Consider the following 115343-nt stretch of genomic DNA (forward strand, 5'->3'; position numbering starts at 1 on the left):
AAGCGGTCAACGATGGCATCCTTGATCTTCAGCGCGCCATATTGGGTATTGCGAATGACAGGGTTGGTACCGGTAAAGTCTACCGCGATGGTAGAGGTACCGGAGAAGTGCTCTTCCCAAGGGATGGTGTGGGCGCCCAGATAGAGATCCAGATCGTCGTTCATCTGGAATTCGGAGAGCACCAGCACGATGCGGGAGGCAAAACGGCTCCACAGGCACGCCTTGTAGCCAATCGCCAGTTCGCCTTTGAAGTGGACGCCAGCCACGGTCTCACGGACCTGCTCTGCGCCCAAGGTGGTCAGCTCGTCGGCCAACAGGTTTTCCAGCCCCTTGGGGCAGGTTGCAAAAAATTCTTTCATCACGCTCACGGGGAACCCATAAAAATAGTGCCGCATTATACCTCATCAGGCGGGCTGGAGCATGCAAAAGTCGGCGCAAACGGCAGGATGGAAACAGATTGATAGGTGGCGAAAAGGTAAAAGGCCCCATGACTACCCGATGGCGAGATCATGGGGCCAGACATCATTTAGCGGATCACTTCATGCGAGCCTTGAAACGGGGATTGCTTTTGCAAATCACGAACAATTTGCCGCGGCGGCGTACCAACTGACAATCGGGATGACGCGCCCGTGCGGATTTGAGTGAACAGACAACCTGCATTCAGGACTCCTTCTTGCTTGAAAATGCGCCAAAGCGCTTGTTGAAACGGGCCACACTCCCCTCACTAGAAACCTGCTTCTGCTTGCCGGTATAAAACGAGTGCGACTGACTGGAAACATCGAGCGACACATAGGGATACTCCTTCCCGTCTTGCCACGTATAGCGGCGATCGCTCTTGATGGTTGAACCGACTAGGAAAAAGGCATCTGCCGCCGTGTCATGGAACAGCACCAAACGATAATCAGGATGAATATGAGGCTTCATGGCAACTCCATTTTGTTATGTTATAACAAAATGTAAGTGAGAATAGCTCTCGTTTCAATCATAAAATGTCGTATGAAGAAAATCGCTGCTGTGAGTGATGTGTTGACACTGAGGTGGAGGCACTACGCAAGCAGAACGAAACAAGAGGAAGGCACCATGCTTGCAGCACGGAAGACCAAGATACTGCGTGGGTCAGAATACAAGGTGCAAGAGGATGTAATAAGCCTCAGGAGAGGCTGGATCACAACCATGAAGATCAATCAGAATGGGCAAGATGTTCGCGGATCAATGAAGTATCAGAAACGAGGCGCGATTGAGGTGACCACAGTAAAAACAGGCAGCGGTATAATCACAGAGATAAAAAGATTGGTGAAAATATATCAACTGACCTGACGATATTGCTCGGTCACGGTAATACGCGGTTTCATCCGGTTATTCATCACCTTGATCACCCCGAAACGCGGCAAGGTCTTACTGGTGGTCAATACCAGATCGGCAGTGAGGTTCAAACAGACGCTAGCCTGATCCCCTGCCTCAATGACCATAAATTCGCCGTTGCCATGAGGTGTATTCATCAGGACCAGATCACCATTTTGCGGGATCACTTGCGGATGTTGTTCACTAAAAAACCAGCTTTGCGGCATCAGGGGTTTATAAAAACGACTGACCGCGATGGCATTAAGCACCAGTTGCACCTGATGGGGAATACTCCACTCAAGTTCGGCTGCTTTATCCATCAACTGATAATAGAGGGCTGCATCATCGACGCAAAAAGGCTGGGTTGCAAACGAGCTGGGCACCAATTGTCGCCCTTTATACTCGGTCGCAAATAACATGTTATCAGACAGGTCCAACATCAGACGGTCACTCTGGGCATCATAGTGCCATTGCCAGCTATCGGTCGGTTGGATAAACATGTTGGAGCCCTTACTTGATAATTACCAGTTGACTTTATTCCATATGCAGGAAATCAGCAACGTCAAATAAAGGGCTCCGCCATCTATTTCTTAAATATTGGTCACAATCTCTTTGACCAGCCCCGGCCCTTTATAAATAAAGCCGCTATAAATTTGTACCAGACTGGCACCGGCGGCCAATTTTTCACGGGCGGCCATGGCACTATCAATACCACCCACACCGATAATTGGCAGAGCACCATTGAGCGCCTTGGCCAGATGACGGATCACCTCGGTACTCTTGTGCTGCAGCGGACGCCCACTCAGGCCACCCGCTTCACCGGCGTGGGGCATGTCATAAATCATCTCGCGCTCGAGAGTGGTATTGGTGGCGATAACCCCATCAATGCCATTACGCACCAGCGAAGCGGCCACCTGTTCTATTTCTTCAAGGCTTAAATCCGGGGCAATTTTAACCGCCAGCGGCACATACTTTTTATATTGGGCGGCCAGCTCTTGCTGACGCACCTTGAGGGCGGCCAACAATTCATCCAGCGCTTCGCCATATTGCAGCGAACGCAGCCCCGGGGTGTTGGGGGAAGAGATATTGACGGCAATATAACCGGCATGATCATAAACCTTGTCCATGCAGATCAGGTAATCATCCTTGCCCTGTTCGATGGGAGTGTCTTTGTTTTTGCCGATATTAATGCCGATGACTCCCTGATATTTGGCCTCTTTTACCTTGGCCACCAGATGATCCACCCCCTTGTTGTTGAATCCCATCCGGTTGATGATCCCCTCTGCCGGAATAACCCGGAACAGGCGCGGCTTGTCATTACCGCTTTGGGGTCTGGGGGTGACGGTACCGACTTCGATAAAACCAAATCCCATGGCGCCCAGCGCGTCAATGCACTCACCATCTTTATCCAGACCGGCCGCCAATCCCACCGGATTGGCAAAAGAAAGCCCCATGACAGTGACGGGGCGTTTCGGCAAATTCTGGCGGAAGAAACAATCGAGTGGCGTACCGAGAAGGCGGGGCAAATATTTCATGGAGAGATCGTGAGCCTGTTCCGGATTGAGTTTGAACAGGAAATGCCTAGCGATGGGGTACAACATCTTTGCTCCTTAAAGAAAGCCCCGGCAACTGGCCGGGGCTTTGGGTGTAATGTCGGTGTCATGCCTTAATCTGGCAATTAAAGTGCCCGACAATTCAACTGGAGCAGGTTCAACTCTCGCAAGGCCACCGAGAACTTGGCGAACTCGTGGGTACTGGTGGTCTTGAAGTCGGCCAACATGTGGGTCCAACGGGACAAGAGTTGCTCATGCTCCGAAATCCAGTCGGCCAGTATGGTAGCGCATTCTCCCTGATCTTTGCACCCTTCCAGTACCACAGAAGTGAGACTGCGTTGCTGCCAGTCAAGATCTTCGCGGAAAGAGGCACGCGCCATCGCCTGCCAGTGGTTGCCGACCGGCTGATGGTTAATCTGGTCGAGGAACCAGTGCAGATCCAGTTTGGCTCCGAGGCGATAGTAAACGTTGGCGGCACGCAGGATATCGGTCTTGTGCTCCGCGGCAATCTGCGCCAGATCCAGGCTGGAGAAGAGGCTGCTCATATGGGCGACCTGACGGGCAATGGCTTCAGGCACCTGTTTCTCCATCCACTTGGCAACAGCCTGACGATGCTCGGCCACTTCGCTCTCATCCATCACCTCGTAAAGGTGCTTCCCTAAGGTCTCGAACGCTGGACGGAAGAAGGCGATGTTCTCGCTGATGCTCCAGCTGCGATTGCGGGCGCGCAGGAACCAGCGGGTGGCACGGCGCACAATGCGGCGGCTGTAGAACATAAGCTCGAGCTGAGTCTGGGCATCAACCAGGTTGTCGCACCCTTCGATATCGCGCCACAACTGGTTCATACCAAACACTTCGCGGGCCATGGCAAAGCAGCAGGCCACTTCGGCGACCGAGGCACCGGTCTCGTCCTTCATCCGGCTGGCGAAGTTGAGCCCCATGTCATTGACCAACATGTTGGCCACCCGGGTAGCGATGATCTCGCCGCGTAGCGGGTGATCGGCCAGCTGGGCACCAAACTGCTGCTGCACCTTGGCTGGGAAGCTGGTGACCAACATGTTGGCGAGGAAGGGCTCGTCGGTCACTTCCGGGCAGTTGAGCTGCTCTTTCAGCACCATCTTGCCGTAAGCCACCAGCACCGCCAGTTCGGGGCGGGTCAGTCCCTGCCCTGCCGCCATCCGCTCGGAAAGCTCCTCATCAGATGGCAGGAACTCCAACGCACGGTCCAGCTTGCCTTCCCGCTCCAGCCCCTGAATAAAGCGCTGTTGCTCTTTCAGTTGTTCAGAGCCGCGGAAGCTGGTGACCGAGATGGACTGGGACTGGCGATAGGCGTTGGTGATCACGATCTGCGCCACGTCGTCGGTCATCTCATAGAGCATCTGGTTGCGCTGCTTGAGGGTCAGATCTCCTGCCGCCACCAATTGGTTCAGCAGGATCTTGATGTTCACCTCGTTGTCGGAGCAATCCACCCCGCCCACGTTGTCGGTAAAATCGGTATTGATGCGACCGCCCTGACTGGCGTACTCCACCCGACCGAGCTGAGTGAAGCCGAGGTTACCCCCCTCGCCCACGATGCGGGCCCGCAAATCGCGACCATTGACCCGCAATGCGTCATTGCTGCGATCGCCCACTTCCCCATCGCTCTCGCGAGCGCTCTTCACGTAGGTGCCGATGCCGCCGTTCCACAGCAGATCGACATTGAGGCAAAGCAGTGCCTTGATCAGCTCGTTCGGCGCCATGCTGGCCTTGTCGGTGCCGAGTAGTGTCTGCATCTCGGGGCTCAGCTTGATGGACTTGGCAGAGCGCAGGAAGATGCCGCCCCCTTGTGATATCAGCTCGCGGTTGTAGTCATCCCAGCTGGAACCCGGCAGATCGAACAGCCGCTGGCGCTCGACAAAGCTCTTGGCCGCATCCGGGGTCGGGTCAACGAAGATGTGCATGTGGTTGAACGCGCCCACCAGCCGGGTGTGCTCGGAGAGCAGCATGCCGTTGCCGAACACGTCGCCGGCCATGTCCCCAATCCCCACGCAAGTGAAGTCGGTGGTCTGGCAGTTGACGCCAATTTCACGAAAATGCCGTTTGACCGACTCCCAGGCGCCGCGGGCGGTGATACCCATCTTCTTGTGGTCGTAACCGACCGAGCCGCCGGAGGCGAATGCATCACCGAGCCAGTGACCGTATTCGAGGCTGATCTCGTTGGCGATGTCGGAGAAGGTGGCTGTGCCCTTGTCGGCAGCGACCACCAGGTAGTAGTCATCCTCATCGTGACGCACCACGGATTTGGGCGGGATCACCTCGCCGCCGATGATGTTGTCAGTCACATCGAGCAGGCCGCGGATAAACAGGCGATAACAGGCCTTGCCCTCCTCCTGGATGACTGCACGGGGCGCCCCCACCGGCATCTGTTTGCAGTAGAAACCGCCCTTGGCCCCCACCGGTACGATGACGGTGTTCTTCACTTGTTGGGCTTTCACCAGACCCAGCACCTCGGTGCGGAAGTCCTCTTTGCGATCGGACCAGCGCAGGCCGCCACGGGCGACCTTGCCCCAGCGCAGGTGTACCCCCTCCACTCGTGGCGAGTAGACAAAGATCTCGAACTTGGGCAGCGGCAGCGGCATGTCGGTGATGCTGGACGGCGCCAGCTTGAAGGAGATATAGGGCTTGATGTTGCCCGCCTTGTCCAGCTGGTAGTAGTTGGTGCGCAGGGTAGCGTCGATCATCTCCACATAGCGGCGAATGATGCGATCGTCGTCCAGGTTGGCGACCTGATCCAGCTTGGTGGCAAGCTCCTCATGCAACTTGGCTTCTGCTTTGGCATCCTGCTTGCCAGCCGGGTCGAGGCGCTGCTCAAACAGGGTAAACAGCAGTTGAGCGATATCGGGGTAGCGGGTCAGGGTCTCTTCGATATAGGACTGGCTGAAGGAGACGCCGGTCTGGCGCATGTATTTGGCATAGGCGCGCAGCACCGACACTTGGCGGCCGGTGAGACCCGCCCCCAATACCAGCCGGTTGAAGCCGTCATCTTCCAGCTGCTTGTTCCAGATGGCGGCAAACGCCTGCTGGAAGCGTTGCTGGCTCTGGGCCAGATCAAAGGGCTGCTCGCCGTGCAGCAACATGGAGAAGTCGAGGATCCAGAACAGATCACCGCCCGGAGTGCGTACCTGATACGGGGTCTCGCCGATCACCCGCAGCCCCATGTTCTCCAGCATCGGCAGCACATCGGAGAGGTGAATGGGCTCGGTGCGATGGAACAGCTTGAGCCGTACCCGACGGTCGTTCTCCTCCTCCTGCGCGCGGTAGAACAGCATGCCCAGCGGCTCGGCTTCGCTCAGGTTATCGAGCGCCATGATATCGGCCACGGCCGAGCCCGGCAGCACATCTTCTTTGTAAGCGCGAGGGAATGCCGTGCTGAAACGGCGGCGCAACTCGTTGCCACGGGCCTCGCCATAGTGAGAGAGCAGCACGGAGTCGAGTCGGTCGTCCCAGCTGCGGGCCGCTTCAATCAGGTTGCTCTGTACTTCGTTCACATCCACATCCACGTTGTTGTTGTTGACCCGCACTATGTAGTGGGTCCGCGCCAGCACGCCTTCGGTGAAGTAGACGTTGAACTCCACCTCTTCGTTGCTGCCAAAATATTTCTGCAAAATTTGCTGGGTTTTGATCCGCAGCGCCGTGTTGTAGCGCTCCTTGGTGACATAGACCATGCAGGAGAAGAAACGGCCGTACACATCGCGGCGCACGAACAGCCGCAGCATGTCCCGCTCCTGCATCTCCAGCACCCCAAGGCCGGTAGCCAACAGCTCCTCTTCGCGGGCCTGGATCAGCTCGTCACGGGGGTAGGTTTCCAATACGTTCAGCAGCGCCTTGTAGGCGTGGGAGCCCTTCTCGTGACCGGAGGCGGCCATGATGCGTTCGAGACGATGGCTGATAAGCGGGATCTGGGTCGCGCTGGTGTTGTAGATGGAAGAGGCGTAGAGGCCGATGAAGCGATCTTCCCCGATCACCTTGCCATGCTCGTCAAAGCGCTTGATGCCGATGTAATCCACATAAGCCGGACGGTGCACCCGGGACTTGCTGTTGGATTTGGTGAGGATCAGCAGGTCAGAACTCAGGGCGGCGTGACGGGCGCTGGCTGGCATGTTGCCAAGGCGCTGACCCACCTCCTTGATGGAGTTTTTCATCAGCCCAAGGCTGGAGCTCGCCTGCGGCAGGATCTCGTGATCCCCCTCCACCGCCTTGACGTCGTAGCGGCGATAGCCCATCAGGGTAAAGTTGTGGGCTGCCACCCATTTGAGGAAGGCAACGCAGGAGGCCACCTCCTCCTTGCTGACCGGGTGCTTGCGCTTGGGCAGTTCGTCAATGATCTCATTGAGCTTGGCCAGCATGGGCTGCCAGTCGCCGACTGCCAGCGCCACTTCACCAGCCACCGAGTTGAGCTCGGCAGCCAGCGCGGCCATCTGCTCCTCGCTGGTGAGGTGATCGATCTCGATAAGGAAGGCCGTTTCAACCGAGGTCTGCCCGTCGGTGTTGTCGAGCTCCAGAATGGCGTCAATCTTGCCATCCGCACCGCGAATGAGGTGCAGCGGTTGGTGCAGCATCATGTGGGCGGTGATATTGAGCCGTTTAAGCGCCATCCGGATGGAGTCCACCAGGAAGGGCGAGTCCTGCAGGATCACCTCGACGATGGTATGGGGCGATTGCCAGCCGTGACGGGTCAGCTCGGGATTGTAGACCCGGATGTAGGGATCGGTACCGCTGCGCTGATTGAGGGCATTCCACAGGCTCAGGGCCGCGCCGTAGAGATCGCTGTCATTGCGATCGTGCAGGTCGGAGCTCGCCATGTTGCCGTAGAACTTGGCAACGAAGCGTTCGACCAAAGAGGCACTGTTTTTGGGCAACTTCTGATGGATCAGGCTGAGAACGTTTTCGAGCAGAACTGAGGTAGGGGCGTCTTTCAATGCCATTTTTATATTCCTTATCGGACGACATTAACCACCGACGCAGAGGCAACCACCCTGGTTACCCGCTGGTGCAGAGTTGTTGCGAAGTGTAATGGCTTGGCTAAGGGAAGGCGAGGAAAGGTGCTAACGAGATGTTAAAAACAAGGTGCAGATCACGGCTTAAACTGTGATAAATTTTGTAAATAACCCAAAATACAGAAATTCCCACTACCTTTGTGCCAGTTTACCGGATAGATAGTGACGCGAAGCAGATAAACAGTCGGTAATCTGTTCGATTTTTGTTAATTTATGCGTTCGAGGCTGATAAAGCGGTAATCGTCCTGAGTTTTGAGCCGAAAATAGCCATGCACACCATTGATGGCGACAAAGGGGCGTATTTTTTCTATGCCAAGTTCCAGGGTCAATCCCTGTTCGCTGCGCACCACCAGCCGTCTAGCGTGCCCCTGATACATCAGCATCACCTCGTCACTGCTCAATGAGAGCCGAAAAGTAAATTGCTTCACACTTGCTCCTGATCACACGACAAATCACACAATAGGGGCAGGCGCATTCACGCCCCTGCCCCGTCGACACTTACTGCTGCAGCGCCTTGCTGACCTTCTCGAACAGATCCCGTGCCAGCCCCTCAAGGTTGGCAAGGCGGTTCAGCTCGGCGCGGATCAGCGCCTTGCGCGTTTCATCCAGTCGCTTGAACTGGATAAGCGGGGTAATGAGGCGGGAGGCCACCTGCGGATTGACCTCGTTGAGCTCGATCAGCAGATCGGTCAGGAAGCGGTAACCGCTGCCATCCACCGCATGGAACTGAACCTGATTGCTCATGGCGAAGCTGCCGATCAGCGCCCGCAGCCGGTTCGGATTGCGAATGCTGAAAGTGGGGTGATTCATCGCCTGTTTCACTTCACTCAGCACATCGGCAGCCGGTTTGCTGCCAATCAGCCGCAGCCAGTTGTCCAGCACCAGTCCATCCTTGGCCCACTTGCCTTCAAAATCGGCCAGCAGCGCAGCGCGGCATGGCAACAGATAGCCGTTGGCCACCTGCAGCGCCGCCAGGGTGTCGGTCATGTTGTCGGCAGTTGCATACTGCTCGCGCACCAGCGCATCGGCATGCTCCGCATCCAGCGCCGCCAGATAACCGAGCACTACCCCTTTGAGGGCTCGCTTGGCCATATCGGCATGCACCACCTGATAACCGTTCAGACGCAGACTCTGATAGGTTGCCGCCAAGCGCGCGCCAAAGGCCTCGGCAAGACGGGTGTGGATCGCGTCGCGTACCTGATGGATGGCATCGATATCGGCCACCTCGAACAGCTCGGCCAGGGTCGCTTCACCGGGCAGCGCCAGGATCTCCGCCTTGAGGGCTAAGTCCAGTTCGCTATCGTCCAGAATGGCGACGAAGGCGGCCAACAGGGTTTGGGAGAGCTCGACCCCCTGCCCGTGCTGGACCCGCGCCACCCCGTCGATGACCGCCTTGTTGATCAGCATCTGGGCCGCATCCCAGCGGGCAAACTCGTTGCGGGCAAAGCGCATCAGAAAGGCGAGCGCTTCATCGCTGTAGTCATAGTGCAGCTTGACCGGCGCGGAAAAGTCCCGAAGCAGGGAGGGAACCGGCTTGACCGGCACCCGATCGAATTCGAAGGTCTGCTCCGCTTCCAGCACGTCGAGCACGTTGCCGATGGCCTTGCCCTGATACTGCAGCGCAATGACGTCACCCTGCTCGTCATAAAGCTCGATGTCGAGAGGGATATGTAGCGGCAGCTTTTGCGGTTGATCCTGAGTCGGCGGCGTGTGCTGGCTCACATGGAGGCGATAGATACCGCTGGCGGCATCGTACTCGTCGGTCACGGTCAGCTCGGGGGTGCCGGACTGGCTATACCAGCGGCGGAAACGGCCGAGATCCACACCGGAAGCATCCTCCATCGCCTGCACGAAATCATCGCAGGTGGCGGCCGAGCCGTCGTGACGCTCGAAGTAGAGACGCATACCGGCCTGGAAGGCATCTTCCCCCAGCAGGGTGTGCATCATGCGGATCACTTCCGACCCTTTTTCATAAACGGTCAGGGTGTAGAAGTTGTTCATCTCGATCACCACATCCGGGCGGATCGGGTGTGCCATGGGGCCGGCATCTTCGGCAAACTGCGGGCCGCGGACGGTACGCACGTTGTTGATGCGGTTGACGCCACGGGAGCCCAGATCGGAGGAGAACTCCTGATCCCGGAACACTGTCAGCCCCTCTTTCAGGCTGAGCTGGAACCAGTCACGACAGGTGACGCGGTTGCCGGTCCAGTTGTGGAAATATTCGTGACCGATCACCCGTTCGATACCGTGGTAGTCGCCATCGGTAGCGGTGGCCGGATTGGCCAGCACGAACTTGGAGTTGAAGATGTTGAGCCCCTTGTTCTCCATGGCGCCCATATTGAAGAAGTCCACCGCAACGATCATGTAGATGTCGAGATCATACTCGAGGCCGAAACGCTGCTCGTCCCAGCGCATGGAGTTGATGAGGCTCTCCATGGCAAAACCGGCGCGATCGAGGTTGCCCTTGTCGACGAAGATCTCGAGGGCAACCTTGCGGCCGCTCTTGGTGGTGTAGTGGCTGCGCTCGACATCGAAATCACCGGCCACTAGCGCAAACAGGTAGCTGGGTTTGGGGAAAGGATCCTGCCACTGTACGAAGTGACGGCCGCCATCCAGATCACCGCTGTCGACCTTGTTGCCGTTGGAGAGCAGGAAGGGGAACTGGGCTTTGTCGGCGGTAATGCGGGTGCTGTAACGCGCCAGAATGTCGGGGCGGTCCAGATAATAGGTGATGCGGCGAAAGCCCTCCGCTTCACACTGGGTGCAGTAGGCATCGCCAGACTTGTAAAGCCCTTCCAGCGCGGTGTTGGCAGCCGGATCCAGCAGGGTGACGATGGTCAGCACACATTCGGCAGGCAGGTTGAACAGGGTCAGACTGCTCTCGCCTTGCTCGTAGTGGTCACAGGGAATGCCATCGATGGCAACGCTCTTGAGAGTCAGCTGTTCACCATCGAGTACGAGCGGCGCATTGTGCTCACCGTTGCGACGAATGCGGGTGATGGCGGTGACCTGGGTCAGCGGCTCCTGCAGTTGGAAATCGAGGTCGATGGTGTCGATCCAGTAGAGCGGCGCCTGATAATCCTGGCGATATTTGGCCGTCATGGCCTGGGAGTGATCGGTCATTATTGTCTGCTTCCACGCTTGTTAAAGGCGAGAAAGAGGCTGTCACAACCAACTGGCGGGGTCAAACAATTTGCATGACGTCAGATACGCCAGACAAAAAGAAAGGGCGACCGCAGTCGCCCTTGTGCATTACAGGTCGCCTTGTCAGCTGCGTTTGCTGACCTTGGCCAGATCTGCCGTGATATTGGCCGCTTCGATGAGATACTCATCGGGCGCTTCGAAATCAGCGGGCAGTTCATCCAGACTCTTCACCGCCGGCTTGCCAAGACGTGCCAGACGCTCGTTGGTACGTTTGAGCGCTTTCTCATCCTGTTTCGCCTGCTCTGCAACACGCTCCGCCTCGTTGAGGGAGACCGACTTCTTGTCTTTCTCCTCCTTGTAGTCGGCGATGTCCTGCATCACATAGGCAAACTCGGGATCCTTGGCGATCCGGGCATCGTGCGCCGCCTGCAACTTGGGCAGCAGGCTGGCGAAGTTGCCGAGTTTCTCGTAGTTGGCGGAGGCAATCTTGTCCCACGGCAACGCATTGAACTCACGGCTTTCGCCCGTCTCTTCCGGAGCAACCGGTGTCGGGAAGCTGATATCCGGCGCAACGCCCTTGTTCTGGGTGCTGCCACCGTCGATCCGGTAGAACTTGGCGATGGTGTACTGCACGTGACCGAGCGGCTGCTCGTAGAAGTCATAGACCTTGGCGAGACTGCGATGCTGCTGCACCGTCCCCTTGCCGAACGAGTTTTCACCCAGAATCAACGCGCGGCCATAATCCTGCATGGCAGCAGCGAAGATCTCGGAGGCCGAGGCACTGTAGCGATCGATCATCACCGACATGGGGCCGCCGTAGTAGACGTTGCCATCGTCATCGCCATTGACCGTGATACGGCCCATGTGATCACGAATTTGCACCACGGGACCACTGGCAAAGAAGAGACCGCTCAGGGCGGAAGCTTCGGTCAGGGCGCCGCCGCCGTTACCGCGCAGATCGATGATCAGACCATCGATCTTCTTCTTGTTCAGGCTGGAGAGCTCCTTGATCACGTCGTCGTGCAGATTGACGTAAAAACTCGGGATCTCGATGACGCCAATCTTCTTGCCTTCGGCGTTAATCACCTTGGACTTGGCTGCCCGGTCTTCAAGGCGCACCTTGTCGCGGGTCAGCTCGATCTGCTCGGTCTTGGCGGTTGCGCCCTTGCCGCGCTGGATCTCCAGCTTGACCTTGCTCCCCTTGGGCCCCTTGATGAGCTCGACCACGTCATCAAGACGCCAGCCGATCACATCGACAATCTTGCCATCTTCCTGCCCTACCCCGGTGATCTTGTCATCGGGTTTGAGGTGGTTGGATTTGGCAGCCGGGCCACCTGGCACCAGAGAACGGATGACGGTAAAGTCATCTTCCGCCTGCAACACTGCACCAATCCCCTCCAGCGAGAGGTTCATCTCGGTGTTGAAACGATCGGCACTGCGCGGTGAGAGGTAACTGGTGTGCGGTTCGATGGCGCGAGCGAAGGAGTTCATGAAGAGCTGGAAGACATCTTCGCTCTCGGTCTGGGACATCCGCTTGATGGCGTTGTTGTAACGCTTGCCAAGCAGCTCCTTGATCTCGGGCCACTCCTTGCCGCTGAGCTTGAGGCTTAGGGCATCGAACTTGACCCGCTGACGCCACAGCTCGTTGAGCTCTGCTTCATCTTTGGGCCAAGCCGCCCCTTCCCGATCAAACACATAGTTGTCGGTCTGGGTAAAATCGAAAGGAGTATCAAGCAGTTTGAGGGCGTATTCGAACCGCTCATAACGCCGCTGCTGACTCAGGTTGAACATCTCGTAGGCGGGAGCCAGACGGCCTCTTTCGAGGTCGGTGTCAAAACCGTTACGGTACTTTTCAAAACGGCTGATATCAGAGGCCAAAAACAGGTTGCGGCTGTAGTCCAAATTCTCCAGATATTTATCGAAAATCACGGAGGAAAAGGCATCGTCCAGCTTGAACTGTTTGTAGTGCGAGCGGGTAAACAGATTGGTAATTCGCTTGCTGGCCGTAGCATGTTGGCTCTCTTGAGCCAACACAGGCAAATCACTCTCCTTGAGCACCGGCTCGATGGCCTGTGCAAGCCCGGCAAGCGCCAGGCTACAGGCAACGAGGGAAAAACGAATTACGCCATGCTTCAACATTTGTCTCCTTAGAGAACCAAGTGCTCTGATTTGACCCGCACCATCATGCCGGTCTGCAGTTGGACCTGTACATCGTCCTTGGTTACTTCCTTGATGGTTGCCGGAACCGGGAATTTACCCATAACGACGCGCACATCCTGGCCCACTTTCAGCGTAGCGGCATCCACTTTAACCAGCGGAGCGTCAGCGACCGGTGCCTTGGCGGCAGCTTTCGGCTTGGCAGCTACATCAGCTTTCTCGGTTTTGCGCACAGCAGGACGACGGGGCTTCTTGGCCTTCTCATCCTTCTCTTTGGTATTGGTACGACGGCTGGCGAATACGCGCTCTTTGCTCTCTTTCAGAGCTTGCTTGGCGTGCTCGATGTGCTCTTCGGTCAGCAGCTCGCCCGGGTTGCCATCCAGATCAACGCGAGCCTGGCCAGCTTTGAGACCGTGCAGGTAGCGCCAGCTGGAGGTGTATTGACGCAGTGCGGAACGCAGCATGGTCTTGGAGACTCTGGCATCGTCAGCAAGACGCTCGGCCAAATCCTGGAAGATGCCAATCTTGAGCGGCTTGGCCTCTCCTTCAGCAACGAAACAGGCCGGGAATTTCTCGACCAGGTAGGCAACGATCTCTTTACTGTTCTTCAGCTTCTCAGTGTTTTCCATGTATAACCTTGGCTTTCATATAAACGCACGGGCACGTCCCGAGCACAACAAAGGCCCCATTATAGAGAGCTTGGGGCCTTTTGCGAACCATCTAGCAATGACTTAGAGCATGCTTTCCAAAATTTGCACCGTTTCTTCGAGGCCAATCCGGTCTTCCTGGTCGAAACGGTTAAAAATCGGACTGTCGATATCGAGCACCCCGATGATCTCGCCACCACGGCGCAGCGGGATCACGATTTCCGAGTTGCTCGCGCCATCGCAAGCGATGTGACCGTCGAACTGGTGGACATCGTCAATGAGCTGGGTTCTCCCCTCTGCCACTGCCGTACCACATACCCCGCGGCCGACCGGGATCCGCACGCAGGCCGGTTTACCCTGAAATGGCCCCAATACCAGGGTCTCGCCCTGCAACAGATAAAAACCGACCCAGTTGATCTCCGCCAGCTCCTGATTAAGCAGTGCGGAGAGGTTGGCCAGATTGGCAATCAGATCGGTTTCCCCCTCCAGCAGCGCCTTGGCCTGCTGGTTGAGGGTGCGATAAAACGGTTGTTTTTCAATCATGATTAAATGAACTTCACTCCCTGATGGTTTGGGGAAGGTAACGCCTGGCCGGGAAATTTCAAATATTTTTTCCACTCCCCACCTCTTGCGCCGTTATTCCCGGGCAACGGAAAGCGCCAATTGCTGGCGTTGACCATTACTCCACTCGATATTTAACAACCAGATCATGACGGGTGATGTACAGCTCCCCACCTGGGTCACCCCCTGCCACTGTCCGTCTATTTCTTCAAAGCTCACCGGAATGGTGCCCATAAACATATCTTTGCCTTCGAGTGTCGCTTTCATCGGCTTGATGGCTGGATCGCCGCCGGTAATAGCGATGGCAAAGTCATGTTCGGCGCGCAGCGGTAATTCCTTGATGCCGACCGTCAGTGGCTTGTCACCAATCAGCGCGCTGCAAGGGGTGTGGGAAAGATCACAAATCTGATCTTTTTTCTGGTCAGCAGAGACGCTGTTATCGGCCGAAAACCATGTGCGATAGGCCATCAGCGCCAATAACAGCGCCAATACCAGTACGAGGTGCAAAACTTTACGTGCGGTAAGTCTCTCTTTCATCAAAAACTGTCCGATTAAGATGCAATTAAAATAGTTTTTTGTGATCTCGAACAAGGTAAAAAACTGCCATATCGAGACCGGACGGAGCCAAATATATCACTGTTTATACTGTTATTTTACCTGTCAGTTCAGTATCATTCCCATGCAGTTTTCATTTAGCCATCTTTTGCTTTTCCTTTCGTTAACAGATGTTAACAACTGGTCGGCGGTGGCTGATGAAGCCAGTCCGGTTCTCCGGATACAAAACCAAACAACAGCAGCATCGGAAGCGGAATATAACGATGAGCCATACAACTAACCATCCTGAGTACAACTACACCGTTGTTCGCCAGTTTACCGTCATGACGATTGTCTGGGGAATTGTCGGCATGTCGGTTGGCGTACTGATCGCAGCCCAGTTGATCTGGCCTGCCCTCAACTTCGAGACCCCGTGGCTGACTTACAGTCGTCTGCGGCCCCTCCATACCAACGCAGTGATCTTCGCCTTCGGCGTCAGTGCACTGATGGCCACCTCGTTCTACGTGGTGCAGCGCACCTGTCAAACCAGACTGTTTGGTGGCCCGCTGGCAACCTTCGTCTTCTGGGGCTGGCAAGCAATCATCCTCTCTGCCGCCATCTCTCTGCCGCTGGGTTACACCTCCGCCAAAGAGTATGCCGAGCTGGAGTGGCCGATTGATATCGCCATCACTGTGGTATGGGTCGCCTATGCCATCGTCTTCTTCGGCACCCTGATGAAGCGCACCACCTCCCACATCTATGTGGCAAACTGGTTCTTCGGCGCCTTCATCATCACCGTTGCGGTGCTGCACATTGTCAACAACATGGAAGTGCCGCTCTCCGGCATGAAGTCCTACTCCATGTACTCCGGCGCCATGGACGCCATGGTGCAGTGGTGGTATGGCCACAACGCGGTAGGCTTCCTGCTGACCGCCGGCTTCCTGGGGATGATGTACTACTTCGTGCCCAAGCAGGCCGGTCGTCCGGTTTACTCCTATCGCCTCTCCATCGTGCACTTCTGGGCGTTGATCTCCCTCTATATCTGGGCCGGTCCGCATCACCTGCACTACACCGCACTGCCTGACTGGGCCCAGTCACTGGGCATGGTGATGTCCCTGATCCTGTTCGTACCCTCCTGGGGCGGTATGATCAACGGCATCATGACTCTCTCCGGTGCCTGGCACAAACTGCGTTATGACCCCATCCTGCGCTTCCTGATCGTCTCCCTCTCTTTCTACGGCATGTCGACCTTCGAAGGCCCGATGATGGCGATCAAAACCGTCAACGCCCTCTCCCACTACACCGACTGGACCGTTGGTCACGTGCACTCCGGTGCGCTGGGCTGGGTTGCCATGGTCTCCATCGGTGCGGTCTATCACCTGATCCCGAACCTGTTCGGTCAGGGCCGGATGTACAGCGTCAAGCTGATCAACGTTCACTTCTGGCTGGCGACCGTGGGCACCGTGCTCTACATCGTTGCCATGTGGATTTCCGGCGTGATGCAGGGCCTGATGTGGCGTGCAGTCAACGAAGACGGCACCCTGACCTACAGCTTCGTTGAAGCGCTGCAGGCATCCTATCCCTTCTATTTCGTGCGCTTCCTGGGAGGCTGCTTCTTCGTCACCGGCATGTTGCTGATGGCTTACAACGCCTATCGCACCATCACTGCGCCCAAAGGTTCTCTGGAACCTGTCGCCCAGCCAGCATGATTGAAGAGGTCAACCCATGAGCAACAATAACCGTCACGAAATATTTGAAAAAAGCGTTCCCATGCTGGTGGTCGGCATCATCTTTGCCATCAGTCTGGGGGGCCTGGTTGAAATCACCCCGCTGTTCTTCCAAAAGCAAACCACCGAGCCGGTGGAGGGCCTCAAGCCCTACACCGCTCTGCAGATGGAAGGGCGCGACATCTTCATTCGCGAAGGCTGCACCAACTGCCACAGCCAGATGATCCGTCCGTTCCGTGCCGAAACCGAGCGTTACGGTCACTACTCGGTCGCCGGTGAGAGCGTCTGGGAGCACCCCTTCCTGTGGGGCTCCAAGCGTACTGGTCCGGATCTGGCCCGTGTCGGTGGCCGTTACTCCGATGAGTGGCACAAGGTTCACCTGATCAACCCGCGCGATGTGGTACCGGAATCCAACATGCCCGCCTACCCCTGGCTTGATACCAATGTGCTGACCGGTGAGATGACGGCCAAGAAGCTGGCGCTGTTCCGCGATCACTTCGGTGTGCCCTATACCGATGCCGATATTCAGGGTGCTGGCGAAGCCGTCAAGGGCAAAACCGAGCTGGATGCGCTGGTGGCCTATCTGCAATCACTGGGTCATGCCCTGAAATAAGGAGGCGAAGATGGACTACGGCACATTTCGCGGTCTGTATACCCTGCTGTTGATGGCCATCATGATTGGCATCATCGTCTGGGCCTACAGCAAACGCCGCAAGACCTCTTTCGACGAGGCTGCCAATCTGGTTTTTGCCGATGATGAGCAACCCGGTGCTGATAAAAAGAACGCAGGAGCGAAACAATAATGAGCACTCTGTTTAGCATTTTTGTGACTGTCATCAGTCTGGGAACCATCCTCGGCTGCTTCTTGCTGCTGATGTGGTGCCGCAAGGACAAGATGGGTGTTGAAGAAGGCAAATCGATGGGTCACTCCTTCGATGGCATCGAGGAGATCAACAACCCGCTGCCGAAGTGGTGGACTTACATGTTCCTCTTCTTCATCGTCACCGGTCTGGTCTATCTGATCGCCTTCCCGGGGCTTGGCAACTTCAAAGGCCTGCTGGGCTGGCAAAGTTCCAACCAGGACGTGCGCTCGCTGGCCGAATCCAAGGCTGCAACCGAATCGGCCAAGGCTGAAGGTCGTGCGGTGGAGTATGACCGCGAGGTCGCCAAGGCTGACGAGATCTACGGCGCCAAGTTCCGTGAACTCACCTACGAAGCGGATGGCAAAACCTATCGTGCCATTACCGAGATCGCCAAGGATCCGGAAGCCCTCAAAGTGGGTCAGCGTCTGTTCCTGCAGAACTGCTCCCAGTGTCACGGCTCCGATGCCCGTGGTGGCCGCGGCTTCCCGAACCTGACCGACAGCGAATGGCAATGGGGCGGCCAGCCTGATCAAATCAAGACCACCATCATGGGCGGTCGTCAGGGGATCATGGCTGCCTGGGGTGAAATCCTCGGCAAAGATGGCGTTCAGGAAGTGGCCTCCTATGTGCTGAGCCTCTCCGGTCGCAAGGTCGACCTGGTGGAAGCGAAGAAAGGTGAAGCACGCTTTGCCATCTGCGCTGCCTGCCACGGGGCCGATGCCAAGGGCGGTGTTGCCGTCGGTGCGCCAGATCTGACCAACAACACCTGGCTCTACGGTGGCTCCCGCGAAGTGGTGGTGCAAACCATTACCCACGGTCGTCACGGCGTGATGCCAGCCTGGAAAGATATTCTGGGTGAGGACAAGGTTCACCTGCTGGCCTCCTACGTTTACAGCCTGTCTCATCAACAGTCTGCCAAATAAGGTTCGCCCGTAACGTTGTAACATGTGATAAACACGTGATTACACAGCAAAAAGCCTCGACTCCTCGAGGCTTTTTGTTATCTTGTGTTGCGTAAAAACCATCTTCCACGTTAATCATTCGTTTCATGGCAGTAGCAATCATGACCCAACCTCTCTCCAAACCGTGGTATCGCCAATTCTGGCCCTGGTTTATCATCGCCCTCCCCACTGCCGCCGTTGTCGGCAGCATCGCCACCGCCATCATCGCCAGCAAGGATGGGGTCAATCTGGTGGCCGAGGACTATTACAAACAAGGGAAAGAGATCAATCAGGACTTGAGCAAGTTTGACCGCTCCGAAGCGCTCAATATCCGCTTTGGGCTGGAAGTTGACGGCAACGAGCTGACCCTCAAACCTATCAGCGGTGACATTCCTGCCGGGCAAGCTCTCTATCTTTCATTGTTTCACCCGACCTTGGCCGGTCAGGACAGCGAACACATGATCACCGCCGATGCGAGCGGCACCTATCGCCTCCATTTCGACAAGCCGCTGGTCGGCAAGTGGCACATTCGGGTCGATGCCTTCGATCACCAGTGGCGATTGCAAGAGACCGTCCAGCTGCCCACCTTGGCCACTGTCGAACTCGACCCGAAAGGACGCTAAGCCATGACCGGCTGTTCTCACTGTGGCGAGCCGGTACTCGCCAGCGCACCTGCTGCTTGCATTCTGCATTCAGGGGGGCATCAATCATGACCCCCTGCTTTCACTGTGGCGAGCCGGTACCCGCCAATAGTGGCTATTCCCTCGAGATAAAGGGGATTGTTCGCCCCATGTGCTGCCCCGGTTGTCAGGCGGTGGCAGAAACCATCATGGAGTGCGGCCTCGCCAGTTACTACGATCACCGCACCGCTCCCGGCACCAAGGGGGATCTGGTGCCCGAGGAGCTGGCCGCCCTCACCCACTACGATCTGGCAGAAGTGCAACAGGAGTTTGTCACCGACAGCGGTACCCTTCGCGAAATCCAGCTGACAGTTGAAGGGCTCACCTGCGCCGCCTGTGCCTGGCTTATCGAACGCCACCTGATGACCCTTGGCGGCCTGCGCTACATCAACGTCAACACCACCACCCACCGGGCCCGCATCAAGTGGGATCCGGACCAGCTCTCCCTGAGTGACATCCTCAAGGGATTTGCCCAGATCGGCTATCGCGCCTATCCGTTCCAGACCCATCAACAGGAGGCGCTCTACGCCAAAGAGGTGCGCAGCTATATGTTCCGGCTGGCACTGGCAGGGCTTGGCTCAATGCAGGTGATGATGTGCGCCGTGGCCCTCTATATGGACCTATTCATCAGTGTTGAAGATGAGTTCATGGTGTACTTCAAGTGGATAAGCCTGCTGCTCTCCACCCCCATCATGATCTATTCAGCCCAACCCTTTTACGTGGGTGCCTGGCGCAGCCTGAAACAGGGCCACCTGTCGATGGATGTGTCGGTGTCGCTGGCGCTGATCGGGGCTTTTATCGCCTCCATGTGGGCCACCGTGTTCAATACCGGTGAGGTCTATTACGACTCCATCACCATGTTCGTCTTCTTCCTGCTGCTGGGGCGCTTTCTCGAGTTGCGGGCCCGGCGCAAGGCGTCGGAATCGAGCTCCAACCTAGCACGACTGGTGCCCATCATGGCGACCCGCATCGATGATGAAGGGGAGCATGAGGTTGCAGCCAAGACCTTGCAGGTCGGCGATCGCGTACGGGTGCTGGCCGGCGCCACCTTGCCGGCGGACGGCATCATTGTCGAAGGGCAAGCCAGCCTCAACGAATCCATGCTGACCGGTGAACAGCTGCCCCTGCTCAAACAGCGCGGTGATCAGGTCTATGCCGGCACCATCAACACGGATGCCCCGCTGCAGATCCGGGTCAGCCACCGTATCGAAGAGTCGCGGATCGCCCAGATCATGCGGCTGCAGGATCACGCCCTCGATGACAAACCGGCCATCGCCCAGATGGCGGATCAGCTGTCGCGCCACTTTATTCTGGTGCTGCTGATCATTGCCGCCGCGGTCTGGACTTTCTGGCACTTCCATCAACCGGATCAGGCGTTCTGGGTCACCCTCGCCGTGCTGGTTGCCACTTGCCCCTGTGCCCTGTCACTCGCGACCCCGACGGCACTGACCTCGGCCACCGCCAATCTGACCCGCAACGGCATTCTGCTGCGCCGTGGTCATGTGCTGGACGTGCTGACCAAGGCAAACCGGATCGTGATGGACAAGACCGGTACCCTGACCACAGGGGAGGTCAGTCTGACGCAGACTCAGGCGTTGGCCGACCTTGACGAGGCGCACTGCCTCGCCATCGCCCGGGCCATGGAGGCGCAATCCGAGCACCCCATAGCTCGCGCCTTCCGGCTGCCCGCCGACAGTATCAGTGTGCTGCCATCCGCCCGCGAGATCACCCCGGTCATCGGTCACGGCATCACAGCTATGGTGGATGGCGTACGCTACCGCATCGGCAGTGCCCGCTGGCTTGGGCTGGATCCGGCGCAAGAACGCGGCCGCGGTCTGGCTATCTATCTGGCCGACGAGCAGCAGGTCTTGGCCCGCTTCAATCTGGAAGATACCCTGCGCCCCGATGCTAGGGCGCTGATCGCGGCATTCAAGGCAGCAGGTCTGCAAACTACCGTGCTGACTGGCGACAGCTCTTTGCAGGCAGACGAGATTGCCCGCGAGCTGGGCGTGGATGAGCTGGTCAAGGGGGTCTCACCCGATGGCAAGCTGGCCTACCTCAAGGCCCGGGAAGCCCAAGGGGATATCAGCATCATGGTGGGCGATGGCATCAACGACGCCCCGGTACTGGCTGGCGCTCACGCCTCGTTTGCCATGGCTGGTGGCACCGATCTGGCGAAAAACAGCGCCGACGCCATCCTGCTGGCCGATGACCTGAGCCGACTGCTCGAGGCCAGAGTGCTGGCAATGCGTACCCGCAAGATCATCATCGAGAACTTCGCCTGGTCCATCGGTTACAACCTGCTGGTGCTGCCGCTCGCGGCCTGCGGCTGGCTGCCCCCCTATCTGGCGGCGGCGGGTATGTCGCTCAGCTCACTCATCGTGGTAACCAACTCCATGCGCCTCAACCGATGAGGCTGGTGGCGGAAAATAGCTGAAAATATGGCCTGCCTCCGATGCAGGCCACATTTCTCACTGATAGCGGCTGGCCCTCTGCCCGAACAGGGTTACCATAGGGGACGCTTGCCAAGGATGAACGCCAAGGTACCTCTCATGAATATAATTTTTGTCCTGATCCCCATCGCTATCCTGTTTGTGATCATCGCCGGGGTCGTCTTCTTCTGGGCCATTCGCTCCGAACAGTTTGAAGATCTCGACCGGCAGGGTTCCAACATCCTGTTTGACGAAGAGCAACCTGCCCACAAACCCGCAAAGCCTGCTGACCATGACCCACAACCTTGATCTGGCCGGCGCCCTGCTGGTCGGACTGGCAGGCTCTGCCCACTGTATCGGCATGTGCGGTGGCGTCTCCGCCGCGCTCTCCATGGCGATCCCCGCCAACAAACAGCACTTCTGGGGGCGGCTCGCCTATCTGCTCAACTACAACCTCGGCCGGATCCTGAGCTATGTCATTGCAGGTGCTCTGGTGGGCGGCCTGCTCGCCACCACCAGCGAGCTGGGCGCAGGCAAACACGCTATTGCCGGCTTACGCCTCGTGGCAGCGCTATTGATGATTGCGCTTGGCCTTTATCTGGCGGGCTGGTGGCAAGGGGTCTTGCTGCTGGAGCGGCTCGGCGCCAGACTTTGGCCCCGTATCAAACCGCTGGCGGGCAAATTTATCCCCTTCACCTCACCTGTGCAGGCACTGCCCTTTGGCATGGTGTGGGGTTGGCTCCCCTGCGGGCTGGTCTACTCCATGCTGACCTGGAGCGCGGCGGCGGGTTCGGCCAGTGGCGGGGCGCTCATCATGCTCTTTTTTGGCCTCGGCACCCTGCCCACCCTGTTCGCGCTCGGGGGGCTCGCCGATCGCCTGAGATACTGGCTCACCCTGCGCAGTTTGCGCCTTGGCGGGGCCCTGCTGCTCATTTTGTTCGGGGTACATACCTTCTGGATTGGCATTGCTTCCTTTTGAAACCCTATCCAAAACGGATGAGTTGATGGTAAACTTGTTTGATATAAATCAATTATTCGTATGAGCCTATGATCCCGGAAAAGAAACCTGGCAGACGTATCCAGAGCGGTGGCTGTGCAATTCATTGCCAGGATTGCAGCATCAGTCAGCTCTGTATTCCCTTCACTCTGAACGACAACGAGCTTGATCAGCTGGACAGCATCATCGAGCGCAAGAAGCCGATCCAGAAGGGTGAAGAGCTGTTTAAGGCTGGCGATGAGTTCAAATCGCTCTATGCCATCCGTTCCGGGACCATCAAGTCTTACACCATCACCGAGCAAGGGGATGAGCAGATCACTGCGTTCCACCTCGCTGGCGATCTGGTCGGTTTTGATGCCATCAACAAGCAGGCCCACCCCTCCTTCGCCCAGGCGCTGGAAACGGCCATGGTGTGCGAGATCCCCTTTGAAGTGCTGGACGATCTCTCCGGCAAGATGCCCAAACTGCGCCAGCAGATCATGCGTCTGATGAGCAGCGAAATCATGGGCGATCAGGAGATGATCCTGCTGCTCTCCAAGAAAAATGCTGAAGAGCGCCTCGCCGCCTTCCTGCACAATCTGTCGGTACGCTTCTCCGAGCGCGGTTTCTCCGCCAAGGAGTTCCGTCTCTCCATGACCCGTGGTGACATTGGCAACTATCTGGGTCTGACCGTCGAGACCATCAGTCGTCTGCTCGGCCGTTTCCAGAAGTCCGGTCTCATCAGCGTTAAAGGCAAATACATTACCGTGCTGGATCAGGTCGCCCTTGGCATGATGGCCGGAGCTACTCGCCCGCCCTGCGGCTGATTTTTTCGCTTACCCTCTCGCTTTTCTCCTGCTTTCCCTGCCGGATCCTTTCCTCTGGAATGTGATCCGGTACGTTCCCTATACCCTCCTCCTGCGCTAAGCTGTAATGGCTAAGATTCTGCTGTCATTGGACTTTTCCAAGGAGGAGAAGATGGTCAAATATCAGAATATTCTGGTGGTTATCAATCCAGAAGAGGAGCGTCAAATCGCCCTCGAACGGGCAGTCAAAGTCGCCGAGCTGGACGAAAACGCCCATCTGACCCTGCTGCTCACCATCTATGACTTCTCGTATGAAATGACTGCCATGCTCTCGGTGGACGAGCGGCAAGAGATGCGTGATGGCGTCATTTCACAGCGACGTGAGTGGCTGGACGAGATCCTGACCCCCTATCGGGCACAGGGGATAGAGTGCGAAGTGAAAGTGGTCTGGCACAATCGTCCCTTCGAGTGCGTGATCCAGGAGGTGCTGGAGCAGCGACACGATCTGGTGGTCAAAGCCACTCACCATCACAGCTTCCTGCAAACCTTCATCTTTACCCCCACCGACTGGCACCTGCTGCGCAAATGCCCCTGTCCGGTGCTGCTAGTCAAAGAGGGTCACTGGCAACGGGGCGGCAACATCATCGCCGCCATCAACTGCTCAAGCGACGATCCGGATCAGAAACTGCTCAACGAACGGATCACCCAGGAGGGGAGCGACATCGCCGAGCTGCTGGGCTCCAACCTTTATCTGGTCAACACCTACCCGGGCACCCCGGTCAACGTGGCCATCGAGCTGCCGGAGTTTGATCCCAACGCCTACAACGAGGCGATCCGCAAACACCACGAAAGCCTGCTGCTAAGCCATGCCGACAAGTTCGGGATCGGTCATCTCTGGACCCGGGTAGCTGAAGGACTACCGGAAGAGGTGTTGCCGGATATGGCCGAAGAGCTCAAGGCGCCCCTGATGATCATGGGCTGTGTCGGCCGTACCGGGCTTTCTGCTGCTCTGCTCGGCAATACCGCCGAACATGTGATTGACCGCCTCTCCTGCGACATCCTGATCCTCAAACCGGCGGACTACAGCTGTCCGGTCGACAGTCGTCGCAATCAATCATAAGGTGCCTGGCACCTTGCCCTCCCCCGGGACATGGCTATAATAACGCGCTTATTTGTGTCCCGGGTTTTACGAGCATGCTAGAAGAGCTGAACGCCAAAGAAAAATACAGTTTTAACAAACTGCAGAAGCGCCTGCGGCGCAACGTGGGTCAGGCCATTGCCGACTTCAACATGATTGAAGAGGGCGACAAGGTCATGGTCTGCCTCTCCGGCGGCAAGGACAGCTTCGGTATGCTCGACATACTGATGAGCCTCAAAGCCAGTGCCCCCATCCATTTCGATCTGGTTGCCGTCAACCTGGATCAGAAGCAGCCCGGTTTCCCCGAGCATGTGCTGCCCGAGTATCTGGATTCCCTCGGTATCGAGTACAAGATCGTCGAGGAAGATACCTATTCCATCGTCAAGGAGAAGGTACCGGAAGGCAAAACCACCTGCTCCCTCTGCTCACGGCTGCGCCGCGGTATTCTCTACCGCACCGCCCAGGAGCTGGGTTGCACCAAGATTGCCCTTGGCCACCACCGCGATGACATCCTTGAGACCCTGTTCCTCAACATGTTCTACGGTGGCAAGCTCAAGTCCATGCCGCCCAAGCTGGTGAGCGACGATGGCAAGAACGTGGTGATCCGCCCGCTGGCCTACTGCAAAGAGAAGGATCTGATCCGCTACGCCGACGTCAAAGCCTTCCCCATCATTCCGTGCAACCTGTGCGGCTCGCAGGAAAACCTGCAGCGTCAGGCCATCAAGCAGATGATGCAGGATTGGGATCGCCGCTTCCCCGGTCGTATCGAAACCATGTTCACCGCCATTCAGGACGTGATCCCGAGCCACCTGCTCGACCACAAGCTGTTTGACTTCAAGAGCATCAATCGCGACTCCGGCATCATCGATGGTGGCGACAAGGCGTTTGATCCGCCCGAGATGCCAAAGGCGCCGCTGCTGGATATCGACGAGATGGACATGCTGGATGTGATTGAAGTGCGCTAAGCCGCGCTCACAGGGCACACGCCACGCAATAAAAAAGGAGCGATGATCGCTCCTTTTTTGCTTTCTTTATCTGCCTGTTACCAACGTGACAACACCATCGGCATCAGCCCTTGTGCAACCAGGGGGTCAGTCGCAGCACGTCACCCTGCAGGCGCAGTTGCCCGGCAGCGAACGCGGCCAGTTGCTCATTGCTAAGCAACAGATGGCCTTCCACCCAGGGCAGCGCTTCCTGACGGGCGCCATCAATCAGATAAGCTGTTCCGCTCTGCTGCACCAGGGTAATGCGTACCCCTTCCATCTTCGGCAGGAAGTGCTTGCCGACCATGCCCGCCATCTTGTCGAGCAGCGACTGCATCTGCTGCTGACGGGCCGCCAGCTCGGCCAAGGGCAGCTCGGGCCCGTTCGGTGCGTCGGCCATAACCTGTACCGTCATATCGCAAGTGGCGTGCTCTTCTTTCAGGCCGACGGTCACGATCCCCTTGTCGAGGTTGAGATCCTCATCAAAAGGCAGGCGCAGTTCGCTATCGACCGTTACCTCGCCCGCCACTTCCTTGCTGTCGGTTGCAACCCGGGCAAAGGTGAGGCCGCAGCGCTGACCATTTTGCGGATCGGTCAGATAAAACCCCAGTCTGGCGTGACCAAACGCCCCTTTGGCAAAGGTCTTCATCTGGCTGTAGAAGGTGCTGTATTGCAGATCCAGCACCGGCTCAGCCAGCACCAGCCCTGGCAGCAAGAGCGTGGCCAGCAGACTCTGGCGCACAGCCTTGGTCACTCCATATCGACGGGTCATTCAACATCCTTTTGCATTATGCATTGAAATGGTTGGGGCCTTCTGTCACCTCGTTAACCTCTACCCCCACCCCGCAGAGATCCCGATAGAGGATCCCCTTGCAGTTGAAATAGAGCGGTGCCACCCAGATAAGCCCCAACCCCATGGGGATCAGAGCCAGGAAGAAGAGCGCGGTCATCACGCCGTGGAACAGCACAATGCTGGGCCAGCCGCGCGCAAAGAGTTTGAGAGAAACCAGAATGGCCTGGGGCGGTGTCAGGCCGCGCTCAAGCACCAGCGGCACGGTAAAGAGCAGCCCCATGCCGATCAGGGCCGAGGGGATGAAAGAGAGTACGGCGGGTAATCCCAGCAGATCGAACAGCGGACCAAACAGGCTGGTGAGCAGACTGCCAAGCAGGCTCAGCATGCCGAGGCGTACAAAGTGGCGGAAGAAGTCGAACACCTGGTTGGCCCGGGCGCGCACCCCGACCGACTGCTGCAACCCCAGCATATCGAGGGAGCTGGTCATGGGAGCCATCACCACCGTCATCAACAGGCTCAGCACCATGGCCACATTCATCTGGCTGTCATCCCCCAGATAGGGCAACAGCAGCACATTGCTTAGCAGGATCCAGATCGCCGTCACCCCGACAATCGCCAGCAGCAGGCCAAATCCGGTACGGCGGGTCTGTTGCCATCCCTCCTGGATGACCCCTTTCAGATCAAGGCGGTAGCCCTGGTTCAGAGACTGCTCAAGGGAGCCGCCAATACGCATTTTATTACTCAATTGACTATCCAATATCGAAAACGACCAAATCAGGTGGCACATTATAGCGATTTGGTCTGCTATTCGTAGCCGTTTTTCCTGCGCACTTGCGGCTAATTCGGGCCAAAAAGCCTTTAATTTCATGTGTCGGCTGCATAGAATGCGGCCCTCTTTCAACACGATGGCCACTGGCTGGGGTGAGACTGGCGGATGATGAACAATCCACAGGTAATTGTCGCGCTGAACAAGATCAGCAAAAAATACGATGGCAAGGTGATCCTGAGTGACCTTGACCTTGAAATCTATGACGGTGAATTTCTTACCCTGCTGGGCCCCTCCGGCTGTGGCAAGACCACCCTGCTGCGCCTGCTGGCCGGGCTCGAATCGGTCGATGGTGGCTCCATCCATCTGGCCGGTGACGAGATCACCCATATCCCCGCCGAACACAGGCACATCAACACCGTGTTCCAGAGCTATGCGCTCTTCCCCCATATGACGGTGTTTGAAAACGTCGCCTTTGGCCTCGAGATGCAGAAAGTACCGGCCAGCGAGATCCGCCAGCGGGTCGAGGAGACCCTCGCCATGGTGCAGCTCACCGAGCTGGCCAACCGCCGCCCGGATCAGCTCTCCGGCGGTCAGCAACAACGGGTCGCCATTGCCCGCGCCGTGGTCAACAAGCCGCGCCTGCTGCTGCTCGACGAATCCCTCTCGGCGCTCGACTACAAGCTGCGCAAACAGATGCAGAGCGAGCTCAAGGCGCTGCAACGTCGCCTTGGCATCACCTTTGTCTTCGTCACCCATGATCAGGAAGAGGCGCTCACCATGTCTGATCGCATCCTGGTGATGGAGGGGGGCCAAATCATCCAGCGCGGCACCCCGCGCGATATCTACGAATCGCCAGCCAACCTGTTCGTGGCCCGCTTTATCGGCGAGATCAACGTGATGGATGGCAAGCTGATCAATCAGCGTGAACCCGGTATCTGGCAGGCTGAGGTAGAGGGGCGCGAATGCCTGCTTCATACCTCCTTGCCATTCCAGCCAGAGGACAAGGTGCTGGTTCTGCTGCGCCCGGAAGATCTGCGCATCCTCGATCAGGATGACGATCAGAGCGGTGCGCTGCGGGGCAATATCCGCGAGCGCAACTACAAGGGGGCGACGCTGGATTCGGTGATCGAGCTCGAAAGTGGCAAACAGCTGCTTATCTCCGAGTTCTTCGACGAGGATGACCCCGACTTTGACTACCGTCTGGGTCAGGAGGTGGCGATCCACTGGGTCGACAGCTGGGAGGTGGTGCTGCCCTATGAGCCTCACTAATCTGCGGGTACCGCACAGCTTTGCCCACAACGGCTTTCGCAACGGGGCCATCGCGCTGATCCTGGGCTGGCTGACGCTGTTTGTCTTCCTGCCCAACCTGATGATCATCGGTGTCAGCTTCCTCACCCGTGACGAGTCCGAGCTTATCGCACCGCTCTTTACCCTGAGCAACTATGGCCGCCTGCTGGACCCCCTCTATTTCGAGGTGCTGCTCCACTCCCTCTGGCTGGCGCTGCTCGCCACAAGCATCTGCTTGCTGGTGGGTTACCCCTTTGCCTGGCTGCTGGCCCATCTGCCAGCGCGTATCCGCCCGCTGCTGCTGTTTCTGGTGGTGGTGCCGTTCTGGACCAACTCCCTGATCCGCACCTATGCGCTTAAAGTGCTGCTCGGCACCCGGGGGCTGCTCAATGGCTGGCTGCTGGATCTGGGGCTTATCGAGCGGCCGCTGCAGATGATGTATACCGAGGTGGCCGTCATCATCGGGCTGGTCTATGTGCTGCTCCCCTTTATGGTGCTGCCGCTCTACTCCAGCATCGAGAAGCTGGATGGCCGTTTGCTGGAGGCGGCGCGAGATCTCGGCGCCAACGGCTGGCAGCGGCTGGTGCGGATCATTCTGCCTCTCACCCTGCCCGGCATCATCGCCGGTTGTCTACTGGTGTTCCTGCCCGCCATGGGGATGTTCTACGTCTCCGACTTGCTGGGGGGCGCCAAGCACCTGCTGATCGGCAACCTGATCAAGACCCAGTTCCTCAACAGCCGTGACTGGCCCTTTGGCGCCGCCATCAGCGTGATGCTGACGGTGCTGATGGCGCTCTTGGTCTACTGCTACTGGCGGGCGGGTAAGCTATTGAGCAAGAAGGGGGAGCTGGCATGATGCGCGCACTGAAAGCTCTGTTCCTGCTGCTGGTGTTTGGCTATCTCTATGTGCCCATCGGGGTGCTGATCGCCAACTCTTTCAACCTGTCGAAATATGGTATCGACTGGCGCGGCTTTACCCTTGGCTGGTATGAGAAGCTGTTTGCCAGCGCCAGCCTGATGCAGGCGGCCCAACACTCCCTGACTATCGCCGCCCTCACCGCCACCGCGGCCACCCTGATCGGCACCCTCACCGCCGTGGCGCTGTTTCGCTACCGTTTTCGCGGCAAGCAGTACGTGAGCGGCATGCTGTTCGTGGTGATGATGTCCCCCGATATCGTGATGGCCATTTCGCTCCTGACCCTGTTTGTAGTGACCGGCATTGCGCTCGGCTTCTGGTCGCTGCTGATCGCCCACATCACCTTCTGCCTGCCGTTCGTGGTGATCACCGTCTACTCGCGGCTGTGCGGTTTTGATGTGCGGATGCTGGAAGCCGCGCGGGATCTGGGGGCTGGCGAGTGGATTATCCTGCGCCGCATCATACTGCCGCTGGCCCTGCCGGCGGTGATGGCGGGCTGGCTGCTCTCCTTTACCCTGTCGCTGGACGACGTGGTAGTGAGCTCCTTTGTTACCGGCCCGGCCTACGAGATCCTGCCGCTCAAGATCTACTCCATGGTCAAGGTGGGCGTCTCCCCCGAGGTCAACGCCCTGGCCACCCTGATGCTGGTCGCCTCCCTCGGGATGGTGCTGCTGGCGCAACTGTTACTGCGTAAACGGCAGGGTTGACCCTGCCCGTTTCGTCCCCGCCATCTTTGGCGAACTCTGTCACGGTGGGCCGCAAGGCCCCATAACCCCAAGGAGTTGTTGATGACAATCCAACACAAGGCCGGCGCCCTGCTGGCAGCCGCCCTCACCCTCACCACCCCGCTGCTGAGCCAGAGCGCTCACGCGGCCGATGACAAGGTGGTCTACTTCTACAACTGGTCGGAATATGTGCCGGACGGCCTGCTGGAGCAGTTCCAGCAAGAGACCGGCATCAAGGTGATCTACTCCACCTACGAAGCCAACGAGACCCTCTACGCCAAGCTGAAAACCCATGGCGACGGCTATGACGTGGTGGTGCCCAGCACCTATTTCATCTCGAAAATGGCCAAAGAGGGGATGCTGCAGCCGCTGGATCGCGCCCAGCTGCCCAACTTCAAGCACCTCGACCCTACCCTGCTCAACCACGAGTACGACCCGGACAACCGCTACTCCATCCCCTATATCTGGGGCGCAACCGGGATCGGCACCAACACCGACATCATCGAGCAGCCGGTCACCAGCTGGAAGCAGCTCTGGGCGCCGGAGTGGAAAGAGAGCCTGCTGCTGATGGACGATGCCCGCGAGGTGTTCCATATCGCGCTGGTGCAGCTGGGTTACAGCCCCAATACTCAAGACAAGGCGCAGATCGCCGAAGCGTTCGAATACCTGAAAAAGCTGATGCCCAACGTCAAGGCGTTCAACTCCGACAACCCGGCCGATCCCTTTATCGCCGGTGAGGTCAATATCGGCATGCTGTGGAACGGCTCGGCCTATGGCGCCCAGCGCGAATACCCCTCCATCCAGATGACCTATCCCGATGAGGGGGCGGTACTGTGGATGGACAACCTCGCCATCCCGGCCAAGGCCAAGCATGTGAAAGAGGCCCACGCCCTGATCAACTTCCTGATGCGCCCCGATGTGGCCGCCAAGGTGGCCGAGGCGATTGGCTACCCCACGCCGGTCAAGGATGCCATTCCCCTGCTCACCCCGGCGTTTCGCAACAACCCCATGGTCTTCCCGAGCGACGAGATCAAGCGCAAGGGCGAATTCCAGTCCGATGTGGGTGATGCCTCCCGCCTCTACGAGCAGTACTTCCTGCAGCTTAAAGCCATGGTGGCCAAGGCCGGTTAAGTCGGCGGTTAATCGACCCTCTGACGGGCTTAATGGATAAAGGGGGCAATATTTGCCCCCTTCTCTTTTTAACCACCAGCGCAATTTTTAAGCACAACAGTCATAGACACTGAGAGGCACAGGCGCGCATCGATTAACAGCAAAATATATAGATAGTCATCTTTAAGCCAGACAGACCACAATTTTTGTAAGTGCTCCACTGCAGCCGGCTTCAGAGCAAATTTGTAGGGAAATATGAGGGGGGCGATGTATTTCTCCATTTAGAAGGGAGGAACTCATAGCGACCCCACTGTGGAGATATAGGCAAAACGGATGTGTTTATGGGGAATAACTGTGCAATTTTATCGAAACAGCTAACGTCCGATTACGATTCGCTAATCTAACTAACAGTCTTTATACCCTCTTTTCATAGGACAAATTATTATTTAGTGGATCGCCATATGCACTCTCTAAAACAGTATTTTGTTTAGCGCTTGACATTTTGTCCTCCATAACGAATTTAAAATTAACTATCGATGGTAGCGGTTTATTATGAACTTTATAGTTACGTCTATATGTATTTACTTCTCTTTGATTCAGTCGCTTACAAACAACACCACCTTTTAATTTTTTAAGACCAACATCTGGTCGGCATGAAATATTTACACTCCCCAGTTTTAACTCACTCCAATTGCTGTGTGCTGAAGATAAAAAATACCCTTGACGATTATGTTGATCTGAAGGGTTAGCTTTCAAATTAGCCTCCAACTCGGAACCTGCCTTCACTATAAAATAGCCAACAGAATCTAACACCCAATTACATCGGTCAGGCAATAAATAGTCTTTTGACACTTTTACACTGAATCTGTTTGATTGATATTTCTTAATGGGGTTATCTATTTGCCATCCCCTGAGTCTAGTATTTGCAGGTATAACACCGAACGCATAAAAAGTTTTGCTGCAAGTAGAGTCAGTTTTATTAGATGCAATGAAAGTACTATGAACAGCTAATTGATAGCCCTTATCAAAAGGAAACTCACCCTGAATAGTAAACAATTCTGTTGGGGTGGGATTAATCTCTGGCTCAATATAGGGCTCTTTAAGCCACCAGTACCACCCTCCGCCTATCACGGCCAAAGCTACAAAACCCGATATCAGTTTGGTTTTATTTTTGATATTGCTTGAGTTTCCCTTTTCATCATCCATTGATCACCTCTTTATTTTCCTTAACCTACTTCCTACCTTTCCTTAAGACTCTCAATTTCGCTGAGTTTCACTCCCCTTCTCTTAGTAAACAACATGGCTACTGCATATATATTTCCAACTACCTACATGCTGTTTTATAACCGGATTAAAGCATGATAAAACATTATAGCCACCATGAAAGCCGTGGAAAGTTTGTAGAAGAACATGGTATCAAACACAAACGATTGCAGTCATCAAAAAGTTATCTAAAAAGGCCGTTTTCTGTTTGATGATCTAAATGAAGATCAGTCTTGTTAGATAGGATTCATTGTAACGACCCAAAAATTAGAATATCTGATGACGATCATATCGTGCAAGAGCGGGAGAACAACCAAGGACGCTATTGTGCCCCAGTCCTTTCAGTACCAACCGCCCATCCTCAGGTATCAACTATCCCATCAAGTTCAACACCATCTGATTTGCGCCCTTAGCCGAGGAATTTATGAAATGGTCAAACAAACCGATTAATTCTGCGCTTTTTCATCACCTCTAAGGGGTGTAGATTGGTTGAGGGGGCAAACGTTGCCCCCTCTCTTTTTTCATGACCCCTCGAGGTATCACGAAAACACATTTTTCGCCGATATCGCGGGTGGCCTGAGCCAATCAGGAGTATTCATGTCCGATCTGACCCTCTATTTCGCTCCCGGCACCTGTGCCATGGCCGTGCAGATTGCCCTGCTGGAAGCGAATGCCCCGTTCCAACCCCGTCTCGTCAACCTCGCCGCAGGGGAGCAGCGTGATCCTGCGTATCTTGCCATCAACCCCAAAGGGCGGGTGCCTGCCCTTGTCACCGAGCAGGGCACCCTGACCGAGACCCCGGCACTGCTGCTCTATGTGGCGCAGCGCTTCCCCGCAGCCAAGCTGGCACCGCTGGACAACCCGTTCCTGCTGGCCCGCATGCAGGAGGTCAACAGCTTCCTCGCCTCCACCGTGCATGTCTCCCACGCCCACGGCCGCCGTGGCAGCCGCTGGGCGGATGACGAGCAAGCCATTGCCGCCATGCAGCAGAAAGTCGCCAGCAATATGCGCGATGGCTTTGCCCAGATTGAGCAGCACTATCTGGCAGGCCCCTGGGTGCTGGGCGAGCAGTTCAGCGTGGCGGACATCTATCTGTTCGTGGTCGCGGGCTGGCTGAAAAGCGATGGGGTCGAGATCAGTGAATTCCCCAAGGTTGCCGACCATTATCAGCGCATGCTGAGCCGCCCGGCGGTCGCCAAGGCACTGGCCAACTAACCATAAAATCAATAGCTCGATGAATAACAAGGGTGTCAGGGCTCTGCTGACACCCTTCCTGCCACCTCCCCTGCACTTCTTCTCCCGCCTTTGAGATCGTTTTCACATTTCCGTGGTTTTGCCGTGGCCCTTCCTTAGTAAAAAGCCTATCTTTGCGCCATGACGCAACCGGTTGCGTAACCGGTTGCCTAGCGGTTCACAGATTGACGGGCCAAGGCCTGATGAGGTGCTGTATGAAACGAGGCGTACTGCTCAATGCTCCCCTGAGTGCTCTGGTGGCACAGATGGGCCACACCGACGAGATCACCGTCTGCGATGCAGGCTTGCCCATTCCGGCAGGTCCGGAGCGGATCGATCTGGCGCTGATGGCGGGGACGCCCAGTCTTGAAACCGTACTGACTGCCCTGCTCACCGATCTGGTGGTGGAGAAAGCGATCATGGCAAGCGAGATCAAGCAGATCAGCCCCGCCGCCCATCAGGCGCTGGTCGATCAGCTTGAGGCGCACGCAGCCGCCCAGGGCAAGCCCATCGCCATCGAATACTGCCTGCACGAGGAGTTCAAAACCCGCTCCCGCCAGAGCAAGGCGATCGTGCGCAGCGGCGAGGTGACCCCCTACGCCAACCTGATCCTCTGCGCCGGTGTGGCGTTCTGAATTCGTCAAAGAATGCCTCTTCAAGGAAGCTGCAAATGAGCACAACCTCCCCCCTCTCACCCATTCTGGAGCTGACCGGGATCGTCAAGACCTTCCCCGGTGTGCGCGCCCTCGACGAAGCGGGTCTGCGGGTCTATCCGGGCCAGGTGATGGCCCTGCTCGGTGAAAATGGCGCCGGCAAATCCACCCTGATGAAGGTGCTGACCGGTATCTATCAGGCCGATGCGGGCAGCGTCAGCTACCGCGGTCAGCCGGTCCACTTCAAGGGGCCGCGCGATTCTCAGGATCAGGGGATCAGCATCATCCACCAAGAGCTGAACCTGCTGCCGGAGTTGTCGATTGCCGCCAACATCTTCCTCGGGCGCGAACCGCGTACCCGTTTTGGCAGCATCGACCACAAACAGCTGCGCGAACGGGCGAGCGGCCTGCTGGCGCGACTTGGCGTCAAACACGGGCCGGATACCCGACTCGGGGATCTCTCCATCGGCGAACAGCAGATGGTGGAGATCGCCAAGGCGCTGTCGTTCGATGCCAGCGTCATCATCATGGATGAACCCACCGATGCGTTGACCGATACCGAAACCGAGCAGCTGTTCAAGGTTATCCGCGAGCTGCGTGAGCAGGGTTGCGGCATCGTCTATATCTCCCACCGCCTCAAGGAGATCTTCGAGATCTGCGATCGGGTCACTGTGCTGCGCGATGGCAAGTGGATCGGCGAGAAGGCGGTGAGCGATCTGGATGAAGACAAGATCATCGAGATGATGGTGGGGCGCCGGCTGGAAGAGCAGTATCCGCGCCTTGAGCGCGAGCTTGGACCCGTCAGCCTGCAGGTGAAAGATCTGGCCGGTCCCGGCGTGCGCGGGGTGAGCTTCTCCCTGCGTCAGGGTGAAATTCTGGGCTTTAGCGGCCTGATGGGCTCCGGCCGTACCGAGCTGATGAAGCTGATCTATGGCGCCAGCCCCATCAGCGCCGGTGAAGTGGCAGTGGACGGTCATGCTCTGGTGCCCAAAAGCCCGGCCGATGGGCTGGCCGCAGGCATCGCCTATATCTCCGAAGATCGCAAAGGCGATGGGCTGGTGCTGGAGCTGTCGGTGCGGGAAAACATGAGTCTGTGCGCCCTCGACGAGTTCATCAGCAACGGCAAGATTGACGGCAAGGCCGAACGGCAGGCGGTGAGCGACTATGTGCGTCTGTTCAACATCAAGACCCCGAGTCAGAATCAGCTGATAAAACTGCTCTCCGGCGGCAACCAGCAGAAGGTGGCCATCGCAAAGGGGCTGCTGACCCGGCCCAAGGTACTGATCCTCGACGAGCCGACCCGCGGCGTCGATGTGGGGGCGAAAAAGGAAATTTATCAGCTGATCAACCAGTTCAAGAAAGAGGGGATGAGCATCATTCTGGTCTCCTCCGAAATGCCGGAAGTGCTCGGCATGAGCGATCGCATCATGGTGATGCACGAAGGGCGCATCAGCGCAGAGTTCAACACCCGCGATGCCAATCAGGAGAAGCTGATGGCGGCGGCAGTCGGTAAACAGTGGCAAGCAGAGCAAGAGGCATCCCAATGACAACCCAAACCCTTTCCCGCCGTGGCGTCATGAGCAAGGCGTGGTGGATCGAGAACAAATCCCTGGTCGCGCTGCTGGTCCTGATCGGTGTGGTCTCCTTTCTGAGCCCCAACTTCTTCACCGCCGACAACCTGCTCAACATCCTGCGCCAGACCTCGGTCAACGCCATCATGGCTGTCGGTATGACGCTGGTTATCCTTACCGCCGGTATCGATCTGTCGGTCGGCTCGGTACTGGCCCTGTGCGGTGCGCTGGCGGCGACTATGGTCGCCATGGAGCTACCGATCTGGCTGGTGGTGCCCCTCACTCTGGGTGCCGGTGCCCTGCTGGGCGGCGTCAGCGGCCTCATCATTGCCAAGGGCAAGGTACAGGCATTTATCGCCACCCTGGTCACCATGACCGCTCTGCGCGGCATCACCATGGTCTATACCGAGGGGCGTCCCATCTCCACCGGTTTCAGTGACGGCGCAGATCATTTCGCCTGGCTCGGTACCGGTTACCTGTTCGGTCTGCCGGTGCCCATCTGGCTGATGGCTATCGTCTTCCTGCTCGCATGGTTCATGCTCAACCACACCCGTCTCGGTCGCTACATCTACGCGCTGGGTGGCAACGAATCTGCTACCCGCCTCTCCGGTATCAATGTGGATCGGGTGAAGCTGGCGGTGTATGGTCTGTGCGGCGCGCTCTCGGCGCTGGCAGGGCTTATCGTTACCTCTCGTCTCTCCTCTGCCCAGCCGACGGCGGGCATGGGTTACGAGCTGGATGCCATCGCCGCAGTGGTGCTGGGTGGTACCAGCCTGATGGGCGGCAAGGGTCGCATCATGGGTACCCTGATCGGTGCGCTGATCATCGGCTTCCTGAACAACGCCCTCAACCTGCTCGACGTATCCTCCTATTACCAGATGATCGCCAAGGCCAGCGTGATCTTGCTTGCCGTGATGATCGATAACAAAAGCAATCGTTGATAAGACAAGCCACACACAAGGAATGAAATGATGAAAAAGCTCAATACCCTGCTCGCTGCCGCCATCATGTCCGTGCTGGGCACCGCCCAAGCCGCCGATCAAACCCTGGCAATGGTGGTCTCCACCCTCAATAACCCCTTCTTCGTCACCATGAAAGAGGGTGCCGAAGCCAAAGCGAAGGAGCTTGGCTACGAGCTGGTAGTACTGGACTCCCAGAATGACCCGGCCAAAGAGCTCTCCAACATGGAAGATCTCACCGTGCGCAAGGTCGGCGCCATCCTGATCAACCCCACCGACTCCGAAGCAGTCGGCAACGCCATCCGTCTGGCCAACCGCGCCAGCATTCCGGTGCTGACCCTGGACCGCGGCGCCGCGCAGGGTGAGGTCAAGGCCCACATTGCCTCCGACAACGTGGCGGGCGGCAAGCTGGCCGGTGACTTTATCACCGAGAAACTGGGCACCGGTGCCAAGGTGATCCAGCTGGAAGGGATTGCCGGTACCTCCGCCGCCCGCGACCGTGGCGAAGGTTTTGCCCTGGCCGTGGCGGCCAACAAGCTGCAGGTGCTGGCTTCCCAGCCTGCCGACTTTGACCGCACCAAGGGTCTGAACGTCATGGAAAACCTGCTGGCGGCCCACCCGACCGTTCAAGCAGTCTTTGCCCAGAACGACGAGATGGCGCTGGGTGCCATCCGCGCCGTGCAGGCTGCCAGTAAAGAAGTGATGATCGTCGGCTTCGACGGCACTGACGATGGCAAAGCCGCCGTTGCCAAGGGTAAACTGGCCGCCACCGTGGCCCAGCAGCCTGCGCTGATCGGTGCCATCGGCGTCGAGACTGCCGACAAGGTGCTGAAGGGTCAACCGGTAGAGAAATCCATTCCGGTACCGCTGCAAGTAGTCAGCAAGTAAGTGCTCGAGGGGAGGTTCGCCTCCCCTTTTCCCTCTCGTTCAGGTGCCTCCCGGCTTGAACTCACTCAGTCATCGTGTTCAAGCCAAGATGCATCAGGAGTAGTCAACATGAATCGTCTCGTCGTTCTGGGCAGTGTCAATGCAGACCATGTGCTGCGCGTTCCCCACTTTCCTCGCCCAGGTGAAACCCTGACCGGTCACAGCTATCAGGTGGTGCCCGGTGGCAAGGGGGCCAATCAGGCTGTCGCTGCCGCCCGCCTCGGCGCCCCCGTCTCCTTTATCGCCCGCATCGGTGATGACGCCATCGGCCACCAGATGAAGAGCGGCTTTGCCAAAGATGGCATCGACGTCAGCGCCGTCGAGCTCGATCCCAAGCTCCCGACCGGTATCGCCATCATCTATGTGAGCGATGAGGGGGAGAACAGCATAGGTATCTCCGCCGAAGCCAACGGTGCCATCACCCCTGCTGTGGTGAAAAACCACGAAGCGATGATCGCCGACGCCCACACCCTGCTGTTGCAGCTGGAAGTGCCGCTCGAGAGTGTCCATGAAGCAGCACGGCTGGCCCGCGCCCACGGCACCCGGGTGGTGCTCAACCCCGCCCCCGCCCGTCCGCTCTCGAGCGAACTGCTGGCACTGGTGGATCTTATCACCCCCAACCAGACCGAGGCCGAGCTGTTGACCGGCGTCAAAGTCACCGACGAAGCGAGTGCCCACGAGGCGGCCGCCCGCTTCCACCAGATGGGTATTGCGGACGTGATGATCACCCTGGGGTCGCAGGGGGTCTATTGCAGCAACGCCCAGCAGCAACAGCTGATACCGGGCTTTCGGGTCAAGGCGGTGGATACCACAGCCGCAGGCGATACCTTCAACGGCGCCCTGCTGGCGGCGGAACTGGCGGGTGCCGATTTCCACAGCGCGGTGCGCTTTGCCCACGGGGCGGCGGCACTCTCCGTCACCCGATTCGGTGCCCAGAGCTCCATCCCGAGCAAGCAGGATGTCGACACCTTCCTGCTTGAGCAGACTGCGCAGGGGAACTGATGGCCAATATCAAGGAGGTGGCGGCGCTGGCGGGGGTCTCCACCACCACCGTCTCCCATGTCATCAACGAGACCCGTTTCGTGGCCGAGGAGACCCGCGAACGGGTCTTTGCGGCCATGCGTGATCTCAACTATGCCCCGAGTCTGGTGGCCCGCAGCCTTAAGGTGAAGGAGACCAACAGTATCGGCATGCTGGTCACCACCTCCAGCAACCCCTTCTTTGCCGAAGTGGTGCGCGGGGTGGAACGTTACTGCTTCGAGCAGGGCTATAACCTGATGCTGGGCAACACCGAAGGGCAGGCAGAAACCGCCCTCTCCTACCTCAAGATGATGCTGCGCAAGCGGGTCGATGGCCTGCTGATCATGTGTAGCGAAGGCCAACAAGAGGTGTTCAACCAGCTCGACTGGCTCAAGAGCCTGCCGGTGGTGGTGATGGATTGGGGGCTGGTCAGCGAGGATGTGGATCTTATCGCCGACAACTCCTTCCACGGTGGTTATCTGGCGACCCGCCATCTGATTGAGCTGGGCCATACCGCCATCGGTTGTATCACAGGCCCCCACAGCCGCGCCCCCGCCAACCAGCGCCAAGCTGGCTTTGAGCAGGCGTTGCAGGAGGCAGGTCTCACGATCAATCAAGAGTGGATCCAGGAGGGGGACTTTGACTGCGCCAGCGGCCATCAGGCGATGACCCGTCTGCTGGCATTGCCCGAGCGCCCCACCGCCCTCTTTGTCTGCAACGACATGATGGCGATGGGAGCCATCAGTGCCGCCCATCAGGCGGGGCTAGTGATCCCGCGGGATATCTCCATCGTTGGCTATGACAATGTGGCGCTGGCCGAATTTATGTCGCCGCCACTCACCACCGTCAACCAGCCCAAGGAGGAGCTGGGGCGCCTCGCCGTCACCCGCCTGCTGGCCCGCATCAACGGCGAAGCGGTGGAGAACCACCTGATCACCGTTGACCCGGATCTGGTGATCAGACAATCCTGCGCCCCTCGCCCCTGACTTTCAGGGGCAATAAACGAACAAGGCGACCCCGAGGTCGCCTTGTTTCGTTTTATCTCTTGCCGGTGCAATACCGCTTTTTGCCCTCAGGCCAGCGACCTGGTCTCCCTGGCCGCCAGCACTTGCAGTGGTACCAACCCCAATCGTCGGGCCAGAGGCTGCAACAACTCGCCATCTTCATCACCCTGCGGCAGCCAGTAGCGGACAGGCCAGCCGGCTGCCAGCTGCGCCGCGGTTGTACTGCCAATCTCTCTGAGCGCCAGAGTGCAACCCTGTTGCCGCAATCCCGCCAGCAAGGCACCATCCGGCTGTAGCGTCGGTACCAGCAACACTAGCGGCGTACGGGAAGCCTCCGGCAGATAGGCCAGTAGATGAGTCAGCTGGGCCTGGTTGTCGAGCGGGACCAGAAGTGCCCGACCATCGGCATACTGCGCCTCGTGCGTTTGCAGCACACGGGCCAACACGGGCCCCAGCACACCGCACTCCTGCAGCCAGCGCATCTGACAGGGCACTCCCTGCTCACGCCACTCAATCGCCAATTGCCACATGTCGTTGCCCTGCCCGTCCGTCAGCGCCTGCAATGCCACTCGCAGCGGTGCAGGCTCGCGCCCCGCCAGCCACTCTCGCAGCTGATGAAGCTGCTGCTGACTCAACTGCAACTGCTGCAGCATGGCGGGCTCAAACCAGCTGATCGCCCCCTCCTGGCTACGCTTGGCCTGGTTGAGGGCCAGGATGGCCTGATCCAGCAACCGGGCGGCATCCTGTTGCTGCGCCTTGGCAACCCCGAGCCGACAGGCCAGATCGAAGCTGCACTCCCGGGTCACGAACTCGAAATGGAGCAGATCCACCAGCTCATGAATGGCGGTTTCCAGCGCATCATTCGCCTTGGTCAGCACCACGGCAAATTCATCTCCGCCGAGCCGGTAAGCGTGGCTGCCATGGGCCTGCTGCAGCTTGCTGGCCACCATCTGCAACAGCCGATCACCAACCTGATAACCCAGTAGATCATTGACCTGCTTGAAGCGCTTGAGATCGAGCACCACCAGGGCGCTCACCTCGCCGGCATGCAGAGCGCGAGAGAGCTGCTCCTGCAGGGCACGGCGGTTGCCAAGCTGGGTCAGGGGATCGAGCAGGGCAAGCCGACGGTTCGCCAGATTGGCGCGAATAAGGGCAGCGACCAGAGCGCCACCGGTCAGCAACAGGATCAGTTGCCAGATCTGCAGCCAGAACAGGCTGTTGCGGATCTGGCTGACCGAATGCTCCCGCTCCTGGCCGGAGAGGATCTGATCCCCTATCTGTTCGACGAGACGGGTCTGGCTGGCGATCGCCTCCTGCAAGCGGGCAAGCTCAGCCCCCTCGCGCAGCGCACCGGCCTCCATCTGGGGTTCGAGCTGCTTGATCTGCTCGAACAGGGTGGCCAGCACCTTGCCGAGCCCGTGCCGCTGGCGCATCTCGGCGGTCTCGCTGCTGATGAGGAAGATGTCGAGCCGGTTCCACAGCAGATCGTAATCAAGGCTCAGGGTCTCCATCGACAGTCTGCCAGCCCGATAGAGCTGCAGGTCGTAGAGGAAACGCTGGGATTCGAGCATTACCTGGCTGATGTTCCAGTGGACATTGCGGTAGAAGGTATCGACCAGCTGTTCCTGCCGATACTGCAGATAGAGGCTGCTGCCCGACGAGAGCAGAAACAGCAGCGACACCGCAACCAACAGCAGATTTTGGCGGGATAGCCCCATCAATCGACGATCTCGATGTGGGTCACCTGCCACACCATGCAGTTGTGAATGGCAGGCTCGTCCAGCTTGGGATAGGTGGTGAACGGGATGAGCAGCCAAAGCGGCCCCTTGTTGCGCCGGGTCAGCGGTTTGCCGTCCTCCTGACGCACCAGGGTCAGCGGCACGCCGTCGAACAGGGCCAGATCCACCACCTGCTGATAGCCGTTGAGGGCCGAGACGGCGATCTTGCGAGCATCCGGGATCCCTTGCGCCGCCAGCACGGCTGACAGGGTCGGCCCGCGATAGTGGTGGGCGCCCTGAGTCCAGGGGGTAGTCGTGGTGAATTCGGTCTGTGGCAAGGCGGAGAGGGCCGACTCATCGAGGGTCACCTGCTGGCCATCTGGCAGTACCAGAGTCATCAGGGGGATGGAGGCCGATGCACTGGCACTGGCCAGCATCAGGAGAAAAAAAGCGATCCATTGCTTTACTGCGGTCATGGTAATTTGCGCCAACTGCGTCCCATTTTTTAAATGGTTGCCAGTGTGGCGATTTCACCGAACCATTGCAACTGTCCCGTCGCACAGTAGCTCAGGGACCGCGCATCTCCATCCAGTTGTGCCCCTCGACTTGCCTCGGTTGATGAATGCCGCACGCCTCCAGCAACTCATCGACATAGGCGGGCACCAGCAGGGAGGCTGGGCCATAGCGTTTTTCGTCAAACTGGCTACCCACCTCGCTCGGTTCGAGATTGAGCTCGATGGTGTGCGCCCCGTTGAGGCCCGCCTCATGGACAAACCCGGCGGCTGGATAGACGGCGCCAGAGGTGCCGATGGAGATAAAGAGATCGCACTGGGCCAGCGCGCTGTAGATGCGATCCAGCCCCAGCGGCATTTCGCCAAACCAGACCACATGGGGACGCATCGGCTGGGGGAACTGGCAACAGGAGCAGAGCTCGTCCTGATGGAGATCGCCGCGCCACTCGATCACCTGACCGGACTCGGGGCAGCGGGCCTTGAGCAGCTCCCCGTGCATATGGATAAGGTTCTTGCTGCCAGCGCTCTCGTGCAGATTGTCGATGTTCTGGGTGACCAGGGTGACCGTGCCGGGCAGCAGTCGCTCGAGGCGGGCCAGCGCATAGTGGGCCGGATTGGGGTGAACCTGGGGCTGTTGCAGCTGTTTGCGGCGGGAGTTGTAAAAGCGCAGCACCAGTTCGGGATCCCGGGCATACCCCTCGGGAGTCGCCACATCCTCGACCTTGTGCTCTTCCCACAAACCGTCGCAGGCACGAAAAGTCTTGATGCCGGATTCGGCAGAGATCCCCGCGCCGGTCAGGATCACGATATGTTTATATGACTGCGCCATAAGCTGCTCCGTCTATCCCCGCACAATAAATGTGACCTTAGCACAGGGAAAAAAGTGTCACTATTCGCCCTTGGTCTTAAGCGGCGCCGCTGGCAACACGGGTAACCAGGCATCCAGTACCGACAGATCCAGCCTGACAAAGACCATCTCCCGCCCGGTCACCAGGGTCAGCGGCAAGCCAAGGCGCTTGAGCAGAGTCAGCATCGGCCGGTTCTGGGCCAGCACTTCCGCCGTCCACTCTCGGATCCCGTCCGCCCTGGCCAACAGTGCCAGCGCCAGCAGAATCCGCCTCCCCGCCCCCTTGTGCTGGAAGTGATCCGCCACGATGCAGGAGAACTCCGCCCGATCGGGATGAAGGCGGCGGCGGATTGATTGCGCCTGAGCCAGCGGCTCACCGGCCAGATCGGTCAGTAGCAGCGAGATCTGTTGTTCGGGATGGTAATTGAGAAATTGAGCCACCTGTTCCGGTGGCGGCGTCCGTTTCGGGCGCATAAAGCGCAGATAGATGCTCTCTTCACTCAATGCATCGTAAGCGGCCAGCATGCGGGCAGGCGCCACACCATGCAGCTCGCGCAGCAAGCAAGGCACCCCGGAGACCTCCATAGCCAGTGGCAGCGCAGCTCGGGAAACCGGATGGGGCCAGCCCTCCAGTCCTTTGCCAAGGCGCTCCCGGTGCATGGGCCAGCAGAGGTAGCGCGGCATGGCTTACCAGCGCCCCGTCATACCGCGCTCTCGCCACACCTCGACGTCGAGCAGGTTGTAAGGATCATCCAGATAGACGGCGATCCCCAGCTCCCGAACCCGGGCCATAAAGCGTCCCAGCAGGGAGTCACCGGTCAAGGACTCCATCTCCGGCAAGATCCCCTGCCCCAGCAGCAAGGCTTGCAGCGGCAAACGCTCCAGCAGATCGAATGGCAGATGCTGGCTGTTATCGAGCAGCAGCGCCAGCTTGCTCCCCGCCAAACTGGCTTGCAGCACCAGCGCGAAGCGATCGGCATTGCCGAGCAGGTGGTCACGACGGTGGATCAGCAGGGTCAGTTCGGCTGGGGTACGCGACTGCTCCGTCAGCCAATCCTTGAGCGCCTCCCAGCGGCTGGGTAAACCCGTTACCGCCAGCCAGACCGGATGAGGGGTCGCGGGACTGGAGAGCAGCCCTAGCTGACCCTGCACCTCCCCCTGCCACCGGCGGATGGAGCGACGCTGGCCGCTCAAGCGCTGCTGACGCAGCGGGCCCAGATAGAGTCGACGCAGCAACCTGAGCAGCTCGTCGCAATCAAGCGGCTTGGCCAGCGCCGCCAGAATATTGAAACCGGCATCGTGCAGCAGGCGGCGGGCACCGTCGATCAGCGTCTGCTCATGGGCCGAAAGCAGCACAATGGGCAGCCCGGCCTCCTGCAACTGGGGCTGGTTCATCAGCAGACTGATGGCATCTTGCTCCACCAGACTGAGATCGCACACCAGCAGGCTGATGTCGCCCGCCGACAATGCCGCAAGGCAGGCCGATTCATCCTGTACCCACTGACAGGAGAGCCCCAACCCGGCGATGGTCTGTTGCAGTTGCATCCCCTGAAACGGGTGATCCTCGAGCAGCAGCACCTTGTTAGCGGCCAGCCAGTTGCACCAGTCACGATAACTGGCGGCAAGCCCCCCCAGCCAATCTTCGCCGATAGCGTAGATCCCCTCATGCTGCTGCAACTGGGGGAAATAGTCAGCCTGCTGATGAGCGGCGGGGTCGTAAAGGGCAATGGCACCTGCCGCAAACAACCCTTCCCACTGCCAGCAGGCATCCGGTCGGGTACGGTGCAGCGTGACATAGGAGGGCAATGTCATGGTGCTGGCCAACTCATGGGCGGTGCTGTCGAGGGCATAGAGCACAATGGGGCAAAATCCTGCCGCCTCATGCTCTTCCGAATCGAGCAACGCCAGTAATTCTTCATCAGTGATGATCATCTTGAGCCCTCTTTGAAAACTGCTGGCTGAACTCATCCAGTGCCCGGTTCAATCTGGCTTGCAGCATCGGATGGGGCGCCTGTTGCCACTCTTCAATGACCGCCACCAACGCAGTCGCCCCTACCATTCTGGCGGCCCCCTTCAACTTGTGTAAAGCAGCATTCACGCCAACTTCATCTTCTTCTGTGCTGCAGCGCTCAAGTTCGGCCAAATCATCACGGGTAGCCTTCAGATAAAGGGCGGCCAGTTCATCGGTCAGCAGCGAGGCAACCGGTGTCGGGGCGACAACATTGCTCCCCTCTTTGGCAATATGGCGCAGCAAGGTCGCCAGCTCCTTGAGGGCGACCGGCTTGTCCAGATGGCCATCGCAACCGCAGGATTGCAGCTCCCTTGCCGCCTGATCACTGAGATCTGCGGTGATCACATAGACCGGCAGACGGGCCCAACGGGCGGATTGGCGCAATTGCCTGCACAGCTCGGCCCCGTTCATCACCGGCATCTGCAGATCGGTCAGCACAAAATCCACCTCTTGCTGCGCCAGCATCTCCAGCGCCAGCTGCCCGTTGGCGGCAGTGATAACGCTGGCACCAAGTTGCCCCAGTTGCAGGCTGATCAGCTCGCGATTGACATCGTGATCTTCAACCAGCAGTACCCGCATGCCGAGCCCTGGCTGCGTACCGGCGACCGGTTGATCCGGGGTCAAGCGTGGTTGCAGCAGGGTGATGATGGTCCCGGGCACCCAGGACTCCCCTTGCCAGGCCCAATAGTAGAGCCCCTTCTCGTCCACCTCCGCTTGCAGCGTATCAACGGCGTTGCTGACGGTGGCGATCCCCAAGCGACTGAGCCAGGGCGAGAGCGCTTGCGCCTCATCGTGGGGTAAAGAGAGTGCCAGCTGCCGCACATTGGGCAGCCAGTCCGGCTCCTGCTGCACCCGCTTCAGGGGCAACTCGCAATAGAAGCGGCTACCACCACCAACACGCCCCTCGACATCGATAAGACCCCCCATCTGCTCGATCAGCTGCTTGCAGATCGCCAGACCAAGACCGGTGCCCGGCGCCCGCAGCTGGCCTTCAACGGCAAACTGCTCGAACGGCATAAAGAGCGTGGTGCGCATCTTGGTAGTGATCCCCGGTCCCTGATCATCCACACCAAAGCGCAAGGTCGATGCAACCACCTCGGCCCACAGCACCACTTCCCCACGCAGGCTGAACTTGATGGCATTGGAGAGCAGGTTGTGGAGTACTTGCCGTACCCGGTGAGGGTCGAGGGTCTGCAGGGCTGGCAGAGCCGGGTTCAACTTAAGGCGCAGTTGCAATCCCTTGGCCCGCGCCTTGGTCCAGTGCACCGCCGCCACGTGCTCGCACAGCTCGGCAAAATCGGTGGGTTGCGGCGAGAGGGAGAGTTTGCTGTTTTCGTTGCGGCTAAAGTCGAGCACATCGTTGAGCAGGCCGAGCAGCTCATCCCCCGCCTGACGCACCCGCGCCAGCGCCGAATCCTGCTCTCTCGACAAAGGAGTGCTGGCCAGCCACTCCAGCAAACCGAGCATGGCGTTCATCGGCGTGCGGATCTCGTGGCTGATGGCGGCCAAAAAGCGCCCCTTGGCCAGAACTGCCTGTTGCGCCTGCTCATGGGAGTGCTGCAGTGCTTGATCCTGCTCGACCCGGGCAGTGGCATCCTGCATCACCGCATAAATTCGCCAACCCTGCGGTTGACTGCGGCCACGGCCATAGAGCTGCAACCAGCGCAGACCCTTGGTCGGATGGTAATAGCGCATGGTGAACGCGAAGGGTTTGCCAGCCTGCAACATGGCGAACATCTCACGGCTTACCCGACGACGATCCTCGCGCTCCAGCATAATGAGCACCCGTTTGGGCTCACGACGGATCTGCTGACTCGCCAGCCCCAGCAGCTCGTAACAGCCCCGGCTGATAAACTCGATCCCACCTACCCGTCCCCGCTCGAACATAAACTGCAGCACCACGCCGGGAACGGTATTGGTCAGGGCGCGCAGGCGGCGTTCTGCCTGACGCAAAAAACGGGCCTGCTCACGCAGCACACTGATATCCGACAGGGCGATAAGATCGGTGGCTGGTGCCTGCTTGTCCAGCCGCAGCGGATGCTGGGCATAGGCGAAGACCTGATCCCCCAGCACAAGCTCCCCTTCACTCTTCTGAGGCTGCACCGGCGGCAGCATCAACTGCTGCGAATAGCGCAGGGCCAGACGTCGCCCCTGCTTGTTGGATTTGATCACCTTGCCCTGGCTATTGCGCAGATAGACGGGCACCGGCAACGCCTGAAACATGGTTTCCCGCAGCTCGCTCTCGATGGCTAGCGCCTTCTCGGCGGCGTGACGCTGGGCCACCTCCCGTGCCAGTTGCTGGCGGGAGCGCCAGATCCCGCCGATGACGATACCGCTGATCAGCAGTGCCATGGCAATGGAGCCAAACCAGGCGGCGTAGCTCACGCCGGGCTGCTGCACGACGAGCAAGCGACGCCAGCGCTGGTTTAGTTCATCAATCTGGGTGCTGGTCAGTGCCATCAGGTTGCGATCCATCACCCCGGCCAGTTCGGTCTGACTCTTGTTGATGGCAAAGCCAAGACTGAAGCGATCTTCCAGCTCCTCGATATCGAGCCCTTCCAGCAAGTTGGTACGCTGGGGATATTGCAGCTGATATAGCTCGCTCAGCATGGCGTCAGCCTTGCCCTGTTTGATCGCGGCAAGCCCCTGCTCGAGGCCGTCGGTGCGAAGCCACTCCTGATCACCGAGCAGGGCGAGCAAGGAGGGATCGTAGAGGGATTCCGGCACCAGAATACGCTGCCGCTTGAGTTGGGTGATGCGATCGGCAGCCAGCTTGCGCTTGCTGATCAAAGCAAACCGGTTGGTGGAGATCGTCCGACTGAAAATGAACTGATCCGTCAATGCCGGGGATTCCGGCAAGCCGGCCATCATATCCGCCTCACCACGGCGCAGCTTTTCTACGGCCTCCGCCTTGCTGGCGGCATGCACCAGCTTGTATTTCAGGCCGGTCTCCTGGGTGACCCAGCGCAGCACATCCGCGCTCCACCCTTTCGCCTCCCCGAGATCATTGACGCCGCTATAGGGCATCAACTCGGGATTGACCACCAGGCGAATGGTGCGCCCGCGGCCGGATAACCAGGCCTGCTCGGTATCGCTGAAGTGGGGCTGGTTGACATATAGCGACCCCTGATCGAGATAGCGAGCCAGATCGGTATAGATAGTACCGGCGGGCATATGACGGATCAGGGTGTCCACCAGATTGGCCAACTCAGGCTGATCACGCATCATCAAGCGATAGCTGATGATCCGATCCTCACCAAACAGGCGGCGCAGGCGCAACCCATCGGCAGGAAACTCGCGCATCAGATAGCGCAGTTGCAGATAGTCCCCCAGATAGGCGTCACCCTTGCCACTCTGCAGCGCGTCGTAGACCTTCTCTCCGCTTTTTAGGGAAATAACGCGTGCCTGGGGATAGAGCTCGTGCAGCAGGCGGGCTGAGTCTGCCACCGAGTAGACCAGAAAGCGGGCCTGTTTGAGATTTTCTCCCTTGTAGAGGATGGCGGCATCGGTCTCCATCATCGGACGACTTAACCGCATACCCTCCACGGCCTTCTTGCGGGTTCCGACATAGGGAATGATGTCGCAGTCACCCTCTGCGAGCCCATTGCGCAATGTCTGCCAATCGGGCAACTCTTTGAGCACCAGCGGAATCGGGAACAGCTCCTGCAACCGGGCGAGACGATCCTTGAGCAGTCCCCCCTCGGCCATCAGGTATGGTGGAGGAAGCGTCGCAGGATAGCAGAGCGAAAGCTGACTCAGTGAATTTACATAAGCTTGGGTCGCCGGCGCCAACGGCAGCACTGTGGTCTGCAAAGGCTTGACGTGCAATGGCAGTGCCAGTACGGCACCTAGAAGAAAAACGGGGAATTTGGTCATCTGAAAACAAAAGCCAGGCATCTGCCTGGCTTTTTATCACTCGTTGGGTTCAACATTTTCTACCCTGGCCTTGAGCTTCTGGCCAGGCCGGAAGGTCACCACGCGGCGGGCGCTGATAGGAATATCCTCGCCCGTCTTGGGGTTACGTCCGGGACGCTGATTCTTCTCACGAAGGTCAAAGTTACCGAAGCCTGAAATCTTGACTTGTTCACCACGCTCAAGCGCCTGTCGGATTTCCTCAAAGAAGGCTTCCACCATATCTTTGGCTTCACGCTTGCTCATCCCGAGCTGGGTGAACAGGTGCTCTGCAATGTCGGCTTTGGTAAGCGCCATAGATCAATCCCTCAAGGATGCATTCAACTCTTCACCAAGGGCCCGCACGACATTGTCTACGGTCTCGGCAATCTCTTTCTCCTCCAGGGTGCGCTGGGTATCTTGCAATACAAGACTGATGGCCAGGCTCTTCTTGTCCTCTGCCATACCAGCCCCCTGGTATACGTCAAACAAGTTTATTCCAACTACCTGATTTCCGCCAACTTTTTTAATTACCGCAAGCACATCACCTGCCAGAACCTGACGATCGACCACGACGGCGATGTCGCGACGGTTCGCCGGGAACTTGGAAACCTCGGCTGCAACCGGCACCTTGGCCGGGGTCAGCTTATCCAGCTCCAGCTCAAACATCACCGCACGGCTCTTGAGGCCCAGCTTCTTCTCGAGGCTCGGGTGGATCACGCCGATGTGGCCGATGATCTCGCCATTACGCAGGATGGCTGCGCTCTGGCCCGGGTGCAGGGCGCTGTGCTCGGTGCGCTCGAAGGTAAAGGTGGCCCCTTCGGCGGTCAAGTCCAGCACCGCTTCCAGATCCCCTTTCAAATCAAAGAAGTCGGCTGCACGGGTTTTGATATCCCAGTGCTCGTCGCTCTGGTTGCCAGTGATGATACCGGCCAGCATCGGCTCCTGACGGATGCCGTTCTCGGCGCTTTCATCCTTGATGAAACGCAGACCCTGTTCAAACAGACGCACACGCGGCTGCTGACGGTTCTGGTTGTAAACCACCGCCTGCACCAGACCCGGGAACAGAGAGACGCGCATGGCGGACATCTCGACCGAGATCGGGTTCGGCAGCACGATGGCATCGCTCTGCGGGAACAGGGTTTGCTGGGTCTTGGGATCGACGAAGCTGTAGGTGATCGCTTCCTGGAAACCGCGGTCAACCAGCAGGTCGCGCACGCGCTTCAGGGTCACCTGCCCTTCTGCCTGCTCCACCATCGCCAGAGAGGCGGCGGGTTTCAGGTTCGGGATGTTGTTGTAGCCGTAGATGCGAGCCACTTCCTCGATGAGGTCTTCCTCGATGGCGATATCGAAACGCCAGGAGGGCGCCAACGCAGTCCAACCGTCAGCATCCACAGTCACCTGCATGCCGAGGCGAGTCAGGATCTCGACCACCTGAGCATCCGCCACGCTGATACCGATCACTTTATCGAGCTTGCTGCGACGCAGCTTGATGGGGGCAGCCTTGGGCAGATGGGCATCGGATTTGACCTCGATGACCGGACCGGCTTCACCGCCGCAGATATCCAGCAGCAGACGGGTGGCTCTGTCCATCACCTTGGCCTGCAGCTGCGGATCCACCCCGCGCTCGAAGCGATGGGAAGAGTCGGTGTGCAGACCGTAGGCACGGGCACGGCCGGTGATGGAGAGCGGCGCGAAGAAGGCGCACTCCAGCAGGATGTCGGTGGTGGTCTCGGAAACACCGGTGCGATTGCCACCGAAGATACCGGCCATGCAGGCAGGGCCTTTGGCATCGGCAATCACCAGGGTGGTCTCTTTGAGCTTCACTTCGTTGCCGTCGAGCAGGGTCATCGGCTCATCGGTGTGGGCGCGACGCACCACCAGCTCCCCTTCCAGGGTAGCCAGATCGAAGGCGTGCATCGGCTGACCGTATTCCAGCAGCAGGTAGTTGGTGATGTCGACAATGGCATCGATGGAACGAATGCCGCCACGGCGCAGCTTCTCTTGCATCCAGAGCGGGCTCTGGGCCTGCAAGTTCAGCCCCTTGATGACGCGGCCCAGATAACGGGGGCAATCAGCTGGTGCTTCAACCCGGATCGGGAAAGTTGCATCAATGGTGGCAACAGCTGGTGCCCAGGTCGGCTCGACCACGTCCACGCTGTTGAGCACGCCAATTTCACGGGCCAGACCGGCGATACCGAGGCAATCGGCACGGTTCGGAGTCAGATCCACGTCGATGGAGACGTCGTTCAGATTGAGGTAGTCGCGAATATCGGTACCGATGGGGGCATCGGCCGGCAGCTCGATGATGCCATCGGCTTCAACGTCGATACCCAGCTCACTGAAAGAGCAGAGCATGCCATGGGACGGCTGGCCACGCAGCTTGGCTTTCTTGATGGTGAAATCACCCGGCAGGGTCGCCCCTACTTTGGCCACACACACTTTCAAGCCCTGACGGCAGTTTGGCGCGCCGCAGACGATGTCCAGCAGCTCGGCTTCACCCACGTTGACCTTGGTCACCCGCAGCTTGTCGGCGTCAGGATGCTGGGCGCACTCGACCACTTCACCCACAACCACATTGTTGAACTGGCCAGCCACCGCTTCCACGGCGTCCACTTCCAGACCGGCCATGGTGATCTGTTCGGCCAGCGCATTGTCACTCAACTCGGTGCGGACCCACTCCATCACCCAGGATTTACTGAATTTCATGTTCTCTCGCCCTTACTTGAACTGCTTGAGGAAGCGCAGGTCGTTTTCGAAGAAGGCACGCAGGTCGTTGACCCCGTAACGCAGCATGGTCAGGCGCTCAACGCCCATGCCGAAGGCAAAGCCCGAGTATTTTTCCGGATCGATGCCGACTGAACGCAGTACGTTCGGGTGAACCATGCCACAGCCCAGCACTTCCAGCCACTTGCCGTTCTTGCCCATCACGTCCACTTCAGCGCTCGGCTCGGTGAACGGGAAATAGGAAGGACGGAAGCGAATGGTCAGGTCTTCCTCGAAGTAGTTGCGCAGGAAGTCGTGCAGAATGCCCTTCAGCTCGGTAAAGCTGGCATGCTCGTCAACCAGCAGGCCTTCAACCTGATGGAACATCGGGGTGTGGGTCATGTCGTAGTCGTTACGATAGACGCGGCCCGGTGCAATGATGCGGATCGGCGGCTGCTGATGTTCCATAGTGCGGATCTGCACACCGGAGGTGTGGGTACGCAGCATCAGATCAGGATTGAAGTAGAAGGTATCGTGATCGGTACGCGCCGGATGATGAGCCGGAATGTTCAGCGCATCGAAGTTGTGGAAGCCATCTTCAATCTCGGGACCGCGGGCAACCTTGAAGCCCATCTCGCCAAACAGGCGCTCGATGCGTTCAATGGTGCGGGTTACCGGATGCAGACCGCCATTCTCGATGCGACGGCCCGGCAGGCTGACGTCGATGGTCTCGGCTGCCAGCTTCTGGTTCAGCACAGCAACTTCGAGCGCTTCACGACGCTCGTTCAGCGCATCCTGAACCTGTTGTTTTGCCTGGTTGATCACGGCGCCCGCGGCGGGACGCTCTTCAGCAGACAAGGCACCCAGGCCCTTCATCTGCTCGGTAAAAAAGCCCTTTTTACCCAGATATTTGACCCGGATTTCGTCGAGGGTCGCGATATCGCTCACGCCCTCAATTTCGGCTCTGGCTTGGCCGACTACTTCTTCAAGCTGTTGCATGTCTTCCTCGTCACCACTCCCGGTACAGGAGCCTTTAGGCTAAATAAGGTCAAGAGTGGAATAATACAAAAAAAGCCCCTTCGCTGACCATAGCTAAGGTTGGCTTTTCTCCCTACAAATCATTTTGTTATATCAAGCGAGTCTCATCGGTTCACTGCCACTCCTGAAATACTGGAACAAACATCTAGTTTGTTGGCATATAGACTATTTGTAGAACAGGTCATCTCGCACATATCACCTTGTGTGGAGAAATATGCAGCTCGTGTAAAACAGTGGACAGAATATGGACGAGAGAAAGGAAAAACTGATGTAACACAGAGAGTTATAGATACAAAAAAGGAGGCCTGAGCCTCCTTTTAGCGTTTATAACAGGACTGGATTAAACCAGAGCTGCTTTAGCTTTTTCAACCAGGGCGGTGAAAGCCATTTTGTCGTGAACGGCGATATCGGACAGGATCTTGCGATCGATCTCGATAGAAGCCTTCTTCAGACCGTTAATCAGACGGCTGTAGGACAGACCGTTCTGACGGGCTGCAGCGTTGATACGCGCAATCCACAGCTGACGGAACTGACGCTTTTTCTGGCGACGGTCACGGTAGGCATACTGACCAGCTTTGGTTACCGCTTGTACCGCTACGCGGTAAACACGGGAACGGGCACCGTAGTAACCTTTGGCGGCTTTCATTACTTTCTTGTGACGAGCTCGAGCAGTCACACCACGTTTAACTCTTGGCATTTTTCACATCCCCCCTTATGCGTACGGCAGACAAGCGACAACACGTTTGTGGTCGGCAGCAGAAACCATGAATTTCGGTCCCAGCTGACGCTTACGCTTGCTGCTCTTCTTGGTCAGGATGTGACGCAGGTGGTTATGCTTGCACTTGAAGCGACCCGAGCCAGTCTTTTTGAAGCGCTTTGCAGCACCCCGGTTGGTTTTCATCTTCGGCATTTCATACTCCGCATTGTGAGTGACAACAAAATCGCAAGGCGAACCAACTCATGGGGCAGGCCCCATGAGTCAATTTCTTGTGGGCCTTAAGATTTCTTCTTAGGTGCGAGAACCATCACAGCTTGACGGCCTTCGACTTTCGGGAACGACTCGACTACGGCCAACTCTTCCAGATCGTTCTTGACGCGCTCCAGAACCTTGATACCAAGATCCTGGTGGGCCATTTCACGACCACGGAAGCGCAGGGTGACCTTAGCCTTGTCCCCGTCTTCCAGAAAGCGAACCAGGTTGCGTAGTTTTACCTGATAGTCGCCTTCGTCAGTGCCAGGACGGAATTTGATTTCCTTGACCTGGACGACTTTCTGCTTTTTCTTCTGTTCTTTGGTTGTTTTGCTCTTTTCGTAGAGGAATTTGCCGTAATCCATGATCCGGCAAACGGGCGGCTCAGCATTTGGACTGATCTCTACCAGATCAACTCCGGCCTCTGCGGCCAAGTTCAGAGCATCCTGAATGGAGGTGATGCCAATGGCTTCACCATCCAGACCAGTCAGACGAACTTCTTTCAGACGGATCTCTTCATTGATCCGGTGAGCGCGGGCTTGCGGTTGCTTGCCCAGTTTTTTTCCGCCTTTTATAGCTTATTCCTCCACTTTCTTTTGTCCGCGGGTCTGAACTTCCTGGGTCAACAGAGCGATGAACTCTTCAACAGGATAAGTGCCCAGGTCAGCCCCTTTACGAGTCCGTACTGCAATCTTACCGGCTTCAACTTCTTTATCGCCGCAGACCAGCATGAAAGGTACTCGCTTCAAAGTATGCTCGCGGATTTTAAAGCCAATCTTCTCATTTCTCAAGTCCGCTTTTGCGCGAAGGCCCGCATCATTCAATGCTTTGGCTACTTTCACCGCATAATCGGCCTGATTGTCCGTGATATTCATGACCACAGCCTGAGTCGGTGCCAACCAGGTCGGGAACAGACCGGCGTACTCTTCAGTCAGAATACCGATGAAGCGCTCGATAGAACCCAGGATGGCCCGGTGGATCATCACAGGTACATGGCGATCGTTGTTTTCGCCCACATAAGTGGCACCCAGACGACCAGGCAGGGCAAAGTCGAGCTGCACGGTACCACATTGCCACGCACGATCAAGGCAATCGTGCAGGGTAAATTCAATTTTGGGACCGTAGAACGCCCCTTCACCCGGCTGCAGATCGTACTTCAGACCGTTGAGTTCCAGCGCTTCGGCCAAGGCTTTCTCGGCACGATCCCACATCTCGTCGGAGCCGATACGCTGCTCGGGACGAGTGGAGAGCTTGACCACGATGTTCTCGAAGCCAAAGGTACCGTAGACGTCATAGACCATACGAATACAGCCGGAGACCTCTTCCATGATCTGCTCTTCGGTACAGAAGATGTGAGCGTCATCCTGAGTGAAGCCGCGCACCCGCATCAGACCGTGAAGGGAACCGGACGGCTCGTTGCGGTGGCAGGAACCAAACTCGGCCATACGCAGCGGCAGATCGCGGTAGGACTTCAGACCCTGGTTGAAGATCTGGACGTGACCCGGGCAGTTCATCGGCTTGATGGCGTACTCGCGGTTCTCGGACTGGGTAGTGAACATGGCCTGGGCGTATTTCTCCCAATGACCTGAACGCTCCCACAGAACGCGATCCATCATGAACGGACCTTTCACTTCCTGATAGTCGTACTCTTTGAGCTTGCCGCGGATAAAGGTTTCCAGCTCACGGAAGATGGTCCAGCCATCGTTGTGCCAGAACACCATACCGGGTGCTTCTTCCTGCATGTGATACAGGTCGAGCTGCTTGCCGATCTTGCGGTGATCGCGCTTGGCGGCCTCTTCCAGACGCTGCAGATAGGCCTTGAGCTGCTTCTTGTCAGCCCAGGCGGTACCGTAGATACGCTGCAGCATCTTGTTGTTGGAGTCACCGCGCCAGTAGGCGCCGGACATCTTCAGCAGCTTGAAGTGGTGGCAGTGACGCATGTTGGGCACGTGCGGGCCGCGACACATGTCGATGTACTCTTCGTGATGATAGAGACCTGGCTGGTCATCACGGGCAATGTTCTGATCCAGGATTTCGACTTTGTAAGACTCGCCGCGCGCCTCGAATACATCGCGCGCTTCTTGCCAGGAGACTTTCTTCTTGATGACGTCGTAATCCTTGGCTACCAGCGCCAGCATGCGCTCTTCCAGGGCAGCCAGATCTTCATCGGTCAGGGTACGGTCAAGATCAACGTCATAGTAGAAGCCGTTGTCGATGACAGGACCGATGGCCATCTTGGTCTGGGGCCAGAGTTGCTTGATAGCATGACCCAGCAAGTGGGCGCAGGAGTGGCGCAGGATGTCCAGACCTTCTTCGTCTTTGGCGGTGATGATGGCCAGCGAGGCATCAGCTTCGATCAGCTCGCACGCATCCACCAGTTCACCGTTTACCCGACCGGCAATGCACGCCTTGGCGAGACCGGGACCGATGTCCGCAGCCACATCCATGACGGAAACAGAGTGGGCAAATTGACGTTGGCTGCCGTCAGGCAGAGTAATGATTGGCATTATGTGTTTCCTTATACAGTGGTGACCCCTACCAAAGGTCACATGCGGGATGGAAAAGAGATTCAAAAAGGTGATGTTCTGGTTCTCCACAGCACTTTGCGAAGACGGCCTGACACGCAAACAGCGTGTCTAACGTGACAAACCAAGCCAAAACGGCTCCATGCTACCAGAAGTTGGGCGTGCTGTATCGGATTTGCAGATATTTTCTACAGTCAAATGAGTCGCCTACCGACTATTCACCAAGCAGAGATTGCCAGTTGAAGTCAAAGTCACTGCTCCCCTCCTCGGCCAGCGCCAGCTCTTGCAGCACCTGAAGCGCCAGCTTGTTGCCCTTTTGTGCCGCCTGATAGAGCCACTGTTTCGCCTGAGGCAAATCGACCCTGCCGCTGACCCCCATCAGATGAAGGACGCCGACTTTCAGCATGGCCGGGACATCACCATTGCGGGCAGCCTGATCCATCCAGTGAAAGGCTTGGCGCAGATCTCGCTTGACCCCAATACCGCGCAGATAGAGCTCTGCCAGCCGATATTGGCCGAAGGGATCCCCTGCCTGCGCCGACTGGCGATAGAGCGTGATGGCCTGATGGATATCCTGCTCGCTCCCCTGCCCCACTTCATGGCTCCAGCCCATCAAGGCTTGCGCCCGAGGTTGGCCTTGATCGGCCAGTGGCGACCAGATCCGGGTCGCCTCATCGAAATGACCGGTACGCCAGGCACGGTTGGCAGCAGCCATCTCCTGCTCGGTGGAGAGCGGAAGCAGACGCCAAATAACCAGCGCAAACAGACCGATAAACAGCCAGCGGGAAGTGGTGGGGCTCATGATGATTTCCGTGATCCAGTTCTCATTTCGTCTATGTAAACGAAATGTAGCGTTGCGATCAAGCAAGAGATCCCTACGACAACCCTTTTTGCACCCGCTCGATCAGCAGTTGTTGTCATTTATCCGGGGCACCTGCAAAATAACTGTATGTATAAACAGTATAGATGCACACCATGGCAGGACGAGGCAGCCCCCACAATATCGATCACCGTTTTAGCGGCCCCCTTGTCGAAGCGGTCGATGACGGCTGGCAATCGTCCGATTGGGATGCCGCCTTCACTTCTTCTGTGCCTGGCACCGAGGTGCGGGAGATCGATGCACGCAGTATCATCAGCTACAACAGCTCGCCGGATGTCCCCTTTGGTCGCTCCATCAACCCCTATCAGGGGTGCGAACACGGCTGCATCTACTGCTATGCCAGACCCAGTCACGCCTATCTGGAGCTCTCCCCTGGCCTTGATTTCGAGAGCAAGCTGTTTGCTAAACGCAATGCAGCCGACCTGCTGCGCCGGGAGTTTGCCAAACCGGCCTATCAACCACAGACCATCTTCATTGGCGCCAATACCGACCCCTATCAACCCATCGAGCAGCGCTATTGCCTCACCCGGCAGTTGCTGGAAGTGATGCTGGCCCACCGCCATCCGGTCGGGCTCATTACCAAGAGCGCCATGATCTTGCGCGACCTCGATCTGTTGACCGAGCTGGCCAGAGAGGGACTGTGTCAGGTGATGGTATCGGTGACGACCTTGAATGAAACCCTGCGCCGACAGCTGGAGCCCCGCGCCAGCACGGGTGCAGGCCGCTTGAAAGTGATCGAGAAGCTGGCCAACGCTGGCGTGCAGGTGGGGGTACTGGCTGCCCCCATGATCCCGCGGCTCAATGAGCCGGAGCTGGAGCAGATCATCAAATCAGCCGCCGAGGCAGGCGCCAGCTGCGCCGATTACATCCTGCTGCGGTTACCCCACGAGTTGGCGCCGCTATTTGGGGACTGGCTCGATACCCACTATCCGGGCCAGAAGGAGGCTATTTTAAATCAGTTGCGAGCCAGCCGCGGTGGCGGGCTCAACAGTACCGCCTTCGGCACCCGCATGCGCGGCGAGGGGCACTTTGCCGATCTGCTGGCCCAGCGCTTTCGCCTTATCAGCAAACGCCTTGATCTGGGCAAACGCCATATTCAGCTCAGGCTGGATGGGTTTATCCGCCCCGGGGAGCAGCTGTCGCTCTTCTAATCCCCCTGTTCACGCCCTTCACACATCAAGCACAAAGCCCTTGCTTGCCAAGAGGTTGAGAGGAAAGACTGCCGCGACACATCCTGTGGGAACCCCGCTTTTCAGCATTTTCTAACGGATTAGCTATGGCGCGACAAGATCGCGCTATCCGAAACCAGAGACGACGCCTTAGCCTGCGCGCTGATCCCGACCCTGCTGCACCATTTCAACCGGCAGCCGCGAGGGTTCATGGGCCACTTCGTGCTCATCCTCTTCATACAGCGGCACCTCTGATTCGCCCCATACCCGGCTCCACCAAATTTCCCACGTGATCCAACTGGTCATATGCAGCTCCTGACGGTGAAGGTGATGGCAACAACGCACCACTCGCCCAGCAGGATAGCGACCGGGAATGACAGGGAAATGACAGGGAAATGACAAAAAATCACTTGTAAAAAGGCAACTGGCGGTGGCGAGGAAAAGCCGAAACAGTTCACATATTCGGCGAAATCACTCTGAAAGCGGTCACAAATCTGCAGGTTGTGGATTGTAGCTCACTCTGTTCCCGCCAAAGCTGGGTTGCCCATTCAGGCATCTATAAAAACAGGGACACAATAATGAAACACACAGCGGGAATATGGGCGATCGCAGGCATGCTGATCGTCCCCTTGGCGCAAGCCGACGTCATACTGCACGCCTTCAACTGGAAGTACAGTGAAGTGACCGCCAAAGCCGACCTTATCAAGTCGGCCGGTTACAAACAGGTACTCATCTCGCCGCCTCTCAAGTCATCCGGCAACGAGTGGTGGGCTCGTTACCAGCCGCAGGATCTGCGTCTTGTCGACTCCCCTCTTGGCAACAAACAGGATCTCGAGCAGCTGATCACCGCCATGAAGGCGCGAGGTATCGCCGTCTATGCCGATGTGGTGCTCAACCACATGGCCAACGAAAGCTGGAAACGCAGCGATCTCAACTATCCCGGCAACGTGCTGCTGCAAAGCTACGCCAGCAACCCGGCCTATTTCGAGCGCCAGAAACTGTTTGGCGATCTCGGCCAAAACTTCCTCTCCGGTCAGGATTTTCATCCCGAAGGGTGCATCAGCGACTGGAGCGATCCGGGTCATGTCCAGTATTGGCGACTCTGTGGCGGTGCCGGTGACAAGGGGCTGCCGGATCTGGATCCCAATAACTGGGTGGTAAGCCAGCAGCAGGCCTATCTCAAGGCGCTCAAGGGGATGGGGATCAAGGGCTTTCGGGTCGATGCGGTCAAACACATGAGCGATTACCAGATCAATGCCGTGTTCACCCCCGAGATCAAACAGGGGATGCATGTGTTTGGCGAGGTGATCACCACAGGGGGCGCAGGCAGCACCGATTACGAGCGCTTCCTCAAACCCTACCTCGACAACAGCGGTCAGGGGGCCTATGACTTTCCGCTGTTTGCCTCCTTGCGCGGCGCGTTCAGTTACGGTGGCAGCATGAACCTGCTGGCGGATCCGGGCGCCTATGGTCAGGCGCTACCGGGCAGTCGCGCCGTCACCTTTGCCGTGACCCACGACATTCCCACCAACGACGGCTTCCGCTATCAGATCTTAAGCCAGACTGACGAGAAGCTGGCCTATGCCTACCTGCTCGGCCGCGATGGTGGCTCGCCGCTGGTCTATTCGGATCACGGCGAGACCCAGGCCAAGGATGGACTGCGCTGGCAGGATTACTACCAGCGCGCCGATCTCAAGGGAATGCTCCGCTTCCACAATGCGGTGCAGGGCCAACCCATGCAGCTGGTCGGCAGCGGTGACTGCTTCGTGTTGTTCAAACGGGGCAAACAGGGGCTGGTCGGCATCAACAAGTGCGACTATGAGCAGGAGTACTGGCTCGATACCGCCAGGTTCGAGATGAACTGGTATCGCAACTATCGTGACGTGCTCGACCAAGGGGCCGTGGTCAACGTGCAGAGCCAGTGGGTACGGGTCGCCATTCCCGCCCGCAGCGCCAGAATGTGGCTGCAGGAGTGATCCAGCCGTAAGATCAGCGGAGAGTCATAAAAAGCAGACAAATAAAAAGAGCGACCACCAGGGTCGCTCTTTTTGATCAGAGACGTTGCTCGGGTAACAGGTGACGATTACTCGTCACCCGCTTCCCCTGCATCGACTGCATCAGTGCCGGTCGCGGTATCGGTACCTTCAGATACCTCACCGTCAACGGCCAGCGCGTCGTTCTCGTCTTCGTCGCTCTCGGCGATGCGCTGCAGGCCAACCACGGTCTCGTCTTCACCGGTACGGATCAGACGGACACCGCCGGTGTTACGGCCAATGACGCTCACCTCGGCAACACGGGTACGCACCAGGGTACCGCCGTTGGTGATCAGCATGATCTGGTCGGTATCTTCGACCTGGATTGCATCGATCACCTTGCCATTACGCTCATCCACCTTGATGGAGATAACGCCCTGGGTACCACGGCTCTTGGTCGGGTACTCGGCCAACGCAGTCCGCTTGCCGTAACCGTTCTCGGTGGCGGTGAGGATGGCTCCTTCGCCGCGCGGAACGATGAGGGAAACCACCTTGTCACCGGCGCCCAGCTTGATGCCGCGTACACCGGCGGCGGTACGACCCATCGGACGCACGCCCTTGAAGGTACCCTTGCTTTCGGTGCCTTCGCCGTTGTCGCTGCCATCATCGTCATTGCCGGCATCGTCGTCGGTTTCAACGTCATCGCTGACATCGGCATCGGCGCGACCGCTGCCTTCGGCGAAGCGAACGACTTTGCCCGCGTCGGAGAAGAGCATGATCTCGTTGCTGCCATCGGTGATATCCACCCCGATCAGCTCATCACCCTCTTTAAGGTTGATGGCACGAATACCGGAGGAGAGCGGACGGCTGAAGTCAGAGAGGCTGGTCTTCTTCACGGTACCGTTGGCGGTGGCAAAGAACACATACTTCTCGGCATCATACTCCTTCACCGGCAGGATAGCGGTGATACGCTCACCCTCTTCCAGCGGCAGCAGGTTGATGATCGGACGACCACGGGCGCCACGGGACGCTTCCGGCAGCTGATAGACCTTGAGCCAGTAGACCTTGCCACGGGTGGAGAAGCACAGAATGGTGTCGTGGGTGTTGGCCACCAGCAGACGCTCCACAAAGTCCTCTTCCTTGATCCGGGTGGCCGACTTGCCACGACCACCGCGGCGCTGGGCCTCGTAGTCGGAGAGCGGCTGATACTTCACATAGCCCTGGTGAGACAGGGTAACCACCACGTCTTCCGGGGTGATCAGATCTTCGATGTTGATCTCGGCACTGGACATGCTGATCTCGGTGCGACGCTCGTCGCCATACTGCTCACGCACGGCCAGCAGTTCATCGCGGATCACTTCCATCAGACGAGCCGGGCTCGCCAGGATGTGCAGCAGCTCGGCGATCAGATCCAGCAGAGATTGGTACTCTTCCAGGATCTTCTCGTGCTCGAGGCCGGTCAGCTTGTGCAGACGCAGGTCAAGGATGGCCTGGGCTTGCTGTTCAGTCAGGAAGTATTGACCTTCACGGATACCAAACTCAGGCTCCAGCCACTCTGGCCGTGCCGCGTCGTCGCCCGCTTTTTCCAGCATAGCGGCCACGTTGCCGAGTTCCCAGCCCTTGGCAACCAGGCCCGCTTTCGCGTCGGCCGGGGTCGCGCTGTGGCGGATCAGCTCGATGATGGGATCAATGTTGGCCAGCGCAACCGCCAGACCTTCCAAAATGTGCGCCCGATCCCGCGCCTTGCGCAGTTCGAACACGGTCCGGCGAGTCACCACTTCACGGCGGTGCAGCAGGAACGCATCCAGGATCTCTTTAAGGTTCATCACCTTGGGCTGGTTGTTATCGAGCGCCACCATGTTGATGCCGAACGTGGTCTGCATCTGGGTGTGCTTGTAGAGATTGTTCAGCACAATCTCGCCGGACTCGCCGCGCTTGATCTCGATAACGATGCGCATGCCGTCTTTGTCAGACTCATCGCGCAGGGCACTGATGCCCTCGATCTTCTTCTCTTTGACCAGCTCGGCGATCTTCTCGATCAGTCGAGCCTTGTTCACCTGATAGGGGATCTCGTGAACGATGATGGTCTCGCGACTGGTCTTCTCGTCCACTTCCACTTCAGCTTTGGCCCGCACATAGATGGAGCCACGACCGGTACGGTACGCCTGCACGATGCCGGAACGACCGTTGATAATGCCGCCGGTGGGGAAATCCGGGCCGGTGATGTAGGTCATCAGCTCGTCAATGGTGAGGTCGCCGTTTTCGATCAGCGCCAGGCAGCCATTGACAATCTCGGTGAGGTTGTGAGGCGGAATGTTGGTCGCCATGCCCACCGCGATACCGGAGGAGCCGTTGACCAGCAGGTTGGGAACCTTGGTAGGCATGACCGCCGGGATCATCTCGGTGCCGTCATAGTTCGGCACCCAGTCCACGGTCTCTTTGTCCAGATCAGCCAGCAGCTCGTGGGAGATGCGGGCCATCCGCACTTCGGTATAACGCATCGCCGCGGCGCTGTCGCCGTCGACTGAACCGAAGTTGCCCTGACCATCGACCAGCATGTAACGCATGGAGAAATCCTGCGCCATCCGGACAATGGTGTCATACACAGCGCTATCGCCGTGTGGGTGATATTTACCGATTACGTCACCGACCACACGGGCCGATTTTTTATAGGGCTTGTTCCAGTCGTTCCCCAACTCGTTCATAGCAAACAGAACGCGGCGGTGAACCGGTTTCAAGCCATCACGCACATCCGGCAGAGCTCGTCCTACGATCACGCTCATGGCGTAATCAAGATAGGAACTCTTGAGCTCTTCTTCGATGTTGACCGGCGTGATCTCTCTGGCCAGATCGCTCATAGAAAGCCTTATCCCTAATTAGTTGTTCTTTGGCTTAAACAGCGCGACATGGTAACACACTGAGCCAAATACCTTAAGCCACAAATCGGGTATCAGATCGGGCTGGTGTGACAAAGTCCGTCCGTTATAATGCCCGCCAGGACAATAGATTGCGCCCATGACTCAGAAGCGGGCGCCCTGCCACAGGATCTTCGAAAAATGAACAGTGATGCCAATGTCGATCTGACAGAAATCGCCAAGTTTGAAGCCATCGCCTCCCGCTGGTGGGACATGGAAGGTGAATTCAAACCCCTGCATCAAATCAATCCGGTACGCCTTGACTGGATCACCGACAAAAGTGGCGGTCTGTTTGGCAAGCGCATTCTCGATATCGGATGTGGTGGCGGCATCCTCTCCGAGAGCATGGCCCGCCGTGGTGCCAGGGTCACCGGCATCGACATGGGCAAGGAGCCCCTCGGCGTCGCCCGCCTCCACGCTCTGGAGCAGGGTGTCGAGCTCGAGTACCGCCAGATCACTGCCGAAGCCCATGCCGCCGAAGTACCGGGCCAGTATGACGTGGTCACCTGCATGGAGATGCTGGAGCATGTGCCGGACCCCGCCTCCGTGCTGCGCGCCATCGCTACCATGGTGCGCCCGGGCGGCCGGGTGTTCGTCTCCACCATCAACCGCAACCCCAAATCCTATCTGATGATGATCATCGGGGCCGAATACCTGATGAAGATGGTGCCCAAGGGTACCCACGATCACAAAAAATTCATCACCCCGGCCGAACTGTGTCGCATGGGTGAAGCAGCTGGCCTGCTGGTGCGGGATATGAGCGGGGTGCACTATGCACCGCTCTCCAACAGTTTCAAGCTCGGCAAAAATGTCGACGTCAACTATATGGTGGAGTTTGTCCGCCCGGAGCACGGCTGATGAGCTCCTCTCACCTGCTGCCTCTTCGTTGCGTGCTGTTCGATCTGGATGGCACCCTGCTCGACACAGCCCCGGATCTGGGGGCCGCCGTCAACCACGTGCTAATAAGCGAAGGCTTTGCGCCGCTCTCTGACGATATTATTCGTCAGACCACCTCCCACGGAGCTCTCGGGCTGCTGAAAGCGGGCCTCGGCGACGAACTGCTTGAAGAGCTGGGGGCCACGCGCCTGCGCAATGCCCTGCTCGACTACTACGCGGCCAATCTCTGCGTCGGTACCCGCCCCTATGAGGGAATGGTGGATCTTATCGAGTGGCTCGACGAGAAACAGCTCCCCTGGGGCATCGTCACCAACAAGCCGGGCTTTCTCACCGAGCCGCTGCTGGCGGCCCTGCCACAGCTTGCCAGCTGCGGCGTCACCGTCAGCGCCGACACCCTGCCGGTACGCAAGCCCGACCCCGCCCCCATGTTCTTTGCATGCGAGAAGCTGGGGGTCGAGGCGGCTCACTGCCTCTATGTGGGGGATCATGTGCGGGATATCGAAGCGGGCCGCAACGCCGGCATGCGCACTGCGGTCGCTGGCTGGGGCTATCTCAATGATGAGGAAGATCCCGCACAATGGGGCGCCGATCTGCACTTTGATACCGTGCAGGCCCTGCACCACTGGCTGCGCTACGAGTTGACGGCCAAGGTGTAACGCACAGCCTTACCGGCTGACATGCGATAACGGGGCGAAGAGACTCTTCGCCCCTTGCATCTCTTCCTTTACGCTCCCGCGTCCTGCGCCACCATCACGCCTCTATTCATTGATAATAAAGGCAGCTTTCTGCCTGTTGGATACCCATTTGACAAGCTCGCAGCCGTCACAAAGCGGCCACAAACCACCGTCATCTGATGCAAAGCCCTTGCCACGCTGAGCCCGCGGCTGCGACAACTGGACAGCTTTTGACCCTTGTTGCATAAGGGATAATCAGCCGCCGTTTGCTAGTAAAAAGCCCCCCGTTTCGCAAGCAAAAAAAGTTATTTAAATTTTCCATCTTCGATCGGGAGACTTGCTTTTAGCGGAGCGGACGAATGAAAACCCGCTCACTGTGAGCGGTCACTAACTGATGGGGCAAGACTCACAATTTATCCACAGCTCGTCACTTATCCACACATTGCAATGGCGGGCTGACCTCACTATCTTGTAGCTCGAACTTAAAATAACACTACATCTTGTGATTCATCGCACAATCTCTACCCAACTCCCGCACACCGCCGGGGCCCGGGTGGCGCCATTGTGCGATGGTTTTTCGGGAATCAACTGAAGGTCATCAGCCAATGAACTTGTTTGTGACGAAGCGTAACGGACACAAAGAACCCATCGATCTGGATAAAATTCACCGCGTGCTGGACTGGGCCGCCGAAGGACTCGACAACGTGTCGGTCTCCCAGGTAGAGCTCAAATCCCATATCCAGTTCTATGACGGTATCCGTACCGCTGACATTCACGAAACCATCATCAAGGCAACGGCTGACCTCATCTCCGAGCAGACCCCGGACTACCAGTACATGGCAGCCCGTCTGGCCATCTTCCACCTGCGCAAGAAGGCCTACGGCCAGTTCGAACCGCCCCACCTCTACCAGCACGTGGCTCGTCTGGTGGACATGGGCAAGTACGACAAGCACCTGCTGGAAGACTACACCCAGGCCGAATTCGAAGAGCTGAACACCCATCTGGATCACTGGCGCGACATGGATTTCTCCTACGCGGCAGTCAAACAGCTGGAAGGCAAATATCTGGTCCAAAACCGCGTTACCGGCGAGATCTACGAGAGCCCGCAGTTCCTCTATATGCTGGTTGCGGCCTGCCTCTTCTCCAAGTATCCGAAAGATACCCGTCTGGACTACATCAAGCGCTTCTATGATGCGGTCTCGACCTTCAAGATCTCCCTGCCGACCCCGATCATGAGCGGCGTGCGTACACCGACCCGTCAGTTCAGCTCCTGCGTACTGATCGAATGCGACGACAGCCTGGACTCCATCAACGCTACCGCCAGCTCCATCGTGCGTTATGTCTCCCAGCGCGCCGGTATCGGTATCAACGCCGGTCGCATCCGCGGTCTGGGCAGCCCCATCCGTGGTGGCGAAGCGTTCCACACCGGTTGCATCCCCTTCTACAAATACTTCCAGACTGCCGTGAAGTGCTGCTCCCAGGGCGGCGTGCGCGGCGGTGCGGCCACCCTGTTCTACCCGCTGTGGCACACCGAAGTGGAAAGCCTGCTGGTGCTGAAGAACAACCGCGGCGTGGAAGAGAACCGTGTTCGTCACATGGACTACGGCGTGCAGATCAACAAGCTGATGTACCAGCGCCTCATCAAGGGCGGTGACATCACCCTGTTCTCCCCGTCCGATGCGCCGGGTCTGTACGACGCCTTCTTCGCCGATCAGGACAAGTTCGAAGAGCTCTACGTCAAGTACGAGCAGGATCCGGCCATTCGCAAGAAGACTCTGAAAGCGGTAGACCTCTTCTCCTTGATGATGCAAGAGCGTGCCGGTACCGGTCGCATCTACATCCAGAACGTGGATCACTGCAACACCCACAGCCCGTTCGACCCGAGCGTGGCGCCGGTACGCCAGTCCAACCTCTGCCTCGAGATTGCGCTGCCGACCAAGCCGCTCAACAATATCGACGACGAGAGTGGCGAGATCGCCCTGTGCACCCTCTCCGCCTTCAACCTCGGTGCCATCGAGAAGCTGGAAGATCTGGAAGAGATGGCCGATCTGGCCGTGCGTGCCCTCGACGCCCTGCTCGACTATCAGGACTACCCGATTGCCGCCGCCAAGAAGGGCAGCATGGGTCGTCGCACCCTGGGGATCGGCGTCATCAACTACGCCTACTACCTGGCCAAAAACGGTGCCCGTTACTCCGACGGCTCTGGTTTGGCGCTGACTCACCGTACCTTCGAGGCCATTCAGTACTACCTGCTGAAAGCCTCCGTGCAGCTGGCCCGCGAGTTCGGCCCCTGCCCGCTGTTTGGCGAGACCACCTACGCGCAAGGTATCCTGCCCATCGACACCTACAAGAAGGATCTGGATGCGCTGTGCAACGAACCGCTGCATCTGGATTGGGAAAGTCTGCGTGAAGAGATCAAGTCCGTGGGCTTGCGCAACTCAACCCTGACCGCCCTGATGCCGAGCGAAACCTCCAGCCAGATCTCCAACGCCACCAACGGCATCGAGCCGCCACGCGGTCTGGTGTCGGTCAAAGCCTCCAAAGACGGCATTCTCAAACAGGTGGTGCCCGAGTATGATCGCCTGAAAGATCAATACGAATTGCTCTGGAAGCAACCGAGCGTTGACGGCTACCTGCAGCTGGTCGGTATCATGCAGAAGTTTGTGGATCAGGCGATCTCCGCCAACACCAACTACGACCCTGCACGTTTCGAAGGCAACAAGGTCCCGATGAAACAGCTGCTCAAGGACTTGCTAACCGCCTACAAATACGGCCTCAAGACCCTGTACTATCACAACACCCGTGATGGTGCAGACGATGCCCAGACCGATCTGCAAGATGACGGTTGTGCAGGCGGGGCTTGCAAAATCTAAGTCACGACAAGAACTGATAACCGGGCGGGAGCATGAAGCTCCCGCTCTCCTGTTTTCTCTATTCACATATTCTGGTAACCATGGCCTATTCAACTTTCTGCCAAACCCAAAACGACCAGCTCAAAGAGCCGATGTTTTTTGGCCAATCGGTCAACGTAGCCCGTTATGATCAACAAAAGCACGAAGTGTTCGAGCGGCTGATCGAGAAGCAGCTCTCCTTCTTCTGGCGCCCGGAAGAGGTGGATGTCTCCCGTGACCGCATCGACTATCAGGCCCTGCCGCCTCACGAGCAGCACATCTTCATCTCCAACCTGAAGTACCAGACTCTGCTGGACTCCATTCAGGGCCGCAGCCCCAACGTGGCCCTGCTGCCGCTGGTCTCCATTCCGGAGCTGGAAACCTGGATTGAGACCTGGGCCTTCTCCGAGACCATCCACTCTCGCTCCTACACCCACATCATCCGCAATATCGTCAACACCCCCGCCCAGGTGTTCGACGACATCGTGACCAATGAGCAGATCTTGAAGCGCGCTGGCTCCATCAGCCACTTCTACGACGACCTGATCGAAGCGACCGCCCTCTACAACCTGCACGGTGAAGGGACCCACACCGTCGCGGGCCGCGAAGTGACCATCACCTTGCGCGAGCTCAAGAAGAAGCTCTATCTGTGCCTGATGAGCGTCAACGCGCTGGAGGCAATTCGCTTCTACGTCAGCTTCGCCTGCTCCTTTGCCTTCGCCGAGCGTGAACTGATGGAAGGCAACGCCAAGATCATCAAGATGATCGCCCGCGACGAAGCGCTGCACCTCACCGGCACCCAACACATGCTGAACCTGATGCGCACCGGCCAGGATGACCCGGAGATGGCCGAGATCGCTGCCGAGTGCGAACAGGCCTGCTTCGAGATCTTCAAGGAAGCGGCCATTCAGGAGAAAGAGTGGGCCGAGTACCTGTTCCAGGACGGCTCCATGATCGGCCTGAACAAGGACATCCTCTGCCAGTACGTGGAGTACATCACCAACCTGCGCATGAGTGCGGTCGGCCTGCAGCCAGCCTTTGCCGGCACCAAGCAGAATCCGATCCCCTGGATCAACACCTGGCTGTCATCCGACAACGTACAGGTCGCCCCGCAAGAGGTAGAGGTCAGCTCCTATCTGGTCGGCCAGATCGACAGCGAAGTCAATGCCGACGACCTGGGTGATTTCGAGCTGTGAGTGACGCAACCAACACGCTGACCCCTGCCCCGCACGCACCTGCCGAACAGCATGCGGTCGTGGCACCACGGGTGCATACCCGGGATGGTGCCGTGCTGCACGCCCATCCCGGCGAAAGCGTGTTGGAGACCCTGGAGCGCCATGGTCATCATGTGGAGTTCCAGTGTCGCAGCGGCTATTGCGGCGCCTGCCGCACTCCGCTGATAGCTGGCAAAGTACACTATCCTGCGGTGCCGCTGGCATTCGTCGCCCAAGGGGAGTGCCTCCCCTGCTGTTGCAAACCGGTCGGCGCCATCCGGCTGGATATCCAGAAGAGCTGACGCAGCCACCAGCTGTAACTCACACAAAATAGAAAGCCGCCGGAGCAATCCGGCGGCTTTTTTGTCTCTTCATCTTTGCTCGGGCGCTCGATAACAGACGCCCAACCCATCAGAGGATTACAACCAGGGGGCGGCAGTCGGCCCGTGGTGCAGGCCCAGCTTCCAGACCCGGCCAAAGTGCTTGTAGTGACCGGCTGCAACGCCAGCCTTCTCGCCCATGCCGTGGTAGAGGTCAAGGTGTCCCTTCTTCACCGCCCCGCCCACATCCAGCGCAATCAACAGCCGCAGCTGGTGCTTGCCGGTCCAGTTGCCCTCTCTGTCGAGCAAGGGAACTTCAGCAAGGATCGGGGTCCCCATCGGCAGCAAGGTCTTGTCGGCGGCAACGGCCGCCAGCGGCAGCAGCGGGATACCGGCGGCGCCGATCACATCATTGGTGGGTCGACGCTCGAAGAAGACATAGGAGGGGTTCTGCTCCACCAGCTCCTTGACGCTCTCCTCCGGCTGTCGGTTGGCCCACTCCTTGATGGCCTTCATCGACATTTGCTCTTTGGGCACTTCACCGCGGTCGATCAGTACCCGGCCGATACTGACGTAACCGTGGCCGTTCTTGCCGCTATAGCCCAGATATTGCAGCCGATCGTCATCCCCGTAGTGGACAAAGCCCGAGCCCTGCACATCCATCAGGAAGTTGTCGATAAGGGATTTGCTGTAACCCAGCTCCAGCCCGCGGTTGGCCAGGGCCCCCTGATGGATCTCGGCCCGGGTCGGACAACGACCGCCACATTTAGGCATGGCATAGATGGGGTATTTGTACTTGGCATCCGGGCGGTGGCGCACTTCCAGCACCGGCGAGTAGTAACCGGTAAAGAGCACGTTACCCATGCGATCGGCGCCGCCCAGCTGAGCCAGGCTGATACCGTAACGGGTGATGTCGGCAGGATTGCCGCCACCCGCCACCCAGCGGGAGAGCTGATGATAGAGCTCGCCATAACGGCGGGTCATCTTGCCGGAGCGCTCCAATACCAGTCTGCTTTGCGGGCCAAACTTGCTGTAATCGGCACGCGCACGGCTATTGACCCGCTCCACCCTCACCAGATCCTCTGGCAAGGTCCCGTCCAGATACTGCTTGCCCAGATTTTCCGGCACCTCGCAGTTAAGAAAGCATCTGTTGTCGGTCTGTTTTTTGGGCACTTCTGCTTTGTCAGAATTGCCCGCACAACCGGCCAGTCCCAGCACTGCGGCGGTCAGCCAGTACGCGTGTTTGTTCATATGTCCTCATATAACGCCAAGAGCCATGCTCGGCGGGGAAGATGCCAAATTTGCAGGGGGAAAGCAAACGACATCAATCACTTGAAGCAGGATTTCTCCAAAGGGGATCCGCTGGGTTATAACAAGGTGACAGGATGTGCGAGGTGATGGATGGAACAGCTCGAAATATTCCCGCTGCAGAGCCCCTGCATCGGGGTCTGCGAAGTGAACAACAAAGGCTACTGCAAGGGGTGCCTGCGCAATCGCGAGGAGCGTTTCAACTGGCTCACCATGACCCCTGCCCAGCAACAAGAGGTGATGCGCCTGTGCCGGGATCGCAAACGCCGGGTCGAGGCTGCGCGGCGCAAGGCTCATGAAGGCGCGCTCAATGAACCGCAAGCACAACCCGGCTGGGATTTTTAAACGTCTCCCATAGGCCACCCTACTCCCCGATACCCACCCCCGCGATCCGGGCCAGTTCGCTAAACGCCACAAACAGATGATAAAACGTGCTGGCTGGCGCACGAGAGGTCAGCGGCTTTCCCTCGCTATCCACTTGATCAATCCACTGTCCGGGCTTCGCGGGCAACAAGTAGTAGTGGAAGATCCGCGCAACCACCTCGCAGATCTGACAGGCGGTAGCCTCATCCCCCTGTTGTTCATAAGCCGCCAGGAGCGCTTTCAAATGTTCGGTCTGGCACCAGAGCCGGCTGGTATCGCGATAGATTTGCCCATCATCGGTCAGCTCATCGATCACCAGCCCGGTTTGCCCGTGCCCGTGGCGGATGGCAAAGCGGGTCAATATCCCGATTGCCTCGTCAATCTCGGTGCTGGTTGGCTGGATTTCCCAGCTGCTGGCAAGAGTCCGGTAGCGTGCCAGCAGCCAGCACCACTCGTAGTGATGACCGGGGTCGATGAGACGGGAGTCGGCATGACGCGCCAGCAGCGCATCGTCGAAAAACTCGCGCAGTAACCCGGGTTCCAGAAAACGCTGACGAAACAGCCGATACAGCGCGGTTGCCCGCTGCTGCCATATCACATCATCAAAGCTGTCTGCCGCTACTAGCAGCGCCTCGAACAGATGCATATGGGGATTTTGGCTGCGCAGTGGGCCAGATGGCCAACTGTAGTGGAATCCACCGTGCAGCGGGTCCAAAAAGAGTTGCTCAATGGCCTGATAGCGCGACTCGGCCTGTTGTTGCCAGCGTGGATCGCCACTCAGACGATAGAGCCAACACTCAGCCAGCAGGGCAAACGCGTATTCATAGCTGCAGACTGATGCGTCAGCAATCGAACCATCCCGATTAATGGAGAAAACGCTATGCCCCGCCCCATCGTCAAAATGACCCATACCGACCAAAGCAGAACGCTCGGCAAGGGTGCGCCCGTCGTACCACCCCAGCAGGGTGGCGTGGCTGAACACATAGATCTGGCGGCTCTGTACCCGAAAACGGGTCGGCTGCCACAAAGGCTGGCCAGCACTATCCAATCCCTCGGCAAACAGACCACGCTCGGGGTCAACCCCCTGCGCGCCCCAAAGGGGCAGCGCCTCGGAGACCAGCCAGCGATGGCAACGCTGTGCGGCCTCAGTCACCTCGATATGCATAAATTACCTCTCGCAACGGCGATAAAAAGGGAGAGCCAGGCTCTCCCATTGTTGACCAAATGGCCTTGACCCCATCAGAACAGACCGATGGCGACCCCGAAAAAGGCCAGCACCAACAGCCCGAGCATCGCTTTGACCGGCGAGACGTTGCGCTTGGCCATCAGATACCAGGTACCCAGCACCACCACCAGCGGCATCAGTTTGGGGAAGATGCCATCCAGCATGCTCTGAACCTGGATATTGACCCCGTCCGAGGTGACAAAATCTAGCCCGGTGGAGAGGTTGACATAACTGGCCGCAACACCGCCCATCACAAAGACACCGAGCAGGGAGAGCGCCTCGCGCAGCTTGGCCGACTCGGAACTGACCAGAGACTCCACCGAACCAGTGCCAAGCTTGTAGCCCTTCATAAACAACATGTAGGAGCCAGTAATGGCGATGGCGTTGAAGCTGATGATGTAAAACAGCGGCCCCAGCACACTCCCCCCTGCCGCCAGCGCCATACCGATACTGAGCAGAATGGGCACCAGCATACCGGGGATCATGGAATCACCGATGCCAGCGATGGGGCCCATCAGGCCGACCTTGAGGGTGTTGATGGTCTCACCGTCGATCTTCTCGCCATTGGCCCGCTTCTCTTCAAGCCCGACTGCCAACCCATTGATAATGGCGCCGATCTGGGGCTCGGTGTTGTAGAAGGAGGCATGGCGTTTCATCGCCTCCATCCGTTCAGCCTTGCCGGGATAGAGCTTCTTGAGCGCCGGCATCATGCCGAGGCAAAATCCGAACGATTCGAGTCGCTCGAAGCTCATGGAGGATAGGTTGTACATCATCCACGAACGCCAGCAGGCACGCAGATCCCGTGAGGTAAGAGCAACCGGTTGCTTGGCCGCCAGTTCCCCTGATTGCAGCTCTGTGTTCATCAGAATTCATCCTCATCATCGGTTTGGGTGGCAGCACGGGCAGCGACTGCCGGGCGTGGTTCCGGCTTGTAGTTGTAGTGGATGAGCGCCAGCAGGGCCCCAATCATTACCAGCCCCACCATGTTGAGCTTGAGAAAAACGATGCCGACAAAGCCCACCAGGAAGTAGATCAGCATGCTGTTCTGCTTGATGATCTGCTTGAGCAGGATGGCAATGCCGACCGCCGGCAGAATGCCGCCCACCACCGTCATGGTGCGGATCACAAGCTCAGGCAGGCTGTTCATGAAGCCTTCGATGTACTGGTTGCCAAAATAGACGGCGATAAAGGTGGGCACGAAACGCAGTACGAAGTTGCTGACCTGCGGGAAGATGGCGCTGTTGAGATAAACCCCCTTTTCATCCCCCTGTTCCAGCGCCACGTCTGCTCTGTGGTTCCAGTAGGAGTTGAACACCATCATGAAGTTGAAGAGGATGGTCCCGGCGATGCCGATGGTGGCGGCAATGGCCACGGCAACTGACGGCTCCTTGCCCGACATGACGCCGAGGGCTATGGCCGGAAAGGCGACGAAGTTGAGATCCGCCGGCATGGAACCGCCCGGCGTCACCATGGCGATATAGACCGCCTGCACCGCCACCCCGATGAGGATCCCGGTCTGGATATCACCGAGGATCGCCCCTACCAGCATGCCCGAAACCAGCGGACGGGTAATGGTGTACCAGCCCCCGGTCAATCCCAGCAGCCAGGGGCTGCTGAGGGCACCGAGATAACAGAGTATCCCGATGAGAGTTGCTTCCAGAAACATGATGTTTGCTCCCTATTTCAGCTTTTTCTGGGCATCCGCCCAGCTGTAGTGGCTGGCGTCCGGCACCAGCCGAAAGTCAATCTCGTGGCCAAGGCTGGCCAGATAGTCAAAGGCGGCGATCTCCTGCGCCGTCACAGACTGGTTGGGGCCTATGGTGGTGGTCTGCTCGCGGGCACTCATGGGCCCCACGTTGATCTTGCCGTTGTGGTTCTCAAGAGAGATGCCGGCGGCGCAGAGCCGCTGCAGGGTGACCGGCGACTTGCCAATCACGAAGTAGCGCTTGTCACTGGCGATCACCTTGGGCAGCTTGGCAATGGCCGTCGCCACGTCGAACAGCCACACCTTGGTGTCCGGCACAGCACCGATCATCACCTGGGAGAGCAGCGGATCGGCCGCCACCTCGTCATCAATCGCGACGATGCCGTCACAGGGCAGCTCTCTGGCCCAGCGCGTCACCAGTTGGCCATGGATCACCCGATCGTCAATGCGTACAAATGAAATCGCCATCTCGCTCTCCTAGAAGTTGTCATCTTGCTGGTGCGCCGCCGGGGCCGCGATCACCATGGATTCCAGTGCCTGGGCCAGCAACTGGCGGGCCGCCTCGTGCACATCGGTTGCCGCCAGCCAGTCGGCACTCATCAGCAGCATGGGAAAGTTCACCCCGGTCACCACGGCTACCGGCTGCGGCCAGTCGGGGTCAAACGCAAAGCGGCATGCCACGTTGTAGGGTGTGCCACACTCCATGTCGCACAGCACCAGCACCCCGTCAGCCCCCGCGCCATGACGGCGCAGGGTCTGTTCAAACTCGGTGCGAAACGCCTCTATTCCCCCCTCTTCGGTAAGAGAGACTGTGGCTACGGCGGGCAGCTCGCCGTAGACCATGCAGGCGCTGGCCAGCAGGGCCGGCGCCAGTGAACCATGGGTTGCGATAAGGATCCTCAGCATCTTGGTTACCCCCTCACATAGGCTTTGATGGTGGCGATGGTCGCCCCTTCACTCTCGCCACTCGGACGGATGCGATAGCGCCCTACCGACGCCGGTACGATAAAGGTCTCGGCGTAGTGCACCACAAACGGCGCGAACGCATTGTCGGGACTCTCCACCGTCGCCTCTCTCCCCTCAATCAGATTGAGCACCTGCACCGTGCCGCCGGTGTCGTGCTCGACCGGCACACTGAACCAGTGGCGACGGGTCTCGATAAATTCCCGCTCATGCAGTCCGGTACGCTCCTCGCGCCAGCCCGGCCCTTCGGCGATGAGCTCGATGCGATTGACCAGATGCTCGCGGGTCCAGGCGGTGTCGCGCTCCCACTGGATCACCTTGCTGCCATGCTCCAGATGGATGGGGCGCGGAATGCCGTCGAGCCCGACCCGGCCCCAGTCCCACAGTTTGAAGGTGAAAATGTAGGGGGTAGCGCTGATCTCAAGTACCATGGCGCCCTCTCCCGAGCAGTGGACGGTTCCGGCCGGTATCAGGAAGTGATCGTGCTTGCGGGCCGGGAAGCGGTTGATGAAACGTTCGTCGTCGAAGGGCTTCTCACCACGCTGGGCGGCGGCCAGATCAACCAGCATCTCCTGCGGGTCGATACCGTTGCGGGTGCCGAGGTAGACGCAGGAGTCCGGCTTGGCATCGAGCAGGTAGTAGCTCTCGTCCTGGGTGTAGTGCATGCCGAACTCCTGCTGGATGTATTCAGTCAGCGGATGCACCTGCAGACTGAGCGGCTGCCCCCCCACCGTATCGAGAAAATCGAACCGGATCGGGAACTCGGCGCCAAAGCGGGCGTGTACCCGCTCCCCAAGCAAGGCGCTGGGCTGGCACAGCACCAGGTTTTGCGACGGGATCTCCACCCTCACCTCGCCAAAGCGCAGATAGAGGCTGTTCTCCTCGGGTACGCAGTCAAAGCACCAGGCGTAGTTGGGTTGGGCCGGGTCCAGATCACACACCTGCTTCATCCACTGCCCGCCCCAGACCCCCGGGTCGAAGAAGGGCACCACCCGGAACGGCTGGCGCGCCGCCTGATGCAACCCTTGTTGCAGTGCCGCCCCCGTTACCATGGTCGGCTTGCCCCTGGTGTTGGTGTCGAGCAGGAAATCGATGGTGGGCAGCTGGGCCAATTTATGGCGGTCAAACACCCGCCACTCGATGAAGAAGGCGCGCTTGTAGCGGCGCAGTATGTCCTCTTCAGTGTTATCAGCGCCCCAGTTGCCAATCTCTTTTCGGCGCAGACGCTGCTGGATCTCCCAGCGGGCAAGATCGGCATAGACCCGCACATCCCCTTTCACCACCAGCGAAGCGCCGCTACCCATCACCACCACCAGACCTTCGGCCACCTCTGCGACCTGCTGTTGCAGGCGCGCCAAGGCGACCGGGTCAAAAAACTCCACCATCTTGTGGGGTGCCAGCACGCCAAAAACCCTGTCATCGGTGATGAAACGATCCAGCATCGCCAGCACTTTGGGCTCGGGCAGGCGCGCCTGTTCCACATCGATGAGCGTGTGGGTTCCGAATCTGGTCAGCAGCTGGGTACGCAGCTCACCCTGATCCACGCCGTGATAGCAGTCGATCACCAGCACCACTTTCGCCCTCTCCTGCCGGTTCACTTTGGCTAGCAGCTGATGGGCAATCTCATCCCATCCCGCGCAGGCGGCCTGTTCATATCCGACAACGGTCACTTCTGGATATTTGTCGTAGTTGGAGACGTAACTCGAATGAATCATTGGCTTGCTCTCTCGTTGACACCTACGATAGAGATAAATCGATTAACCCGTTAACCACAACCTGATAAACACGATTAACCTCAAACATTGGGATATATCATCGGCATTGGCGGTGATATTTGTGATCAACCACTCACTTGCAACCTTCTCTCATCCGAAATATAGGTTAATCGATATATCTTGATGGCACGACCATGACTGGACCCACACCATGAGCAATGTGACTGTTGCAGATATTGCCCGCCATCTGGGCGTTTCCACCGCCACCGTCTCCATGACCTTGCGCAACAAGGGACGCATTTCCGACCACACTCGCCAGCGGGTACTCAAGGCCATCGACGAGCTCGGCTATGTTTACAACCAGACTGCCGCCAACCTGCGCAACAAGAGCAGCAATCAGGTTGGCCTGTTGCTGCACGACATTACCAACCCCTTCTATGCAGAGATGACAGCGGGCCTGAGCCGGGAGATGGAACACCACGACCTGATGCTGTTTCTCGCCAACAGCGAGGAGTCGGCGACAAGGCAGCAGCAGTTTATGGATTCGCTGCAACGCAACAGCGCCGCCGGCATGGTGATCTGCGCAGCCCAGCCTACGCCCCACAGCTTTTTCGAGAGCCTGCAACGTCGCCATATGCCCACCATTCTGGTGGTGCGACCGGTGCCGGATGTAGCGATAGACTTTGTCGGCACCGACAACTTTCTGGGCTGTCAGCTCGCGACCGAGCACCTGCTAAAACTCGGCCACCGTCATATCGCCTTTGTTGGGGGCGCCCCCACCTCCATCAGCCGATCCCAACGCCTCGGTGGTTATATGAGCAAGCTGCTCGAACACGGTATCACTGCCAAACCGGAGTGGATCATCAGCTGCGGCGCCAGCCGGGTAGAGGGCACCCGCGCCACGACGGCGCTGCTGGAGCAGCACCCCGAGGTGACGGCAGCGGTCTGCTATCAGGATGTGGTGGCGCTCGGCGCTATGCTGGCGCTGCGCAAGCAGGGGCGGCTCATCGGCCAGAACTTTGCACTGGTGGGCTTTGACGATCTGCCGGAGACAGCTCTGGTCGAACCGGCGCTCACCACCGTCTCGGTGGCGGCGCGGGAGATTGGCCGCAAGGCGGGTGAACTGCTGCTCGAGCGGATTGCCGGCAACGACGAGCCGGCCAAGAGCATCATTCTGCCCCCTACTCTGGTGGTGCGCCAATCTTGCGGCAGCCGCTAACGGGGTCGCTCACGACCCATGCAGGCTGATGGTTAGGTGATTGAGACACTCACCTCGCTGCCCACAACACAAGGTTCCCCTTCCTTCCCTGCGACTACCCGCAGGCCAAACCCCCGCTCTGCCATCAGCCGGTAATCATGACCGGCAATGGCAGGCCAGACCGCCAACGCCGAGAGCTGCGTCTCGCCAGTGTTGACGAGTCGATGGGCAACGTGGCCAGGGATATGATGAACGCTGCCGGCAAAGACCTGCTCCAACCGGCAAACACCGGCCATATCCTGCAACAGCAATAGTCCCCTTCCGCACAACCCGAAGTAGTACTCCGCCTGCTCGGCGCGAGCATGGATATGACCGCGGGTCATAAAAAACTCGTTCCCTATCCTGCCGGCCTCAAGATGGGTGACACCCATGTTGAGACCCCCCTCCACGCCACTGCAGGGCAACATCGCCACACGATAGAGCACAGTTTGCGGGTCAACCCCTGCTTCAGAAGCAGGATCGGCAAACAAGCCATGCAGATCAGCCAACCTTGTACGCTTCTCCACCAGTTCGGCACCGGACAAGCTGCCGGTCGCAAAATCCACCATGGGCGGGATCATCAGCTTCATCATCTACTCCTCAGTGACGCTTTATCAGATGGTGCATCTGCACCTCGCCAAAACACGCTAATTGGTTAATCCATTAATCACAAGAGAAGCACACTATTAGAAAGAGATATTCGATGACGAAAGTTCAGCCAGAAAAACCATAACGAGTCGTCAATCAAATAATGAAGAAGAGCCTTCTTATCTGTTTACCTCAAGAACAAAAAACATCAGGTGGAGATACAACTCCACTGAAAATTCATAGACACAAAAAATGCCGCCCGATCTTTCGACCGGGCGGCATTGTCATTGTGATGCGCGTTATGAACGCAGCAGATCAACCAAACAGATGGTGGCTGACGATAAACAGGCCACCGGAGAGCAGCATGGTCAACGGCAGGGTCAACACCCAGGCCATCAGGATGGTCTTGATGGTCTGGCTCTGCAGGCCGGATTTGTTGGCTACCATGGTACCCGCCACCGCAGAAGAGAGGATGTGGGTGGTGGACACCGGCATACCAGTCAGACTGGCAACCCCGATGGAGGTAGCAGCAGTGATCTGGGCCGCAATGCCCTGGCTGTAGGTCATGCCGGTGGTGCCGATCTTCTCGCCCACGGTATGAACGATACGACGCCAGCCCACCATGGTGCCACAACCGAGCGCCAGTGCGATGGAGACAATCACCCAGGTCGGTGCGTATTCAGCGGTCGCGGTCAGATCCTTGCGCCATTTGGCCAGATCGGTCAGCTCTTTGGCTGGCAGCGGCAGCTTGGCAGCCTTGCGGGCGGTGTCATCGATACAGAGCAGCAGACGACGCACTTCGCGGCGGTCGGTCAGGCTCATCTGATCATAAGTACGCACGGCACCCAGACGGGCATCCAGGGTGGCCATCGCCTGCAGCACGCCATCGGCGGAGCAGTGGGTCATCAGCTCTTCCTGAGCCGTTGCCGGTGCAGAGAAGTTGATGACGTCCGAGAGGGCGGACTGGTTGCGCTGGTAGATCTCCATGATGCGCTGGTTGGCATCCTGGGTCCGATCCAGGTCATAAGCGCGGCTGTTCATGTCCAGCGCGAAATAGGCGGGCGCCATGCAGATCAGCACCAGCATCACCAGACCGATACCCTTCTGGCCATCGTTGGAGCCGTGCACGAAGCTGACGCCCATGGCCGAGGCCACCAGGGTCAGACGCGCCCAGAACGGCGGGTGTTTCTTGCCATCCACCAGCTGGCGCTCTTCCGGCGTTTTGTGGATCTTGTTGCTGGTCCAGATGCGCTTCATCGCCAGCAGCAGCAGCGCCGCGATGATGAAGCCGATGGTGGGAGAGATGATGAGGGAAAGCATGATGTCGATTGCTTTGCCCACGTTAATCCCTTCTGTCACCGGTTTATGGGTGATCCAGGCATAGGCGCCGCCGACCCCCAGAATGGAACCGATCAAGGTATGTGAACTGGAGGCCGGGATCCCGAAGAACCAGGTGCCCAGGTTCCACACAATGGCGGAAAACAGCAAGGAGAAGACCATGATCAACCCTTGGGTGGAGTCCATCCCAAGCAGCAGGTCGATGGGCAGCAGATGGACAATGGCATAGGCCACACCCAGACCGCCGAACATGACGCCAAAAAAGTTGAAGATCCCCGATGCAACGACCGCCAGGTGAGCTGGCATCGCCTTGGTATAGATAACCGTTGCTACCGCGTTGGCGGTATCGTGAAAGCCGTTGATAAATTCATAGGCAAGCACAAAAAAAACGGCCAATACCAAACCGATTGACCACCACAAACCCAAACCACTAAACATTTCAAACATAAAAAAAAGCCTGTTTATGAGTTGCGGCGGATTATGCCAGATGGCGGCCAACACCATAGCCACCATTGAAATATTTCAGCCATAAAAAAAAAGAGCTTTTTGGAAAAAAATATCCTAGAGCCAGCCTTCATGCGGCTTGCCATCGATTAATTAAAGCCATCAATGATTGCGGGAAAGGGCAAAAATAGCTGACAATCAAGCCAATAATTTCATTTTTATGGCGTTTTTATGACAGTAAAACGGGCAGAAGTGGTGATAAAACGTCCCAGCCTCACCAATCTCATCAGACCAGCACCATCAACCCCATATCCGTTTGATTCCAGATGCAAAAAGGGAGCACCTTGTGCTCCCTTGAATCGTTGCCGTGTTGCCAGTTATCAGTCCTGATTGATGCGACTGGCAACGGCGCCCTGCTGGCTCTTGTACTTGGCATTTTCCCGCTTGTTGTAGGGACGGGCCGCGACGCCCGAGAGCATCTCGAAGTTCAAGGCGCCGATCTTCATCTTCGGACGCAACGCCAGCGGCAGTTTGCCGCCGTTGTAGAACTCCAGCACGATGCGACCGGACCAACCCGGATCGATCCGGTGCGCCGTCACGTGCACCATCAAACCCAGGCGTGCCAGTGAAGAGCGGCCATCCAGCCAGCCGACGATATCGGCAGGCAGGGTGACAGATTCATAGGTCACCGCCAGCGCCAGCTGACCCGGGTGAAGGTAGAAGGCTTCGCCATCGGGGATGTGGATCTCGTCACTCATCACCCGATCGATAGCATCGGCCATCTCGCTGCTCGGGCCACTCAGGTCGATATAGGGCGCGGTATGATCGCGAAACACCCGAAACTCGTTACCCAGCAGCACATCGACACTGACACCACTGATCCGCTCTACCCCGGGCCGTGGCTCAATGACGATCTTGCCTTCATCCAGATGGCGTTCAATATCGGTATCACACAGACGCATTGGGCGACTCTCCTGACAAATTGTGCTTTTAAAAAAGCCGGGCATCACCCGGCTTGTTTCATCTTAACCAATCAACATGTGGCGAATACGCGCCTTGAGCATGTCGATGGCGATGCGGTTCTTGCCACCACGGGGCACGATCACATCGGCATACTGTTTGGACGGCTCGATAAACTGCAGGAACATCGGACGCACCGTCTTCTGGTACTGCTTGAGCACGGAGTCCATGGTACGGCCACGCTCCTGCACATCACGCACCAGACGGCGCAACAGGCAGATGTCGAGCGGGGTATCCATAAAAATGGAAGCGTCCATCAGATCCCGCAGACGGCTGTCGGTCAGCAGCAGGATCCCTTCCAGAATGATCACCCGGCGCGGCGCAAACGGGGTCACGTCGCTCATCCGGGTGTGTTCGGTGTAGGAGTACTGGGGAATGGCAACTGCGTCACCTTTGACCAGCTGGCTCAGGTGCTGTACCAGCAAGTCGTGATCCAGCGCGTTGGGGTGGTCATAGTTGGTCTTGACCCGCTCTTCCATGGTCAGGTGGGTCTGATCACGGTAGTAGCAATCTTCGGTGATCACACCAATCTGACCTGCGCCCAGTTCGGCCACCAGCTCTTCATAAATGGTCTGGGCTATAAGACTTTTGCCAGACGCAGATGCGCCCGCAATACCGATGATCACACACGAATGTTGAGTATCAGACATGACAAATACCTAAAAGAGAAGAGCAGTGGGGATGGTTTAAACCGATCCATTATATAAAAAAGGGTGGGTCATGCCCACCCTCAATTCCCTTTCAAGTGACCGACCGCCGATTATTCATCCAGCGCCATGGCATAGAGGGGGGTCGCAATCGGTTTTGCGCTGAAAAAGAGTTCAGCCCCTACCCTGCGCGCCAGCTTCAAATAGGCCTGAGCCAGGCTTCCTTCCGGTGCGCCGAACACCGTCGGACAGCCATCATCCATGTGTTGGCGGATATCGATGTGCAGCGGTAATTGACCAAGCAGTGCCACTTGATACTGCTCTGCCATCTTCTGGCCGCCACCGGTACCAAACAGCGGCTCATGGTGACCACAGGCGCTGCAGACGTGGTAGCTCATGTTCTCGATAATACCGAGCACCGGCACATCGACCTTGTTGAACATGGCGATCCCCTTGCGGGCATCGGCCAACGCCACATCTTGCGGGGTGGTGACGATCACCGCCGCCGACGTCGGCACCTGTTGGGCCATGGTGAGCTGGATATCGCCAGTGCCCGGGGGCATGTCTACCACCAGATAATCCACCTCGCCCCAGCGGGTCTCATGAAGGATCTGCGCCAGCGCCTTGCTAGCCATCGGGCCGCGCCAGATGGTGGCATCCTGCTCAGAGACCAGATAGCCGATGCTGTTGCTCTTGAGGCCGCAGGCCATCACCGGCTCCATCAGCTTGCCGTCATGGCTGACCGGGTGCTCTGTGAGGGTGCCCATCATGGTGGGAATGGAAGGGCCATAGATATCGGCATCGAGAATAGCGACCCGCGCCCCCTCTTTTTGCAGGGCCAGCGCCAAGTTGACCGCGGTGGTGGATTTACCCACCCCCCCCTTGCCGGAAGCAACCACGATGATGTTGCGAATGCCCTGCACGGCATTGAGGCCCTGCGCCCGCGGCATGCTGGCGACGTCAATCTCCAGTGCCCAGTCGATACGGGAGGCGCCGGTGGCGCTGCGCAGCCTGGCATCGTAGTTCTCTTTGAGCTGATCGAGCAGCGAGAGACCGGCAAACGGCAATACCAGCCGGATAGTAAGCCCCTGACCCTGATTGATGATCTCGCGAACGAATCCGGCATCCACCAGATCCTTGTGCCAGCCTGCAGGCTTAAATTCGGCGAGGATCTGTTTTACTGAATCAATCACCATTAACTCCTCATTATCTTGTCATTATCTTGAGGTGAACGGTTACCGCACACAAATCAGTGGCTTGCCTGCCATCGTAACGGCAGGTGCTGCCAAGGTTGGCATAGCCACAACCCTAGGCAGGCTACCCCCAATTCGGGTAACATGCACGGCACTCTATCATCCCAACAAGCACATCAAGAACGTAATATGGCAACTGATCCTCGTAAAATGCTGGTAACCTGCGCCCTCCCCTATGCCAATGGCTCCATCCATCTTGGCCACATGCTGGAACATATCCAGGCCGATATCTGGGTTCGTTATCAGCGAATGCGCGGTCATCAGGTGCACTTCATCTGTGCCGATGATGCCCACGGCACCCCGATCATGCTCAAGGCACAGCAGATGGGGATCACCCCGGAAGAGATGATTGCCGCTGTCTCCAAGGAGCACCAGGCTGATTTCGCCGGGTTCAACATCAGCTTTGACAACTATCACTCCACCCACAGCGACGAAAACCGCGAGCTGGCGGAGCTGATCTATGGCCGCCTGAAAAATGGTGGCTTTATCAAGAGCCGCACCATCTCCCAGCTGTTCGATCCGGAAAAATCCATGTTCCTGCCGGACCGTTTCGTCAAGGGGACCTGCCCCAAGTGCAAATCTCCGGAGCAGTATGGCGACAACTGCGACAGCTGCGGCGCTACCTACAGCCCGACTGAGCTTATCGATCCGAAATCTGCCGTCTCCGGCGCGACTCCGGTAATGAAGGACTCCGAGCACTTCTTCTTCGACCTGCCGCAGTTTGAAAAATGGCTCTCTGAGTGGGTGCGTGGCTCCGGCGCCATTCAGGAAGAGATGGCCAACAAGATGCAGGAGTGGTTCGAAAGCGGCTTGCAACAGTGGGACATCACCCGTGATGCCCCCTACTTCGGGTTCGAAATTCCCGGCGCGCCGGGCAAGTACTTCTACGTCTGGCTGGATGCCCCCATCGGTTACATGGCTTCCTTCAAGAACCTGTGCAACAAGCGTGGCGACATCGACTTTGACAGCTACTGGAAACCGGACTCCGACGCCGAGCTCTACCACTTCATCGGCAAGGACATCGCCTACTTCCACTGCCTGTTCTGGCCGTCCATGCTGGAAGGAGCCAACTTCCGCAAGCCGACCAAGGTCAACGTGCACGGCTATGTGACCGTCAACGGCGCCAAGATGTCCAAGTCCAAGGGCACCTTTATCAAGGCATCTACCTACCTGAACCACCTGGATCCGGAGTGCCTGCGTTACTACTACGCCGCCAAGCTCAACAGCCGCATCGATGATCTGGACCTGAACCTCGAAGATTTCGTGCAGCGCGTCAATGCCGACGTGGTCAACAAGCTGGTCAACCTTGCCTCCCGCAACGCCGGCTTTATTGCCAAGCGTTTTGGCGGCAAGCTGGCGGCAACCTGCGCCGAACCCGAGCTCTACGCCGAATTCGCCAATGCCCGTACCGCCATTGCCGAGGCTTATGAGAGCCGCGAATTCAGCCGCGCCATCCGCGAAATCATGGCGCTGGCCGACAAGGCCAACCGCTACGTGGACGACAAGGCTCCCTGGGTTATCGCCAAGCATGAAGGCGCAGATGCCGAGCTGCAGGCGGTCTGCTCTGTCGGCATCAACCTGTTCCGCGTGCTGATGGCCTACCTCAAGCCCGTCATGCCGCTGCTGGCCGAACGTGCCGAAGCCTTCCTGGCTGAAACCCTCAGCTGGGATGGCATCGAGATGCCGCTGGTCGATCACACCGTTGCACCGTTCAAGGCCCTCTTCTCCCGCATCGAGCCGGCCAAAATTGAAGCCATGATCGAGGCATCCAAGGAAGACTTGGCCAAAGAGCAGGCACCGAAAGTGAGCGGCCCGCTGGCTGATGACCCCATCAGCGAAACCATCACCTATGACGATTTTGCCAAGATTGACCTGCGCGTCGCGCTGATCAAGAAGGCCGAAGCGGTACCGGAAGCCGAGAAGCTGCTCAAGCTGCAACTGGATATCGGCGGCGAAACCCGTCAGGTGTTTGCCGGTATCAAGTCCGCCTACAACCCGGAAGATCTGGAAGGCAAGCTGACCGTGATGGTGGCCAACCTGGCGCCGCGCAAGATGCGTTTCGGCATGTCCGAAGGCATGGTGCTGGCCGCAGGCCCGGGCGGCAAGGATCTCTGGATCCTGGAGCCGCAGGAAGGCGCCCAGCCGGGTATGCGCGTCAAGTAAGCACATCGCTGACTGCGACCACAGCCAGATAGAAAAGAGAGGCCAAACGGCCTCTCTTTTTTTATCTCACCTGTTTGGCTTGGATAGTTTCTGTAGATGCTGGTCGCGGTTGACTTTCGTAGATTGCGGCCTTGGGGCTATCCACCACCGGGATTCGCGGGCGATACATTTTGTTCTGAATACCCTGACCACCCGACTTGGCATGTCATTCATGTTGTGGCCTGCCAGCATCGCCAGTTTGAGCGCCACCAGCTCCGCCTGCTGGCAGTCCAGTTGACGCAAACGGGTGGTGATCTTCCCCTTCAACTGCTGCCGCAGTTTCGTCTGCTTGCGGGTGTTCCCCTGCTCTGCTCGCAACCTCCGCCGCCATTGACGCCAATCCTGCAACTGGCCGAGTCGCTCCTGCCAGTGAGTCAGGGTGCTCAACCAGCAGGGAGCTCCACTCCCCAGATCCAGCAACAGTTCCACGCCATAACGGGCCTGCTTGATCTCGAGGCGCAGCCGATGCCAGCGGCGCAACTGTTGCTGACGGGAGCTGGCAGATTTCCCAACACAGGGAATAGGTTCATCGAGAGCGCTCTGCGCCTCATCAAGGCTCAGGGCCAGATGCTGCTGATAGAGGAACGCCAATGCCCGCGCATCCTGCACCTGCGCCACCGCCGCAAGCCAGCGGGCCAGTCGCCTCGACAACAGGGGCACGCGACAGGCCGATTTGTGGGTATTACCAGTGCTGGCAGGCGGCTTGCCAAAACGCTCGGCGTAGACCTGCGCATCCCGCAGCGCCGAAAGCCGCCCGACCGAGCGCAGCAGACGCCGCTCCAGCTCGGGATGATAGGTGAGTGGCCGCCACAGGGCGAGCAGCGCCAGCAAGCGGCGCGCCGCGATACGGTAGCCATGCACGGCCGGTTCACTGGCCTCTTCGCGCACCGCCCGCGCCGCCTCCTGATAACGGGCGACCCAGCTTGTTGCCTGAGTCAGCAACAGACCTTCCTTGTCAGCGTCCATCTCGTCTCCGCCCCTTCAGTTGGTGTGAAAGCCCTGACCGGTGGGCGGCAGCGCCTCTTCATACTCCATCCGGGTCACCCTGGCGGTGCGCGGGCCATGCTCCAGCCAACCCAGCATCATCTGCACCCCCTGCGCGGGGCCGCTGATGAGGATCTCCACCGAGCCATCCTCCAGGTTGTAGGCATGGCCCCGCAAACCCAGTTGCAGCGCCCGCTCGCGGGTGAAATAGCGAAATCCCACCCCCTGCACCTGCCCCCACACCCGAATGACAAACGATTGCTCTCCCATTTCTCACACCTTCCGCTTAAGAAAAAATTTCCCGAGACGATAATGTGCCCGACACTCTATCTCTGCAGGATGCAGCTCCATTATGAAAGAAGTTAAATTCCGGTGGGTTGACCGCTATCTCATTCACCTCACCATCAGTGAAAAATTCCATATCGCGTTCTGGTTACCTCTCTTCATCATCGCCTTTCTCAGCTGGTATATGCTGGCGGCCAGCCATCAGCAGGAGATCTCCCTGCGGGTAGCGCAGTTGCAGCAACGGGTCGAGACCACAGCGCAGCTGGTCAGCCAGCAGCCCACTCTGGTGTTGCCTGCTGATCTGCGTCTGACCCGGCAAGGCAGCAGCGGGTTGCAACAGCAAGGGGAGCACTACCTCTTTAGCGCGCCAGCGGGTCAGGCTGGCTACGTCATCGGCGATCTCGACACGGGCAACCTCTCCATGTGGGAGGGTCAGGGCTCTACCCTGCTCCTGATCGGCGCGCTAGCCGCCCTGATGGCGCTGGTGATCCACTACATGATGACCTTTGTCTCCGGTGCGCTTTACTCCACCAACAAGGCGCTGCAAACCGTGGCGGACGGCGATCTCACCTTCCGACTCAACTTCTTTCCGGTGCGGGACGAGTTCTCCACCCTGGCGGGTAGCATCGACCGCTTTACCGACCGCCAGCACCAGATCGTCAAACTGGTGGAGGAGTCTGCCGAAGCGCTGACCATGGCCGCCGACGAGTTTCGTGACCATGCCCGCGAAGGCGAGAGCATGGCGCGTTCCCAGCGCCAACACATGGATTCACTGGCCACCGCCATGGAACAGATGTCGGCAGCGATCCGCGAAGTGGCGCGCAATGCCAACGACACCCTGCAGCAGACGCGCCAGTCGAGCGAAGAGGCAGCCAATGGCGCCAACCGGGTAGCCCGCACCATAGAGGCGATCCGTACCCTGGCCGACGAAATTGGCAACGCCTCCGGCGCAGTCGAGCGGCTCACCCACAACGCCAACCGGATCAACGAGGTGGTCAACGTCATCAACGCCATCTCCCAGCAGACCAACTTGTTGGCCCTCAACGCCGCCATCGAAGCGGCCCGTGCCGGTGAGCAGGGTCGTGGCTTTGCGGTGGTAGCTGATGAGGTGCGTACCCTCGCCAGCCGTACCCAGCAGGCGACGGTGGAGATCCAGCAGATGATCGAAGAGCTGCAGACCGGTACCGGCGCGCTGAACGAGATCATGGAAAAGACTGTAGGGCGTGCCGCCAGCAGCCAGCAGCTCATCAGCGAAGTGGGGCTGGATATCGAAAAACTGAGCAACCACAGCGATGCGGTGCTGGAGATGAGCACCCAGATCGCCACCTCCAGCGAAGAGCAGAGCTCGGTCGCCGCCGAGATCACCCACAATCTCGATCAAGTGCGCCATGAGGCGGCGCAGGTGGAGGAGTCTGCCAGCGCCTCGGTAGCCGGCACACAAGGGCTGAAAACCACCGCCAGCGAGCTGACCCAGGCGCTCAAGGGGATTAAGCTCTGACCGTATGAGGTGTCAGATCAGGGCAACCCCATCCATTACACAGGGTTGTTTGAGTTTTACCTGCGGGCCACATAGAATGTGGCCCCTTTTCTTTCTACCATCGGCAAACATCCATGAGCGCTTCCATCTATCTCGTCAAAGGCCGCGAAAAATCCCTGCTGCGTCGCCACCCCTGGATCTTCTCCAAGGGGATTGAGCGGGTTCAGGGCAACCCCATTGACGGCGATACCGTCGAGATCTATGCCAACGATGGCAAGTGGCTCGCCCGTGGCGCCTGGTCAGGCAGCTCCCAGATCCGTGCCCGGGTCTGGACCTTCGACAAGGATGAGACCGTCGATCTCGACTTCTTTATCCGTCGTCTCAAATATGCGCAGGAGTCTCGCGATCCGCTGATCAAGCGTCAGGGCCTCACCGGCTATCGCCTCTGCGCCGCCGAATCCGACGGCCTGCCGGGTCTGACCATCGACCGTTATGCCGATTTTCTGGTGTGCCAGATCCTCTCTGCCGGTGCCGAGTTCCAGCGTGAGCTGATAACGCAGGCACTGCGTACCCTCTACCCCGAGTGCAGCATCTATGAGCGCTCCGATGTGGCAGTGCGCAAGAAGGAAGGGCTGAAAGAGCGCACCGGCGTTATCTATGGCGAGACCCCGAACGAGCCGGTGGTCATCGAGGAGAATGGCGGCGTCAAGATCCTGGTGGATATTCGCAATGGCCATAAAACCGGCTTCTATCTGGATCAGCGGGATAACCGTCAGGCTGCCGCCAAGTACACCGAAGGCAAGCGCGTCCTCAACTGCTTCTGCTACACCGGCGGGTTTGGCGTTTATGCCCTCAAGGGCGGCGCCAAGGAAGTGGTCAACGTCGATCTCTCCCAGAATGCGCTGGATATCGCCCGCCAGAATGCCGAGCTGAACGGGCTGGATACCAGCAACACCCAGTTCGTCCGTCACGACGTGTTCAAGCTGCTGCGGGAATATCGCGAGAAGGGCGAGAAGTTCGACGTCATCGTGCTGGATCCGCCCAAGTTTGCCGAGAGCAAGGCCCAGCTGCTGGGTGCCTGCCGAGGCTACAAGGACATCAACATGCTGGCATTCCAGCTGCTGGCGCCGGGTGGCGTGCTCTTGACCTACTCCTGCTCCGGCCTGATGGAGCAGAGTCTGTTCCAGAAGATCGTTGCCGATGCGGCGCTCGATGCCGGTCGCGATGCCCAGATCCTGGAGCTGCTCTCCCAGGCCTCCGATCACCCTATCGGTACCGCCTATCCGGAAGGCTTCTACCTCAAGGGACTGGTGGTACGCGCCCGCTGATCGGTCGTCATCTTCCCTTGTGATCAATCAGGCCCCTTGCGGGCCTGATTGTTTTGCATCGCGCCGTATAAACCTGAGCCTGACGCTCGCCCCGATTCCCCCTCTCTGCTTTATTGGTGTTTCCTCTCTTCCTCTTTCCCTACCTGCTCTCCACGGCTTCTCTGTTTAAATTACTTTGCACAATAACTGCACATTTATGATTTAAATCACATCCGTATGACTCTCTTTTCCGTAGTGTGATCCCGCCTGCGGCAGCCGAGCCGGGGCAACCGTCCCGTCAGGATTGATGGGCGGCACAACAACAAAATAGATGTCAGGCCAAGCTGAACATCACAAGGGATCCCGATATGAATCAATCATTGCCGCTGTTAACGCCGCTGCGGGGCATCGCTGCCCTGATGGTGGTGCTGTTCCATGCCCGATTATTGCTCTTTCCCCAGTGGATGGAGCCGATCGCAGGCCACACCCAACTCATCGAGAACGGCTACCTCTGGGTCGATCTGTTCTTTATTTTGAGCGGCGTGGTGCTGGCCCATGTCTATGGGGAGGCCTTCACCCGCACGCCCCGCACCGTGAGCTATGGCCGTTTTCTCTGGCTGCGGCTGACCCGCGTCTACCCCCTCTATATGGTGACCCTGCTATTGCTGGTTGGCTGGGAGCTTTACAAGGCACAGCACGGGGTGGGCTTCTATGCTGGCCCCTTATTCAAGATGTGGGAGTGGGAAGGGATGCCGCCCTTCGGTTCACCCTTCACCCCGGCCGAGGCGCTGCCAAGCGCCTTCCTGCTGCTGCAGGTGGTGACCGATCACGGGCTGACCTGGAACTTCGCCGCCTGGTCGCTCAGCGTGGAGTGGATCAGCTACCTGCTGTTCCCGCTGCTTATTCCGCTGGCGGTCACCCGTAGTCGCTGGAGCCATCTCGTCCCCCTGCTGGCGCTGACGGTGCTGGCCTTTATCGTACACAGTCGCGGCACCCTGGATGTCACCAGCGGGGCACTGGCGGTGGGACGCGGGGTAAGTGAATTTGTGCTCGGCCTCTGGCTGCTGCCAAGGGTCAAGGCTGCGAAAGGCATGCCCATGATGAAGCGGGATCTGCCGCTCTTGATCGCCTTTGTGCTGCCCTTCGCGCTGATGCAGTTCACCATGACGCCGCTGCTGACCCTGCTGCTGATCGCCTCCTACGTGCTGCTGATCTGGATTGCCGCCGCCCAGGGGGAGCGCCAGAGCCCGCTGCTGCACCTTTTGGATAACCGCTTCACCAACTGGCTGGGAGATCTCTCCTACTCCATCTACCTGCTCCATGCGCTGGTGCTGCTCACCGGCTGCGAGCTCATCCACTATCTGGCGCCGGGGCTCACCGAGTGGTGGTATAGCCAGACCAACCCGCTGCTGGGGGTAGTGGCAACCTTGCTGATGCTGGCAGTGCTGATCGGACTCTCGGCGTTGAGCTACAACCTGCTGGAGCGGCCACTGCAACGGCGCCTGCGCCGCTGGGGCAAGTCACGGCAACCGGCGCTGGAGCAAGCCGGATAAGCTAATCTCGCCCTGTCTGGATGAGTTGACGGGCTTATGCCAACTCATCCAGCACCAGTTCATCCAGACTGCTCATCACCCAGGCGCTCGGGTGCTGGCTAAATCCGAGCTTGGGGTAGTACGCCACCGCCTGCGGTGCGGCCAGCAGGATCAGCTTGCAGCCCGGCTGCAATTGCAAAAACGTCTCGCGAATAAGGGCTTTGCCAATCCCCTGCCCCTGCACCGACTCGGCTACCGCCAGATCCGAGAGGTAGCAGCAAAAATGAAAATCGGTCACCGAGCGGGCCACCCCGACCAGGGTCTCGCCCTGCCAAGCGGTGAGCAGCAAATTGGCGTTATCCAGCATGCCCTGCAGGGTGGCTGGATGCTCCAGCGGCCGTCTCGCCCCCAGCGAGGTCTGCGCCAACAACGCCGCGAACTGCGCCGTGGTGATGGGGTGGTTAACCAAAAGTGTGGTGGTCACTAAGCTCTCCTGTTGTAGATCGGCAGTTGCGTGCTGTTGGTCTCTTTGACGTTCTCTTTGCTGCATCTGTACTGTAATCATTCAGTCAGCGCCGGATCCAGACCGATGACAGGCAAGTGCTGGCAATTCCCTGCTGTTTATGTGAATTCCTGTTCGAACCCCAAGGGGCAAATGTGGCATAATGCCCCGTCCTGTGGCCCTTGGCGGGGCTGCGCTGGCGTACCTTGTCGCCCTTTTCTTCCCCGTCCGGCCTGGCGGTCCTTCATAACTGCCAGTCATCGCTGCCCCTGTTGGCACCGAGGCCACCCATATTCGCGGCTTCTTGTCATTCTCTCTACAAGGCCGCCCATTGACCAAGACGGCTCCACAGAGCCTCTGCTCTGTTTGCAAATCAAAGGGGTAAGTATGTCTTCCATTCGTCTGACCCAATACAGCCACGGCGCTGGCTGCGGCTGCAAAATCTCTCCCAAGGTACTCGACACCATCCTCAAGAGCCAGATCCCGGGCTTCAACGACCCGACCCTGATCGTTGGCAACAGCAGCAAGGATGACGCGGCCGTGGTCGATATCGGCAACGGTCAGGGCATTGTCTCCACCACCGACTTCTTCATGCCCATCGTCGATGACCCCTTCACCTTTGGCCGCATCGCCGCCACCAACGCCATCAGCGATATCTATGCCATGGGCGGCAAGCCCATCGTCGCCATCGCCATCCTCGGCTGGCCCATCAATACCCTGGCGCCGGAAGTGGCCCAGCAGGTGATCGACGGCGGCCGTCAGGTGTGCCATGAAGCGGGGATTTCGCTGGCCGGTGGCCACAGCATCGATGCCCCCGAGCCCATCTTCGGCCTCGCGGTCACCGGTATCGTGCCCCTTGATGCCATCAAGCAGAACGACACCGCCAAGGTGGGTGATACCCTCTATCTGACCAAGCCCCTTGGTATCGGTATCCTCACCACCGCCCAGAAGAAGGGCAAGCTCAAGCCCGAACACGAGCAGCTGGCCCCCAACGCCATGTGCACCCTCAACAAGATTGGCCAGCGTTTTGCCGAACTGCCGGGTGTCCACGCCATGACCGACGTCACCGGCTTTGGTCTGGCCGGTCACCTGCTGGAGATGTGTGAAGGATCCAATGTCAGCGCCCGCCTCGACTTCAAGGCGCTGCCGCTGCTGGATGAGGTGGATTACTACCTCGCCGAGGGCTGCGTACCGGGTGGTACCCTGCGCAACCACGACTCCTACGGCCACAAGCTGGATGCCATGGACGATCGCACCCGCAACATCATGTGCGATCCGCAAACCAGCGGCGGCCTGCTGGTCGCCGTGGGGAAAGATAGCGAAGCCGAGCTGCTCGCCATCGCGCGCGAAGCTGGGCTAGAACTCTCGCCCATCGGTCAGATCAAGCCCCTTGAGGGCTCCCGCTTTATCGAGATTGTCCAATGAGTGAATTGCCACTGGCCACGGACTACGCCCAACTCTTTTTGGACGATGTGCCGTTGATTGATGTGCGCGCCCCCATCGAGTTCAAGGAGGGGGCCTTCCCCTGCTCGACCAGCCTGCCCTTGATGACAGACGATGAGCGCGCCCAGGTGGGGACCTGCTTCAAGAAGCAGGGTCAGGCCGCCGCCATTGAGCTTGGACACAAGCTGGTGGGGGGAGCAGTACGTGCCGAACGTATCGAAGGCTGGCTGGCGCAGTTGCGCAAGCAGCCCGATGCCGTGCTCTACTGCTTTCGCGGCGGCCTGCGCTCGCAAACCGTACAACAGTGGCTGGCTGAAGCGGGGGTGACTCGCCCCCGCGTCGCCGGTGGCTACAAGGAGCTGCGCCGCTTCCTGATCGACACCCAGGACAAGGCCTCTGCCGAGTGCCGCTGGACTGTGCTGACCGGCATGACCGGCTCCGGCAAGACCCATATGCTGGACCACGTGGCCCAAGCGCTCGATCTGGAAGGACACGCCCATCACAGGGGCTCGTCGTTTGGTCAACTGCCCGGCGGCCAGCCCAGCAACATCAACTTTGAAAACAACATGGCCATCGAACTGCTCAAGCGCCGCCATGGAGGCGAACATGCCTTTGTGGTGGAGGACGAGAGCCGGCTGATTGGCCGCTGCTGCCTGCCCCTCTCCCTCCATGAGGCCATGAGTCAGGCACCGCTGGTGGTGGTTGATGTACCGCAAATCGATCGGGCCGAGCAGATCCGCGAAGATTACGTGCACGATCTCTGGCTGCGCTATCAAGCCATGTATGGCCAAGAAGAGGGATGGCCGCTGTTTGCCGCCTACCTCACCGATGCGTTGGCCCGTCTCAAGCGCCGTCTTGGCGATCAGGCCCACCGAGAGCTGGATGCCCTGATGCAGACCGCTCTCACCGAGCAGGAAAAGAGCGGTGATACCGCGCTGCATCTGGCCTGGATCTCTTTGCTGCTGACCCGCTACTACGACCCCATGTATCTCTACCAGCTTGGCAACAAGCAGGAGCGCATCGTGTTTCGCGGTGACAAGCAGGCCTGTCTCGACTATTTCGCCGAGCTGCATGCCAGCGCACTGCGTGGCTGACCCATCCCAAGAGAGGAACTCTATGTTGAAATTCGAGGTGATCCCGGTCACCCAGTTCGCCCAGAACTGCTCCCTCATCTGGTGTGACGAGACCCATCAGGCGGCCCTGATTGATCCAGGCGGCGAAGCGGACAAACTGCTGGCTGCCATCACCAAACGCTGCCTGACCCTGACCCACATCCTGCTGACCCACGGTCATCTGGATCACGTCGGTGCCGCCGCCGAGCTGCGGGAAAAAACCGGCGTCGCCATTACCGGCCCCCACAAGGAGGACGCCTTCTGGCTCGACATGCTGCCCCAGCAGAGCCAGATGTTCGGCTTCGCCCATACTCCCGCCTTCACGCCGGATCGCTGGCTTGAGCAGGGTGACAAGGTGCAGCTTGGCCAGTGCGAGCTGGATGTCTACTTCTGCCCCGGCCACACCCCAGGCCATATCGTGCTGCTGAGTCAGGCCGAAAAACTCGCCTGGGTTGGCGACGTGCTCTTTGCCGGCAGCATCGGCCGCACCGACTTCCCCCGTGGCGATCACGGCACGCTGATCAAGTCGATCACCGAGACCCTGCTGCCGCTGGGCGACGAAATCGTCTTTATCCCGGGCCACGGCCCCAGCTCCACCTTCGGTCGCGAGAAGGTGAGCAACCCCTACCTGACCCAGCCTATCTGGTGATCAAAAAAGGCAGCGGTGTTAGCCGCTGCCTTTCCTTCTCTGCTCTCTTTTTCATTCTCGACTCCCGCAATCCGACCAGCCATGTCCCCTCTGCGTTCTCCAGTTCAGCATGCCTGTTTGTTTTTCTCGCCCAATAAAAATCCCCACCCGAGGGTGAGGATTGATTTATAGGTGCAACCGTCTGGTGGCTTATTGTGCCAGCAGGTGACCGACCAGCTCATGACGCCACCCTTGCAGCAGCATCGGCTTGTCGCTGCGGGCCCGCTCTTCGTCGTTCATCCGCCAGCTCCAGGTGAAGTACTGGTGAATGATCTTCTTGCTGGCAATCAGCTCGGGAGGAATATTGCTCGCCTTGGCCTTCTCTTCCACCATAGCTTTGATGCGCTTGAGCTCGGCCTTGTACTGGGGGAAGTCCACCAGCCGACGAATGGGCTCGGGCCAGCTATCCGGATCGCTCTGCTGCGCCTTGGCGACGATATCGAGCATCCGCTTGCCGTGGATCTTGATCTCGATGGGCGAGAGGCCGAGCTCGTTGAGATCACGCATGGAGGTCGGACGACGCTCTGCCACCTTGAACAGGTGCAGCTCTTTGACCACGAAGTTGAGGGCCAGATCGCGGCGCACAGCCTCTTGCTGGCGCCAGGCGGCCAGCTCGCGCAGAATGGCGAGCTCGCGGCGACCCAGTTGCCAAGCGTTGACGATGTCAAGATAAGCCTGACGGGGATCGCTACCCTGGGTCTTGCGGGCAGAGTGGTTCTGGCACTCCTGCTCGAACCAGGCAAACTTGCCGCTTTCCCGCAGTTTGGCCATCACTTTCTCGTAGAGCGGCATCAGGTAGAAGACATCCGCTGCCGCGTATTCGAGCTGACGTGGCGTAAGCGGGCGTGCCAGCCAGTCGGTGCGCGCCTGATCTTTTTCCAGCTCGACACCGAGGAATTCATTCACCAGCGCACCAAAGCCGACCGAGACGCCGTAACCGAGAAAGGCGGTTGCCAGCTGGGTGTCGTGCATCTGGTTGGGCAGGTGGCCCGCCTGATGCTGGATAAGCTCCAGATCTTCGCCAGAGGCGTGCAGGATGGCGATCTGCCCTTCCCTGCCCAGTCGCTGCCAGAGGGCGGAGAGATCCAGGGTCAGCGGATCCAGTAGCGCCAGATGCTCGCCGTCATAGATCTGGAACAGGCCAAGCTGGGGGTAGTAGGTACGGGTGCGAACGAATTCAGTATCGATAGCCAGGGGAACGTCGGCCAGAGAAGCGAGATACTGCTCAAGTTCGTCTTGCTGAGTGATAAGTTGATAGTGCATCTGTGCCTGCGCGGTTGATCAGGGCCAAAAAGAAAAAACCGTGGGATGACCCACGGTTTTGCATAACGACGGTGCTGGTTTGCAGATAATTCTGCAGCTGCAGTCCGGTTATTGCTTGGCAATCTCCTCGTCGCGCAGTACGCGGCGCAGGATCTTGCCCACATTGGTCTTGGGAAGTTCGTCACGAAATTCTACCAGTTTCGGCACCTTATAGGCAGTCAGATGTTTACGGCAGTGGGCAATAATCTCGTCCTCCTGCAATTTTGCATCTTTCTTGACCACAAAGATCTTCACCAGCTCACCGGAAACCTTGTGCGGCACACCGACGGCGGCCACTTCCAGCACTTTCGGGTGCAGGGCGACGACATCTTCGATCTCGTTCGGGTAGACGTTGAAACCGGAGACCAGGATCATGTCCTTCTTGCGGTCAACGATCTTGAAGAAGCCCTGCTCGTCGCACACCGCGATATCACCGGTACAAAGCCAGCCATCCTGCATCACTTCGGCGGTCGCCTCGGGACGCTGCCAGTAGCCCACCATCACCTGCGGGCCGCGCACCTGCATTTCGCCCGGGGTGCCGAGGGCGTGGATCACCTGACCGTTGTCATCTACCAGACGGATCTCGGTAGAGCAGACCGGCAGACCGATGGAACCGTTGTAATCAGTCAGATCGTAGGGGCAGACGCTCACCAGTGGCGAACACTCGGTCAGGCCATAGCCTTCCAGCAGCGGGGTGTCGGTCAGTGTCTTCCACTTCTCCGCAACCGCGCGCTGCACCGCCATGCCGCCGCCGATGGTCAGCTTGAGCTTGTCAAAGGCGATCCCCTGAAACTCTTCGTTGTTGACCAGCGCATTGAACAGGGTGTTGACCCCGGTAATGCAGGTGAAGGGGTACTTCTTGATCTCTTTGACAAAGCCCGGGATGTCGCGCGGGTTGCTGATCAGCAGGTTGTAACCGCCGATACGCATAAAGAGCAGGCAGTTCACGGTCAGGGCGAAGACGTGATAGAGCGGCAGCGCGGTGACCACGAACTCCTTGCCGCGTTCCAGCATGGGGCCGTAGACGCCGAGGCACTGCTCGACGTTGGCAATCATGTTGCGATGGGTCAGCATGGCCCCTTTGGAGAGGCCGGTGGTGCCACCGGTGTACTGCAGGAAGGCGAGATCGTCGTTAGTGATCTCCGGCTTGATATACTGCAGGAAACGTCCCTTGGAGAGGGCCTGACGCATGGTGGTGGCGTGGGGAAGATTGTATTTCGGCACCAGCTTCTTGACATACTTGACCACGAAGTTGACCAGGGTGCCCTTGGCCAGCCCCAGGTTGTCCCCCATCCGGGTCAGGATAACGTGCTTGATCGGGGTATCGTAGACCACCTTTTCCAGGGTATGGGCGAAGTTGGAGACGATGACGATGGCCTTGGCACCGGAATCTTTGAGCTGATGCTCCAGCTCACGCGGGGTATAGAGCGGGTTGACGTTGACCACGATCATGCCAGCGCGCAGGATGCCGAACACGGCGATGGGGTATTGCAGCAGGTTAGGCATCATCACCGCAACCCGATCCCCTTTCTCCAGCTTCAGCTCGTTTTGCAGGTAGGCAGCAAAGGCGCGGGACTGCTCTTCCAGCCGGCGGTAGGTGATGGTTTGGCCCATGTTGACGAAGGCGGGCTGATCGGCAAACTGGGTCACCGAGGATTCGAACATCTCGACCAGGGAGCTGTATTGGTCTGGATTGATCTCGGCGGGGACCCCTTCCGGATAACGTTTCAGCCAGACTTTTTCCACAAACTTCTCCTGCATAACTAGCACCTGTGCGCTCACTGTGTTGCCTCCGTCCCGGTTCACATCCATTTTAATCGGTTGTTTTAAGCTGATGCTCTAATGCCGCACATATTTACACAGCGCAACATCAATTAACAGCAAATTAACAACAGAAAAATGTGAGGGAGAAAACAAACCTGGAATTATTGAAAGCTGGCGATTCTACCGAACTTGACAAAACTTTACGATACAAACGGCCGTATCAACCGAATTTTCCATATGAAAATGGTGGTTTCCACCCAATATGACCCGCTCGATCTGCTGGAAGGCATCCTGACGGGCCTGCCATTGGGCTTCAAGTGCAGCAAAGCCCTGCTCCCCCTGAATTAACAGCACAGGACAGCGGATAGCCGCCATCAATGCCCGAGCTTGCCCTTCGCTCATTCTCAGGGGCGACAGATCCCGCAAACGAGGATCGCTGCGCCAGTGCCAGCGCCCTGCCCGCTCTTCAAGCTGCCGCTCACAGATAAGACGCGCCGCCTGCGGCGTGATATCCGCCACTTTGCAACGGGCGGCGACAGCCTCATCGATGGAGGCAAAGCCGTTGGCACTGCGCTCCCGGGTGCGACTGCGGTTTAAAATCGCACGTCGCAGCTGGGCAGGTACCTCCTCATCGGGCTGGCTCAGCGGCCCCAGCCCCTCCAGCATGATCAACCGCTCCACCTGTTCGGGGAACACCCCGGCATAGGCGGAGGCGATCAACGCCCCGAGGGAGTGACCGAGCAGAGTGAAGCGCGACCACCCTGCCGCCTGCACGATCTGGTAGAGATCGTCCAGCCAGTCGACAAAGACATAAGGGGTGGTTTTGTGATCGGAGTGGCCATGTCCCGGCAGATCGACACAGATGAGGTGAAAATCACCCAGATACGGCGCCAGCGACAAGAAGCTGGCGCTATTGTCGAGCCAGCCATGCAGGGCGATCAGCAGAGGTTTGCCCTGCTGATCATGCTCCGCAGACTGGTTATCCAGCAGGGCTACCCGCCGCCCATCTACCAAGGTGAGCAGCCGCTCGTGCATGGTGCTTTTGATGCTGTTGATCATGGCAAGCCTTAGCGACGCAGCGGCCGTCTCGGCCAGAAGGGATCATAGAAGGGGTCGTAGAAGTAGGGGTCCATATAGCGCACCTCCACCTCCTTGACTGGCGGCCACAGCTTGCTGCCCGTCACATTGAGCACAGAGAAGCGGTACTTGTGCTCGCCAATCTGGCTATCAACCGGTTTGCCTATGGTGCCAAGCACCGTCAGGCTGCGCCCCTTGGCGTAGAGGGTCGGATCGACAAAACCCTTCATGATGGCCAGAAAACGGCCCGGGCTCTGCTCGGTCTGCTCTGGCACACCGTTGGACTTGAGCGGCAGATAGACCACTTCAATGACGCTCTGATCCGCCTTGTTATGCACCGCCGAGATAACGCCGCTCCAGCGGGCAGGTTTGCCCTCCATCCCGCCAAGGGCAACTTGATAGGCCACCAGCTGGTTTTCGGGCTCATAGGCCAGCTCTTTGGGGACCGAGCTGCAGGCCCCGAGCAGCAGGGCCAGCGCCCCGACCACCATAGTGCGTTTCATCATGTCGCTCTTGGTATTACGCATCATGTCACTCTCCTGTTGCCGGCGTGGCCCGTCGGGGCCACCCGCTGGTGTTGCAGCTGATGAGCGGCAAGAGCGACATGCTGTCAGCGCTCCTGCCCTTATTCGCGACCCGGCAGTTTTTTCCAGGTCACCTTGTCACGCAAATAGACCGGCGTCGCCTGCTCCACAGGCACCGCCTCCCCCGCCAGCCAGGCGGCGCGGGCCAGCGGCAGCATGTCCTCTGCCGCCGGGAAACGTACCTGGCTCACCGCCAGCTCATCGGCCAAACCACTCAGGGTCTCGCCATAGGTTTCAAAACCGGTGCCGACGCAGGTCACCCGACCAGCCAGCTTGCCACGAACGTCAACCAGTGCCGCGGGCTCGCTCACCACCTCGTCCCCCACCAGTTGCATGCGGCCATCAATCAGCTCATAGCGGCCGAAATAGACCTCGTTCATCCGCGCATCGATGGCGGTCAGCACCTGCTCGGCGCCATCCAGTCGATAGGCACCTTGCGCCATGGCGGCCAGGGTCGAGATGCCAATCAGCGGAACACCCGCACCAAACGCCAGACCTTGCGCCACACTGATGCCAATCCGCACGCCGGTAAAGGAGCCCGGGCCGCGACCGAACGCGATGGCATCGAGGTCACTCAAACTTATCCCGGCATCCTCTAACACAGCCTGAACCATGGGCAGGATTTTTCGGGTGTGATCCCGTGGCGCCTCCTCCCAGCGGGAGAACAGCTTGTCACCCACCAGCAAGGCGGCGGAGCAGGCTTCGGTGGCGGTATCAACGGCCAGGATCTTCAACTCGTTCATGCTTTCCAATCTCTATAAAATCAGTCAATTACATAACCGGCAAGCGAGATATGCTCACCCGTTGTTCAATTCTGTTATCTGGCGGCACACTTATTCACCGCGTTCAGTGCGATCGAAAAAACTCCCCAGCGTTCCCAACTCCCGGGTGCGAGGGATGGCGGGCAGACTCTTGATAAAGGTGGCACCGTAAGGTTTGTTGACCATTCGTGGATCACAGATCACTAGCACCCCGTGATCACTGCGATCACGAATAAGCCGCCCCACCCCCTGCTTAAGGGCAATCACCGCCTTGGGCAACTGCAGCTCGGCGAAGGGATCCCCCCCCTTGAGCTTGCAATCATCCACCCGCGCCTTGAGCAGCGGATCATCGGGGCTGGCAAACGGCAGTTTGTCGATGATAACACACGACAACGCCGCCCCTCGCACGTCGATCCCCTCCCAGAAACTGCTAGTCGCCACCAGCACGGCGCGGCCATTCTCGACAAACTCCTTGAGCAGCCGCTGCTTGTTCTCCTCTCCCTGCAGCAAGACGGTACGGCCAATCTCCCGGCGCAGCACCTCTGCCACCTGACGCATCACCTGATGGCTGGTGCAGAGGAAGAAACAGCCCCCCGGCGTCTTGTTGATCAGCGGGATCATCAGATTGGCCAGCTGCTCGCCGCGGCCAAAGGCGTTGGGCTCCGGCAGATAGCGGGGCACACAGAGCCGCGCCTGCTCGCCATAGTCGAACGGACTGTCGAGGATCAGCTCGGCGCTGCCCGCCAGCCCCAACTCGGCCTTGAAGTGATCAAACCGCATATCCACCGTCAGGGTAGCGGAGGTGAAGACCCAGGCCACTTCCGGTCTTTGCACCTCGGCACTGAATCGCTCGGCCACCGATAGCGGCGTCAGATTGAGGGTGAAATGAAGCCGCGAGCAGTCGTACCAGTAGGAGAAACCGGTCTGGTTAACCGCCAGCACCTCGCCAAGACGGGTGCGCAGTTCACTGATGCGCTCGAAGGCGTGATCCAGCTGCTCGCCCCGGCCGAGAGCCAGTTTGAGCACTTCGTAGCAAAGCCCGATGGCATCGTTGAGACGAGCCAAGGCCTGACCCCAGAGCGGCTGGCGCAGCATGTCGCGGGTATTGCCGCGACCGCCATCCACTCCGAAGGCGAGCCGTAAATCCTGACTGGCGATAGCGAGCCGGTCCGCCGCCTTGCCGAGCTGGGCCATGTCGTGGGCCTCAGCCCGATAGGCCAGCTGGATATCCTGCGCCAGATCCTGAATGGTGCGGCTGCCCACCGACTTGCCGAAGTAGTTGGTGGCGATCTCCGGCAGCTGATGTGCCTCGTCAAAGACATAGACTTGCGCCTCCGGCACCAACTCACCAAATCCGGTGTCTTTCACCGCCATATCGGCGAAGAAGAGGTGATGGTTGATCACCACCACCTGGGCATCCATGGCGCGGCGTCGAGCCACCACCAGATGGCAGTCGTCGTAATAGGGGCAGTCGCGGCCGAGGCAGTTGTCGTTGGTGCTGGTGACGTGGGCGAGGATCTCGGCGTTCTCCTGCAATCCCGGAATATCCCCCACATCGCCGTTATCGGTGGCGGTTGACCAGGATTTGACCTTCACCAGATCGTTCAGGATTTCAGGCTTTTGCAGATGGGATTCGCTCAAGAGCCGGTTCATCCGCTCGATGCAGAGATAGTTGCTGCGTCCCTTGAGCAGGGCCACCGGCGGGGTGTAGGAGAGCGCCCCTGTGATGGTCGGAAGATCCCGATAGAAGAGCTGCTCCTGCAGGTTCTTGGAGCCGGTGCTGATCACCACCCGCTTGCCGGACTCCAGCGCTGGCACCAGATAGGCGTAGGTCTTGCCGGTACCGGTCCCCGCCTCCACCAGCAGACGGCCACCACTTTTGATGGCGCGCGCGACCGCTTCGGCCATCTCCAGTTGGGGAGCGCGGGCTTTGAAACCGTCGATATGGCTGGCCAGAGGGCCATCTGGCTTGAACAGGGTCTGGATGGTCAAAAGGGCGTCCCGCAGCAAAAGCGGCCATTATGCCAAAAGCGCGGCAAAAGCGGGACAGATAATCTGCCTAGACGAACAGATCGATCTGATGCTCGGGATCCGGCTTGTGATCGCCCTCCTCCACCTTTGGCTGGTCACGCTTGGCGGGCGTGTTATACGTCTGCTGGCGCTGCTGGGAGTCACTGTTGTCAGTGCTGGTCTTGCGCAGCTGGTGCTTTTTGCTGATCTGATTCACTTCCCGCTTGATCTCTTCGCTGCCGGGCGCAGCGGGCGCCCGGGGCAAAATGGGGAACAACAGGTCCTGGCTGGGCATGATGGCGACTCCTGCAGGGGTTATTGTCTAGTTATCGACCAGAAAACCGTTTTCGCCACTTTAATCGATCAAATCACAATTTCGGGTTGCATTTTCTGTCAAGGCAGGTAGTTTAAATCAGGCGTCAACTACGACATCTTATTTTGTAAAGGATTGATTACATGAAGTTCACCACCCTGAAGACTCATCACCACCATCATCATCCCGACTAGTCTTTCAGGAGGTTGACTGCTGGAAGACACTTAACTGGTGACTTCCAAAAGGACCGCAAGATTCATAAACCCTCGGAAGCACACACTTCCGAGGGTTTTTTCGTTTTTGACTAGAAGGAAATCGAGCAATGGAAACACAACGTCTGCGTATCGCCATGCAAAAGTCCGGTCGTCTGAGCCAGGACTCCCAGGCCCTGTTCAAGAGCTGTGGCCTCAAGATCAACCTGCGCGAGCAGCGCCTTATCGCCCATGTCGAGAACATGCCCATCGATATCCTGCGGGTGCGCGATGACGATATCCCCGGTCTGGTGATGGAAGGGGTGGTTGATCTTGGCATCATCGGCGAGAACGTACTGGAAGAGGTGCAGCTTATTCGCGCCTCACAGGGACTGCCCTTCGAGGTCAAAACCCTCAAGCAGCTCGATTTTGGCGGCTGCCGCCTCTCGCTGGCGGTGCCGGAAGATGTGACCTACACCGGGCCAGAGAGCCTTGCCGGCAAGCGCATCGCCACCTCATACCCCGGGCTGCTCAAGCGCTTCTTCGATGAAAAGGGTCTTGGCTTCAAGAGCGTGATGCTGGGCGGCTCGGTGGAAGTGGCGCCCCGCGCGGGTCTGGCCGATGCCATCTGCGATCTGGTCTCCACCGGCGCGACCCTGGAGGCCAATGGTCTGAAAGAGGTGGAGGTGATCTACCGCTCCAAGGCGGTACTGGTACAGGCCCCCAACCCCTTGTCCGATGCCAAGCAGAAGCTCATCGACAAACTGCTGCCCCGCATTCAGGGGATGCAGCAGGCGCGCGAGAGCAAGTACATCATGCTGCACGCCCCCAAGGACAAGCTCGATGCCATCACCGATCTGCTGCCGGGTGCCGAGCGCCCCACCATCATGCAGCTGGCCGGTGACACCAATCAGGTGGCCCTGCACGTCGTCTCCAGCGAGACCCTGTTCTGGGAGACCATGGAGCAGCTCAAGGCCCTCGGTGCCAGCTCCATTCTGGTGCTGCCCATCGAAAAGATGATGGAATAAGGAAAGGACATCATGCAGACCCTGATCTGGAAGACCCTCTCCCCTGCCCAGCAGGCCGACGTGCTGACTCGGCCCGCCCTCAATGACGAGGCCGATATTGGCGCCGTAGTGCGGGATATCATCGCCGCGGTGCGTAGCCGTGGCGATGAGGCCCTGCGCGAGCTGAGCCAGCGCTTCGAGCGCACCCCCCGTGAGCAGCTGCGCGTTAGCGAGGCTGAAATTGAAGCCGCCTGCGCGCGGCTGGATGACGGCATCAAAAGCGCCATCGAAGCGGCCATTGCCAATATTCGCACCTTCCACGCCGCGCAAGTGCAGCCGGTGGTAAGAGTGGAAACCCAACCCGGGGTGGTGTGCGAGCTGCGTACCCAGCCCATCAGTCGGGTCGGCCTCTATGTGCCGGGGGGCAGCGCGCCGCTCCCCTCCACCGTGATGATGCTGGCTATTCCGGCCGCCATAGCCGGTTGCCGTGAAGTGGTGCTCTGCACCCCGTCTCCGGCGAGCGACGAGATCCTGTTTGCCGCCCGCGCCTGCGGTGTCGAGAAGGTGTTCGCCATCGGCGGCGCCCAGGCCATCGCCGCCATGGCTTACGGCACCGAGAGCATTCCCAAGGTGGACAAGATCTTCGGCCCGGGCAACGCCTATGTGACCGAAGCCAAGGGGCAGGTTTCCCGCGACTGGCGCGGCGCCGCCATCGACATGCCCGCCGGCCCCTCCGAGGTGCTGGTGATTTCCGATGAGAGCGCCAACCCGGCCTTCGTGGCGGCGGATCTGCTCTCCCAGGCCGAGCACGGCCCCGACAGCCAGGTGGTGCTGGTCACCACCTCGCCGCTGCTGGCCGATGCCATCGCAGGGGAAATAAAAAGCCAGCTGGCCAAGTTGAGCCGCCGCGATATCGCCGCGCAGGCGCTCGGCAGCAGTCTGGTGATCCTCTGTGACGATCTGGCCGAAGCGTGCGCCATCTCCAACGCCTATGCGCCGGAGCACCTGATCGTGCAGACCCGCGCCCCCCGCGATCTGCTGGAGAAACTCGAGAACGCCGGTTCCATCTTTCTGGGCGCATGGACCCCCGAGTCAGTCGGCGATTACGCCAGCGGCACCAACCACACTCTGCCTACCTATGGCTATGCCCGCACCTGCTCCAGCCTTGGCCTTGCCGATTATCAGCGCCGCTACACGGTGCAGGAGCTGAGCGCCGAAGGTATTCGCGGCCTTGGCCCCATCGTCGAGCGCATCGCTGAGGCCGAAGGGCTTGATGGCCACAAAAATGCCGTCACCCTCAGGTTGAACGCCCTGGCCGTCGCGCCCCAACCAACAGCACAGCAGAAGGATTTGTCATGAGCATTGCCAATCTGGCGCGCCGCGTGGTGCGGGCCCTCACCCCTTATCAATCCGCCCGCCGCATCGGCGGCAAGGGCCACGTCTGGCTCAACGCCAACGAGGCGCCGCAGGCCTATCCCTTTACCATCGAGGGAAGCCGCCTCAACCGCTACCCCGAGTGCCAACCGGCCGAGGTGGTGAACAGCTATGCCGCCTATGCCGGGGTTAATCCCGATCAGGTGCTGGTGAGCCGCGGCGCCGACGAGGCCATCGAGCTGCTTATTCGCACCTTCTGCGAAGCGGGTGAAGATCAGATCCTCATCTGCCCGCCCACCTACGGCATGTACGCCATCAGCGCCGAGACCTGTGGCGTCGGTATCGTCGAGCAGCCACTGACCGCCAGCCGCCAGCCCGACTGGCCTGCCATCGCTGATCGCCTCAGTGACGTGAAGCTGGTGTTTCTCTGCTCCCCCAACAACCCCACCGGGGATCTGGTGGGTCGCGATGGACTTATTGCCCTGCTGGAGAAGGCGCGGGATCGCGCCATCGTGGTGGTGGACGAGGCCTATATCGAGTTCTGCCCCGAGGCGTCCGTAGTGGACCTGCTGGCCCGCTTCCCCAATCTGGTGGTGACCCGCACCCTCTCCAAGGCTTTTGCCCTGGCGGGGATCCGCTGCGGCTTTACGCTGGCAAGCCCCGAGGTGATCGCCATGCTGGCCAAGGTGATCGCCCCCTACCCCATCCCCGAGCCCATCGCCCAGATCGCGGCGCAGGCCCTCTCCCCCATGGGGCTGGAGCTGATGCGCGAGCGAGTGATAGAGCTCAACAAGCAAAAAGCCGCCTTCAAGGCAGAGCTGGCAACGCTTGCCTGCGTGAATGAAGTATTCGAGGACAAGGGCAACTTCGTGCTGGTGCGCTTTGTTGATGGCGCCGCCGTCTTTGCCGCCATGAAGGCCGCTGGCATCATACTGCGGGATTTCTCGACCAAACCCGGCTTGGATAACAGCATTCGCGTCACCATCGGCTATCAGGGCGAGATGGATGCCGTGCTGGCGGTATTGCGTGATCTGCCCTCTCCCACTTTGTAAGACAAGGATGTAGCGATGAAGACCCCGTTTATGTTTATCGACCGCGACGGCACCCTGATTGAAGAGCCGGTGACCGACAAGCAGGTGGATAGCCTCGCCAAGCTGCGCTTCGAACCCATGGTCATTCCGGTGCTGCGCGAGTTGCAGGCCGCCGGCTATGTGCTGGTGATGGTGACCAACCAGGATGGGCTGGGCACCGCCAGCCTGCCGCGGGAGAACTTCCAGCCTCCCCACGACCTGATGATGCACCTTTTTGAATCGCAAGGGGTGAAGTGGGAGCAGGTGCTGATCTGCCCGCACTTCCCCACCGACGGCTGCAGCTGCCGCAAGCCCCACCTAGGACTGGTGAAAGAGTACCTAGCCTCCGGTCGTATCGACTTTGCCAACTCCTTCGTGATTGGCGATCGCCAGACCGATCTGCAGCTTGCCGAGAATATGGGCATTGGCGGTATTCGCTACCACCCGCAGGATCACGACTGGCTCGCCATCCGTGATCAGCTGCTGTCCAAAGGGCGTGTGGCCTCGGTGGAGCGTTACACCAAGGAGACCCGCATTCAGGTGGCGCTGGATTTAGACAAAAGCGGCGGCAACCAGATCTCCACCGGTATCGGCTTCTTTGATCACATGCTGGATCAAATTGCCACCCACGCCGGTTTCCAGCTCAAGCTGAACGTCAGCGGCGATCTGCACATCGACGATCACCACACGGTGGAAGATGTGGGGCTGGCGCTGGGTCAGGCACTGCGTCAGGCCCTTGGCAACAAGCGCGGGATCGGCCGCTTCGGCTTCGTGCTGGCGATGGACGAGGTGCAGGCGGTGATCGATGCGCGCCCGCTGACCGAGCAGGAGGTGAGCACCGCGCTGGATCTCAGCGGTCGCCCCTACTTCGTGTTTGACTGCCCGAGCGGCTTTGGCCGCGACAACGTGGGCGAGATGGCCACCGAGATGGTGCCTCACTTCTTCCGCTCCCTCTCGGACGCCATGGCAATCACATTGCAGATGAAGGTGGGCAGCGGCAACACCCACCATCAGGTGGAGGCGCTGTTCAAAGGCTTTGGCCGCGCCCTGCGTCAGGCCATTCGGGTGGAAGGGAGCGAGCTTCCCTCCAGCAAGGGAGTGCTGTGATGGATGTGAGCAAGCAGAAGCTGGTCATTATCGACACCGGCTGTGCCAATCTGGCCTCGGTGCGCATGGCATTCGAGCGCCTCGGCGTGCAGCCGCTGGTCTCCAGCCTGGCCGCCGATATCGAGCAGGCGGACAAGCTGATCCTGCCCGGTGTCGGCACCGCGGTGGCCGCCATGAAAAACCTCAACGAGCGCGGGCTGGTGCCCCTTATTCGCGCCGCCAAACAGCCGCTGCTGGGCTTTTGCCTCGGTATGCAGATGTTGGCGGAGGCCTCCGAAGAGAGCATGGGTACGGATGACTCGTCAGAGCGGCTTATCGACTGCCTTGGCATAGTGCCGGGCAAGATCCGCCTGATGGAGGTCGGTAATCTGCGACTGCCCCATATGGGCTGGAACCAGATTGAACACGACGAGACCCATCCTCTGCTCAAGGGGATCCCGAGCGGCAGCTACTTCTACTTCGTGCACTCCTATGCGCTGGAGGTGACCGAAGCGACGCTGGCAACCTGCGACTACGGCCAGCCGTTTACCGCCATCGTCGGTGGGGTTGCAGAGCACAGCAACTTCTTCGGCGCCCAATTCCACCCGGAGCGCTCAGGCGCAGCCGGTGCCCGTTTGCTGCAAAATTTTCTGGAGCTGTGACTAGCATGATCATTCCCGCAATTGACCTTATCAACGGTCAGGTAGTTCGCCTCTATCAGGGCGACTACGAGCAGAAGACCGAATACAGCAGCAGCCCGCAGGCCCGCTTCGACGAATATGTATCCCAGGGGGCGGTGCAGCTCCATCTGGTGGATCTGGACGGTGCCAAGGATGCCAAGGCGCGCCAGCTGCCCCTGCTGACCCAACTGCTGTCGGCCACCGAAGCACCGGTGCAGGTCGGTGGCGGCGTGCGCACCGAACAGGATGTGGCGGATCTGCTGGCCGCCGGCGCCAGCCGGGTGGTGATTGGCTCCACCGCCGTCAAATCCCCGGATCTGGTAGCCAGCTGGATGGAGAAATATGGCCCCGAGCAGATCGTGCTGGCGCTGGACGTCAATATCGATGAGCAGGGCAATCGCCATATCGCGGTAGCAGGCTGGCAGGAGAACAGCGGCGTAACCATCGAGGCACTGATCGAGCGCTTCCTTCCCGCCGGGCTCAAGCATGTGCTCTGCACCGATATCAGCCGTGACGGCACCCTGGCTGGCACCAACGTCGAGCTCTATCGGGATCTCTGCGCCCGCTACCCGAGCGTCGCCTTTCAGGCCTCCGGCGGCATTGGCGGCATCGCGGATATCGAGGCACTCAAGGGTTCCGGCGTCAAGGGGATCATCCTTGGCCGCGCCCTGCTGGAGGGTAAGTTCTCGGTAGGTGACGCCATCGCCTGCTGGCAAGCCCCCGCAGCCGATACCACAGGAGGCAACTGATGCTGGCAAGACGCATTATCCCCTGCCTCGACGTGAAAGATGGCGTGGTGGTCAAAGGGGTGCAATTTCGCAACCACGAGGTGATGGGCGGCATTGTCGAGCTGGCGCGCCGCTACGCCGAAGAGGGCGCTGACGAGCTGGTGTTCTATGACATCACCGCCTCCAGCGATGCCCGGGTGGTGGACAAGAGCTGGGTGAGCCGGGTGGCGGAGGTGATCGATATCCCCTTCTGCGTCGCCGGTGGCATTAAAAGCGTGGAAGATGCCCGCCAGATCCTCGAATTTGGCGCCGACAAGGTTTCCATCAACTCTCCGGCGCTGGCCGATCCGACCCTGATCAGCCGACTGGCCGAGCGCTTTGGCGTGCAGTGCGTGGTGGTGGGCATTGACTCCTACTTCGACGCCGACACGGGCCACTATCAGGTCAAACAGTTTACCGGCGACGAGAGCCGCACCCGCACTACCGCCTGGCACACCCTCGACTGGGTGCAGGAGGTGCAAAAACGCGGCGCGGGCGAAATCGTGCTGAACGTGATGAATCAGGACGGCATGCGTCAGGGTTATGATCTCGACCAGCTCAAACTGGTGCGCAGCGTCTGCAAGGTGCCGCTGATCGCCTCCGGCGGCGCCGGTGCCATGGCACACTTTCGCGATGCCTTCACCCTCGCCGATGTGGACGGGGCGCTGGCCGCCTCCGTGTTCCACAAGGGCCTTATCCCCATTCCCGAATTGAAACGCTGGCTGAAAACCGAAGGAGTCGCCATCCGTGAATAACTTCTCAGATAACACACAAACCACCGCCAGCGCGCGCCCCCTTGCCGATCAGCTCGATTGGGCAAAATGTGATGGCATGATCCCCGCCATCGTCCAGCACGCCGCCAGCGGCGAGGTGCTGATGCAGGGCTTTATGACCCGTGAAGCGCTGGAGAAGACCCATACTACCGGTCAGGTCACCTTCTTTAGCCGCAGCAAACAGCGGCTCTGGACCAAGGGTGAAAGCTCGGGCAATGTGCTCCAACTCGTGGCTATCAGCACCGACTGCGATCAGGACTCCCTGCTGATTGCCGCCAACCCCGTCGGCCCCACCTGCCACAAAGGGACAACCTCCTGCTTCCATGGTCACCCGCTGCCACCCCTCGGTTTTCTGGCAGAGCTTGAGCAAGTGCTGGCCGCCCGCAAAGGGGCCGATCCGGCCACCAGCTACACCGCCAGCCTCTACGGCAAAGGGACCAAGCGCATCGCCCAGAAGGTGGGTGAAGAGGGTGTGGAAGTTGCGCTGGCCGCCATGGCCAAGGATCGGGAGGAGCTCATTAACGAATCCGCCGATCTGCTCTATCACCTGACCGTACTGCTGCAAAACGAAGGGCTGGGATTACAGGATGTCGTTCAGCGGCTTTATGAGCGGCATAATAAATAACTGCATTATGAGAGATGGGCGTAAAGCCCATCTCTCATAACAACAGGGTAGATAATTCAACCAATTCTATATAGTCAGTATTTGTCAATCCCTTACTCTGTAGGCAAACCATATAATATCTACCACTTTCGTCATATCTACATCCAAAACGAGTCATTGTAAGTTTATTTATATCTTCTGGCTTACTATCATTACTACTTAAATAGTAACCACTGAGAATTTTATGAACCTGTATGATATATTCATAAAAATCATCTGCATTCCAAACTACCTTTTCATTGAGACCTGATTGAATGCATGACCAATAACTAATCGTTAATGGTAGCTTCGCCTTATTTTTAAATGAAAAAGCATTGTCTTTATTTACATTAATCTTATCGATTTCAGCATCTAAAAGCTTCCCGCCGCTACGAAGAACTATATATGCCGCAGGAACTTTTGCATGCATAATCAGTAAGGCAGACAAATAGATAATATCTATAGAACGCTCCGAGACTGAATGCAATATAGCAAACAACGTATCCAAGAATGACTCAGTCTCTCTTGCGGTGAGATGGTATGCATCCACAATTTTTGCAAGTGTTTTAGAAAAGTTATTGGCATCTGAAAAACAATGAAAAGTTTTACTACATAAAAGCTCAAATCGGTCTGCAACAAATTTTTCTATGAGAAAATGGCTAGGGCATTTATTCAAATAAAAACGTCTTTTGAAAAACCTGCCTAGATAAGTCTGAGCATCAAACCCTTCCCCATAAATTACCTTGATAGCATGCTGCAACTGCTCAGTATCTGTTGCCAGTACAAATACCACCCCGGGAATATCAAAGATATGCTTGATGGTTTCCAGCATTTCTACCGCATAGGAGGGGCGACAGCGATCCAGCTCATCAATCAGGATAAATGCGGGTGCCTGTTTCTTTTTCTTGCCAATAATTGCTTCAACCCACTGTTTTATTTCATGCTTGAGCAACTGTACTGCTTCTGTCTTTTTACGAGTATCTTGAAAAAGTGATTCAACCAGTTTGCCCGCGTCATCAGCTGTAATGACCTCTTGGACTTCATCGATATTGATGCCAGAGACTTTTTTAAACAGTGCTTTGGTCACTATAGGCGCAGTTGCTTTTAACAATGATGCCAATTTGGTCGACAGATAGGGGGAAAGCTGAGGGCTACCCGCTTCTTCTTTCAGTTGTTCAATGATCGACGAAATCACCGTCAATAAGGGATCATCGGAAAAATCCTGCTGCCAGGCATCGATATAGACGGTGGGATAGTGCGCTTTCAGCTCCATATACCAGCGCTTGATAAACCAGGTTTTCCCTGCCCCCCATTCGGCATTGAGGTTGAGCACATAGTTGCGCTGCTTGCCTTCGGCAGCGAGGTAGTTGGTCAGAAATTCGGCATAGCGGGCGCGATCCAGCCGATCGGCACTCAAACTCTCTTCGCTACCCGCAATGGCCCCCGGTCCGTCCCACTGAACTGCTTCATCCCATTTAAACGGTGCCACTGCCATCTCGTACCTCCCCAAGTTGCGTTGCAGGGATGATATCAGGGGCATAGTGAAAATAGTTTGATTAAAGACCTGTTTGTTGCCCTTTCTGCAGCTCGGGCTGGCATATTTGACTGCCTTGCAATTTCTTTGCTGCTGGCCCACGAAGCTGGGCCGATATGAGTGGGACAGTTATCTGAATAGCCACGGACTCAGTTGATTTCCTTTGACCACACCAACGATGACAATCGTGTGACATGGCGCAGATCCTGCGGAAATAAGCGCGAAATATGGCCTGTGAAGTGCTTAATTTAAACAGTTGGTACATATATTAGCGCTGTATACAACGACGCCCTTAACCAAGGATGGTTAACTCCATGAAGGATGAACCCTTCTCCATTCGATTACAGCATGAGCTGGAGCACCTCAAAGCCATCTTCAACGAGACGGACGCCTACATGTTCACCAAGGATCTGGCGGGCCGTTACACCTATGCCAATCAGGCGGTGCTGGATCTCTTTGGCTGCACCCTCGCCGAGTTGCAGGGACAGGATGATCGGGCTTTTTTTGATCTCGAATTCTCCGACACCATTCAACGCAACGACCGGTTGGTACTGGAGCAGCAGCTTGCCATCGCCCAGGAGGAGATCAACTACCTCAAATCCACCGGGGAAAAGCGCTGCTACTGGACCGTCAAAAAGCCCATCCATGACAAGGATGGCAACCTGATCGGCCTGTGCGGCATCTCCACCGATATCACCGAACACAAGTTGATTGAGGCGCGGCTGGCGGAGCAGCATCAGCTGCTGGAAATCATCCTCGCCAACGTGGATGCCCATATCTATATGAAGGACAGCCTGCACCGCTTTCTCTACGTCAACCAAAAGGTCGCCGATCTGCTGGGCCTTCCTGCCGAGCAGATCATCAATCGGCGCGATGATGAGGTGATCCCCGCGGCCAGCGCCTGCCAGCTGTGGCGACTGGACAACCGGGTATTCGAAACCGGCGAGCTGCAAGCCGGGGAAGAGATGCTGACCGATCCCGAAGGCAATCAGCACTACTACTGGTCGGTCAAGGTGCCCTTTCTGCTGGGGGATGGCACCCCCACCCTGATCGGTATCTCCTCCGACATTACCGAACTGCACCAGCTCAAGGAGCAGCTGCACCAGCAGTCGGTGCGCGATGGCCTCACCGGTCTCTACAACCGCCGTTTCTTTTTCGAACTGTGCGAGAAGAACCTCAGTCTGGACATGCGCCACCACCTCACCTCGGTGCTGATGGTACTGGATGTGGATCAGTTCAAGTGCATCAACGATCGCTTCGGTCATCCCCTTGGGGATAGCGCACTGGTGCATCTGGGCAGGGTGATGCAATCGGTGCTGCGCAGCGAAGATGTGCTGGCTCGCATCGGCGGTGACGAATTTGCCATCTTGCTGCCCAACACCACCCTCTTGGCAGCCGCATCCCTGGCCGAGCGGCTGCGCCTGCAGGTGATGCAAAGCCCACTCCCCCTGCCCGATGGGGATAAACTGGTCATCACCATCAGCGCCGGACTGGTGGAAAATGGCGAGGGGGAGCTGATGGAGAGCCTCTACGCCCGCGCCGATCAGATGCTCTATCAGGCCAAACAGAGCGGCCGCAACTGCGTTGCCTGCAAGGCTCCCTAGCCATACAACGTGAGGGGCAGCAGCCCTCCAGACCCCTTGTATCTCCCTCTTATGAATGGCTGTGCTGGCGCCTTACGACCAGGCCACTACCCCAGCTGTTTGCGCAGCACAAACTTTTGCACCTTGCCGGTAGAGGTTTTCGGCAGCGGGGTAAAGATGATGCGTTTGGGCGCCTTGAAGTGGGCCATCTGCTCCCGGCAAAAGGCGATCAACTCCGCCTGGGTGGTCTCTCGCCCCTCTTTCAGTTTCACAAAGGCGCAGGGCACCTCCCCCCACTTCTCATCGGGCATGGCGATCACCGCCGCTTCGTCCACATCGGGATGGCGATAGAGCACATCTTCCACCTCCAGACTGGAGATATTCTCCCCGCCAGAGATGATGATGTCCTTGGATCTGTCCTTGATCTCCACATAACCATCCGGGTGCCATACCGCCAGATCGCCACTGCGAAACCACCCCTCCGCCATCGCCTCGGCGCTGGCCGCCGGATTTTTCAGATAGCCTTTCATCACCACATTACCGCGCAGCACTATCTCCCCCATGGTTTTGCCATCTTTGGCCACCGGCTCGCCACTGACCGGATTGATAACCCGCATCTCCCCCTGCAGGGGCGACGCAACCCCCTGGCGCGCCTTGAGGCGGGAGAGCGCAGTGGCATCCTGACCTTGCCAGCTTCTTTGCGGTTCGCACAACACGCAGGGGCCATAGGTTTCGGTGAGGCCATAGACGTGGGTCACAGCGATCCCCATAGCTTCCATACCGGCGATCACGGTGGCGGGGGGCGCAGCGCCAGCGGTCATCACCTTGATGGGGTGATCCAGCCCCCGCTTGAGCGCCGGATCGGCATTGTTGAGCATATTGAGCACGATGGGCGCCGCGCAAAAATGGCTCACCTTGTGCTCGTGCAGCGCCTCATAAATGGCGGCGGCCTGCACATGGCGCAAGCAGACGCTCACCCCGGCGGTGGCCGCCAGCGTCCAGGGGAAGCACCAGCCGTTGCAGTGAAACATCGGCAAGGTCCAGAGATAGACGGGATGTTTGGGCAGCTCCCAGGAGAGCACGTTGTTGATGGCGTTGAGGTGGGCGCCGCGATGGTGATAGACCACCCCCTTGGGGTTGCCGGTAGTGCCGGAGGTGTAGTTAAGGGAGATCGCCTGCCACTCATCCTCTGGCAACCAGCCGGGTTCATCGCCGTTACCAGTGGCAATAAAGGCCTCATAGGTCAGTTCACTGACAAGCGCCCCCTCCCGGTAGAGGGGATCGTCGATGGCGATGACCAGCGGTTGGCTCTCCAGCAGATCCAGCGCCTTGCGCACCACAGGGCCAAACTCCCTGTCCACCAGCACCACCTTGCTCTGGGCATGCTGGAAGATAAAGGCCATCGACTCGGCATCGAGCCGGGTATTGAGGGTGTTCAGCACAGCGCCGCTCATGGGCACCCCGAAGTGGGCTTCAAACATCGCCGGAATATTGGGCGCAACGATGGAGACGGTATCCCCCTCCCCGATACCGCGAAGCCGCAGGGCCGAGGCCAACTGGCGGCAACGGCGGGCGGTCTCGCCCCAGCTCTGGCGTAGCGAGCCGTGGATCAGCGCCGGATAGTCGGGATAGACCCGCTCCGCCCGCCCCAAAAAGCTGATGGGGGTCAGGGCCTCGAAATTGGCGGCGGTTTTGGCAAGATCGCGCTCATAGATGTTCTGCACTGTCATCGGATTCCTTCCTCACAGGTGGCACAAAACGGGCAGTTTCGGGATCAATCAGAGATCAGCAAGCGACATGGGCATCCTGCCCGTCACTGGTCTCTTATGGGAATGACAGCCTAACAGTGAGCCTGCGGCGGCAGGTATTAGCAAAACGTCTTAGACAGGGACAGCCTGCTGCCAACAGGGGTCCCCTGTTTTCGTTGCAAAAAAATATTTCGTTACGGAAAAACGTGCCATTTTTTTCACAGGCTGTTTTTGGCGAATAACGAAAAATGACGATAGTGGAATATTATCCCGCCAAAGCTGCTCTATATGTCATTCCATTCATTTCGGTGCGCACTATTTTCATGGTTTTTATTTAAGACAAGCCACGTTAAGCGAAAACTGAAATAGTTATTGCATAATAACTTTTATTTCATATCAGCTGTTAAATCCATGACAAATAAATTCTGTGAGCCATCCCATAAAGCGAGCATGGCGCCATGTTCATCCAGCCACGCACGGGTTACGGTTACAACGTGAAACAATCTACCGGATGTTCAATATCAGGCCAGATTTCTCGCCAATCACTACGCAATCCACAGTGGGTTTGCGTACCTTGGATGTATGACGCAGAAACCCTATCGACCCGATATTCCGCCGAGCCCAAACCTGCTTTATCAAGGAGCATTTTATGTGTGCCGTGCCGAATACCACACCACGCAGACAATTCCCTACTGCATTTACCATTCTGTTTCTTATTATGTTACTGGCCATTGCACTGACCTGGATAATTCCGGCGGGCGCCTATGCCAAGCTCTCTTATAATCCAGCCAGTGAAAGCCTGATGGTCAATAGCCCACAAGGGGAAATAAGCCGACTT

The 115343-nt window shown here is 58.4% G+C and carries 104 protein-coding genes and 1 other annotated feature (2 of these 105 running past the window's edge); of the genes, 49 read left to right on the plus strand and 55 right to left on the minus strand.

Going from position 1 to position 115343, the window contains the following annotated elements; genetic code table 11:
• The 3 genes from rlmKL to AB5Y83_RS12755 form a co-directional block, all read right to left on the minus strand.
• Window positions 1-395, minus strand: partial view of a bifunctional 23S rRNA (guanine(2069)-N(7))-methyltransferase RlmK/23S rRNA (guanine(2445)-N(2))-methyltransferase RlmL gene (gene rlmKL, locus AB5Y83_RS12745; protein ID WP_368175275.1) — the beginning only. Its footprint begins 1801 nt before the window's first position; 395 of the gene's 2196 nt are visible here — the first part of the coding sequence; the start codon lies at window positions 393-395; its stop codon lies off the left edge, out of view.
• A 139-nt stretch (window positions 396-534) separates the two neighbouring features.
• Entirely contained in the window at window positions 535-660 is a 126-nt protein-coding gene (gene ykgO / locus AB5Y83_RS12750; RefSeq protein WP_005336596.1) for a type B 50S ribosomal protein L36, read from the minus strand.
• A complete protein-coding gene (locus AB5Y83_RS12755) occupies window positions 661-924 on the minus strand; it encodes a type B 50S ribosomal protein L31 (protein ID WP_005336598.1) in 264 nt (87 codons plus the stop codon).
• Window positions 925-1173: 249 nt separating this feature from the next.
• Between AB5Y83_RS12755 and AB5Y83_RS12760 the strand changes: the two genes are divergently transcribed.
• A complete protein-coding gene (locus tag AB5Y83_RS12760; protein WP_368175276.1) occupies window positions 1174-1317 on the plus strand; it encodes a hypothetical protein in 144 nt (47 codons plus the stop codon).
• On the opposite strand, the gene AB5Y83_RS12765 is transcribed toward AB5Y83_RS12760, so the two are convergent.
• From AB5Y83_RS12765 to AB5Y83_RS12805, 9 genes are all read right to left on the minus strand, one after another.
• On the minus strand, window positions 1305-1841 hold the full coding sequence (locus tag AB5Y83_RS12765; RefSeq protein WP_005345444.1) for a cell division protein ZapC: 537 nt from the start codon (window positions 1839-1841) through the stop codon (window positions 1305-1307). The two genes, AB5Y83_RS12760 and AB5Y83_RS12765, sit on opposite strands and share 13 nt — an antisense overlap.
• A gap of 90 nt (window positions 1842-1931) precedes the next feature.
• Window positions 1932-2942 carry a quinone-dependent dihydroorotate dehydrogenase gene (gene pyrD, locus AB5Y83_RS12770; protein ID WP_201974259.1) on the minus strand — a complete coding sequence of 337 codons (1011 nt, stop codon included), beginning with the start codon at window positions 2940-2942 and terminating at the stop codon, window positions 1932-1934.
• Window positions 2943-3019: 77 nt separating this feature from the next.
• Window positions 3020-7858, minus strand: coding sequence for an NAD-glutamate dehydrogenase (locus AB5Y83_RS12775; RefSeq protein ID WP_368175277.1), 4839 nt, complete (start codon window positions 7856-7858; stop codon window positions 3020-3022).
• 278 nt (window positions 7859-8136) lie between these two features.
• A complete protein-coding gene (locus tag AB5Y83_RS12780; RefSeq protein WP_033136823.1) occupies window positions 8137-8358 on the minus strand; it encodes a DUF2835 domain-containing protein in 222 nt (73 codons plus the stop codon).
• 70 nt (window positions 8359-8428) lie between these two features.
• Window positions 8429-11053 carry an aminopeptidase N gene (gene pepN / locus AB5Y83_RS12785; protein WP_368175278.1) on the minus strand — a complete coding sequence of 875 codons (2625 nt, stop codon included), beginning with the start codon at window positions 11051-11053 and terminating at the stop codon, window positions 8429-8431.
• A 144-nt stretch (window positions 11054-11197) separates the two neighbouring features.
• Complete coding sequence (prc, locus tag AB5Y83_RS12790; protein ID WP_127005597.1) at window positions 11198-13213, minus strand: carboxy terminal-processing peptidase; 2016 nt, start codon at window positions 13211-13213, stop codon at window positions 11198-11200.
• Window positions 13214-13221: 8 nt separating this feature from the next.
• Window positions 13222-13860 carry an RNA chaperone ProQ gene (gene proQ / locus AB5Y83_RS12795; RefSeq protein WP_005351923.1) on the minus strand — a complete coding sequence of 213 codons (639 nt, stop codon included), beginning with the start codon at window positions 13858-13860 and terminating at the stop codon, window positions 13222-13224.
• A gap of 102 nt (window positions 13861-13962) precedes the next feature.
• Window positions 13963-14421, minus strand: coding sequence for a GAF domain-containing protein (locus AB5Y83_RS12800; protein WP_216948629.1), 459 nt, complete (start codon window positions 14419-14421; stop codon window positions 13963-13965).
• A gap of 93 nt (window positions 14422-14514) precedes the next feature.
• A complete protein-coding gene (locus AB5Y83_RS12805; RefSeq protein WP_368175279.1) occupies window positions 14515-14976 on the minus strand; it encodes a hypothetical protein in 462 nt (153 codons plus the stop codon).
• A 281-nt stretch (window positions 14977-15257) separates the two neighbouring features.
• Here AB5Y83_RS12805 and ccoN point away from each other — a divergent pair, with 281 nt between their 5' ends.
• The 11 genes from ccoN to ttcA all read left to right on the plus strand — a co-directional run bounded on the left by ccoN (window position 15258) and on the right by ttcA (window position 25501).
• Complete coding sequence (gene ccoN, locus AB5Y83_RS12810; protein WP_005336616.1) at window positions 15258-16682, plus strand: cytochrome-c oxidase, cbb3-type subunit I; 1425 nt, start codon at window positions 15258-15260, stop codon at window positions 16680-16682.
• Window positions 16683-16698: 16 nt separating this feature from the next.
• Window positions 16699-17313, plus strand: coding sequence for a cytochrome-c oxidase, cbb3-type subunit II (gene ccoO / locus AB5Y83_RS12815; protein WP_005336618.1), 615 nt, complete (start codon window positions 16699-16701; stop codon window positions 17311-17313).
• 10 nt (window positions 17314-17323) lie between these two features.
• Window positions 17324-17503 (plus strand): CcoQ/FixQ family Cbb3-type cytochrome c oxidase assembly chaperone, encoded by a 180-nt coding sequence (locus tag AB5Y83_RS12820; protein WP_005336620.1) that lies wholly within the window; start codon window positions 17324-17326, stop codon window positions 17501-17503.
• On the plus strand, window positions 17503-18486 hold the full coding sequence (gene ccoP, locus AB5Y83_RS12825) for a cytochrome-c oxidase, cbb3-type subunit III (protein WP_019446377.1): 984 nt from the start codon (window positions 17503-17505) through the stop codon (window positions 18484-18486). Before AB5Y83_RS12820 ends, ccoP begins: the two co-directional genes overlap by 1 nt.
• Window positions 18487-18626: 140 nt before the next feature.
• The gene (locus AB5Y83_RS12830; protein ID WP_139459373.1) at window positions 18627-19127 is read left to right on the plus strand and encodes a FixH family protein; all 501 of its coding nucleotides are present in this window, start codon (window positions 18627-18629) and stop codon (window positions 19125-19127) included.
• An 86-nt stretch (window positions 19128-19213) separates the two neighbouring features.
• Window positions 19214-21598, plus strand: a complete 2385-nt coding sequence (locus AB5Y83_RS12835; protein WP_368175280.1) for a heavy metal translocating P-type ATPase — start codon at window positions 19214-19216, stop codon at window positions 21596-21598.
• A gap of 138 nt (window positions 21599-21736) precedes the next feature.
• Window positions 21737-21925, plus strand: a complete 189-nt coding sequence (gene ccoS / locus AB5Y83_RS12840) for a cbb3-type cytochrome oxidase assembly protein CcoS (protein ID WP_081990675.1) — start codon at window positions 21737-21739, stop codon at window positions 21923-21925.
• Window positions 21909-22595, plus strand: coding sequence for a sulfite exporter TauE/SafE family protein (locus tag AB5Y83_RS12845; protein ID WP_204477068.1), 687 nt, complete (start codon window positions 21909-21911; stop codon window positions 22593-22595). Before ccoS ends, AB5Y83_RS12845 begins: the two co-directional genes overlap by 17 nt.
• A 68-nt stretch (window positions 22596-22663) precedes the next feature.
• Window positions 22664-23419 (plus strand): FNR family transcription factor, encoded by a 756-nt coding sequence (locus AB5Y83_RS12850; protein ID WP_005351934.1) that lies wholly within the window; start codon window positions 22664-22666, stop codon window positions 23417-23419.
• 151 nt (window positions 23420-23570) lie between these two features.
• Window positions 23571-24518: a universal stress protein UspE gene (uspE, locus tag AB5Y83_RS12855; RefSeq protein WP_368175281.1), complete on the plus strand. Its 948-nt coding sequence runs from the start codon at window positions 23571-23573 to the stop codon at window positions 24516-24518.
• A 74-nt stretch (window positions 24519-24592) separates the two neighbouring features.
• Window positions 24593-25501 (plus strand): tRNA 2-thiocytidine(32) synthetase TtcA, encoded by a 909-nt coding sequence (gene ttcA / locus AB5Y83_RS12860; protein WP_005336634.1) that lies wholly within the window; start codon window positions 24593-24595, stop codon window positions 25499-25501.
• Window positions 25502-25604: 103 nt separating this feature from the next.
• Here the strand turns inward: ttcA and AB5Y83_RS12865 are convergent, their stop codons facing one another.
• Both AB5Y83_RS12865 and AB5Y83_RS12870 read right to left on the minus strand, forming a co-directional pair.
• The gene (locus AB5Y83_RS12865; RefSeq protein WP_368175282.1) at window positions 25605-26291 is read right to left on the minus strand and encodes a DUF2987 domain-containing protein; all 687 of its coding nucleotides are present in this window, start codon (window positions 26289-26291) and stop codon (window positions 25605-25607) included.
• 16 nt (window positions 26292-26307) lie between these two features.
• Window positions 26308-27045: a hypothetical protein gene (locus tag AB5Y83_RS12870; protein ID WP_005351939.1), complete on the minus strand. Its 738-nt coding sequence runs from the start codon at window positions 27043-27045 to the stop codon at window positions 26308-26310.
• Window positions 27046-27246: 201 nt separating this feature from the next.
• Here AB5Y83_RS12870 and potA point away from each other — a divergent pair, with 201 nt between their 5' ends.
• From potA to AB5Y83_RS12890, 4 genes are all read left to right on the plus strand, one after another.
• Window positions 27247-28350 carry a spermidine/putrescine ABC transporter ATP-binding protein PotA gene (potA, locus tag AB5Y83_RS12875; protein WP_231720766.1) on the plus strand — a complete coding sequence of 368 codons (1104 nt, stop codon included), beginning with the start codon at window positions 27247-27249 and terminating at the stop codon, window positions 28348-28350.
• Entirely contained in the window at window positions 28337-29224 is an 888-nt protein-coding gene (potB, locus tag AB5Y83_RS12880) for a spermidine/putrescine ABC transporter permease PotB (protein WP_257725071.1), read from the plus strand. Before potA ends, potB begins: the two co-directional genes overlap by 14 nt.
• The gene (potC, locus tag AB5Y83_RS12885; RefSeq protein ID WP_005336644.1) at window positions 29221-29991 is read left to right on the plus strand and encodes a spermidine/putrescine ABC transporter permease PotC; all 771 of its coding nucleotides are present in this window, start codon (window positions 29221-29223) and stop codon (window positions 29989-29991) included. Before potB ends, potC begins: the two co-directional genes overlap by 4 nt.
• Before the next feature lie 81 nt (window positions 29992-30072).
• The gene (locus AB5Y83_RS12890) at window positions 30073-31140 is read left to right on the plus strand and encodes an extracellular solute-binding protein (RefSeq protein WP_368175283.1); all 1068 of its coding nucleotides are present in this window, start codon (window positions 30073-30075) and stop codon (window positions 31138-31140) included.
• A gap of 393 nt (window positions 31141-31533) precedes the next feature.
• Here the strand turns inward: AB5Y83_RS12890 and AB5Y83_RS12895 are convergent, their stop codons facing one another.
• Window positions 31534-32325 carry a hypothetical protein gene (locus tag AB5Y83_RS12895; protein WP_368175284.1) on the minus strand — a complete coding sequence of 264 codons (792 nt, stop codon included), beginning with the start codon at window positions 32323-32325 and terminating at the stop codon, window positions 31534-31536.
• 654 nt (window positions 32326-32979) lie between these two features.
• Between AB5Y83_RS12895 and AB5Y83_RS12900 the strand changes: the two genes are divergently transcribed.
• The 7 genes from AB5Y83_RS12900 (at window position 32980) to AB5Y83_RS12930 (ending at window position 39731) form a co-directional block, all read left to right on the plus strand.
• Window positions 32980-33597, plus strand: a complete 618-nt coding sequence (locus tag AB5Y83_RS12900; RefSeq protein ID WP_216953560.1) for a glutathione S-transferase family protein — start codon at window positions 32980-32982, stop codon at window positions 33595-33597.
• A gap of 233 nt (window positions 33598-33830) precedes the next feature.
• The gene (gene rbsD / locus AB5Y83_RS12905) at window positions 33831-34250 is read left to right on the plus strand and encodes a D-ribose pyranase (protein ID WP_103252053.1); all 420 of its coding nucleotides are present in this window, start codon (window positions 33831-33833) and stop codon (window positions 34248-34250) included.
• Between the two features lie 35 nt (window positions 34251-34285).
• Window positions 34286-35815: a ribose ABC transporter ATP-binding protein RbsA gene (gene rbsA, locus AB5Y83_RS12910; protein WP_368175285.1), complete on the plus strand. Its 1530-nt coding sequence runs from the start codon at window positions 34286-34288 to the stop codon at window positions 35813-35815.
• Entirely contained in the window at window positions 35812-36780 is a 969-nt protein-coding gene (gene rbsC, locus AB5Y83_RS12915; protein ID WP_005336670.1) for a ribose ABC transporter permease, read from the plus strand. The genes rbsA and rbsC overlap by 4 nt, the downstream gene beginning before the upstream one ends.
• 30 nt (window positions 36781-36810) lie before the next feature.
• Window positions 36811-37686: a ribose ABC transporter substrate-binding protein RbsB gene (rbsB, locus tag AB5Y83_RS12920; protein WP_368175336.1), complete on the plus strand. Its 876-nt coding sequence runs from the start codon at window positions 36811-36813 to the stop codon at window positions 37684-37686.
• 108 nt (window positions 37687-37794) lie between these two features.
• Entirely contained in the window at window positions 37795-38727 is a 933-nt protein-coding gene (rbsK, locus tag AB5Y83_RS12925) for a ribokinase (protein WP_368175286.1), read from the plus strand.
• The gene (locus AB5Y83_RS12930; protein WP_005360590.1) at window positions 38727-39731 is read left to right on the plus strand and encodes a substrate-binding domain-containing protein; all 1005 of its coding nucleotides are present in this window, start codon (window positions 38727-38729) and stop codon (window positions 39729-39731) included. Before rbsK ends, AB5Y83_RS12930 begins: the two co-directional genes overlap by 1 nt.
• 86 nt (window positions 39732-39817) lie before the next feature.
• Here AB5Y83_RS12930 and AB5Y83_RS12935 read toward each other — a convergent pair whose 3' ends face one another.
• The 14 genes from AB5Y83_RS12935 to AB5Y83_RS13000 all read right to left on the minus strand — a co-directional run bounded on the left by AB5Y83_RS12935 (window position 39818) and on the right by AB5Y83_RS13000 (window position 56769).
• Window positions 39818-41467, minus strand: a complete 1650-nt coding sequence (locus tag AB5Y83_RS12935; RefSeq protein WP_368175287.1) for a diguanylate cyclase — start codon at window positions 41465-41467, stop codon at window positions 39818-39820.
• Window positions 41467-41943, minus strand: coding sequence for a hypothetical protein (locus AB5Y83_RS12940; protein ID WP_368175288.1), 477 nt, complete (start codon window positions 41941-41943; stop codon window positions 41467-41469). The genes AB5Y83_RS12935 and AB5Y83_RS12940 overlap by 1 nt, the downstream gene beginning before the upstream one ends.
• A gap of 91 nt (window positions 41944-42034) precedes the next feature.
• Entirely contained in the window at window positions 42035-42808 is a 774-nt protein-coding gene (gene cobB / locus AB5Y83_RS12945) for a Sir2 family NAD+-dependent deacetylase (protein ID WP_005351956.1), read from the minus strand.
• A 60-nt stretch (window positions 42809-42868) separates the two neighbouring features.
• The gene (locus tag AB5Y83_RS12950; protein WP_368175289.1) at window positions 42869-43510 is read right to left on the minus strand and encodes a GNAT family N-acetyltransferase; all 642 of its coding nucleotides are present in this window, start codon (window positions 43508-43510) and stop codon (window positions 42869-42871) included.
• Between the two features lie 3 nt (window positions 43511-43513).
• Window positions 43514-44758, minus strand: a complete 1245-nt coding sequence (locus AB5Y83_RS12955; protein ID WP_128815039.1) for a response regulator — start codon at window positions 44756-44758, stop codon at window positions 43514-43516.
• Entirely contained in the window at window positions 44745-48734 is a 3990-nt protein-coding gene (locus AB5Y83_RS12960; RefSeq protein WP_368175290.1) for a transporter substrate-binding domain-containing protein, read from the minus strand. Before AB5Y83_RS12960 ends, AB5Y83_RS12955 begins: the two co-directional genes overlap by 14 nt.
• Before the next feature lie 15 nt (window positions 48735-48749).
• Window positions 48750-49046 (minus strand): integration host factor subunit alpha, encoded by a 297-nt coding sequence (gene ihfA / locus AB5Y83_RS12965; RefSeq protein ID WP_005300715.1) that lies wholly within the window; start codon window positions 49044-49046, stop codon window positions 48750-48752.
• A gap of 3 nt (window positions 49047-49049) precedes the next feature.
• Entirely contained in the window at window positions 49050-51437 is a 2388-nt protein-coding gene (pheT, locus tag AB5Y83_RS12970) for a phenylalanine--tRNA ligase subunit beta (RefSeq protein WP_021230076.1), read from the minus strand.
• A 12-nt stretch (window positions 51438-51449) separates the two neighbouring features.
• Complete coding sequence (gene pheS / locus AB5Y83_RS12975; protein WP_005336686.1) at window positions 51450-52433, minus strand: phenylalanine--tRNA ligase subunit alpha; 984 nt, start codon at window positions 52431-52433, stop codon at window positions 51450-51452.
• A gap of 379 nt (window positions 52434-52812) precedes the next feature.
• The gene (gene rplT / locus AB5Y83_RS12980; RefSeq protein ID WP_005336687.1) at window positions 52813-53169 is read right to left on the minus strand and encodes a 50S ribosomal protein L20; all 357 of its coding nucleotides are present in this window, start codon (window positions 53167-53169) and stop codon (window positions 52813-52815) included.
• Window positions 53170-53184: 15 nt separating this feature from the next.
• Window positions 53185-53382 carry a 50S ribosomal protein L35 gene (rpmI, locus tag AB5Y83_RS12985; protein ID WP_005336688.1) on the minus strand — a complete coding sequence of 66 codons (198 nt, stop codon included), beginning with the start codon at window positions 53380-53382 and terminating at the stop codon, window positions 53185-53187.
• Window positions 53383-53468: 86 nt separating this feature from the next.
• The gene (gene infC / locus AB5Y83_RS12990) at window positions 53469-53999 is read right to left on the minus strand and encodes a translation initiation factor IF-3 (RefSeq protein WP_196783562.1); all 531 of its coding nucleotides are present in this window, start codon (window positions 53997-53999) and stop codon (window positions 53469-53471) included.
• Between the two features lie 21 nt (window positions 54000-54020).
• The gene (gene thrS / locus AB5Y83_RS12995; protein WP_064336042.1) at window positions 54021-55949 is read right to left on the minus strand and encodes a threonine--tRNA ligase; all 1929 of its coding nucleotides are present in this window, start codon (window positions 55947-55949) and stop codon (window positions 54021-54023) included.
• Window positions 55950-56181: 232 nt separating this feature from the next.
• Window positions 56182-56769 carry a tetratricopeptide repeat protein gene (locus AB5Y83_RS13000; RefSeq protein ID WP_279487648.1) on the minus strand — a complete coding sequence of 196 codons (588 nt, stop codon included), beginning with the start codon at window positions 56767-56769 and terminating at the stop codon, window positions 56182-56184.
• Window positions 56770-56942: 173 nt separating this feature from the next.
• Here AB5Y83_RS13000 and AB5Y83_RS13005 point away from each other — a divergent pair, with 173 nt between their 5' ends.
• Window positions 56943-57998, plus strand: coding sequence for a PA0069 family radical SAM protein (locus AB5Y83_RS13005; protein ID WP_236398513.1), 1056 nt, complete (start codon window positions 56943-56945; stop codon window positions 57996-57998).
• A 168-nt stretch (window positions 57999-58166) separates the two neighbouring features.
• On the opposite strand, the gene AB5Y83_RS13010 is transcribed toward AB5Y83_RS13005, so the two are convergent.
• The gene (locus AB5Y83_RS13010) at window positions 58167-58322 is read right to left on the minus strand and encodes a hypothetical protein (protein WP_005345370.1); all 156 of its coding nucleotides are present in this window, start codon (window positions 58320-58322) and stop codon (window positions 58167-58169) included.
• 272 nt (window positions 58323-58594) lie between these two features.
• On the opposite strand from AB5Y83_RS13010, the gene AB5Y83_RS13015 reads away from it, so the two are divergent.
• The gene (locus tag AB5Y83_RS13015; protein ID WP_323905461.1) at window positions 58595-59992 is read left to right on the plus strand and encodes an alpha-amylase family protein; all 1398 of its coding nucleotides are present in this window, start codon (window positions 58595-58597) and stop codon (window positions 59990-59992) included.
• Between the two features lie 107 nt (window positions 59993-60099).
• On the opposite strand, the gene gyrA is transcribed toward AB5Y83_RS13015, so the two are convergent.
• Complete coding sequence (gene gyrA / locus AB5Y83_RS13020; RefSeq protein WP_005352118.1) at window positions 60100-62847, minus strand: DNA topoisomerase (ATP-hydrolyzing) subunit A; 2748 nt, start codon at window positions 62845-62847, stop codon at window positions 60100-60102.
• A 198-nt stretch (window positions 62848-63045) separates the two neighbouring features.
• On the opposite strand from gyrA, the gene ubiG reads away from it, so the two are divergent.
• From ubiG to yfaE, 5 genes are all read left to right on the plus strand, one after another.
• A complete protein-coding gene (ubiG, locus tag AB5Y83_RS13025) occupies window positions 63046-63762 on the plus strand; it encodes a bifunctional 2-polyprenyl-6-hydroxyphenol methylase/3-demethylubiquinol 3-O-methyltransferase UbiG (protein ID WP_159163551.1) in 717 nt (238 codons plus the stop codon).
• The gene (locus tag AB5Y83_RS13030; protein WP_319888817.1) at window positions 63762-64457 is read left to right on the plus strand and encodes an HAD-IA family hydrolase; all 696 of its coding nucleotides are present in this window, start codon (window positions 63762-63764) and stop codon (window positions 64455-64457) included. The genes ubiG and AB5Y83_RS13030 overlap by 1 nt, the downstream gene beginning before the upstream one ends.
• Window positions 64458-65080: 623 nt before the next feature.
• On the plus strand, window positions 65081-67348 hold the full coding sequence (nrdA, locus tag AB5Y83_RS13035; protein ID WP_019838757.1) for a class 1a ribonucleoside-diphosphate reductase subunit alpha: 2268 nt from the start codon (window positions 65081-65083) through the stop codon (window positions 67346-67348).
• Between the two features lie 80 nt (window positions 67349-67428).
• On the plus strand, window positions 67429-68562 hold the full coding sequence (gene nrdB / locus AB5Y83_RS13040; protein ID WP_005336708.1) for a class Ia ribonucleoside-diphosphate reductase subunit beta: 1134 nt from the start codon (window positions 67429-67431) through the stop codon (window positions 68560-68562).
• Window positions 68559-68882, plus strand: coding sequence for a class I ribonucleotide reductase maintenance protein YfaE (gene yfaE, locus AB5Y83_RS13045; RefSeq protein ID WP_201902747.1), 324 nt, complete (start codon window positions 68559-68561; stop codon window positions 68880-68882). The genes nrdB and yfaE overlap by 4 nt, the downstream gene beginning before the upstream one ends.
• A 117-nt stretch (window positions 68883-68999) precedes the next feature.
• On the opposite strand, the gene mltA is transcribed toward yfaE, so the two are convergent.
• Complete coding sequence (gene mltA, locus AB5Y83_RS13050; RefSeq protein WP_323875408.1) at window positions 69000-70151, minus strand: murein transglycosylase A; 1152 nt, start codon at window positions 70149-70151, stop codon at window positions 69000-69002.
• A 150-nt stretch (window positions 70152-70301) separates the two neighbouring features.
• Here mltA and AB5Y83_RS13055 point away from each other — a divergent pair, with 150 nt between their 5' ends.
• Window positions 70302-70553 (plus strand): DUF1289 domain-containing protein, encoded by a 252-nt coding sequence (locus AB5Y83_RS13055; RefSeq protein ID WP_323890088.1) that lies wholly within the window; start codon window positions 70302-70304, stop codon window positions 70551-70553.
• Window positions 70554-70572: 19 nt separating this feature from the next.
• Here AB5Y83_RS13055 and AB5Y83_RS13060 read toward each other — a convergent pair whose 3' ends face one another.
• From AB5Y83_RS13060 to AB5Y83_RS13085, 6 genes are all read right to left on the minus strand, one after another.
• Window positions 70573-71736, minus strand: coding sequence for an AGE family epimerase/isomerase (locus tag AB5Y83_RS13060; protein ID WP_368175291.1), 1164 nt, complete (start codon window positions 71734-71736; stop codon window positions 70573-70575).
• A gap of 74 nt (window positions 71737-71810) precedes the next feature.
• Window positions 71811-72659, minus strand: coding sequence for a PTS system mannose/fructose/sorbose family transporter subunit IID (locus AB5Y83_RS13065; RefSeq protein ID WP_279487640.1), 849 nt, complete (start codon window positions 72657-72659; stop codon window positions 71811-71813).
• Window positions 72659-73462 (minus strand): PTS mannose/fructose/sorbose/N-acetylgalactosamine transporter subunit IIC, encoded by an 804-nt coding sequence (locus tag AB5Y83_RS13070; protein WP_368175292.1) that lies wholly within the window; start codon window positions 73460-73462, stop codon window positions 72659-72661. The genes AB5Y83_RS13065 and AB5Y83_RS13070 overlap by 1 nt, the downstream gene beginning before the upstream one ends.
• Window positions 73463-73474: 12 nt before the next feature.
• A complete protein-coding gene (locus AB5Y83_RS13075; RefSeq protein WP_041207847.1) occupies window positions 73475-73969 on the minus strand; it encodes a PTS sugar transporter subunit IIB in 495 nt (164 codons plus the stop codon).
• Window positions 73970-73978: 9 nt separating this feature from the next.
• A complete protein-coding gene (locus AB5Y83_RS13080; RefSeq protein ID WP_201956560.1) occupies window positions 73979-74407 on the minus strand; it encodes a PTS sugar transporter subunit IIA in 429 nt (142 codons plus the stop codon).
• Between the two features lie 5 nt (window positions 74408-74412).
• Entirely contained in the window at window positions 74413-76179 is a 1767-nt protein-coding gene (locus tag AB5Y83_RS13085) for a class I mannose-6-phosphate isomerase (protein ID WP_368175293.1), read from the minus strand.
• 211 nt (window positions 76180-76390) lie between these two features.
• On the opposite strand from AB5Y83_RS13085, the gene AB5Y83_RS13090 reads away from it, so the two are divergent.
• Window positions 76391-77398: a LacI family DNA-binding transcriptional regulator gene (locus tag AB5Y83_RS13090; protein WP_181363259.1), complete on the plus strand. Its 1008-nt coding sequence runs from the start codon at window positions 76391-76393 to the stop codon at window positions 77396-77398.
• A gap of 32 nt (window positions 77399-77430) precedes the next feature.
• Here the strand turns inward: AB5Y83_RS13090 and AB5Y83_RS13095 are convergent, their stop codons facing one another.
• The 5 genes from AB5Y83_RS13095 to apbC form a co-directional block, all read right to left on the minus strand.
• The gene (locus AB5Y83_RS13095; RefSeq protein WP_368175294.1) at window positions 77431-78009 is read right to left on the minus strand and encodes a glucose-6-phosphate isomerase family protein; all 579 of its coding nucleotides are present in this window, start codon (window positions 78007-78009) and stop codon (window positions 77431-77433) included.
• Between the two features lie 310 nt (window positions 78010-78319).
• Complete coding sequence (locus AB5Y83_RS13100; protein ID WP_267516873.1) at window positions 78320-79789, minus strand: inorganic phosphate transporter; 1470 nt, start codon at window positions 79787-79789, stop codon at window positions 78320-78322.
• A 377-nt stretch (window positions 79790-80166) separates the two neighbouring features.
• Window positions 80167-80748 (minus strand): dCTP deaminase, encoded by a 582-nt coding sequence (gene dcd, locus AB5Y83_RS13105; protein ID WP_005336719.1) that lies wholly within the window; start codon window positions 80746-80748, stop codon window positions 80167-80169.
• Between the two features lie 63 nt (window positions 80749-80811).
• Window positions 80812-81456, minus strand: coding sequence for a uridine kinase (gene udk, locus AB5Y83_RS13110; protein WP_107683007.1), 645 nt, complete (start codon window positions 81454-81456; stop codon window positions 80812-80814).
• A gap of 110 nt (window positions 81457-81566) precedes the next feature.
• Window positions 81567-82649: an iron-sulfur cluster carrier protein ApbC gene (apbC, locus tag AB5Y83_RS13115; protein ID WP_107683008.1), complete on the minus strand. Its 1083-nt coding sequence runs from the start codon at window positions 82647-82649 to the stop codon at window positions 81567-81569.
• 186 nt (window positions 82650-82835) lie between these two features.
• On the opposite strand from apbC, the gene metG reads away from it, so the two are divergent.
• The gene (metG, locus tag AB5Y83_RS13120; protein WP_368175295.1) at window positions 82836-84869 is read left to right on the plus strand and encodes a methionine--tRNA ligase; all 2034 of its coding nucleotides are present in this window, start codon (window positions 82836-82838) and stop codon (window positions 84867-84869) included.
• Between the two features lie 66 nt (window positions 84870-84935).
• Here metG and AB5Y83_RS13125 read toward each other — a convergent pair whose 3' ends face one another.
• Window positions 84936-85874, minus strand: a complete 939-nt coding sequence (locus tag AB5Y83_RS13125) for a CHAD domain-containing protein (protein WP_368175296.1) — start codon at window positions 85872-85874, stop codon at window positions 84936-84938.
• A 15-nt stretch (window positions 85875-85889) separates the two neighbouring features.
• Window positions 85890-86162, minus strand: a complete 273-nt coding sequence (locus AB5Y83_RS13130) for an acylphosphatase (RefSeq protein WP_005345583.1) — start codon at window positions 86160-86162, stop codon at window positions 85890-85892.
• An 82-nt stretch (window positions 86163-86244) separates the two neighbouring features.
• Here AB5Y83_RS13130 and AB5Y83_RS13135 point away from each other — a divergent pair, with 82 nt between their 5' ends.
• From AB5Y83_RS13135 to AB5Y83_RS13145, 3 genes are all read left to right on the plus strand, one after another.
• Entirely contained in the window at window positions 86245-87675 is a 1431-nt protein-coding gene (locus tag AB5Y83_RS13135; RefSeq protein WP_368175297.1) for a methyl-accepting chemotaxis protein, read from the plus strand.
• A 113-nt stretch (window positions 87676-87788) separates the two neighbouring features.
• Window positions 87789-88982, plus strand: a complete 1194-nt coding sequence (locus AB5Y83_RS13140) for a class I SAM-dependent methyltransferase (RefSeq protein ID WP_005336736.1) — start codon at window positions 87789-87791, stop codon at window positions 88980-88982.
• A 347-nt stretch (window positions 88983-89329) separates the two neighbouring features.
• Window positions 89330-90514 carry an acyltransferase family protein gene (locus tag AB5Y83_RS13145; RefSeq protein WP_368175298.1) on the plus strand — a complete coding sequence of 395 codons (1185 nt, stop codon included), beginning with the start codon at window positions 89330-89332 and terminating at the stop codon, window positions 90512-90514.
• A 34-nt stretch (window positions 90515-90548) separates the two neighbouring features.
• On the opposite strand, the gene AB5Y83_RS13150 is transcribed toward AB5Y83_RS13145, so the two are convergent.
• Window positions 90549-90977: a GNAT family N-acetyltransferase gene (locus tag AB5Y83_RS13150; protein WP_279462198.1), complete on the minus strand. Its 429-nt coding sequence runs from the start codon at window positions 90975-90977 to the stop codon at window positions 90549-90551.
• 405 nt (window positions 90978-91382) lie between these two features.
• Between AB5Y83_RS13150 and selD the strand changes: the two genes are divergently transcribed.
• From selD to AB5Y83_RS13165, 3 genes are read left to right on the plus strand one after another with little or no spacing between them, the layout of a single operon-like run.
• Window positions 91383-92420, plus strand: a complete 1038-nt coding sequence (selD, locus tag AB5Y83_RS13155) for a selenide, water dikinase SelD (RefSeq protein ID WP_368175299.1) — start codon at window positions 91383-91385, stop codon at window positions 92418-92420.
• The gene (mnmH, locus tag AB5Y83_RS13160) at window positions 92417-93532 is read left to right on the plus strand and encodes a tRNA 2-selenouridine(34) synthase MnmH (protein WP_368175300.1); all 1116 of its coding nucleotides are present in this window, start codon (window positions 92417-92419) and stop codon (window positions 93530-93532) included. Before selD ends, mnmH begins: the two co-directional genes overlap by 4 nt.
• Window positions 93533-93554: 22 nt before the next feature.
• The gene (locus tag AB5Y83_RS13165; protein WP_368175301.1) at window positions 93555-94199 is read left to right on the plus strand and encodes an MBL fold metallo-hydrolase; all 645 of its coding nucleotides are present in this window, start codon (window positions 93555-93557) and stop codon (window positions 94197-94199) included.
• Between the two features lie 189 nt (window positions 94200-94388).
• Here AB5Y83_RS13165 and rnd read toward each other — a convergent pair whose 3' ends face one another.
• From rnd to AB5Y83_RS13200, 7 genes are all read right to left on the minus strand, one after another.
• Complete coding sequence (gene rnd / locus AB5Y83_RS13170) at window positions 94389-95501, minus strand: ribonuclease D (RefSeq protein WP_139443678.1); 1113 nt, start codon at window positions 95499-95501, stop codon at window positions 94389-94391.
• Window positions 95502-95609: 108 nt separating this feature from the next.
• Complete coding sequence (gene fadD, locus AB5Y83_RS13175; RefSeq protein WP_085942148.1) at window positions 95610-97286, minus strand: long-chain-fatty-acid--CoA ligase FadD; 1677 nt, start codon at window positions 97284-97286, stop codon at window positions 95610-95612.
• A gap of 198 nt (window positions 97287-97484) precedes the next feature.
• Entirely contained in the window at window positions 97485-98363 is an 879-nt protein-coding gene (locus AB5Y83_RS13180) for an alpha/beta fold hydrolase (protein WP_368175302.1), read from the minus strand.
• Window positions 98364-98371: 8 nt separating this feature from the next.
• Window positions 98372-98887: a Slp family lipoprotein gene (locus tag AB5Y83_RS13185; protein ID WP_159159284.1), complete on the minus strand. Its 516-nt coding sequence runs from the start codon at window positions 98885-98887 to the stop codon at window positions 98372-98374.
• A 119-nt stretch (window positions 98888-99006) separates the two neighbouring features.
• Window positions 99007-99708, minus strand: a complete 702-nt coding sequence (tsaB, locus tag AB5Y83_RS13190; RefSeq protein ID WP_069556447.1) for a tRNA (adenosine(37)-N6)-threonylcarbamoyltransferase complex dimerization subunit type 1 TsaB — start codon at window positions 99706-99708, stop codon at window positions 99007-99009.
• A 90-nt stretch (window positions 99709-99798) separates the two neighbouring features.
• Window positions 99799-101718 (minus strand): ATP-dependent DNA helicase, encoded by a 1920-nt coding sequence (locus AB5Y83_RS13195; RefSeq protein ID WP_368175303.1) that lies wholly within the window; start codon window positions 101716-101718, stop codon window positions 99799-99801.
• Window positions 101719-101785: 67 nt separating this feature from the next.
• A complete protein-coding gene (locus AB5Y83_RS13200) occupies window positions 101786-102031 on the minus strand; it encodes a hypothetical protein (protein ID WP_368175304.1) in 246 nt (81 codons plus the stop codon).
• Between the two features lie 187 nt (window positions 102032-102218).
• Window positions 102219-102343 (plus strand) — a sequence feature (His leader region).
• Window positions 102344-102371: 28 nt separating this feature from the next.
• Between AB5Y83_RS13200 and hisG the strand changes: the two genes are divergently transcribed.
• The 8 genes from hisG to hisIE are packed head-to-tail and all read left to right on the plus strand — an operon-like array spanning window position 102372 to window position 109622.
• Window positions 102372-103268: an ATP phosphoribosyltransferase gene (gene hisG, locus AB5Y83_RS13205; protein ID WP_071910208.1), complete on the plus strand. Its 897-nt coding sequence runs from the start codon at window positions 102372-102374 to the stop codon at window positions 103266-103268.
• 12 nt (window positions 103269-103280) lie between these two features.
• Window positions 103281-104606: a histidinol dehydrogenase gene (gene hisD / locus AB5Y83_RS13210; RefSeq protein WP_368175305.1), complete on the plus strand. Its 1326-nt coding sequence runs from the start codon at window positions 103281-103283 to the stop codon at window positions 104604-104606.
• Complete coding sequence (gene hisC / locus AB5Y83_RS13215; RefSeq protein WP_368175306.1) at window positions 104603-105673, plus strand: histidinol-phosphate transaminase; 1071 nt, start codon at window positions 104603-104605, stop codon at window positions 105671-105673. The genes hisD and hisC overlap by 4 nt, the downstream gene beginning before the upstream one ends.
• A gap of 15 nt (window positions 105674-105688) precedes the next feature.
• The gene (gene hisB, locus AB5Y83_RS13220; protein WP_368175307.1) at window positions 105689-106798 is read left to right on the plus strand and encodes a bifunctional histidinol-phosphatase/imidazoleglycerol-phosphate dehydratase HisB; all 1110 of its coding nucleotides are present in this window, start codon (window positions 105689-105691) and stop codon (window positions 106796-106798) included.
• On the plus strand, window positions 106798-107439 hold the full coding sequence (gene hisH / locus AB5Y83_RS13225) for an imidazole glycerol phosphate synthase subunit HisH (protein ID WP_368175308.1): 642 nt from the start codon (window positions 106798-106800) through the stop codon (window positions 107437-107439). The genes hisB and hisH overlap by 1 nt, the downstream gene beginning before the upstream one ends.
• Before the next feature lie 5 nt (window positions 107440-107444).
• Window positions 107445-108206 (plus strand): 1-(5-phosphoribosyl)-5-[(5-phosphoribosylamino)methylideneamino]imidazole-4-carboxamide isomerase, encoded by a 762-nt coding sequence (gene hisA, locus AB5Y83_RS13230; protein WP_042030922.1) that lies wholly within the window; start codon window positions 107445-107447, stop codon window positions 108204-108206.
• Window positions 108206-108979 (plus strand): imidazole glycerol phosphate synthase subunit HisF, encoded by a 774-nt coding sequence (hisF, locus tag AB5Y83_RS13235; RefSeq protein WP_005345639.1) that lies wholly within the window; start codon window positions 108206-108208, stop codon window positions 108977-108979. Before hisA ends, hisF begins: the two co-directional genes overlap by 1 nt.
• Window positions 108972-109622 (plus strand): bifunctional phosphoribosyl-AMP cyclohydrolase/phosphoribosyl-ATP diphosphatase HisIE, encoded by a 651-nt coding sequence (gene hisIE, locus AB5Y83_RS13240; protein WP_368175309.1) that lies wholly within the window; start codon window positions 108972-108974, stop codon window positions 109620-109622. The genes hisF and hisIE overlap by 8 nt, the downstream gene beginning before the upstream one ends.
• A 34-nt stretch (window positions 109623-109656) precedes the next feature.
• On the opposite strand, the gene AB5Y83_RS13245 is transcribed toward hisIE, so the two are convergent.
• Window positions 109657-111135, minus strand: a complete 1479-nt coding sequence (locus tag AB5Y83_RS13245; protein ID WP_368175310.1) for a P-loop NTPase fold protein — start codon at window positions 111133-111135, stop codon at window positions 109657-109659.
• A gap of 353 nt (window positions 111136-111488) precedes the next feature.
• Between AB5Y83_RS13245 and AB5Y83_RS13250 the strand changes: the two genes are divergently transcribed.
• Window positions 111489-112778, plus strand: coding sequence for a diguanylate cyclase (locus AB5Y83_RS13250; protein ID WP_368175311.1), 1290 nt, complete (start codon window positions 111489-111491; stop codon window positions 112776-112778).
• Window positions 112779-112864: 86 nt separating this feature from the next.
• On the opposite strand, the gene AB5Y83_RS13255 is transcribed toward AB5Y83_RS13250, so the two are convergent.
• The gene (locus AB5Y83_RS13255) at window positions 112865-114487 is read right to left on the minus strand and encodes an acyl-CoA synthetase (protein ID WP_368175312.1); all 1623 of its coding nucleotides are present in this window, start codon (window positions 114485-114487) and stop codon (window positions 112865-112867) included.
• Window positions 114488-115154: 667 nt separating this feature from the next.
• On the opposite strand from AB5Y83_RS13255, the gene AB5Y83_RS13260 reads away from it, so the two are divergent.
• Window positions 115155-115343: the beginning of a YfcC family protein gene (locus AB5Y83_RS13260; RefSeq protein WP_201946452.1), read on the plus strand. The gene runs 1338 nt beyond the window's last position; 189 of the gene's 1527 nt are visible here — the first part of the coding sequence; its start codon is at window positions 115155-115157; its stop codon lies off the right edge, out of view.

Origin of the sequence: Aeromonas sp. R5-4, assembly GCF_040908215.1 — a bacterium.
Classification (GTDB): Bacteria; Pseudomonadota; Gammaproteobacteria; order Enterobacterales; family Aeromonadaceae; genus Aeromonas; species Aeromonas veronii.

Excerpts from the sequence above, each read along its gene's own strand:
- AB5Y83_RS13140 (WP_005336736.1), top strand. The coding sequence starts at position 87,789 with ATGAGCGCTTCCATCTATCTCGTCAAAGGCCGCGAAAAATCCCTGCTG.
- AB5Y83_RS12950 (WP_368175289.1), bottom strand. The coding sequence starts at position 43,510 with ATGCCGCGCTACCTCTGCTGGCCCATGCACCGGGAGCGCCTTGGCAAA.
- AB5Y83_RS12820 (WP_005336620.1), top strand. The coding sequence starts at position 17,324 with ATGGACTACGGCACATTTCGCGGTCTGTATACCCTGCTGTTGATGGCC.
- ccoO (WP_005336618.1), top strand. The coding sequence starts at position 16,699 with ATGAGCAACAATAACCGTCACGAAATATTTGAAAAAAGCGTTCCCATG.
- dcd (WP_005336719.1), bottom strand. The coding sequence starts at position 80,748 with ATGCGTCTGTGTGATACCGATATTGAACGCCATCTGGATGAAGGCAAG.
- AB5Y83_RS12830 (WP_139459373.1), top strand. The coding sequence starts at position 18,627 with ATGACCCAACCTCTCTCCAAACCGTGGTATCGCCAATTCTGGCCCTGG.
- AB5Y83_RS13000 (WP_279487648.1), bottom strand. The coding sequence starts at position 56,769 with ATGAGCCCCACCACTTCCCGCTGGCTGTTTATCGGTCTGTTTGCGCTG.
- rbsC (WP_005336670.1), top strand. The coding sequence starts at position 35,812 with ATGACAACCCAAACCCTTTCCCGCCGTGGCGTCATGAGCAAGGCGTGG.
- ccoN (WP_005336616.1), top strand. The coding sequence starts at position 15,258 with ATGAGCCATACAACTAACCATCCTGAGTACAACTACACCGTTGTTCGC.
- proQ (WP_005351923.1), bottom strand. The coding sequence starts at position 13,860 with ATGGAAAACACTGAGAAGCTGAAGAACAGTAAAGAGATCGTTGCCTAC.
- ubiG (WP_159163551.1), top strand. The coding sequence starts at position 63,046 with ATGAACAGTGATGCCAATGTCGATCTGACAGAAATCGCCAAGTTTGAA.
- ccoS (WP_081990675.1), top strand. The coding sequence starts at position 21,737 with ATGAATATAATTTTTGTCCTGATCCCCATCGCTATCCTGTTTGTGATC.
- AB5Y83_RS13080 (WP_201956560.1), bottom strand. The coding sequence starts at position 74,407 with ATGCTGAGGATCCTTATCGCAACCCATGGTTCACTGGCGCCGGCCCTG.
- AB5Y83_RS13130 (WP_005345583.1), bottom strand. The coding sequence starts at position 86,162 with ATGGGAGAGCAATCGTTTGTCATTCGGGTGTGGGGGCAGGTGCAGGGG.
- AB5Y83_RS13145 (WP_368175298.1), top strand. The coding sequence starts at position 89,330 with ATGAATCAATCATTGCCGCTGTTAACGCCGCTGCGGGGCATCGCTGCC.
- AB5Y83_RS12755 (WP_005336598.1), bottom strand. The coding sequence starts at position 924 with ATGAAGCCTCATATTCATCCTGATTATCGTTTGGTGCTGTTCCATGAC.
- AB5Y83_RS13015 (WP_323905461.1), top strand. The coding sequence starts at position 58,595 with ATGAAACACACAGCGGGAATATGGGCGATCGCAGGCATGCTGATCGTC.
- ykgO (WP_005336596.1), bottom strand. The coding sequence starts at position 660 with ATGCAGGTTGTCTGTTCACTCAAATCCGCACGGGCGCGTCATCCCGAT.
- ttcA (WP_005336634.1), top strand. The coding sequence starts at position 24,593 with ATGCTAGAAGAGCTGAACGCCAAAGAAAAATACAGTTTTAACAAACTG.
- pepN (WP_368175278.1), bottom strand. The coding sequence starts at position 11,053 with ATGACCGATCACTCCCAGGCCATGACGGCCAAATATCGCCAGGATTAT.
- AB5Y83_RS13005 (WP_236398513.1), top strand. The coding sequence starts at position 56,943 with ATGGCAGGACGAGGCAGCCCCCACAATATCGATCACCGTTTTAGCGGC.
- AB5Y83_RS12895 (WP_368175284.1), bottom strand. The coding sequence starts at position 32,325 with ATGGATGATGAAAAGGGAAACTCAAGCAATATCAAAAATAAAACCAAA.
- AB5Y83_RS12760 (WP_368175276.1), top strand. The coding sequence starts at position 1,174 with ATGAAGATCAATCAGAATGGGCAAGATGTTCGCGGATCAATGAAGTAT.
- AB5Y83_RS13125 (WP_368175296.1), bottom strand. The coding sequence starts at position 85,874 with ATGGACGCTGACAAGGAAGGTCTGTTGCTGACTCAGGCAACAAGCTGG.
- AB5Y83_RS13070 (WP_368175292.1), bottom strand. The coding sequence starts at position 73,462 with ATGTTTCTGGAAGCAACTCTCATCGGGATACTCTGTTATCTCGGTGCC.
- AB5Y83_RS12765 (WP_005345444.1), bottom strand. The coding sequence starts at position 1,841 with ATGTTTATCCAACCGACCGATAGCTGGCAATGGCACTATGATGCCCAG.
- rbsB (WP_368175336.1), top strand. The coding sequence starts at position 36,811 with ATGAAAAAGCTCAATACCCTGCTCGCTGCCGCCATCATGTCCGTGCTG.
- hisG (WP_071910208.1), top strand. The coding sequence starts at position 102,372 with ATGGAAACACAACGTCTGCGTATCGCCATGCAAAAGTCCGGTCGTCTG.
- AB5Y83_RS12960 (WP_368175290.1), bottom strand. The coding sequence starts at position 48,734 with ATGCCTGGCTTTTGTTTTCAGATGACCAAATTCCCCGTTTTTCTTCTA.
- mnmH (WP_368175300.1), top strand. The coding sequence starts at position 92,417 with ATGAGTGAATTGCCACTGGCCACGGACTACGCCCAACTCTTTTTGGAC.
- AB5Y83_RS13055 (WP_323890088.1), top strand. The coding sequence starts at position 70,302 with ATGGAACAGCTCGAAATATTCCCGCTGCAGAGCCCCTGCATCGGGGTC.
- hisA (WP_042030922.1), top strand. The coding sequence starts at position 107,445 with ATGATCATTCCCGCAATTGACCTTATCAACGGTCAGGTAGTTCGCCTC.
- AB5Y83_RS13095 (WP_368175294.1), bottom strand. The coding sequence starts at position 78,009 with ATGATGAAGCTGATGATCCCGCCCATGGTGGATTTTGCGACCGGCAGC.
- AB5Y83_RS12890 (WP_368175283.1), top strand. The coding sequence starts at position 30,073 with ATGACAATCCAACACAAGGCCGGCGCCCTGCTGGCAGCCGCCCTCACC.
- thrS (WP_064336042.1), bottom strand. The coding sequence starts at position 55,949 with ATGCCAATCATTACTCTGCCTGACGGCAGCCAACGTCAATTTGCCCAC.
- AB5Y83_RS13060 (WP_368175291.1), bottom strand. The coding sequence starts at position 71,736 with ATGCATATCGAGGTGACTGAGGCCGCACAGCGTTGCCATCGCTGGCTG.
- nrdA (WP_019838757.1), top strand. The coding sequence starts at position 65,081 with ATGAACTTGTTTGTGACGAAGCGTAACGGACACAAAGAACCCATCGAT.
- AB5Y83_RS12870 (WP_005351939.1), bottom strand. The coding sequence starts at position 27,045 with ATGCGTATTGGCGGCTCCCTTGAGCAGTCTCTGAACCAGGGCTACCGC.
- potA (WP_231720766.1), top strand. The coding sequence starts at position 27,247 with ATGATGAACAATCCACAGGTAATTGTCGCGCTGAACAAGATCAGCAAA.
- pheS (WP_005336686.1), bottom strand. The coding sequence starts at position 52,433 with ATGCAACAGCTTGAAGAAGTAGTCGGCCAAGCCAGAGCCGAAATTGAG.
- ccoP (WP_019446377.1), top strand. The coding sequence starts at position 17,503 with ATGAGCACTCTGTTTAGCATTTTTGTGACTGTCATCAGTCTGGGAACC.
- gyrA (WP_005352118.1), bottom strand. The coding sequence starts at position 62,847 with ATGAGCGATCTGGCCAGAGAGATCACGCCGGTCAACATCGAAGAAGAG.
- AB5Y83_RS13165 (WP_368175301.1), top strand. The coding sequence starts at position 93,555 with ATGTTGAAATTCGAGGTGATCCCGGTCACCCAGTTCGCCCAGAACTGC.
- mltA (WP_323875408.1), bottom strand. The coding sequence starts at position 70,151 with ATGAACAAACACGCGTACTGGCTGACCGCCGCAGTGCTGGGACTGGCC.
- AB5Y83_RS12800 (WP_216948629.1), bottom strand. The coding sequence starts at position 14,421 with ATGATTGAAAAACAACCGTTTTATCGCACCCTCAACCAGCAGGCCAAG.
- ihfA (WP_005300715.1), bottom strand. The coding sequence starts at position 49,046 with ATGGCGCTTACCAAAGCCGACATTGCAGAGCACCTGTTCACCCAGCTC.
- udk (WP_107683007.1), bottom strand. The coding sequence starts at position 81,456 with ATGTCTGATACTCAACATTCGTGTGTGATCATCGGTATTGCGGGCGCA.
- apbC (WP_107683008.1), bottom strand. The coding sequence starts at position 82,649 with ATGGTGATTGATTCAGTAAAACAGATCCTCGCCGAATTTAAGCCTGCA.
- pyrD (WP_201974259.1), bottom strand. The coding sequence starts at position 2,942 with ATGTTGTACCCCATCGCTAGGCATTTCCTGTTCAAACTCAATCCGGAA.
- rplT (WP_005336687.1), bottom strand. The coding sequence starts at position 53,169 with ATGCCAAGAGTTAAACGTGGTGTGACTGCTCGAGCTCGTCACAAGAAA.
- AB5Y83_RS12935 (WP_368175287.1), bottom strand. The coding sequence starts at position 41,467 with ATGGGGCTATCCCGCCAAAATCTGCTGTTGGTTGCGGTGTCGCTGCTG.
- cobB (WP_005351956.1), bottom strand. The coding sequence starts at position 42,808 with ATGGCGCAGTCATATAAACATATCGTGATCCTGACCGGCGCGGGGATC.
- AB5Y83_RS12900 (WP_216953560.1), top strand. The coding sequence starts at position 32,980 with ATGTCCGATCTGACCCTCTATTTCGCTCCCGGCACCTGTGCCATGGCC.
- AB5Y83_RS13085 (WP_368175293.1), bottom strand. The coding sequence starts at position 76,179 with ATGATTCATTCGAGTTACGTCTCCAACTACGACAAATATCCAGAAGTG.
- rbsK (WP_368175286.1), top strand. The coding sequence starts at position 37,795 with ATGAATCGTCTCGTCGTTCTGGGCAGTGTCAATGCAGACCATGTGCTG.
- AB5Y83_RS13185 (WP_159159284.1), bottom strand. The coding sequence starts at position 98,887 with ATGATGAAACGCACTATGGTGGTCGGGGCGCTGGCCCTGCTGCTCGGG.
- AB5Y83_RS13245 (WP_368175310.1), bottom strand. The coding sequence starts at position 111,135 with ATGGCAGTGGCACCGTTTAAATGGGATGAAGCAGTTCAGTGGGACGGA.
- AB5Y83_RS13090 (WP_181363259.1), top strand. The coding sequence starts at position 76,391 with ATGAGCAATGTGACTGTTGCAGATATTGCCCGCCATCTGGGCGTTTCC.
- AB5Y83_RS13065 (WP_279487640.1), bottom strand. The coding sequence starts at position 72,659 with ATGAACACAGAGCTGCAATCAGGGGAACTGGCGGCCAAGCAACCGGTT.
- rbsA (WP_368175285.1), top strand. The coding sequence starts at position 34,286 with ATGAGCACAACCTCCCCCCTCTCACCCATTCTGGAGCTGACCGGGATC.
- AB5Y83_RS12805 (WP_368175279.1), bottom strand. The coding sequence starts at position 14,976 with ATGAAAGAGAGACTTACCGCACGTAAAGTTTTGCACCTCGTACTGGTA.
- AB5Y83_RS13255 (WP_368175312.1), bottom strand. The coding sequence starts at position 114,487 with ATGACAGTGCAGAACATCTATGAGCGCGATCTTGCCAAAACCGCCGCC.
- potC (WP_005336644.1), top strand. The coding sequence starts at position 29,221 with ATGATGCGCGCACTGAAAGCTCTGTTCCTGCTGCTGGTGTTTGGCTAT.
- AB5Y83_RS12845 (WP_204477068.1), top strand. The coding sequence starts at position 21,909 with ATGACCCACAACCTTGATCTGGCCGGCGCCCTGCTGGTCGGACTGGCA.
- hisB (WP_368175307.1), top strand. The coding sequence starts at position 105,689 with ATGAAGACCCCGTTTATGTTTATCGACCGCGACGGCACCCTGATTGAA.
- AB5Y83_RS13200 (WP_368175304.1), bottom strand. The coding sequence starts at position 102,031 with ATGCCCAGCCAGGACCTGTTGTTCCCCATTTTGCCCCGGGCGCCCGCT.
- hisH (WP_368175308.1), top strand. The coding sequence starts at position 106,798 with ATGGATGTGAGCAAGCAGAAGCTGGTCATTATCGACACCGGCTGTGCC.
- AB5Y83_RS12940 (WP_368175288.1), bottom strand. The coding sequence starts at position 41,943 with ATGACCGCAGTAAAGCAATGGATCGCTTTTTTTCTCCTGATGCTGGCC.
- AB5Y83_RS13180 (WP_368175302.1), bottom strand. The coding sequence starts at position 98,363 with ATGATCAACAGCATCAAAAGCACCATGCACGAGCGGCTGCTCACCTTG.
- pheT (WP_021230076.1), bottom strand. The coding sequence starts at position 51,437 with ATGAAATTCAGTAAATCCTGGGTGATGGAGTGGGTCCGCACCGAGTTG.
- AB5Y83_RS12850 (WP_005351934.1), top strand. The coding sequence starts at position 22,664 with ATGATCCCGGAAAAGAAACCTGGCAGACGTATCCAGAGCGGTGGCTGT.
- rbsD (WP_103252053.1), top strand. The coding sequence starts at position 33,831 with ATGAAACGAGGCGTACTGCTCAATGCTCCCCTGAGTGCTCTGGTGGCA.
- metG (WP_368175295.1), top strand. The coding sequence starts at position 82,836 with ATGGCAACTGATCCTCGTAAAATGCTGGTAACCTGCGCCCTCCCCTAT.
- AB5Y83_RS13075 (WP_041207847.1), bottom strand. The coding sequence starts at position 73,969 with ATGGCGATTTCATTTGTACGCATTGACGATCGGGTGATCCATGGCCAA.
- hisF (WP_005345639.1), top strand. The coding sequence starts at position 108,206 with ATGCTGGCAAGACGCATTATCCCCTGCCTCGACGTGAAAGATGGCGTG.
- nrdB (WP_005336708.1), top strand. The coding sequence starts at position 67,429 with ATGGCCTATTCAACTTTCTGCCAAACCCAAAACGACCAGCTCAAAGAG.
- AB5Y83_RS13250 (WP_368175311.1), top strand. The coding sequence starts at position 111,489 with ATGAAGGATGAACCCTTCTCCATTCGATTACAGCATGAGCTGGAGCAC.
- rnd (WP_139443678.1), bottom strand. The coding sequence starts at position 95,501 with ATGCACTATCAACTTATCACTCAGCAAGACGAACTTGAGCAGTATCTC.
- AB5Y83_RS13100 (WP_267516873.1), bottom strand. The coding sequence starts at position 79,789 with ATGTTTGAAATGTTTAGTGGTTTGGGTTTGTGGTGGTCAATCGGTTTG.
- AB5Y83_RS12865 (WP_368175282.1), bottom strand. The coding sequence starts at position 26,291 with ATGACCCGTCGATATGGAGTGACCAAGGCTGTGCGCCAGAGTCTGCTG.
- uspE (WP_368175281.1), top strand. The coding sequence starts at position 23,571 with ATGGTCAAATATCAGAATATTCTGGTGGTTATCAATCCAGAAGAGGAG.
- AB5Y83_RS13135 (WP_368175297.1), top strand. The coding sequence starts at position 86,245 with ATGAAAGAAGTTAAATTCCGGTGGGTTGACCGCTATCTCATTCACCTC.
- AB5Y83_RS12775 (WP_368175277.1), bottom strand. The coding sequence starts at position 7,858 with ATGGCATTGAAAGACGCCCCTACCTCAGTTCTGCTCGAAAACGTTCTC.
- selD (WP_368175299.1), top strand. The coding sequence starts at position 91,383 with ATGTCTTCCATTCGTCTGACCCAATACAGCCACGGCGCTGGCTGCGGC.
- AB5Y83_RS13010 (WP_005345370.1), bottom strand. The coding sequence starts at position 58,322 with ATGACCAGTTGGATCACGTGGGAAATTTGGTGGAGCCGGGTATGGGGC.
- hisC (WP_368175306.1), top strand. The coding sequence starts at position 104,603 with ATGAGCATTGCCAATCTGGCGCGCCGCGTGGTGCGGGCCCTCACCCCT.
- AB5Y83_RS13030 (WP_319888817.1), top strand. The coding sequence starts at position 63,762 with ATGAGCTCCTCTCACCTGCTGCCTCTTCGTTGCGTGCTGTTCGATCTG.
- rpmI (WP_005336688.1), bottom strand. The coding sequence starts at position 53,382 with ATGCCGAAGATGAAAACCAACCGGGGTGCTGCAAAGCGCTTCAAAAAG.
- prc (WP_127005597.1), bottom strand. The coding sequence starts at position 13,213 with ATGTTGAAGCATGGCGTAATTCGTTTTTCCCTCGTTGCCTGTAGCCTG.
- hisD (WP_368175305.1), top strand. The coding sequence starts at position 103,281 with ATGCAGACCCTGATCTGGAAGACCCTCTCCCCTGCCCAGCAGGCCGAC.
- potB (WP_257725071.1), top strand. The coding sequence starts at position 28,337 with ATGAGCCTCACTAATCTGCGGGTACCGCACAGCTTTGCCCACAACGGC.
- AB5Y83_RS12930 (WP_005360590.1), top strand. The coding sequence starts at position 38,727 with ATGGCCAATATCAAGGAGGTGGCGGCGCTGGCGGGGGTCTCCACCACC.
- tsaB (WP_069556447.1), bottom strand. The coding sequence starts at position 99,708 with ATGAACGAGTTGAAGATCCTGGCCGTTGATACCGCCACCGAAGCCTGC.
- AB5Y83_RS12955 (WP_128815039.1), bottom strand. The coding sequence starts at position 44,758 with ATGATCATCACTGATGAAGAATTACTGGCGTTGCTCGATTCGGAAGAG.
- AB5Y83_RS12835 (WP_368175280.1), top strand. The coding sequence starts at position 19,214 with ATGACCCCCTGCTTTCACTGTGGCGAGCCGGTACCCGCCAATAGTGGC.